Here is a 115,343-nt window from a genome sequence, read left to right as displayed (position 1 = left end):
AGTTTCCTGCCTACAGGACCACAATCGATTAATGTGGAGTGAAAGTACTGAATATGACTTTGAAGTCTTGTCAATTCTTCCGTTATGTCAGACTTATCCGCAAAGATGGCCACTTCCGTAAGCAAACGGCTTTCATCGAAAGATGTTTCGTTGTATTCGGCAATCCTTTTTCTTAATCGTTCTCTATATTGATTGACCACTTCCGGCGCATGACTGGACAGTTCAATGATATTCTTTTCAAACTGACTGAGATGAATGAGAAAATCTTTCTTGAGAAGTTCTCCTTCTTTCTCCCGCATCTTTCTAAGGTCCAGCGCTGCTTCATCCACAGCTTTTAATACCAGATTCTCAAGCTCTTCATTTTCTTCTTCCATTTCTTCAATCATGATAAATTCTTCTCTGTTCAAGAGATGGGATAATTGCACTTCATCTTCTAAGGAAAAGGTTTCTTTCACTTTATTTACTAACTGATAATAATCTTGAATGAGCTTCCAGTCAATATGAAGATTTTTATGCACAAGTCCGTCCCCTGTGATGGTAATGAAAATATCAACTTTCCCTCTTTTAACATTTTGGGATACTTGCTTCTTGATTTTATCCTCTAGCTTCATTAATTGTCGCGGCATTCTTATGTAACATTCACTGAATCTGTGATTCACGGATTTCATTTCAACCGTTACAGTATGTTGTTGAGAGTCTGATTTACTTCTTCCAAAGCCTGTCATACTGACAACCATTACGATCACATCCAATCCTTTGACGGTATTCGTATGTAAGATAACAGATTTCACTTTCTCGTGCTGATATATTGTGAAGGGAAGCACTCACTTATGAACAACATATCGCTTTATATAAAAAAGGTAATAGAGGATTTTCTCTATTACCTTTTGGATTATACCACATTTCACTGTTTTTTTCTTGCAAAAAATGACCCTGCCAGTAAAAAGGTTGGAACGGAGCTTAAACCAATGATCAAGAGCCAATCTTTCAATACGATCGGTACTGTATGGAAGATCGGTTGCAGGGAAGGGATATAGATGACCAAGAGCATTAATATGAGTGAAGATAATACGGCAAAAACGAGATACATGTTCCCGAACGGATTTCTTGAAAACACCGATACTTCACTTCGGCAGTCGAACACATGGATCAGTTGTGCCATGACCAGGGTAGCGAACGCGACGGTTTGGGCATACGCCAAGTGATCTGGGTGAGTCTTATACGATAGCATGAACGCAAGCAGCGTCGCCCCGCCGATCAAGAATCCCCTGGAGACCACTTTCCACCCGAGCCCCCTTGCAAACACACCTTCCTTTGGATGTCTCGGTTTTCTTCTCATGACATCATCTTCCGGCTTATCAAGACCAAGTGCCATGGCAGGGAGACCATCAGTCACCAGGTTCACCCATAAAATCTGAATCGGCACCAATGGAAGCGGGAGCGCCAGAATCATGGCAAATAACATGACGAGAATTTCACCGACGTTTGAAGCTAAGAGATATCGAATGAACTTGCGGATATTTTCATAGATGTTCCTCCCTTCCTGAATGGCTGATTTAATCGTAGCGAAGTTATCATCCAACAGGACTAACGATGAAGATTCCTTTGATACGTCCGTGCCTGTAATCCCCATGGCGACTCCAATATCCGAGGATTTTATGGCAGGGGCATCGTTGACCCCATCCCCTGTCATCGCCACGACATGTCCCCTGTTTTGCAGGGCTTTGACGATTTTCAGCTTATGCTCGGGTGATACACGTGCAAACACCGATACTTCATCCACAATTTCTTCCAGTTCATGTACTTCCATCAGGTTTAATTCTTTTCCATCCATGACACGGTCTTTACTTTTCAAGATGCCCAGCTGTTTGGCAATGGCTTTCGCCGTCAGAACATGGTCCCCGGTGATCATGACCGTCTTGATCCCGGCAGCACGACACTCTTTCACCGCCTGCTTTACCTCTGGTCTCGGGGGATCGATCATCCCTTGTAAACCGATGAAGGTCACCCCTTCTTCCACATCTAGTTCCACCAGCGTTTCGACAGCCCGATCCTTGATCGGTTTATATGCAATAGCTATGTTTCGTAAAGCGTTTGATGACATCTCACTGATGGCACCTTCTACTTTTTCAGTGATCTCTGGAGATTTCGGTTGTAGCCTTCCCTCCCACAGGATCGATTCGCTTTTCCCGACCAATACATCCGGAGCACCTTTCGTTACGGAGAAGTGCTTTCCATTCTGGTCGGCCACTATGATACTCATCATCTTCCTTGTGGAATCAAAAGGGAACTCTTTGACAATCGTGAATTTTTTCTGCAATGATTCCCTCGAAAGCCCGGCCTTTAAACCTGCTACAAGAAGAGCCCCTTCAGTGGGGTCTCCATCGACGATAAAGGTTTTTTCACGAGTTACAAGGTCTGCATGATTGCAGAGCATCCCGAAGGTCAACAGTTGCTGCAGTGCATTCTCACTGTGAGGCGTCACCCTTTTTTCCCCGATATAAAATTGGCCATCAGGTTCATAACCGGTGCCAGTGACGGTCCATGTCCTTCCACCACTCCACAGATGGGTGACCGTCATCTTGTTCTGGGTCAAGGTTCCAGTTTTATCCGAACAAATCACGGATGCACAGCCCAATGTTTCCACCGCCGGCAGCTTTCGGACGATGGCTTTCTTCTTGATCATCCTTTGAACACCAAGTGAAAGGGCAACCGTCACAATGGCGGGTAACCCTTCAGGTATGGCTGCTACGGCCAATGACACCCCGGCTAAGAACATCGTATACATATCATGGCCCTGAATCACGCCGATTCCTACAACCAATCCCGTCAGCACAAGAGCAACCGTAATGAGGATCTTCCCTAACTCTTCCAGTCTTCTTTGAAGAGGGGTCGTCATGGTTTCTGCGTTTTGGATCATATCGGCAATTTGCCCCATTGCCGTTTTCATACCAATTGAAGTCACAACACCGATTCCATTCCCCCTCGTGACCATCGTCCCCATAAATGCCATGTTTTCCAAGTCTCCGAGACTCATATTTTCACCATTTACAGGATTTATGGATTTGGTGACAGGTATTGACTCCCCGGTCAGGGCGGATTCCTCTATTTCAAGATTATTCGCTTCAATGAGACGTACATCCGCTCCGACCCGGTCTCCACTTGCAAAGCGTATGACATCCCCAATGATGACATCCTTAGAAACGACCTTTACCCACTTATCGTCCCTTAACACCGAAACCTGGGGTGCAGAAAGCTCCTTTAAGGCCTGAAGCGACCTCTCAGCTTTCCGCTCCTGGAAAAAACCTAAAAAACCGTTAATGAACACAATGGCAATAATGGCGATGGCATCGATGTATTCACCAAGTAAACCTGAAATGAGCGTGGCTGCCAATAACACGAGAACCATAAAATCCTTGAACTGACTAAAAAACAATAATAAAGCTGACTGCTTCTCAGCTTCTTCTAATTGATTGTACCCGAATTGTTTCCGTCTGATTGTTACCTCTTCTGTTGAAAGCCCTTCTTGATAATTGGTATTTAATGACTGCTCTATGTCCTCTTGTCTCATCTCATGAAATTTCATGCAACCATGTCACTCTCCTCCTACGATACGAAAAGTTGTCCTTCTCATAGCATTCTTATTCAGACTCGTCCTAAAAAATGATATGATTTAAGTATGTTTTGCATTTTCCCTTTCAGGGGGATAAAATCGGTTACATTTGATACACTTTTCAACCACGCCCTAGTCGGATAGAATTAAACTATACTGAAATCGCATGAAGCAGAGGATGTTATATATGTCATTTGATGGATTATTCACAAGAAACATGACGAAAGAATTGAATGAAAACCTATTACACGGACGCATTAACAAAATACATCAACCTTATAAAAATGAAATCATCATGGTCATTCGGGCAAATGGAAAGAACCATAAATTGCTCTTATCCGCTCACCCAAGTTACTCACGTGTTCAATTAACCGCTGAGAATTACGACAATCCACCGGTTCCCCCGATGTTTTGTATGTTGTTGCGAAAACATCTTGAAGGGTCGATCATCGAAGGGATCAATCAGATTGAATTAGATCGTATGATTGTATTCGAAGTGAAAGGCAGGAACGAAATCGGGGATATTTCTTATAAACAACTGATCATTGAAATAATGGGCCGTCACAGCAATATCATTCTAATCGATAAAGAACGAAATATGATTCTTGACAGCGTCAAGCATATTTCACCAAGCATGAATACGCATCGTACTGTCTTGCCTGGCCATACCTACGTGTTGCCGCCCCAACAGGATAAAATAAATCCACTTGAAGCAGAGACGGTAGATGTTTTACGTGCCCTTGATTTCAATTCAGGTAAACTTGATAAACAGATCGTCCAATCTTTCGCCGGTATCTCGCCCCTTTACGCGAAGGAAGTCGTACACCGGGCCGGGATCGGTAGCGGGTCAGCCATTGCAGAGTCATTCGTATCTTTGATTGCCCATGCAAAAAATGATGCTATAACGCCGACCCTGATCACAGCAGAGAAGGAAACGTTCTACTGGATGGACCTTCTGCATCTTCAAGGTGAAAAACAAACATTTCCTTCCTTAAGTGAACTGCTTGACCGGTACTTTTACCAGAAGGCTGCACGAGATCGAGTCAAGCAACAAGGAAATGACCTGGAGCGGTTCATTCGAAATGAAAGAGATAAAAATGTCAACAAAATAACGAAACTCGAGCAGACGCTTGACGATGCACAACAGGCTGACCGCTATCAACTGCTCGGTGAACTCCTTACTTCGAATCTATATGCCGTAGAACGGGGCATGACGGAAGTCAGCGTAGTCAATTATTATGACGAAAACGGGGAAAGTATCACGATTCCATTAAACCCTCAAAAGTCACCTTCCGATAACGCTCAGAATTATTTCTCGCGTTATCAAAAAGCGAAGAATGCCATAAAGATCGTCCATGAACAAATTGAAAAAGCGCAGGAAGAGATTGTTTATCTCGAACAATTACTGCAGCAATTAGAATCTGCTTCGACGAAAGATGTGGAGGAAATCAGGGAGGAACTCGAAGAAGAGGGTTACCTGAGGGTCCGCAAGCAAACAAAAAAGAAAAAAGCCAATACGAAGCCTGTACTGGAACAATACATGTCATCTGACGGGACACAAATCCTGGTCGGTAAAAATAATAAACAAAACGACTACTTGACCAACCGTGTCGCAGGTAGAGATGAGATCTGGCTTCACACGAAGGATATTCCAGGGTCTCACGTGGTCATCAAGAGTCATAAGCCAACTGATAAAACGATCAAGGAAGCGGCCAATATTGCCGCCTACTTCAGTAAAGCCCGAGAATCAAGCTCCGTGCCCGTTGATTTCACCGAAGTCAAACAGGTCAAGAAACCTAAAGGTGCCAAACCCGGATTTGTCATTTATGAAGGACAGCAAACCGTATACGTGACACCGGATCTTGATTTGGTCCGATCGTTAAAAGATTGATATAGCTCAAGATGCACTTTCATTCAGTAAAGAATTGACTGGATGGAAGTGTATTTATTTTGAACAATGACAAAAAGCAACTCAAAAAACGAGTTACTTTCCCACTTACATCCCCCATGTCTCAGGGTCTTTCCTCCAAAGCTTTAATTGTTCCAACTCACCTTCACTGATGATTTCATTTTGGACTGCTACCTCCAGTAAGCTTGAATAATCGGATAGAGCATAGGATGTGATATTTTGTTCTTCAAGCATCTTTTTCCCTTTATCCAATTCATATGTGAAGATCGCGACCACCCCTAAAACGTCACATCCCGCTTCTCTTAAGGCGTCAACCGCTTTTATGCAGCTGCCTCCCGTGGAGATAAGATCTTCAACGACGACAATCTTTTGTCCTGGTGCCGCGATCCCTTCAATCTGCTTTCCTTTTCCATGGGCTTTAGGCTTTGACCGGACATAACACATAGGAAGATTTAATTTCTCACTCACCCAGGCGGCGTGCGGAATTCCTGCGGTTGCTGTTCCGGCGATGACTTCCGCCTCGGAAAAATACTTTTGGATCAACTCTGATAGTCCCGTAGAAATGCGGTTCCGTACTGAAGGATACGACAGCGTCAGCCGATTATCACAATAAATCGGTGACTTTATTCCGGATGACCATGTAAACGGCTCCGTCGGGTTTAAAAATACGGCTTCGATGTCAAGTAATTTTTTTGCGATTTCATGTTTCATTCTTTGCCCTCCCATTCATGTACGATCCGTTCGTATGCTAAGACCGGATTCACCGCACCTGTAATACTTCTCCCAACGACTATGTAGGAAGAACCCATTCCTTTTGCCATTTGTGGTGTAGTGACCCTTTTTTGATCTGCTAATTGATCTTCTGCTAACCTGATCCCGGGAGTGACCCGTAAAAAGTCATTCCCGCAATGTTCTTTTATCAGACCCGATTCGTGGGGAGAACATACCACTCCATCCAGTCCGGCATCTTTAGCTAGAGTGGCATAATGCAGGACAGACTCATTGATGGTAGTATGGATAAGCTGTTCTTTTTGCATCTGTTCTTCCGTTGTCGAAGTAAGTTGTGTGACGGCGATCAGGTTTGGGCGTTTATGATTGGCAGGAGTTCCCGCATGGAGACCCTCCAGCGCCTTTTCCATCATCATGCTGCCACCTGCAGCATGGACGTTGATCAGTTCCAGGTCGAAGCCAGCAAGTCCTTTCATGGCCCCGTACACTGTATGAGGAATATCATGAAGCTTCAGATCCAGGAAAATCCGATGATTTTTATTTAATATCTTCTCAATGATTGCCGGACCATTTTGAAGGTACAACTCCATACCGACTTTCACATTCAGACTTTCTGAAAATTGATCCAGGAAGGTTGAAGTCATCTCCCATGTCGGGAAATCAAGTGCTATGAACGGTGCTTGATTCATGCTTCCCCCAGCTCCTTCCGGTTAATTGGGATATATGCTCGACTCCGAGCTCCCCAAGTAAAGGCGGTAACTCATTTATGATTCGTTGGCATACGAATGGATCAACGAAATTCGCCGTACCGACTGCAATGGCACTGGCTCCGGCATAGAAGTATTCAATCACATCTTCAGCTGATTGTATTCCACCCATTCCAATAATCGGAAGGTCCACCTGTTGACTCACTTCATAAATCATCCGGATGGCAACCGGTTTGATGGCAGGGCCGGATAATCCCCCGGTTTTGTTCGCAAGAACCGGCCTGCCCGTCTTCATATCCAATCTCATTCCGAGAAGTGTATTGATCATTGTCAGTCCGTCTGCCCCTCCCGCTTCAACAGCCTTAGCCATGTCGACGATATTGGAGACGTTCGGTGATAATTTCACATACAGCGGGACCTGTGATACTTCTTTAACCTTCTCAGTCAATTCCTTAGCCACTTCAGGGATGGTCCCGAAAGCGATTCCTCCCGTTTTGACATTTGGACAGGAGATATTGAGTTCAAGTGCAGTCACGTTTTCAGCGGAAGAAATGACCCTTGCCACTTCCACATATTCTTCCACTTGGGAACCAGCCACGTTTGCAATGATCGGTACATCAAATTGTGAAAGCCATGGAAGTTCATTTTCCATCACACCGCTGAGCCCGGGATTTTGTAACCCGATTGCGTTCAGCATACCCCCGTTTGTTTCAGCAACCCTTGGAGTAGGATTTCCAAAGCGGGCCTCTTCCGTCGTGGCTTTGATCATGATCGCCCCAAGCTCGTTCAAATCATAAAACTGGCTATATTCACGCCCGAAACCAAAGCAGCCCGATGCCGGCATGACCGGGTTCTTTAAAGACAAGCCCGGCAATTTGATTTGTAATGATTTCATAAAAGCACCTCCCCTACTGGAAATACCGGTCCGTCACTGCAAACCTTTACGTAGGTAGACCCTTCCGGATCATCCTGTTTATGGCAAACGCAGGCGAAACAAGCCCCGATTCCGCATCCCATTCGCTCCTCTAATGAGATGAAACCGCGTTTGCCTTTCAATTGCCTTTCAAGAGCTTTCAGCATGGGTGTCGGTCCACAGGAATAAAACACATCAAAGTCCGGCTTCTCTTCAGAGATGACATCTGTTACAAATCCAACACTACCAAGGGAGCCGTCGACAGTGGCAACATATGTGAGCCCAAGTTCCCCGAACTTATCTTCATAAAAGCTGACAGATTCATTTTGAAAACCAAGAATGTGCTTCACTTCCCAACCGTTTTCTACAAGCTTTCTGGAAAGACCGTAGAGGGGAGGCACGCCAATCCCTCCACCTATCAACAGCGCGGTCTTACTTTCGTCTCCCACGGAGAAACCATTACCTAAAGGGCCTAATACGTCGACCCTTTCACTACGATCCACAAGGGAAAGAAGTCGTGTCCCTTTTCCTTCAGCCCGGTAGATAAGGGTCATGGTATGTTGTTCAGGATCGTGGGAGGCGATGGAAATCGGCCTTCTCAGTAAAGGGTCGATTCCCGTCCCTACTTTCACATGAACGAACTGGCCCGGGGCCATTATTTGATCCACCAGATTTCCTTGAAGAACGAGTTCAAAAATATTTTCAGCTATCCGTTCATGAGAAAGCACAATCATCTTTTCGTTAACGATCATTGATAATCCGCCTCTTTCACTTTCGGTAGTGAGTCAAGTGCCTCTGCTGAGAAAGTCATGGATTCAATCACTCTCAGGATGGCTTCTGCAGTGTCCAGTGACGTAAGACAAGGAATTCCGTTTTCGACCGATTCCCTTCGAATTCTGAATCCATCCCGGGCAGGTTGCTTTCCTTTTGTCAATGTATTGATGACAAGCTGTGTTTCACCACTTTGGATGATATCCAATAATGTAGGACCGCTGGAACCGATCTTATCCACTTCACGGACAGTGATACCTGCCTTGTCCAGATGCTCTGCCGTACCCTTCGTTGCGAGGATTTGATAGCCGATATCGATAAAGCGTTTTGCCAGGAGTACTGCTTCATCCTTGTCTTTATCTGCTACAGTCATGAGCACGGAGCCATATTCCTTCATTTGCATTCCTGCAGCAACCATCCCCTTGTAGAGTGCCTTCTCTAAGGTCTGATCTTTCCCCATTACTTCACCTGTAGATTTCATCTCAGGTCCGAGCGTAATGTCCACCCGTCTAAGTTTAGCAAAGGAGAAGACTGGAACTTTGACGTACACACCCTGTTTTTCAGGAACCAGTCCTGATTCATATCCTTGATCTTTCAGGGATATTCCAAGGATAGACTTGGTCGCAATATTCGCCATTGGGACATTTGTGATTTTACTGATGAATGGCACGGTCCGGCTGGAACGAGGGTTCACTTCCAGGACGAATACTTCGCCTTTTGAGATGACATACTGGATGTTCAGTAATCCGATAATGTTCAACCCTTTTGCCAGTCTTGTCGTATAATCGATAATGGTTTGTTTCTGTTCATGTGTAATCTGTTGTGGAGGATACACTGCGATGGAATCCCCCGAATGAACCCCCGCACGTTCGATATGCTCCATAATTCCCGGTATGACCACGTCTGAACCGTCTGAGATGGCATCCACTTCGATTTCCTTGCCGATCAGATAACGGTCGATTAAAACCGGGTGCTGGGGATTGACTTTTACAGCATTTTTCATGTACTGGAGAAGCTCTTCTTCCCTGTATACAATCTCCATGGCCCGTCCTCCGAGGACGTACGAAGGTCTTACCAGAACCGGGTATCCGATGCTTTTTGCTATTTCAAGTGCCCCTTCTACCGAAACTGCTGTTTTGCCTTTAGGTTGAGGGATGCCGAGTTGGTTAAGAGTATGCTCGAATTTATCACGGTTCTCCGCGCGATCGAGATCCTCAAGTGAAGTACCCAGAATCTTGACGCCTCTTTTCACCAGCTCATCTGCCAGGTTGATGGCCGTTTGTCCACCAAACTGGACGACGACTCCCTTTGGCTTTTCAAGATCGATGATGTGCATCACATCTTCCACCGTCAGTGGCTCGAAATATAATTTATCCGAAATACTGAAGTCGGTCGAGACCGTTTCCGGATTGTTATTCACGATGATGGCTTCATAACCCGCTTCTTTAATGGCCCAAACGGAGTGAACGGTTGCATAATCAAACTCCACTCCCTGTCCGATCCTGATCGGTCCAGAACCGAGGACGATGACACTCTCACGTTCTGTGACCCTTGATTCATTCTCGTCTTCATAAGTCCCGTAGAAGTAGGGAGTTTCTGATTCAAACTCTGCTGCACAGGTATCGACCATTTTATATACCGGGATAAGGTCATTTTCTTTTCTCCATGTATACACATCTCTTTCCTTACTTTCCCATAACCTTGCCATGGTGATATCTGAGAAGCCCATGCGCTTCGCTTTTTGTGCAAGCTCAAAGTTGAAGGGGCTCAATGCCAGTTCTTTTTCAAACTCTATGATTCTATTCATTTTATATAAGAAGAAGAGGTCGATTTTGCTCCATTCATGAAGGGTCTCGATTGTCACTCCCCTTCTCAGCGCTTCGCCGATATAGAAGAGGCGTTCATCCCCTGCTTTCCTGATCCTTTTTTCGATCCACTCGTCTGTAAATTGATCCGCGTCACTCAATTCCATGTGATACGTATTGCTTTCAAGGGAGCGGATCGCTTTCAGTAGTGATTCTTCGAAGGTCCGGCCGATCGCCATCACTTCTCCGGTTGCTTTCATTTGGGTACCGAGGTTTCGTTTGGCAGCTTCGAATTTATCAAATGGCCATCTTGGAATCTTCGTCACAACATAATCCAGTGCAGGTTCGAATGATGCATACGTTTTACCCGTAACCGGATTCATCATTTCATCCAATGTCAGGCCGACGGCGATCTTCGCTGCAAGCTTTGCAATCGGGTAACCGGTCGCCTTGGATGCCAGTGCAGATGAACGGCTCACCCTGGGATTCACTTCAATGATGTAATACTGGAAGCTGTCAGGATCGAGTGCCAGCTGAACGTTACAGCCTCCCTCGATTCCCAGCTCACGAATGATACTTAAACTTGTATTCCGGAGCATTTGATATTCGCGGTCACTTAATGTTTGGCTTGGTGCCACCACGATTGAGTCTCCCGTATGGATTCCAACAGGATCTATGTTCTCCATATTACACACCACGATGGCGTTATCGGCTGCGTCCCGCATAACCTCATATTCTACCTCTTTGAAGCCTGCAATACTTTTTTCCAGCAGGCATTGTGTTACAGGGCTGTATTTCAATCCTGAGCTTACAATCTCGACCAATTCGTCTTCGTTGTGACAGATTCCCCCTCCGGTTCCTCCCAATGTGTAGGCTGGACGGACAATGACCGGATATCCGATTTCATTCACAAATTGATAGGCTTCATCCAGGGAATGAATGATTTCACTATCCGGAACCGGTTCTCCCATTTCATTCATCAAGTTCCTGAACAAATCACGATCTTCCGCCTTCTCGATGGCAGAAAGTTTCGTCCCGAGGATTTCTACTCCGCATTCTTCCAAGACCCCTGACTGGGCAAGTTCAACAGCCATGTTCAATCCCGTTTGGCCACCTAATGTAGGCAGCAGCGCATCCGGTCGTTCTTTACGGATGATCCTGCTGACAAATTCAAGTGTCAATGGTTCGATATATACTTTATCTGCCATTTCAGCATCTGTCATGATCGTGGCAGGATTTGAGTTTACAAGGATGACCCTGTAGCCTTCCTCTTTCAATGCGATGCAAGCTTGTGTTCCGGCGTAGTCGAATTCCGCCGCCTGTCCAATGATGATAGGTCCGCTTCCGATAACCAAGATGCTTTTAATGTCTGTACGTTTAGGCATGTTGAAGCTCCTTTCTTTTCTCTTCTTTCATCAATTGTAAGAAATCATCGAATAAGTAGTTTGAATCCTCTGGTCCCGGAGATGCTTCAGGATGATACTGAACCGTAAAGGCAGGAAAGTCCAAATGCTTCAATCCTTCTACTGTTCCATCATTTATAGCTAAATGGGTGACCTGTATTCTTGATCCGGCTAAAGACTTTTCATCCACTGCATAGCCATGGTTCTGTGAAGTCAGTGCGACCTTTCCTGATTTTAAATCTTTGACCGGATGGTTGCCGCCACGATGGCCAAATTTCATTTTGAAAGAGTCCCCTCCACACGCAAGGGCAAATAATTGATGCCCTAGGCAGATACCGAAGAGTGGAATTTCACCAAGCAGTTCTTTGATCGTTTCAATTGCTTCCGGTACATCTTTCGGATCCCCCGGTCCATTCGATAACATGATCCCGTCAGGCTGCAGGCGTCTGATTTCTTCAGCAGAAGTATCATAAGGAACGACGATTACGTCACAATCACGCTTGTTTAATTCCCTTAGAATCCCGTGCTTCATCCCAAAATCCATCAGCACCACACGATACCCTCTTCCAGGGCTTGCGTAGGCCGTCTTCGTGGATACCTGCTTGACTTGATCTGTTCGCAGATCTGTACCATGCAGCTTATCAAGCATTGCCCCTGAATCTATTTCGGCTGCACAAATGATGCCTTTCATGGCTCCATGCTTCCTGATGATCCTGGTTAACTTTCTGGTATCGATACCTGAAATCCCAGGAATTCCTTTTATTTTTAATAATTCATCCAACGTTGATTCATTTCTCCAGTTAGAAGGGAAGTCCGCCACTTCTCTCACAATGAACGCTTTGATGGCAGGGGTAATCGACTCAAAGTCATCCCGGTTGATGCCGTAGTTCCCTACAAGGGGATACGTCATGGTGACAAGCTGGCCACAGTAGGATGGATCTGAAAGTATTTCCTGGTAGCCAGTCATGCTTGTATTGAATACCACTTCACCGATCGTTTCTTCATTCGCTCCGAATCCTTCTCCCACGAAAACCGTTCCATCGTCTAAAATGAGTTGTCTTTTCATTGTTCGTTTCCTCCTTCATTCCATACAAGAGATCCCTGATAAAAAGTTGCTTTCGGCCATCCTTTGCATTCCCATCCTTTAAATGGTGTGTTCTTTCCTTTGGATACAAATCCAGCCGGGTCGATTTCTTTTTGTTCTTGCAAATCAATGAGCGTAAAGTCTGCTTCTCCTCCTACTTCAAGTAGTCCAAACGGAAGATTGAATGCAGAACTTGGTTTGATGGTCATCCAGTCAATAAGCTGTTTCAGTGTAAAGATCCCTTTTTCCACAAAGTTTGTATAGAGCAGCGGAAATGCCGTCTCCAACCCGACGATTCCGAACGGAGCGAGCTGCATCCCTTCCGACTTTTCGGCTTCTGTATGCGGGGCATGGTCGGTGGCGATGAAATCAATCGTTCCGTCCAAGAGCCCCTCTATAAGAGCCTGTCGATCCTCTTTACTCCTAAGAGGCGGATTCATTTTGAAGTTGGGATCAAGCCCTGGGATATCGTCTTCTGAGAGCAGAAGATGATGGGGTGTCACTTCAGCCGTCACGTTGATACCGGCTTTCTTCGCATCCCTGACCACCCTGACAGATTCTTTTGTCGATATATGGCAGACGTGGTAATGGACTCCCGCTGCTTCAGCCAGAAGAACATCCCTAGATATATGTACTGCTTCACAGATGGAAGGAATGCCTGGCAGATTATGCTCTTTGGAGAATGTCCCATCATGGACCGCTCCTCCATAAATCAAGGTATTCTCTTCACAATGGGCGACTATGGAGGCATTGATCCCGGCTGCCATCTTCATGGCTTGATACATCATATCCGCTGATTGTACCCCTACCCCATCGTCTGTGAATGCAAATGCCCCGTTTTCTTTTAATGATGGTAAGTCATTAAGCTTATTCCCGATTTGTCTTTCCGTGATGGCAGCATACGGTAACACGCGAACACCTGCTGTGTCAGAAATTTTCTGATTAAGGGACTGTAGATTTTCCACTGAGTCAGGTACAGGTCTAGTATTGGGCATTGCCGCGATGGTGGTGAAACCGCCTTTTGCTGCTGATTTCGTTCCCGTTTCGATGGTTTCCTTATGTTCTCCGCCCGGTTCCCTTAGATGGACATGGAGATCGACAAAGCCTGGTGAAATCACTAACCCTTCTGCTTGAAATTCCTCGTGATCTTTCCCTTTCAGCTCTGAACCGATCTCGATGATTTTCTTTTCTTCCACCTTTACATCCACCGTCTCCAGATCACCATTCTTTGTTACAATTCGTGCATTACGGATTAACCAATTCATTTCAAATTCCCCCTGGTCAGTTGATTTCGAGTGCTCTTTTTAAAACGGCCATTCTCACGTATACTCCATTTTCCATCTGATTAAAGATTCTTGATTGCTTACATTCAACCAACGAGTCGGCTATTTCCACCCCTCGATTGACAGGTGCGGGATGGAGGATGATACCGGATGATTTCATCCTGTCTTTCCTGGATTCTGTCAATCCGAAGCTTTCATGGTATTCCTCTTTCGTCAGGGTCGATGTACTCTCGTGACGTTCATGCTGGATACGGAGAAGCATGATGACATCAGAATCGGTTATGCATTCATCTATAGGCAGATAGTTCGTTCGGTCTGTTGATGGGAACCATTCCTTTGGTCCTGAAAAAATGACTTCTGCACCTAGTTTCGTCAAGGCTTCCGCATTAGACCTGGCAACCCTGCTATGGGCTATATCTCCGATGATGGATACCTTTAGTCCTTCGAATCGGCCAAATTCCTGACGGATGGTCATCAGGTCCAACAGACATTGAGTGGGATGATTTCCACACCCATCCCCTCCATTGATCACACTCATATTGAGAGGGGCCAGTTGATCAAAATAGCGTTCAATGGAATGACGGATGACGACCGTATCGACTCCTATGCTCTCTAATGTTTTCACCGTATCATACAAGCTTTCACCTTTTTGGATGCTTGACGTCTGGGCTTCGAAGGGGATGACTTCAAGACCAAGTTTTCTTTCCGCCATTTCAAAGCTGCATTTTGTACGTGTACTTGCTTCGAAGAAAAGATTGGCAGCGAATTTCTTTGTCCCACACTCCCAGGTTTCCCCTTTTTGAAAACGTTCCGCCTGATCCAGTATTTGAATGATTTCTTCTTTTGGTAAGTCATTCATCGTCAACAAGTTCTTCATCATGAGACAACCCTTTCCTCTCTTCTCTTTCAAAAAAAACACCCTGTCTTCTTCCCGACAGGGTGTTTTTGAACGTATCAACTGTGACAGTGCGGAAAAATCCCGCATGTCTTGTTCAAATTCACCCTTCTTAGACTCTCTGGACCATGTTAAAAGGTGTTTCTATTTATGCAACGTCATGCTTAGCTTTTTCTTCTTCGAATAAATTGTTCTTCCCTTCGCTTTCTTCCCGGCCCGGCAGGACAAGGTTCAAAAACACCCCAACGATCGCCGCAAGGGCCATTCCCGATAGAGAAACCTGCTCGTTGACCTTTACGAATGCCCCTCCTACTCCGATTACAAGGATGACACTCGAGATGACTAGATTACGCTTGTTTCCTAAATCTACTTTGTTATCGATTAACATACGGAGTCCACTTGAAGCGATGATTCCGAACAGCAGGATGGATACCCCACCCATGACCGCTGATGGAATCGAGCCGATCAAGGCTGTTATCTTGCCGACAAATCCGAACATGATGGCAAGTACCGCCGCCCCGCCGATGACAAAGACGCTGAACACCCGTGTAATGGCAAGCACTCCGATGTTTTCTCCATACGTTGTATTTGGCGGTCCACCCAGGAAGGAGGCGATCACAGTCGCTACCCCGTCCCCCAGGATGGAGCGGTGAAGACCCGGCTTTTCAATGAAATTTCGTCCTACGACTTTACTTAATACCATCTGGTCCCCTGTATGTTCTGCCAGGGTCACCAGTGCAACCGGGACCATGATGGATACGATCTCCCAAGAGAAGCTAGGTGTGTAGTCTACAAATGGGACAAAGAAGTCCGGCATCTGGAAGAAGGGAGCATCGATTACCTGTTGAAAATCCACCAGCCCTGCAAAAACCGCGATGACATATCCTCCGATGATACCAGCGAGAATCGGGACCATCCCGAGAAATCCTTTGAAGTAAATCGAACAAATGACCGTGATTCCCAATGTGGCAAGCGCCACCATGAAGTGCGTGTTACTGTAAACCAATTGTTCTGCTCCAGGATTTTCATACATGGCCATATTGACGGCGGTTCCGGCAAGACCTAATCCAATCACCATGATAACGGGCCCTACCACAATCGGAGGGAGAATCCTGATCAGCCATTTCAATCCAAGCTTTGATATGAGCAGCGCAACGATTCCGTATACAATTCCTGCGAGAAAGCTTCCCATCATGGCAGCCTCCGGCCCTCCCAGGCTCTTGGCAGCCAGGATCGGTGCGATGAAAGCGAATGACGACCCCAGGTAAGCAGGGATCCTCCCCTTCGTGATCAGGAGATAGGCAAGTGTTCCGAGTCCGCTTGAAATTAAAGCAACCCCCGGGCTTAACCCCACCAGGAATGGAACCAGCACTGTTGCACCGAACATGGCGAATAAATGTTGTATGCTAAATGTAATCCATTTTCCTATATTAGGTACTTCTTCTACGTCTAAAACGACTTGTTGATTTTGATTCATGTTTGTTTTCTCCTCCAATACCCATTTTTACCCATTAAAAAACCCTCTTTGTAAAGAGGGCACAAAGAGGGTACAAGAAGGCCTGATTCTACCTTCATTCCCATCCTTTGTCAGCCTCTCTGGACCGCTATTAAAAGGACTTCCATTATTCTTTTTCGTGTATGGCAACGATGTCTTCCTGATCGACTTCTGATAATGCGACCATGATTTTTTCAGAGCTTGATGTCGGAATATTCTTCCCGACGAAGTCTGCCCGTATCGGTAATTCCCTATGTCCACGGTCGACCAGTACAGCCAGTTGAATCTGACTTGGCCTGCCGAGATCCATTAAGGCATCCAATCCCGCCCGGACCGTTCTTCCGGTGAATAAGACATCATCCACCAAAATGACTTTCTTGTTTGTAATATCAACCGGAAGGTCAGAACCCTTCACTTCCGGTTCGTGATCCTCTGTCTTCGTCGTTAAATCATCACGGTATAGGGTGATGTCTATTTCTCCGACCGGAATTTCTTCCCCTTCAATCGCATGGATCCGCTCGGCTAATCGATTGGCGATATAAATGCCCCTTGTTTTGATTCCAACAAGGACGCAATCTTCAATTCCTTTGTTTCGTTCGATGATTTCATGGGCGATCCGTGTGAGCGCTCTTCGAATGGCGGGTTGATCCAGTACCGTTGCTTTCTTTGTCATATTCGCCACCTCGTTTTAATTATTATTTAAATAAAAAATCCCTCTCACCGTAGAGATGAGAGGGCACACTTATCGTTATGATCGTATTGCACGCCAAAGAATTTTGGTCGTACACTGCTCCTTCTCAGCCTCACGGGACCGTATTAAAGGTTACTTATTCAATTAATATCATCATAAAGGTCTGGTCGAAATTTGTCAACGGTTATTTTCAAGATGCTTAACCAATTTCGAAAATTCTTCGGGTAACTCCGCATGAAACTCCATATACTCTTCGGTTCTTGGATGAACAAACCCAAGCACTCCGGCATGAAGGGCCTGTCCTTCAATGCTCAACGTCTTTCGCGGGCCATATTTCGGATCACCCGCCAGCGGAAAGCCGATATATTTCATATGGACACGGATTTGATGGGTTCTTCCTGTCTCTAATTCACATTCAACGAGTGTGAAATCTTTATACCGGTCCAACACTTTGAAATGCGTGACCGCTTGTTTGCCATTATCCACGACAGCCATACTTTGGCGGTCTTTAGGATCCCTGCCGATCGGGGCATCGATCGTCCCGTATTCGTGGGGGATCAGGCCATGTACGATGGCTGTATATTTTCTTGTAACGGACTTTGCCACCAGCTGATTTACCAGATGCTCGTGTGCCATGTCATTTTTCGCTACCATCAGCAATCCCGATGTATCCTTATCAATACGGTGGACAATCCCTGGTCGCAAAACGCCATTGATGCCTGACAGGTCCTTACAGTGATGCATCAATCCGTTCACCATTGTTCCTGAATAATGCCCCGGTGCGGGGTGGACGACCATCCCTTTCGGCTTATTTACGACGATGACATCCCCGTCTTCATAGGCGATATCAAGGTTAAGGTCTTCCGGTTCTACATCTAATTCTTCCGGTTCCGGAATCGATACAGTGATGACTGCATTCAACGGACACTTAAAGTTAGGCTTGACCGCTTCTTCATTTACTTTAATATGACCTTCTTTAATCCATTGTTGAACCTGGGAACGGGACCAATCCTTATTCAATTGACTTACGACCTTATCGATTCGTTCTCCCTGGCTTTCCTCAAGTATGTTGTGCTGAATTACTTCCATTTTTGTTCTCCTTCTTTGCTTTTCGTTCGTCTAAATACATATAAATCAGTAACAGTGCTACTCCAATGGTTAATGCTGCATCGGCAATATTAAAAATCGGGAAATCATAGGAAAAGATGTATGTATTTAAGAAATCGACCACTTCTTTTCTGAAGACACGGTCAATAAAGTTTCCAATTGCTCCGCCTAGCATGAAAGCAAGACTCAGACTAAACAATGAATGCCCTTTTGCATGGACTTGCATATAATACACGATACCTACAATCACTATTAATGTAATAATGTAAAAAAACCACATTTGTCCTTGGAGTATTCCCCATGCTGCACCTTGATTCCGATGAGAAGTAAGATAAAAGACATTATCTATGATCGAAATGCTTTCTCCCTCGGTCATTCTTCTTACAACCAACCATTTTGTTAATTGATCCAGTCCAATAACAACCAAAGCCACTAAATAATAATACACAAAGGCAACCTCCGAACATCTTTAAATGATTACCTTTGCATTTTAGCATAAAAGGGGAAATAAAGACACTTAAACTGGAGAAGAACGAAGGAAACGCGAGTGAAATCTAAGAATATGATGAAATCTTCCCAAACCTTCTCCATTCGAATGCATCTTCGATTGTCGTACAGGTTGGGTTCATCAACATGTAATCAAATGGGATCTCTTGCCCACTCAATTCACAATATCCGTATTGATTATCCCGGACACGACTCAGTGCCTGTTTTACCTCGGTGATTTCTTCATTTATATACTGCTGGATTAAAGGATGTTGAGATTGACTTGCTTCAAGCTCTTTCAAGGATTGTTTCAGCTCTTCTACAATGGATGTGTATCGGTCATATGTCATCTTGATCCCTCCATTTATAGTATGGGGGAAATGACCCTGAATATTGTGTTGCAAGATATAGCAATTATGGAATTAGAAACACTTTAGTCAAAAAAGGGACCTGCCAAATGACAGGTCACCTCTACATATTTACACTAAGCCAAATGAGAATAACTTTCTTTCACAACAGCTGCACAGCGTGTGCAAAGTGTTGGATGATCTTTATCCTCTCCTACTGTTGTTGTAACAATCCAACAGCGGTCACATGTTTCACCTTCAGCTTTTTCGACGACGATGTTGTTTTCACCCAGGCTTAACGCATGCTCCGGAGCTTCGTTCACCGCTCCGCCGATTTCAAAGGCTGATACGATGAACAGCTGTTTTAAGTCCTCTTTGATGGAATCGAGTAAGCCTTTCGTTTCATCATTTACAAATAGGGTCACTTTAGCCGTTAATGACTTACCGATCACCTTCTGATTACGGGCTTCCTCAAGTGCTTTTAGAACATCATCCCTTAATTCTAAGAATGTGTTCCATTTTCCCTTCAATTCATCCGCATTTGCGAGTTGTTGTACTTCAGGCATATCGGTTAGCTGAACACTTTCGCCCTCTGCACCCGGGATATATGCCCAAACCTCATCTGCTGTATGGGAAAGGATTGGGGACATCAGTTTTGTAAGGGCAACCAGGCTTTCATACAATACCGTCTGAATCGCTCTGCGCTCATAATGATTTTCTGACTCGATATATAGAACATCCTTTGCAAAATCCAGGTAGAATGAACTTAAATCCAATGTACAGAAGTTATTGACCGCATGATAGATGCTTGCGAATTCATATTTATCGTACGAATTTTTCACATTCTTCACAAGATCATTCAGCTTCACGAGCATAAATTGATCTACTTCTCTTAATCCATCAAAGGATACCGCATCTGTTTCAGGGTTAAAGTCAGAAAGGTTCCCTAATAAGAAACGATAGGTGTTACGGATCTTCCGATAGACTTCAGCCACCTGCTTCAAGATTGGATCAGAAACCCGAACATCTGCCTGATAATCAACAGACGCTACCCAAAGACGAAGGATATCGGCTCCAAGCTGTTTCATTACCTTTTCGGGGACAACGACGTTCCCTAATGATTTACTCATCTTTCTTCCGTCTCCATCAAGAGCGAATCCGTGACTTAACACGCCTTTGTATGGAGCTTTACCCGTTACGGCTACACCTGTCGTCAATGATGAGTTGAACCAACCGCGATACTGGTCGGATCCTTCCAAATAAAGATCTGCAGGTCGCTGCAAGTCATCTCTTTCCTCAAGAACAGCCTGATGGGAAGATCCTGAATCGAACCATACGTCCATGATGTCCTGTTCTTTCGTGAATTTTCCATTCGGACTAGCTTCGTGAGTAAATCCTTCAGGTAAAAGGTCTTTTGCTTCTTTCTCAAACCAAATGTTTGATCCATGATCACGGAAAAGCTTAGACACATGATCGATCGTCTCATCTGTAATGATCTCCTGACCATTTTCAGCATAGAATACTGGGATCGGCACTCCCCATGCACGCTGACGGGAAATACACCAGTCTCCACGGTCTCTGACCATATTGTATAGACGTGTTTCTCCCCATGCAGGAACCCATTTCGTATCATTTACCGCTTGAAGTAATTCTTTGCGGAATTTATCTATGGATGCAAACCATTGTGCCGTCGCTCTAAAAATAACCGGCTTTTTCGTGCGCCAGTCATGTGGGTAAGAGTGAGTGATGAAGTTTAATTTCAGTAATGCCCCAGCTTCCTGAAGCTTTTCTGTGATTGGTTTATTTGCCTTATCATAGAATAAACCTTCAAATCCGGGAGCTTCTGAAGTCATAACCCCTTTATCATCCACCGGACATAAAACATCCAGTCCGTATTTCTTCCCTACAAGGAAGTCATCCTCCCCGTGCCCTGGAGCTGTATGGACACAGCCAGTACCTGAATCAGTCGTAACATGCTCACCAAGGACTACAAGGGAGTCACGATCGTACAGGGGATGTTTAGCCACGATATGTTCGAGTTCTGCTCCTTTGACCTTATTAACTACAGAAGGGTTTTCCCATTCAAGATTCTCTGCGACATCTTCAAGCAAATCTTCGGCTACGACATAGTTGTTTTCCTTCACATTTACTACAACATAGTTCAAGTCTGCATGTACGGCAATCCCAAGGTTCGCAGGAATTGTCCAAGGTGTCGTCGTCCAGATTACGAGTTGGGTTCCTTCTTCAAGGACACCCTTACCCTCTGTAACGGCAAACCCGACATAAATGGATGGGGAACGCTTATCCTGATACTCGATTTCTGCTTCTGCAAGGGCTGATTCACTTGATGGTGACCAATAGACCGGCTTTTTCCCTTTATAGATATAACCTTTTTTCGCCATATCACCGAAAACTTTGATTTGCTGTGCTTCATATTCAGGTTTTAATGTGATGTACGGGTTTTCCCAATCGCCACGTACACCTAATTGCTTAAATTGCTTACGTTGATTATCCACTTGCTCATAAGCATATTCTTCACATAATTTACGGAACTCCGCGATTGTCATTTCTTTACGCTTCACGCCTTTATTCGTTAACGCCTGCTCAATCGGCAAACCGTGAGTGTCCCAACCTGGAACATAAGGGGCATGATAACCGCTCATGGATTTATAGCGTACGATAAAGTCTTTCAGGATCTTATTCAATGCGTGACCCATATGGATATTCCCATTGGCATATGGAGGCCCATCGTGAAGGACGAATAAAGGACGATCACTCGTTCTTTCCTGTACCTTATGATAGATGTCCATCTCTTCCCACTTTTTCTGTGTATCCGGTTCTCGCTTAGGTAAGTTCCCTCTCATCGGGAATTCCGTTTTCGGCATCAGTAATGTATCTTTATATTCCATGAAATCATCCTCCTAATCGTTTCTCTTAATTGCCATCATTTCTATATCCTTTACTTCTTAATCAGGCAGGGTGAACTTTCCTTTTTTTAAAAATAAAAAAAGCTTTCTCATCCCTGAATAGGGACGAGAAAGCCTTTCCCGCGGTACCACCCTCATAAAGACCGAAAAGAGTCTTCACTTGTTGATTCGTAACGTGAATAAATCGCCACTCATTACTCTTCGGGGAGGAATTTCATGAGCAGGGCTCGAGGGTGATCTTCCGCGCTTCTTTCCTTGTCGGGCTCACACCGTCCCCGACTCGCTAGAAAGGATTCATTATTAGTACGTACTGTCCCTGTCTTAGCTTATTAATACAATTAAGATTGTTGTTCAATTATATGAAAGTATTGCTCTTTTCGTCAAGACAATGTCTCTTCTTCTTTTAAAGTTTTTAAATCCGTTGCGTCCAAATCAAATTCCATTAACTGATCCCAGTCATTTGTATCGAGAAGATCTAGCTGCGCTTCGATCAACATTTTGAAACGAGTACGGAACACCTTCGACTGTTTCTTGAGTTCTTCTATCTCAATGGCAATCTTACGGGCTTTGGACAGTGATTCATTAACGATGCGATCGGCATTCTTCTCGGCTTCCTTAATGATCAGCTTTGATTCTTTCATTGCATTCCGCTTGACTTCTTCCCCTGCTTCTTGAGCAATGACGATTGACTTGTTTAACGTTTCCTCGATGCTTGTAAAATGACCTAAACGTTCATTCAATGAGTTTAAACGTTCTTCTGTTTCTTTCTTCTCACGGATCAGAATTTCGTAATCTTTAATAATCTGATCTAAAAATTCGTTAACCTCATCCTCATCATAACCGCGAAAGCCACGACTAAATTCTTTATTATGTATGTCTAATGGCGTTAAAGGCATGGGAGCCACCTCCAGTACTTGGTGAATTACATATTTATTATAACTAAAATTTCGACAGTATGTGGGAGAATTCCTTTATTTTTCTTAAATTATTTCAGAATTCCCACAGAGATTCGCCATTTATCCCGTTTTGTTCTTCCTTCAATGGACAGTAACTTACTTCTTCCGTACCCTCTGGCGGAGAGAACATCGGAAGTTTCGACTTCAAAAGAGGGGTTTTCAACCGCTTTCCAATTTACTTTGACTTGCCCGCTTTTGATCAAGGTTTGAGCCTTTTGGCGGGAATCATTATAGATAGCTGCAATTACGACGTCCAGCCTCAAAGAACTGACGGTCGTCATTTTTTCCTGCCATTCTTCCTGCCTTTCCATTCGTTCTTCCAGCGGAATGTCGTTTAAGGAAATCTTTGCTTTCCCTATTTGGGTCAGTTCCATAAGGACATAATCCGAAATTTCATCTGCAAGCATCAGCTGAATGGTATCCTCCCCGGTCAGGATATCCCCGAACTTATCCCTTTTCAACCCAAGTGACATCAAGGTCCCTAATACCTGTCTATGTTCTATTGTAACAAACTTCGAAGCATACTGTATTTCAAATAACCTTATTCCAAAATCTTCTTCCCCTGGCTGAAAATAAGGGGGATACAATAAAGCTCGTTTCCTTTCCGAGTTTTCAGGATAAAAAGATAGGATGATTTCATCGTTATGACCAATGATAGACTCGACAATATGCTGCTGTCTCGGGTCCAAAAAGTCCGTTCTTTTCGCTGTATATTGATCTTCCACTGTCTGCTTCCACTCAAGTACAGCATCTACGAACTCCTTTTCATCCGGCCTGAAATGTTGATAGATCGAAGACATACTTTCACCCCCTATGTGGTTTACCCAAAATAAAAGGACCGAAACTGTTTGACCGGTTTCAGTCCTTTTTAGGCATCTATCCTTATCATAGTACCGATTAAATAAGCCATCTAAATATTTGGTACAACCCGGATTGGGCCAGATTCAGCACAATGAATGCCACAATCGGTGAAATATCAATCATTCCGATCGATGGGACAAAACGTCTGAATGGTTCTAAATACGGTTCGCATATCCTTGCAAGGAACTGTCCGATCGACGTCTCTTTGGCATTCGGGAACCAGGACATTAAAATATAAATGATTAACGCCCAGGAGTATATTTGAATTAGTTTAGACAAAATTTCATAAAGCATTACCATAATTTACATTACCACCTCGAGTCTGATAAATCTTCCTCTTTTAAGAACTCAGAAATATTTCCGCTCACTTCAACATTGTCAGGTGTGCACAGAAAAATATTATCGCCTACACGTTGAATGTCGCCACCGATTGCATACACCGTCCCGCTGAGAAAGTCGACAATACGCTTCGCCTGATCATGTTGTATCCTCTGCAGGTTTACAAGGACTGAGCGCCGATTCTTTAGATGGTCTGCAATTTCCTGAGCCTCTGCATATACTCTAGGTTCTACAAGAATCATCTTAGAAGATTTCTGGACACTCTGAAGGCTCACAACATTTTGTTTTGAATTTGAAAGCTGTGACTTCATGGGCTTTTTCTCCTCGTATTCTTCTTCATACTTCTCTTCTTCGTATTCGTATTCATCTTCGTCCAGCAAAAAGAACGTTTTAAACTTTGACTTAATACCCATTTGTATTCATCCCCTCTCAGTCATTTCCAACTAATGCAGTTCCAATACGAATAAATGTGGCACCCTCTTCAATTGCTATCACATAATCGTTGCTCATTCCCATGGATAATTCCGTACATGGGGCATATGGAAGATTAAGTGAACGGGTTTCTTCCTGAATGGTTTTCAGCTGCCTGAAACAAGTCCTTAAGAAAGCTTCATCATCCGTATGGGGTGCCATCGTCATCAATCCTACGACTTTAATATTGGATAAGTCTTTTAAACTGCCGACAAATTCCTTCACTTCATCAGGAGAAATTCCATGTTTGGATCCTTCTCCGGAAACATTCACTTGAACGAAACAAGACACAGGCTCATCCGCTCTTTTATGAATTTCTTTCGCTAATGACAGACGATCCAGGGAGTGTATGTATGATACTTTATCAATGATGTTTTTAACCTTTCTTGATTGCAGGGAACCAATGAAATGCCATCGGGCCTTGTCCCGTAAAACATCCCACTTGGAGATAAGCCCCTCATCCCGGTTTTCCCCTAAGTGAAAAAGTCCTGCTTCAACTGCCTCTTCCGCGCGGTCGATGGATACGTATTTCGTGACCGCGACAACATTTACGTCTTCTGTCCTTCTTCCACTGCGTTCACAGGCACGTTGGATGTTTTCATTGATGTGTTGGATATTTTCAGATACCTTCATCTTATTTCTCCTTCCAGCCAATAAAACTCATTATTCTTCCCGTTTCTCCACCATCTCTTCTATAAGAGAAAAATTCATCGTGACAGGACGAACAAAAACTGGAAGTATGAATTTGATCAGAGTGTAAGCCGGACTGAATCAAGAGCTGTTGATTTAACTTCTTCAGATCAAGATTGTACTGTCCCTCTTCCTTTAAATTATAGGGTAAGTTGTTTTCATCTTCTAGTGTTTTTTTCACTTTATCAATCACATAATCATCCACAATATAGCAATCTTTACATATGGAAGGTCCTATAACCACTTCTAATGAAGATATGGAGGAACTTCTCCCGACAAACTTACCGACCATTTTCGGCCCTATTTCAAGGACCGTCCCCTTCCATCCGGCATGTGCCAGACCGATTGTGCCAGTCGCCCTGTCGAGGAAATAAAGAGGGACACAATCTGCATAACACATCGTTAACAGGAGGTTCCTTTCCCCTGTCAAGAATCCGTCGGTATCTTTAATGCTGTTATGATAGTTCTCTGCACCTTTCCCTCTGTCTTCAGAGTTCACAAAAGAGATATTCTTCCCATGTGTCTGTTCAGCAGCCACAAAGCTGTCAAAAGGCATATTCAGGCTGGATGCCAAAAGTTTGCGGTTATGAATGACTGATGCTTCCTTATCTCCTACATGAAGGCCCATATTGAATGAATGAAAAGGTCCTTCACTTATTCCGCCACGATTTGTGGTTATGCCCGCGACCAGTTCCGGGTTTTCTTTCGTCCATTTTCCAATGGAGTAATATGAGTTTGTCTCTGTTATAAAAGGCTCTTTCGACACGGTGAATCTCCCTCGTTTTTTATTTAGTGTACCATAGTCCATTGAGATTCGTCATGTGTCGGGGGATTGTTTCGGTTCCTGAAGCTGTCCTTGAATGTAATGGTTGTCTTTATATCTGACCAGAATCACGTCTTCCCCTATCTTTACGATACTGCTCCATGGGATCACGATATCTTCTTCCTTGCCAAAAAAACCTAATATTTTCCCTCCGCTCCCGATCACAATTGCCTCGATTCTTCCAGTATCCAGATTGATCTCAATGTCACCGATATTCCCCAATTTCCGCCCGTCTGAAATACTGACAACATCCTTCACCTGGAATTCTGATATTCGCACCATACTTCTTCACCCTCTTTTCATGTTGATTTCTGATCGGTTCATCATTTTAAATGCATATAGGCATACTCTTTACCTTTTAAAAGTGGATATTATCATTGTATGCAGCATAGAAAAAAGGCAGACCTTCCCGAGGGAAATCTGCCTTTTTTCTATGCTTGTCGGGGCTGAACGAGCCGCCTCCACTTTTCTCTGTCCAGCTACAGGGCTTAGAGGCTCGAGGTCATAAGTCAAACCATCCAAAAAGGCAAAGTACGCCTTTCCGGATGGTTCGCCTTATGCTTGTCGCCTCTGGGCAAAGCCCTTCCGCTTTTCGTTTGTCCAGCTGCGGCGGCTAGCCCCTCGAGGTCACAACTGAAAAATCCCATAAGGCAAAGGGCGCCTTTTGGGATTTTCCTGTTGTGCTTGTCGGGGCTGATCGAGCCGCCTCCGCTTTTCGTTTCTTATTGAATATTTTTGTTCATTTGTTTGATTGCTGCTTTTTCTAGTCGTGATACTTGTGCTTGGGAGATTCCGATTTCTTCTGCGACTTCCATTTGGGTTTTTCCTTGAAAGAAGCGTTTGCTGATAATGAGTTTCTCACGATCATTCAATCGTCTCATTCCTTCTTGAAGGGCAATTTCTTCGATCCAGTGGAAATCGCGGTTCTTTTCGTCGCTCAGTTGATCCATAACGAATATTGGGTCTCCTCCATCATTATAGATGGGTTCAAACAGCGAAACGGGATCTTGTATGGCATCCAGTGCAAATACGATTTCTTCGTGAGATACATCAAGAACTTTGGCAATTTCTTCTGCAGTCGGCTCCTTGGATGTCTCCCCCATTAATTTCTCCCTTACTTGCAGAGCTTTGTACGCAATATCCCGTAGTGAACGGGACACCCTTATCGGGTTATTGTCTCTCAAATATCGACGGATTTCCCCAATGATCATCGGAACCGCGTATGTAGAGAATCGAACGTTTTGACCCAAATCAAAATTATCGATGGATTTCATTAATCCGATACACCCTACTTGAAATAAATCATCAACATACTCACCACGGTTATTAAAGCGTTGAATTACACTTAAGACGAGGCGTAAATTTCCGTTGACCAGTTTTTCTCTCGCGGTGATATCACCCGCTTGCATTTCCTTGAATAAAATTCTCATTTCATCATTTTTGAGCACTGGCAATTTGGACGTATCCACACCACAAATCTCGACTTTATTACGTGTCATTCTTTCCCCTCCTTGTAGGAGCTGCTGTACAAAATTCAGTATTTCCTTGAAGAGGAAAAATATGCATTTCATTCTGACATAGAGGGGCGGGAAAGGTCCAAATCCCTTACAATACCTGATTCAAAAAGCTAAAATTTTTTTTAATTCCTGGCCACATTAAAAAGCTGACCTTTTCAATTGAAAAAGTCAGCTTTTTAATGTCATACCATTTTATTGAATTCCTTCTTCAATCGTTTGATAATCCTTTTTTCCAATCGGGAAATATAGGACTGTGAAATCCCAAGCATATCAGCTACGTCTTTCTGGGTTTTTTCCTCTTCCCCCATCAATCCAAAGCGAAGCTCCATAATTTGTTTCTCACGGTCAGTTAGCTGATGAAGGGCATTAAAGAGTAATTTTTTATCCACTGTTGCCTCAAGATCTTTTGTAATGATGTCTTCATCCGTCCCGAGAACATCCGATAACAGCAATTCATTTCCATCCCAATCGATATTAAGGGGTTCGTCAAATGAGACTTCCGAGCGAATTTTGTTGTTTCTTCTTAAGTACATAAGAATTTCGTTCTCTATACACCTTGAAGCATAGGTCGCCAACTTGATTTTTTTCTCGGGATTGAAGGTATTGACTGCTTTAATAAGGCCGATGGTGCCGATACTGATCAAATCTTCTATATTGATGCCTGTGTTTTCAAACTTCCGGGCTATATATACTACCAGTCGTAAATTACGTTCTATCAATAAGGATCGTGCTGCCTTGTCACCTTTAGGCAATTTGTTGAGCAGGACTTCTTCCTCTTCCTTTGTCAACGGTGGAGGGAGGGCTTCACTACCACCTATGTAGTAAATTTCATCTGTCTTCAGACCCAGCTTGATTAACAGTTTGTACCAATAATACAAAAATTTGAATTTGAATTTTTTCATTGTTGCTCCCCCTTCTATTTCTTTAAATTGTGAGTATAGTAGTAATAATTGATTCACGAAACGTTAAGCACCGGTTTTCTTGAAGCCATTTTCGGATGGACGATCGCCCCGAAACTCCCATCTGCCGATAAGGGTTCTTCTCTAAAGGCGACTAACCCATTTGGTATGGTCCATTCCGCTTCATGATCACTGAGTACTAATGAATCAGGCTTTATCGCGGCTAGAAGCTGACTGTTTCTTCCTACCGATTGTGCTGGAACGATACGCATTCTGTCAGACCAGCGGGTATCGATCTCTTTCCCACCCGAAAAAATTTCATCCACATCATGGCAAAGTGCCTTCATTTCATCGGGAATCTCACCCTCGATTTCAGCAATGGATAGAATCATGACCGGACTTTTTGAAATGGGATCCTGAAGTTGATTCCCACTGTCCACAAGACCGCTTACAGTACAATGGAAATCACCAATCTGAATGCTGACTTTCAGGAGCTGATCATATTGGAGCTTCACATGCTCGATACTATCCATTCTCCCTTTCGAAAAGTACCAGGCAAGAGGCAGGGCGAGCATCACAAATACCCAGCTTATCGGGTCACCAAATCCGCGAATGCTTGCAAGCAGCATGGATGATTCCCTGCTTGGATCGAAGCTGATAAAATAATGAGCCCCAATTAATATTCCACCCATAAAAAAGGTGACGAAATAAAACATAAGAAGATTTGATATATAATAGCGCAATCTTCTATAGCCAAAAGCTGAATACACCATGACGACGGAGAATAATAACTTGACTAAGGGGTTTCCTGCAAAGTAAGCAAATGGTGAAAAAGCGAGGAGAATAATGACAGAGCCTATCAGACTTCCGATACCTATTCTCCAGAGGGCGTATTGTCTCTTTAAAATGATTCCTGTTAACCATAATAAGAAAAAGTCTACTAACAGATTTAACAACCAAATGACATCCAAATATAAAGTCAATCTCTCCCCTCCTTTTAACACCTCACAATTCGATTCCGTTAAAGACCGGAATGACTTATGAGAAGTATATCGTACATCCTTTTTAAAGGTTGTCATTTTTTGTATGCTCCCACGGAAAAGTTTTCGGAGATATGAACGAAAAATGTCATTAAATATGGATGCCATAAACACCACCAAAATATAGTTTTTCGGAATGCATTTTTAGTCCAGGGAAAAGAAAATCCTATAAAAATAAGAATCCCCCAAGGCATGAAGCCTTGGGGGATTCTCATTTTTATTCCATTATTAACGACGACGGTTTCTATTGCGAAGGAAGGTTGGAATGTCCAAAGTTTCTTCCGCACCTTGATTTGAAGATGTTCTCACAGGCTCTTGCTGTTGAGGCTGCTCTTCACGTTTAGGCTGTTCCCGTTTCACCGATTGGCTTGGGTTGGTACTTGGATTTGGTTTCATCCCACCGAACGTTGGTCGGGTCTGTTTCGGAGGTTGAATGACCTCTTCATTGAACCCGGTTGCAATGACGGTAACGACGATATCATCTTTTAATTCTTCGTTGATGACAGAACCGAAGATCATATTTACTTCTTGATCTGATGCAGAAGCTACAATATCAGCAGCTTCCTGAACTTCGTAAAGGCTTAATGAAGTCCCACCAGTGATGTTCATCAGGACGCCCTGAGCTCCATCGATGGATGTCTCAAGCAAAGGACTTGAAACTGCCTTTTTCGCTGCTTCAGTTGCACGGTTCTCTCCAGATGCTGCACCGATGCCCATTAGGGCTGAACCTTTGTTAGACATGATCGTCTTAACATCTGCAAAGTCCAGGTTGATCAGACCAGGTGTAGCGATAAGATCCGATATACCTTGTACACCTTGACGCAGGACATTATCGGCTTCACGGAAAGCTTCAAGCATCGGAGTACTCTTATCTACGATTTCCAGAAGGCGATCGTTTGGAATGACAATAAGGGTGTCCACGCCTTCTTTCATAGCTGCGATGCCACCGCTTGCCTGATTTGAACGCTTTCTGCCTTCAAATGTAAACGGGCGCGTCACGACACCTACCGTCAATGCGCCGATTTCGCGGGCAATTTGAGCAATGACCGGAGCTGCACCAGTACCGGTTCCTCCACCCATTCCGGCAGTGACAAAGACCATATCTGCTCCTCTAAGTGCCTCTTCAATCTGTTCTTTACTCTCTTCAGCGGCTTTTTTACCTACTTCAGGATTCGCACCTGCTCCTAATCCCCTGGTTAATTTGCCACCGATTTGCATCTTTATCTCAGCTTTTGATAGATTCAAAGCCTGTGCATCCGTGTTGACTGCGATAAATTCAACACCTTGTACGCCGTGCTCGATCATGCGGTTTACGGCGTTGTTTCCTCCGCCACCGACACCAATAACTTTTATTGTCGCTAATGAATCTAAATTTGTATCAAACTCCAACATGACAAATCCTCCTAACTCGTCGAATCTATGGATTCCTTTATTTATTCAAAGAAGTATCCAAAGAACTTTTTCACTTTTGACATGGCCTTTTCATCTTCATGTTCTTCTTCTTTTACCTTTGCAGGCTTCGGCTTTTTATTCACAGGTTTTGATTGACGCTTCTCAGCAGCCTCTACAGGCACTGGTTCCGCGCTTACAGATCTTCCTTGCAATCTAGCATTCTTTTGAGCGTATTTAATCAATCCAACTGCTGTTGTATACTGTGGTTCCCGTACACCAATATAATCAGGAATTGCCACACGTACACGATTTTGGAAAACGATTTGTGCTAATTCTAACACACCTGGAAGATTTGCTACACCACCAGTTAGAACATATCCACCTGGCAGGTCCCTGATTCCCAATCGTTTCAGTTCATGGCTGATGAGGTCAAGAATCTCTTCAAGCCTTGCTTCTATGATATCAGAAATTTCTAATTGATTAAATTGCTGATGTTGATCACTGCCAATAATTGGCACGCTGAACACTTCATCTTCAGACGCATGGTCATAGAATGCATGTCCATATTTTGTTTTGATTTTCTCTGCGTCGTCCGTTGATGTCCGTAATCCGATCGACAAATCCTTCGTGATATGCTCCCCGCCAACGGGTAGCACGGTTGTTGCCTTAAGGTGTCCCTGTTCGAAAACGGCTATCGTCGTAGAACCGCCACCTATATCGATCAAGGCAGCTCCAAGGTTCTTTTCATCCTTTGATAAAGCAACCGTACCTGCGGCTAAGGGCTGAAGGACGATATCGACAATTTCAAGGCCGGCTTTTTCTACACAACGGAGAGTATTATGTAAAATCGTCTTAGATCCCGTAATGATGGTGCCTTCCATTTCAAGTCGAACACCGATCATACCCCGGGGATCTGTAATCTCATCCAATCCATCAACGATGAACTGTCTTGGGATTACATTGATGATTTCCCTTTCTGGAGGAATCGATACAACCTGTGCTGCATCCATCACTCTTAGAACGTCTTCATCGCCGATCTCCCTGTTATCACTCGAGACTGCCACCACACCATGACAGGATTGAAGTGACACATGGTTACCTGTTATACCTACGATGACCTGGCTTATAGATAAACCGACCATCCTTTCAGCTTGTTCAACTGCCTTCTTGATTGTATGAACAGTTTCGTCTATATCTACGATGGAACCTTTTCTGATTCCTTCTGAGTTCACATTTCCTACACCGATTATGTTTAAGGAATCATTTGTCATTTCACCAATGATTACTTTCACTGTGGATGTACCGATGTCTAGGCTAACGTAAATTTCATTGCTGTTCACTCTATGGCACCTCCTTAAAGAATGTTTATTTGGAACAACAATCCTAGAAAAATATTATTCTAAGTATATCTTAATATGATATTCGTCGTAACAAAAACGATTCCCTTTTAAAATTCTAATTTTTTTCTCTTTTTTCTTGATTATTTGACCAATTGCTAATCATTATTCTTCTAATCACTGCAATGTTTTGGAATAATCTTACCCCAAAAGCAAAAACAGCCGCCAAATATAAGTCTACACCAAGATGTACGCCCAGAAAAGCTAAACTTGCTGCTAGTAAAATATTAAAAAAGAATCCAGAAACAAAGACCTTGTCATCATAAATATTTTGGAGGTGGGCACGAATACCGCCAAATAATGTATCCAATGCTGCGAGAACCGCAATCGATAAATAATTTGAATACTCTTCTGGAATTCTAATATCTGTCAGAAGCCCGAGGACGACCCCTACTAGCAACCCTAAAACGGGAAGCCACATATTATTCGTTCCCTCCTCTTTCCTTAACCGGTTCCATAAAACGGATCCGGATTGTATCTTTATATTCTGGAACCGTGAGCTTTTCTAAAGGCTTTGAAATGCTGACCCGTAGATTATCAATAAAGAAGTCTTCAACTGATCTTGAAACCTGCATGCGGTTATACAGGTCCTTGGCTGCATTTACATCCTTGGTCAACACCCTCACTTCAAACGGTATTTTTTTAATTGAATTACCGTCCACCTTCGTTTCTCCATTAATATCCCGGATAACTGAGGTATTGATTAGTCGATGGCCGTCAATCGCGATATCGACTGCATCATACTGATTGAGTTCATTTACAAGCCTCTCCAAAAGTTCCGGGGAGACATTTTGAACTTTTTCACCCAGGAGGATTTCCTCCATTGAAGGCTCGATCGTCAGGATAAGACCCGGACCCGTTTTTTCTGTCAGCCCCATTTCAGTCTTCAATTCCTCTAACGTTTGCTTTAATGCCTGCTCTGGGCTTGATTGCTGTTCGGTCTTATACTGTTCCAACTTCGCTTCTACAGAACGAGTTTCTGATAAAAGGTTAGAGTTGACTTCCTTTTCTTTCAGAAGCGCTTCCCTCAGTTCCCAGATATCTCTGGTATCCCGGACAACTGGCTCTTTGACAGTCTGGAACTGAATGGCAATCATAAACCCGATGATGACCGTTATGACGGTAAAGCTGATTTTAAGTTTGTTGTCCATTTATTGCACCTTACTTTCGGGACCTGACCCACGCCCGTACCGTTTACTTCAATGGGAGCCGGCTCATGATTCGCCAATGGTGGGTTCGAGGATGACCGAATTTTCTTTTTTCATCTCAAATATGATATTTTCATTCACCAACTGATCCTTCACTCCGCCTGTGATATTCATGGCGGAGGACAACACTTCCGGATCTCCGATTGCCGTAATTTTGAACGGGGCAGGGTACTCGATGCCATCAATCTGGATGACCGGACCGTTACACAGTATGTATGAATCATGCTTAAGTCTTTGTCCGTTGATGGCAACCGCAGAGGCACCCGCTATATATAATTCATTAATCACCTTAAAGACATGGTGTTCATGGACAATATAATTATTTGCGTTTTCTTCCTCCGGGTCATATTTCGCATCGGACAAGGTGACCGTTACCCCCGGCCCCTTCACTTTCGTTTTACCTAAGTACATACGGTACTTCTCAGCATCCTCTGCCAGGTTGAAATAAATTTGCTTCTCTTTGGAGAATTCCTTCTCCATATTGCCGACCTTCTCCTGTTTCTCATAAAGTTTTTCCTGCAGACGATTATTCTTCTGCTGGTACTCGAGGATTTGATCTCTTAATGTTTCTTCCTGTTTCCATTGACCATTTGTCCGGCTCCCGAGCTCTTTTTGTTCTGTGTTTGCCAGACTGAATGAAAAAGCAAGGATGAAACCCAAAACCAGACATACAAGAGAGAGGACCACGTGCTTACCTCTCACCTTCATCCTCTTCATTCGTTTGTTCACCTTCCGTTTCGTATGCTCTGAAATAAGAACCTACCTCTAAGTCAATGACCCCTTTTACTGCAGGATCTAATTGGCTGACGATCGAAGGATAATGCACCATCTTTTCTGAGAAGCTACGGATGGTCGCACTCACTTCGAACCCATCATTCATAAATAGAGTCAAGTGATATTGGTCTGTTTTCTTGGGAACGAGGTTGATCTCCGAGATGAGATGCTGCACTTCTTTCGGAAGTTCCCCTAATTCGTTCACCATTTTGGCCAGGACCTTATCCTCTTCGAATCCCCTCAATAAAGGTGCATCCACAGGAATTGATCCGGTCCCTTTATCCAGGACCTTCCCATTTTCCAAAATGACAAAAAATTTATTCCCCTTTGAGAGATACGCTTTTTTATCATATTCTTGAACGGTTATTTCGAATGAATTCGGAAAGGATAATTCCACTTTCGCATCCTTTACTTCTGGAAGCTTCTTTAATTGCTCGACCGTTTCCGCTTTGCTTACACTCCATACATTCATACCTTTGTCAATTCCACTTTTTTGAAGAACCGTCTTATTTGATATAAGTTCATTCCCATGAACGGACACTGTGTTTACATGACTCAAGGGCGATTGAAAGTATACAACCGACAATATCATCAGAAAGAATAAAGAAAGTAAAAACAGAAGCCTGCGGTTTGCTTTCTTTTTTCGGTGTTGTTTTAGTTTAGGAATACGATCTTCAATGGAAACAACATTTTCTTTTTTCATTGCGTTCTCCTCAATTTCACTTTGATTTCATTATGTCATGAGTGAGTTAAACTCGTCATGTCTTATAATGAAAGTACTCTTTACATTGGGATACCTTCTATTCTATACGAAGGAATAACATGTTAAAAGAGGAACAGAACGTTATTTTCTGCCATATGCCCTTTTGGAGGCAAAAAAAATGAGTGATGCAGGGTTAATAGCCTATTTTTGAAGAATTGACCTACAGCCACCCTAAGATGGATTGTCCATACCGCTTTTCGTATATGTACTTTCATTCACTTACCAAAAGAATGACCATCCTATGTATTTCACTCTTGAACCTTATTTTAAACACCAAATGAAGCATTATGAATGCATGTCATTGAATTGTAAAAGTTTTGGTTAACAAAAGTAACAAACTCTCCTTTATTTTGAAAAGGTATGATAAAAATGAATTACGTATATGTAATTTATTGTAACATCGAAAACACAATTATCCTATTGTTATTTCATTCAACGGAAGGATTTTCTTCGTTTCATTGCAAATAAAAAAAGAGACCGACTGAGAAAAATGGGAAGGCGCGGTGAGGTCTTGATTCATCATTCGCCTCTTCTGCCATTTTTCTTGTGTCAATCTCTTTTTATGAAGCATCAATTTCTTGAATAGCGGCTTATATTCAACAGGACCCCTACAGCCATTAGCATTAGGGTCAAAGAAGATCCCCCGTAGCTCAAGAATGGAAGTGTAATCCCGGTCACGGGCATCAACCCCGTCACTACCCCTACATTGATCATCACCTGGATGGCAATCATGGAAACGATCCCTAAAGCAAGGAAGCTTCCAAATAAATCAGGTGCTCCCAATGCGATCCTGATCCCTCTCCACAAGATCAATGAAAACAGGATCAATACCAGGGTACCCCCAATAAATCCAAGTTCCTCTGCTAAAATAGCAAATATAAAGTCGTTTTGAGGTTCCGGCAAATAAAAGAACTTCTGTCTGCTTTGTCCCAGACCCAATCCAAATAATCCCCCCGGCCCGATGGCATACAGGGACTGAATAATTTGGAAACCGCTATTGAGCGGATCCTGCCAGGGATCTAAAAAGGATGTAATCCGTTTAATCCGGTATGGTGCAGAAATGACGAGTCCTACAAATCCCAACAGACCAATCATGCCTAGCCCTACAAAATGTTTAATCCGAGCCCCTGATATAAAGATCATCACAACAGAAGTCCCCACCATGACGGTACCCGTTCCTAAGTCCGGCTGGAGCATGATCATTCCAAAAGCTGTAAACACAAGTAAAAGTGCCGGAAGGACTCCTTTTCTAAAAGAAGTAATATACTTTTGGTTCTCAGATAAATACTTTGATAGAAAGGCGATCATCGCGAGTTTCATAAACTCCGAAGGCTGAATTGAAAAGGCTCCTACACCTATCCAGCTCCTCGAACCATTCCGGAGCACCCCTATCCCGGGAATGAGAACGAGCACAAGGAGGACGAAGCAAATGATGATGATGATCTTTGACCAATTTCTCCATGTCCAGTACTCTACGTTCATGATGAAAAACATCGCGAATAGTCCTACACCCGCAAAGAGCACCTGCCTTTTTGCAAAGAAAAAGGAGTCATCGAATTTGTAATCTGCCCATACAGCACTCGCACTGTATACCATGACCAGTCCAATCGCAAGCAAAGTGAGTGTAACCACAATGAGTATAAAATCGGGAGTCGATTTTTTTAAAGGCAATCCTAAACACCTCGAATAGACAAATTTAGAGCCGTTCGAGCATAGAAAACTACTGATCCTGGATTGAATGACTGGTTGTGTAAGTATGGATGCTCTATATGGACAAGCCCTTATTAAAGCTTATGCACGGCCTCGATAAAAATGTCACCGCGTTGTTCAAAAGTACGATATTGATCCCAACTTGCACATGCAGGGGACAATAATATGATATCCCCTTCCCGTGCATGCTCATACGCAACCGGGACCGCCTTTTCAACATTATCGACAGGAATAATCGTTTGTATCCCTGCCTTTTCCCCTGTTTTCACGAACTTCTCAGATGTTTCTCCAAAGGTGATCAATGTTTTGACGTTTACGAGATATGGAATCAGGTCATCAAATACATTTCCACGATCCAATCCTCCTGCAAGTAATATTGTAGGGGATTCAAATGCTTTAAGCGCACTTTTCGTCGCCAGGCTGTTCGTTGCTTTAGAATCATTGTAAAATTTAATGCCATTCATTTCCCGAACGAATTGAGTTCGATGTTTCACTCCGCCAAACGTACTCAATACCTTTCTGATGCTATCATTTGAAACTCCATATATTTTACAGGCAGCAACGGCACATAGGATATTTTCAAGGTTATGAGCACCCGGAAGGACGATGGATGATAAATCAACCACTTTTTCGTCTTTGAAATAAATCGCACGATCCTTTATGTAGGCACCGTCTTTGATTTCTTTTTCGGTTGAAAAGCGAATCACCTGGGCTTTTGTAAAGCATACCGCTTCCTGAACATGCTCTTGATCACCGTTAATGATTAAATAGTCTTTTTCCGTCTGATTTTTTGTAATATTGGATTTCGCTTTCCAATATTCGCTCAAGTCCCCATGGTAATCAAGATGTGCATCATATAAATTTGTGATAATGGCAATGTGCGGAGCGAAGTCCTGGGTCCCCATCAGTTGGAAAGAAGAAAGTTCGACTACCATCTTTTCATCCTCTTTCGCGTCCTGGGCTACTTCAGAAGCAACGGTTCCGATATTCCCGGCAATCAGAGGCTTTTGATTATCCTCTTTCAACATTTCGAATAGCAGTGTCGTGGTGGTTGTCTTTCCATTGGTTCCCGTGATCCCGATCATTTCTGCCTCAGAAATTAAATAAGCGAGCTCGACTTCCGTTAAAACGGGAATATTCTTCTCCATCGCTTTTTTAATCAATGGGTTATGGTATGGGATACCCGGATTCTTTATGACATATTGAAAACCTTCATCCAGAAGCTCAATGGGATGACTTCCGCATATGACTTTAATCCCTTCCTGAAGGAGACCCTGGGCTTCGGGATTTTCCGACAAAGGCTTTTGGTCATTGACCGTAACAAATGCTTCTAACTTATGTAGGAGAGATGCAGCACTTACCCCACTTTTTGCCAGTCCTAATACAAGTACTTTTTTATGTTTGAATTTCGTAATGTTTTTCACTTATAACCACACCTCAATATAGATTCCTAAAACGGCAAAAAGTAATCCCACAGTCCAAAAAGTGACGACGACACGCCACTCCGACCATCCGACCAGCTCATAATGGTGGTGCAATGGGCTCATTTTGAAAATACGCTTTCCGGTTGTTTTGAAGCTTGCTACCTGTAAGATGACGGAAAGAGTCTCAATGACGAATACTCCCCCAATTAGGATTAATATGATTTCAAGCTTGGTTAAAATGGCAATCGTAGCGATTGCGCCACCAAGTGCAAGTGAGCCGGTATCACCCATGAATACCTTGGCAGGGTGGGCATTAAAGACCAGGAAGCCAAGAACCGCCCCCACCACCGCTACTCCGAAAATGGCAACATCATATTGGGATTGGCTCCACGCAAGTACAGCCAGTGCCCCGAACGCAATGGCACTTGTTCCGGACACCAAACCGTCCAGACCATCCGTCAAATTGACGGCGTTTGAAAATCCAACAAGCCAAAAGATAATGAACAAGCAATAAAACCAGCCTAATTCAAACGAAACATCGGTTAATGGTATCGAAACCGTGGTCGGAAAGTCGTTCTGTTTAAAGATAAGATAAAAGATCACCGATATGACAATCTGTCCCAGCAGCTTCTGCTTGGAGGTCAAACCTAAATTCCTTTTCATAACGACTTTAATAAAGTCATCCAGGAAACCCAATAAACCAAATCCGACAGTCACCAGGATCATTAAATACGTTTCAGGACCGGGTTCTGAATATTTACCTGTCATAACAAATGTGGTGATGACAATGGATACTAAGAACACGATTCCACCCATCGTAGGTGTACCGGTCTTTTTTTGATGCGACTCTGGACCTTCATCCCGGATGCTTTGTCCAAACTTCAATCTTCTGAGGAAAGGGATAAACAAGGGGGCAAGCAATACGGTAATGAGAAACGCCATTATAATGGTAAAAAAGATCACTTGTTCCATCATCGTCATTCCCCTCCCATTCCGTCTGTTGGATCCTGTATAGATCCGTTCATAGACATATCATTTGTTTGATTTCGTTCAGATTCATTGCTAAAAATAAACTTCGTCATAATTTCCCACTTTTCTTGATTGTAATTTTGTTTGTAACTCTCTTGTAAGTTTAAATAAGCCTTGTATACATCTTCAACTATAAATAACGGAAAGTGATTGGGGACAAATGATGGGATTTCTTCACCCTTGGGCCAAAGGGAAGCAACCGCTCCTTTTTCGATACTCCTAAAAAGGTTCACTTCACCACCCACAGGTATATATAGTCCCTTCTCCATTCCCATCCTAGTTGAATTTGAAACTACTAAAAAGGGTAAGCCAGGCAAATGGATTCCTTTGGTTTCCGGAAACAACTTCTTTACTTCATCATAAAGCAACATTCCTACATCCCCTTGATGAAGTGTCTTGCCACTTCCCGGTCATCAAAATCGTATACATGATTCCCTATGATCTGATAGGTTTCATGTCCTTTCCCGGCAATCAGGACGACATCTCCCGGTTTCGCAAGGTTCAAGGCTTCTTTAATCGCCTCTTTGCGATCAACTATCAATTGATATTGTTTGCCGACCACTCCGGCTTCCATATCCTTCAAGATACCCCCGGGGTCCTCGGTCCTGGGATTATCTGAAGTGAAAATGGCATAATCCCCGTAATCACAGGCAATTTCCGCCATGAGCGGCCTCTTGATCCTATCCCTGTCCCCTCCGCATCCGACCACTACAATCACATGGCCATTTGTAATCGTCCGGATGGTCTCTAATACATTTTTCAATCCATCCGGAGTATGGGCATAGTCGACAATGACCGAAAATGGCTGACCTTCTGAAATTGTTTCAAACCGTCCCCTGACTCCTTTGGCTTTTTCAAGGCTCCTTATACTTTCATCGATTGGTATACCCGCAGCGAACGCTGTCGCTATTGCAGCCAGGGCGTTGTATACATTAAACTTCCCCGCATACTTTAATACCAACTCCCGTTCCCCAAATGGAGAGACAAGGGTGAAGACCGACTCTGTTGCCCTAAGGACCACATCTTTTGCATGGAAATCAGCTGATGAAGCCAGGCCATATGTAAACACATGGGCGGCTGTGGATTTGATGAAATAATCAGCTGCAGCATCGTCCTTATTAATAATGGCATACTTAGGGGATTTCTTGAAATAAGTATTCCCTAATTGAGAAAACAATAAGCCTTTCGCATTACGGTAGTCTTCCATTGTTTTGTGATAATCGAGATGATCCTGTGTCAGGTTCGTAAACACTGCGATATCATAGTCGCAGCCGTGCACACGACCTTGATCCAAAGCATGGGAAGAAACTTCCATGATGGCAGTCCGCACCCCTTTATCGCAAAATCGTCTGAATGTCTGCTGAAGGGTTAAACTGTCAGGCGTCGTATTATGGCTGACCTCCAACTCTTCCCCCACTTTGATATGCAGGGTTCCAATCAATCCTGTCTTCATCCCACTCTGAGTAAAAACGTGATCGATGAGATGGGTCGTCGTGGTTTTGCCGTTTGTCCCCGTCACTCCGACCAAAAGCAGCTGATGGGAGGGCTGTTTATAAAAATGGTCCGCTAGAATCGCCATCGCTTTCTTCGTATCGGGAACAATAATGACAGGAACTCCTGCATCCAGTTCCATTTCTGCAAGGATCGCTGCTGCACCATTCTTCTCTGCCACTGGTGCAAGAGAGTGGCTATCGATCTCCAATCCATTAATACAGATAAATAAATCACCATTCTTTACTTTCTTATGATGGTTCGCGATGTTTGAAATAGCTGGATTCCCTTCACCCTGTACTGAGAAAAACGGTAGTACTTCCAGCAAAGTGTGCAATCTCATCCTTTCAACTCCTCACAGGCAGAAAGCAACCTTTTTATATTTTACAAAAAAATATGAATGAAAGCTATCAACCTTTTAACTTAGTTCGATATCTTTTTAACGTCACGCGGGCTGACACTTTATATACCGGGGATTCATCGATTCAATCCCCGGCATAAATAAAAAGTATATCATGAAATGACTATTGTGTAGACCTTCTCCGCCATTATTCTTCAGATAGATAAACCCTTACCTTTGAACCCTGTTTTATTTTCACTCCCGGGTCCGGAGACTGACTTACCACCTTTTCTCCACTTCCGCTTACGTCCAAGTCGAGATTCACCAGTTGTTCCCGCAGTTCATTTTTCGTCAATCCGACCAAGTCCGGGGTTTCAATCAGCGGGGTGTCGGTCCACGTCATCTCTTTTTCAATTTGACCTTTACGCTTCGGTACCCCCATTGCCTCCAGACTGTCACCTATGATACTTCCTCCGATTGGGGCTGCTACGACCCCACCGAATTGAATCGTACCCTTCGGATTATCGACAGCGACATACACTACAATCTGAGGGTCATCTGCAGGAGCCACTCCCATAAAGGAAACGATATGATTGTTTTCCAGGTACTTACCGTCCTTTGCCTTTTGCGCTGTCCCCGTTTTCCCGCCTACCCGGTAACCATCTACAAAGGCTTTCTTTCCGCTACCTTTGGCCACCACACTTTCCAACGCTTCACGAATCTGCTTGGAGGTTTCTTCGGAAATGACCCTCTTCTTAATCTGTGGGCTCTTTCTCATGACCACTTCTCCTGTTGAAGGGTCGATAAGCTCTTTTGCGATATAAGGTTGATACAATACTCCACCGTTCACTGCCGCTGACACTGCTGCGACCTGTTGAATGGGGGTAACGGCCACCCCCTGGCCAAATGCGGTTGTCGCCTGCTCTACAGGCCCTACACGGTCAAGGTTAAAGAGAATCCCCTTCCCTTCCCCTTGCAGATCGATTCCCGTCTTTTCACCAAAACCAAAATCATGGATATAACTGAATAATTTTTCTTTGCCTAACCTCTGACCCAATTCGACAAATCCCGGGTTACATGAGTTTTGTACCACTTCAAGGAATGTTTGAGTCCCGTGTCCCCCACGCTTCCAGCAGTGGAGAGTCGACCCAGCCACCTCGATATGCCCGGGATCATGAAATGTCTCTTTATAAAGATCCACCTTTTTTTCTTCGAGGGCTGCTGCAAGAGTAATGATCTTGAACGTAGAACCAGGTTCATACGTGCTCCAAATCGGTAAATTCCGATTATAGATCTCCTGAGGTACATTACGGAAATTAGCCGGATCAAAGGTCGGTCTGCTCGACATGGCCAGTATTTCCCCATTCTTAGGATTCATGGCGATGGCAATGATGCCATCTGGATTATACGTCGCCTCTGCGATATCCAATTCACGCTCAACGATTGTTTGTACCTTGGTATCGATCGTTAACTTTAAATCCAGCCCATTCTCGGGTTTTTCAAAATCATCTGCCATATCAGGCATTCTCTTTCCTTTGGCATCGGAGAAAAATTTGACATACCCTTTATCTCCACTAAGCTCATCATCATAAGAAAGTTCAAGTCCCATAAGCCCTTGATTATCGATTCCTGCGAAGCCAAGTACATGGGATAAATAACTTCCATATGGATAATATCGCTTAGAATCCTCCCCTAAATACACACCCTTTAAATTTAAATCCCTCACTTCTTTCGCTTTTTCATACGAAATCTTTCTCGCTTCCTTAATCAACACCATATTGGCTTTCTGTGTTACATATTTATATGCAGACTCAACTGAAATATTAAGAACGGCCGCCAGTTTATCCGCTGTCCCTTGAGGATCCGTAATTTGCCGTGGAACGACAAATATGGTCGGTGCACTTTGGTTCCCGGCGAGTTCTACTCCATTTCGGTCTACTATTTTCCCTCTCTCAGGTTGAAACGGGATATTTCGACTCCAGGAGTCTTTTGCCAAACCGGTAAGCCAGTCCCCTTTAAAAAACTGAACATACCCCAGCCGGATATCTATGATGGAGAAAATAAGGACCCCTACTACAAGCGCTACTGCCAATCTCTTCCTTACCGTTACATTGGATACTCTTTTCACAAATGGAACCTCCCCTTCTATGGCTCGTTCCATTATATGCTTGGACTAATGATGGTATGTTTGAATTCAGTGAAAGACTAAGGGCTGCTTTTAACGGGATATTGTTTGATGAAAGGTTGGACAAAAAGGGATGACTCAATGAGTCATCCCTTTTTGCTAATTTAGTTGTTGTTGTTCTTCTTTTTCTTTTGGTTGGGCTGCTTCTTCAGGAGTCTTGAAGTTGACGACGAGTGGCTCATCTTTCTTGACCTTTATCCCAGGTTGTATATTCTGGCTGAAAGCATACCCATTTCCAACCATATTGATCTTCAGACCGGCAATGCCCGCTACCTTAAAGACATCCCTTACAGACCACCCTTTCATATCCGGAATGGTGATGTCTCCGTCGGTTTTGATCACAACTCTTTCTCCTTCAAGAATGGCGTTTCCGCCTTGAGGAAGTTGTTTGACCACTTGAGAACCACTTCCGACCACGACTGGAGTAACCCCTGCTTTTTCCAGCTCTTTTTTCGCTTCTTCCACGCTCATTTCCCTCGTATCAGGAAGTGATTGTTTCTTAAGGCTCACTTTTTCCTGAGGTTTGATGTTCAGGTATTTTAAGCTGTTTTGCATAACGGGATTGAATATGGCAGAGACCGGATCAGAGCCGATTTCAGTCGGTTCCAATTCAGGCTGCTGTACCCCGACATAGACAATTAACTGAGGGTCGTCGATAGGGGCCATGCCCATAAAGGAGAAAAGATAATTTTCTTTTCCGACCATATAACGGCCATTCGATGGATCAGGTATCTGACCCGAACCGGATTTACCACCGACACGATATCCTTCTATCGCAAACTTCTGTCCTGTACCATGTTCAGATGTGACAGTCGTCTCCAGGTACTCCCTGGTCTTGATCGCTGTTTCCTTCGTTATCGGGCTCCCTGAAACTTCAGGTTTTGTCTCTTTGATCACTTTATTTGTATTGGGATCGACGATCTTTGAAATGACATAAGGCTTCATCATTTTCCCATCATTGGCAATGGCCGACTCCGCCTGAATCATTTGAAGCGGCGTGACGGTCGTACCTTGACCGAAAATGGTGGTGTATTTTTCAATCGGATAATGATATAATATCGAACCCGATGCCTCATTTGGTAATCCTACGTCTGTAGCTTCGCCAAATCCAAAGTCATGCAAATAGTTTTCATATTTCTTAAATCCGATTTTATCAAGCAGATTCGCAAATGCAACATTGGAGGATCTTTGAACGCCTTCAAGGAATGTAATCGTTCCCCACCCTTCTCCACCATTATGATCCCGGATCGGATTTGGAACATTTTCCACATAATACTTACCAGATTCATAGGTTTCATTCGGATTGAACTTTCCTTCATTCACTGCAGCTGCAAGGGAAAAAGATTTCATTGTGGACCCTGGTTCATAGGTATCTTCAACGATGATATTCGTCCAGTTATCCAGGAGCCCCTCTCTTGTGTCAGGGTGAAAGGTAGGTCTTTGACTCATGGCAAGAATCTTCCCTGTTTTCGGGTCAGATACGATCGCAAACATCTTCTTAGGCTTGTATTTTTTCTGGACTTCATTCATTGCTTCCTCAAGGAAGGTTTGAATCTTCTTATCGATGGTAAGATAAAGGTCATCTCCATCCTGGGGTGGTGTAACATGTTCGTCTGCATTTGGCAATAAATAGCCCCACACATCACTCTTATAAGAAACAGAACCATCTTTGCCTTTCAATACATCATTGAAACTTGCTTCCACTCCCATTTTCCCCACTGTTGTAGAGTCCCCATCGTCGTCCGTTGTCTTCTGTGCGAACCCGATAAGATGTGAGGCGAAGGAGCCGTTAGGATAGAATCGTTTCGCTTCCTTCCTGAACGTAACACCGGGAATATCTTCTTCTTTAATTTCAAGCATCATCTGATGGGATAAGTCTCTTCCTGCAGCACCGAATTCCACTTGATAAGTACCTTTTTTGTTTAAGCGGTCATAAATCTCACTTTCCTTCATATCAAGATACTTGGCAAGGACTTCGGCCGTTTTTTCAGGGTCTGTCACATGCTTAGGTTTCTTTGGATTACTGGTGATACTTGGATCTAATATCGCAACCAGTGTATAAGCGGATGTGTCCTCTGCGATGACTTCACCTTTCCCGTCAAAGATTGTTCCTCTATGTGCTTCTAAAATATGACTTTTAATATATTTTTTTGCCGCTTGTGACGCAAGGACCTTCCCTTCCGCTTCCCCTGTGACCTGAATGGTGACAAAGCGGACCATTAATACAAAAAAGAGCAAGCCGAAAATCCCGAAAAGGATGGCTGCCCCTATGTTCATACTTGGCCTTTTTTTCATTATTGTTCAACAACCTTAACGTTCTTTTCTTTCAAGTTAAGTCCAAGTTCCTTCGCTTTTTCGAGAATACGCTCATACGTACTCAGTTCACTTACTTGAAGTTTCAGGTCATTGTTCGCCTTTTCCTGCTTTTCAACGGTCGTTTCTACGTGTTGAACTTCTTTGTTGACATCATAAATGGCCGCCTGGGTCGATACAATTTGAACAGCCAGGATACAAAATACCATTGCGAAGATGGCCACTAGGATTTTCTCACCCGGTGTGACAACGGACCTTCTTTCTTCATTCAAACGCTTAGGTTTGGCTTGAGCGGACTGATAGGATTTCTCAACTTTTTGCTGCTCATAATTTCTGGCTAAGTTACTCAAAATTCTCCCTCCTGTTTCCTTCTTTTATATATTTTTTTCTGCGATTCTCAGTTTAGCCGACCTGGCTCGATTATTTTCTTCCAACTCTTCTGCGCTTGGCAGGATCGGTTTTCTCGTTACAAGTTTAAGTTCTGCTTCATACCCCTCTGGGATGATAGGTAATCCCGGTGGAAGATCAGGCCCTGATGCTTTTTCTTTGAACATCGTTTTACAAATCCTGTCTTCTAAAGAATGGAACGTAATGACACTCACTCTTCCACCCTTATGCAAAAGCCCTATGGCTTGTTCCAATGAATCCTCGAAAGCCCCAAGCTCATCGTTGACGGCAATGCGGATCGCTTGAAAGACCCTTTTGGCAGGATGACCACCCTTTCGTCTAGCAGGTGCCGGAATCCCGTCCTTGATCAGTTCTACTAATTCACTTGTCGTTTCGATTGGTTTCACATCGCGTGCAGCTTCAATCTTCCTTGCAATCTGCTTCGAAAACTTTTCTTCACCATACCGGTAAAAGATTCGGACCAGGTCTTCAAACGACCAGTGGTTGACGACATCATAAGCACTTACTTCACCTTGTAAGTCCATTCTCATATCCAGAGGCGCATCGTGGTGATAACTAAAGCCCCTTTCTGGAGTATCCAGCTGAGGAGATGACACACCCAGATCGTAAAGAATCCCATCCACATTATGTACTCCGAGATGTTCAAGTTCTTCCTTGATATGTCGGAAATTTGATTGAACGAATGTTACCCTGTCCTGATAAGCTGCAAGCTTTTCTTTCGCATGGTTGATAGCTGTTTCATCCTGATCGAAGCAATAAAGATGCCCCTCGGACGAAAGCTGGCTGGCAAGGTACTCACTATGGCCCGCCCCGCCTAACGTACAATCCACATAGACTCCATCTTCCTTGATATCCAGTCCATCTACGGTTTCTTTCAATAATACGGTTGTATGTTTAAACATGTTGACTTCACCTTTCCAATCGAACGTTTTGTGGCGGGTTAAATATCAAACCCCTCCATATTCTCTGCAAGCTCAGCAAATGAATCTTCAGACTGTGTGAAATAGTCTTCCCATAATGATTTACTCCAAATCTCAATTCGATTGGAAACTCCCAAAATAATGCATTCTTTATCCAATTGCGCATAATTCACAAGTGTAGCAGGAATATTCACCCTGCCCGTTTTATCCAGTTCACTCTCGGTTGCCCCCGAGAAGAAGAATCGAGTGAAGGCACGGGCATCTTTTTTAGTAAGCGGCAGAGCTTTAAGCTTTTCCTCTAAGGATCGCCACTCATCCATGGGGTAACCAAATAAACACTGATCAAGTCCCCGGGTGATGACGAAAGAATCCCCGAGATGATCACGGAACTTGGCAGGTACGATTAAACGGCCTTTATTATCAATGTTATGTTGATATTCGCCCATGAACATATGCACTGCCCCCACTTTCTATCACAAATGTACCACATCCCCCCACTTTTCTCCACTCTTTTTTATATTCTTTCCTTGCAAAATATTCCCTCTATTTTTCATTAGTGTTTTTCTTGCTTTTACAGACAAATTTCCAAGGTTGAATTTTGTCTCAATACAACATAAAAAGGACCAAATTCGCATATAAAAACGAATTGGGTCCTTTTTTATTGACCGATCAAATATATATTACTTTATGAGTGCCATCAAAGGAATAATCCTGCAGGGTCAGGTCCCTTACGAAAGTGGGGCCGTATTTGTTCATGAAGTAGAGGACATTCCAGGTTCTTTCCTGTGGTCCTTCATTTGGTCTGATACTGTTTTCCACTTTCGTGAACTGAGTGAAGATTAATGAGTGTTTATCTTTTAACGCTTTGTCAATTTTTTTGCGCAAATAATCAAACTGACCATGATGGAATTCAAGGTTCTTATCAAGGATCGGATTTAATCCCCGATCAATCGAGACGACCTGTTTACGGATTTCCTCATATCGGCGATCGAGTTCAACCTGGATGCTCTTCATTTCCTTTTCTATCCCAGGACGCTCAAGAGATTTCCAAAAAGCATCCCTGGCAGTTGTTACCCCTTCTGTAATTACTCCGTGAATGGATAATTGGAGGTCTTGAATCCTCTTGTTTATCTCCCTTTCCACAATGGTGATATTTAATCGTGGCACGACGGGAGGCATCTTCAAATCTACATATTCAAACGCCTTTTTCAATTCTCCCCAGTAGGCTATTTCACCCGGTCCCGCAATAAACGCCAGGTTCGGGAATAACCATTCCTGCATCATTGGCCTTGTGACGACATTATTGCTGAATGATTCAGGGCTCTTCTCCAACATCGATAATAACTCAACGGAAGAATATGTTTTTCCGTTATTTTTCTCAAAAAACATATCCCCATCCCGATCTAACAAAGCCCTTTCATTCTGAATTTGAAGAAAAAGATTGGCGGCAGAGGGGGAGATCTCCAGCTGAGTATGAAATCCACTTTCCCGGATTTCACGCTGTTGCAAAAGGACCGCCTCCGTTATCGACTGGCTGTTCTCGATCAATTGACGGAAATGGGTCGCTTCAAGATTTCTTAGTGGGGGGTAGGAGGAATCAATGACCAGTAATCCGAACTCCTTGAATAAACTCATTACGATATGGGCAAATAAGCGGACGATCGACTCTTCCTCATCGATCATCTGATGAAGCTCCACTGAAAGCTGCTTTGAGTATTCCGCTTCCCCTAAAGCGACCAGAATGTCATCAAGCCATTTCTTCATTATCGATTTAGAATACGTTATGTTAGAGGTCATCTTTTTTTCCAATACTCTCTCGGGATACCCCACCTTTTCAAGCTTCGATCCTTTTTCAACGTATATATGATTCACTTCCTGATAATCGTGGTCTTCTCCTGCAATCCAAAAAACCGGTACAACCGGATGCCTAAGTTTCTCTTCCTGCTGCCTGGCCAATTGAATAACTGAAATGATTTTATGTATAGTATAAAGAGGGCCTGTCAAAAGACCTGCCTGTTGACCGGCCACGACGGTTACCGCATTATTGCTCAGTTTCTCAAGTGCCTCATCTACTTTATCTGAAGTAGGCAGCCCTTTCATATAGGAAGAGATACATTCTGAGAGACCCTCCCGAGGGAAATGACGGGACCTTAAATCCTCCATCCGTTCCTCGTAAACTGATGGTCTGTTGATATTATAGTGAAAAAAAGAAGTGACAGGCTCTTCTTGTTTTAAGTATTTAGATGCAAACTGATTTATTGCTGGAATGTTTAAGCTTTCCAATTCCATATGAATTACTCCTTTTCTAGCTCTTGATATCCTAACGATGAGTATATCATTCCACTAAAGGAAAAGGAAAAAACTTGCCTGCTAATTTTTAATACAATTCAAGAATTCGGAGGATCAGACCTGTGATCATTAAGGTGATATAGGCAGTGAAAAATAAAAGGAAGTTCATCCGCCAGAAGCCCTTAAGTACTTTTGGGTAGTCGATCTCACCCTTTGCTTTCCAATACATAATGGCAAACAGCACCCCGGTTGAACAGATCACAATAAAAATGACCCAAAGGTATGATGTCTTCCAAATGGCGAGGATAATGAAGTGAACAGACACAATTAAGAGAAATGTCGTAATATCAATGGCGATATGAACAGCTCTCCGGTGACTCTTTAAGATTTCCTTCGCAAGAATAAAGCTAATGAAATAACCCAAAAATGGAATCATGACGAAAATGGCAATGATCGTTGAAAAAATGGAAGCCATTTTATCCCCCCAGACCTTCTCTTTCTATTCCTTTAACTAATTGGTAAAGTAGATTCATGATGGGTACAAAATGGTGTTCTTTTTGCGCTTTTTCCAGAAGGACGCCAATGATCGATTCAATTTCCGTCCTTCTTTGTGATTCTATGTCTTTTAACATGGAAGATCTATTTTGATATGTATTCCGGCAGATATCGACTACTTTTTCAAAGGAAATATCCCCTTCCATTTGAGGGAATAAGAGAAGCATTTCGTTGAATAATTCCTTCTGTAGACCATGGAAATACGGGTTGTCAACAAGCTTACCATTCGTCACACCCGTTAAAGCTGTAAGCGGGTTGATTGATACATTGACGAATAACTTAGTCAGTAACATTCTCTCGAAGTCGTGCTGGATTGAAAACGGGAAGGAAGCAGTACTCTTTGATACTAATTCTTCTATAGCACGCCAATTTCCTCTAATTAAAGCAATATTCGTCACTGCTTCCCCTAAATGATGGATAGTAACATCATTCTCCTTCATTGCCCCATGCTCCACTGAACCGGCGATCAGATGATAATGAGGTAATGCTTTCACCCATTCAACATGACCCACCCCGTTTTGAACAAACATCAGGGGCAGGTGAGAACCGAGTCCCACGAGCTCCTTTCTAAGACACGGGAGATCATATTCCTTCACAGCCACAATCACAAGGTCTAATTCCTTTTGAACTTCGATTTCTTGTACTGCTCCGACCTTTGTTGTGATTGCCGAACCATTTTTATGTATGGTAACCCCATTTTCCAACAGTGAGCGGGCTTGAGACTCTCTTCTCACAATAAGGGTAACATCAAATAACCGGCCCAAATAACCGGCAAATAAAAGGCCGACTGCTCCTCCTCCAATGATTCCAATTTTCATACAAACTCCTTCTTTTTCATCGTTTATGAACATTTTACCAAATTTTATTCAGTGAGAAAACGGTTATGGGCAGAAAGAATCAATTCCTGTTCAAAAGAAAAGGGCCCGTTCCAAAGGAACAAGCCCTGCTTTAGTATATGCTTATACAGGATATACTGGATGTTTTCTGTCACTGAACCTGACATCCTTAGTTTCATAAAGCTTATAACGTTGGATCAATACGGATCGTAATTCATTCGGGGCGGTGATTTCATCTACAATTAATTCAGAAGCCAACTTATAAATATCGATATGTTCTTTATATTCCTTCTGCTTTTCCTGGACATACTGAATTCTTTCTTTCGGATCCTCGATAGCCTGGATCTTATTGGAATAAACGGCATTCACCGCCGCCTCAGGACCCATTACGGCGATTTGCGCCGTAGGAAGAGCAATACACACATCCGGATCGAATGCCGGACCAGCCATGGCATATAAGCCTGCTCCATATGCCTTTCTGACGATCACAGAAATTTTCGTAACCGTTGCCGAACTCATGGCTGCTATCAACTTTGCCCCGTGACGGATGATTCCCGCCCTTTCCACTTTGGTTCCGATCATGAATCCAGGCACATCAGCAAGGAACAACAAAGGAATATGGAAGGCATCACATAATTGAATGAATTTAGCCCCTTTATCCGCAGAATCATGGAAAAGGACTCCACCCTTCACTTTCGGTTGATTTGCAATGATGCCCACTACCTTCCCGTCAAGTCGACCGAAACCAGTGATCAATTCAGGAGCGAATAGCTTTTTCATTTCAAAGAAGCTTCCTTCATCAATCAATGTATCGATGCAATCATACATATTGAAAGGAGCATTTTGATGTTCAGGAATGATATCTTCCAGCAGTTTATCATGTTTAGGTGCAATTCCCTCCAACACCTTTGGCTTGTGCTGGTAATTTGCCGGGAAATAACTTAGATACCTCTTCGCTTCTTCAATCGCTTCATTTTCGGATGAAGCAAGCAGGTCACCACATCCACTGACCGTACAATGCATTCTTGCACCGCCCATTTCTTCAAGGGTGACTTTCTCCCCGATGACTTTTTCCGCCATTCGAGGCGACCCAAGATACATGGACGCATTTCCATCTACCATGATGACGATGTCACAGAAGGCAGGAATGTATGCTCCTCCAGCTGCCGATGGTCCAAAAAGGACGCAAATTTGTGGAACCATCCCGGACATCTTTACTTGGTTATGAAATATTTTACCTGCCCCCCGCCGATTCGGGAACATATCTAACTGATCGGTGATACGCGCGCCTGCAGAGTCCACTAAATAGAAGATTGGCACTTTTAAATTGAGTGCGGTTTCTTGGATTCTGATGATTTTCTCTACCGTCCTCGCACCCCAGGAACCGGCTTTAACCGTAGAGTCATTTGCCATGACGCACACAGTCTGCCCTCCTACTTTTCCGATCGCCGTCACAACACCATCAGCCGGTAAATCTTCAGCCTTGTTATTGGCAAACATCCCATCTTCCTGATAATCCCCATTATCAAATAATTGTTGCAGACGATCCCGGACAAACATCTTTTTTTGTTCTTTCAATTTCTCATGATATTTAGGCTGACCACCGGATGCAATTCTTTCTCTCGTCTCTTCAAGAGTATTGATGATCGTTTTAGATGTCGACATACTATCCCCTCCGTCGTTTTATGTAGCTATACAAGAATGGCTCACAGACAAGCCAGAAATCGCCATTGATTTCCGGCTCATTGTTTTACCATGATTATCCTTCGATCGTAAGTAATACATCCCCTTCATTCACGAAGTCCCCTACACTCACTTTAATCTCCGTCACTTTCCCTCCCGCTTCAGCTTCAACGGGAATTTCCATTTTCATGGATTCAAGCATTAGAACTGTATCCCCGGTAGATACCTCTCCACCTTGTTCCACTAATACATTTAATACCGTCCCTGCCATTGTTGATGTGATTTCCTTCATGATTGATTCCTCCAGTTTGTCTTCTTATGTTTGATATATTGCGGTGCATTCCGCACCTCATTACGTGCGGTTGGCTGTCAGAAAGTCCTGGAGCCATTTTGTCGTATATGATCCTTCAATAAAGTCGCTGTCTTCAATGATATCCCTGAAAAGACTGACATTCGTTTTGACCCCTTCAATCGTTACCCCTGAAAAGAAAACCTTTGCTTTATTCAGTGCATCCTGGCGGTCATTTCCTTTGATGATACATTTAGATATCATCGGATCATAGAATGGAGTCACATTGTTCCCCTTTTCGTATCCGCTGTCAATACGGACACCTTCACTTTCGCCCCATTCCAATTCTTTCAGCTTTCCTGGAGAAGGGTAAAACGTCTTTGGATCTTCGGCATATACCCTGAACTCAATCGCATGACCGATATTATGGATTTCCTCCTGCCTGCAAAGAGGCAGAGGCTCACCGTCTGCGACAAGCAGCTGCCACTTCACAAGATCCAGCCCTGTGACCGTTTCAGTGACCGGATGCTCAACCTGAAGACGCGTATTCATTTCAAGGAAGTAAAAATTCTCTTCTTCATCAACTATAAATTCTACCGTTCCTGCATTCGTGTAATTCACTGCCTTTCCAGCCTGTATGGCAGCTGTGAACATCTTTTCCTTCGTTTGTTGAGAAAGGGCAGGAGAAGGTGATTCTTCTATCACCTTCTGATTTCTTCGTTGTACGGAACAATTTCGTTCAAATAGATGAACGAGATTCCCATGATGATCACCGAAAATTTGCACTTCTACATGTCTCGCATTCTCTATACATTTCTCAAGAAAGACTTCCTCTTTCCCGAAATAGGCTTTTGCACGGTTTTTAGTAGAATCAAAGCTTTGAACGAGCGCTTGCTCATTTTCACAGCGGATCATGCCGATCCCCCCGCCTCCGCCACTTGCCTTCAGCATAACGGGATAGCCGATTTCACGGGCAACCTCTTTGGCAGCCTCGATGGTACCGACTCCTCCGTCGCTTCCCGGTACTACAGGGACGGACGCTTCCTGCATGACTCTTCTTGCCTCTACCTTATCTCCCATTTTTTCAATGATGTCATGGGAAGGACCAATAAAAGTAAAGCCCTCTTCCGTCACCCTCTTCGCGAAGTCAGCATTTTCTGATAGCAGGCCGTATCCAGGGTGGATTCCATCCACTTTCTCTTCCTTTGCAACTTCCAGTATATTGTCCACTACTAAGTAAGAACGGTTCACTTGTGATTCCCCTATGCAAAATGCAGCATCCGCTTCTTTCACAAAGGGCATATCCTGATCTGCATCTGAATAGACCGCGACTGTTTGAATGTTTAATTGTTTACATGTTTTGATGATCCTTGAAGCGATTTCTCCCCTGTTTGCAATTAATATCTTCTGCACAATCTCTCCCCTTTCTTCATAGAACACACCTGTTCATAATACGAATTCTACAAAAATCGTCGAAATCCTTCTTCTCCATTGTAAACGTTTTCTTAATTAAGTGCAGAATTTTTTGTTATTTTGTTATATAATAATAATAAATACTTGTTCTAATAGTAAACGAATTGCAAACGGATACAACATTCTTCATAATTTCAAAGAAACATTTTTCAGCATTTTAGGAGGTCATACTATGGCAGTGAAAGTGGAAAAATTAAAAGTAAACTATAAAACTCTAGAGGAGTTTAAGAAATTTAAAGAATATGGTGTACAGGAATTATCCATGCTTGAGGACCTGCAGGCCAATATTATTGAAAACGATAGTGAATCTCCATTTTACGGAATTTACTTCGGGGATACCCTGGTTGCCAGAATGAGTCTTTATCAACGCAATGCCCGTTTTGATCAGTACTTCGATCCTCCCCAGAATTACCTGGAGCTTTGGAAGCTTGAAGTATTGCCAAAATACCAGAAAAAAAGCTATGGAAAAGAATTAGTGGAATTCGCCAAGAACTTCGGATTGCCGATCAAGACAAACTCCCGTATTAAATCTCAAGGATTTTGGGAGAAAATGGGGTTTGAAGCCGTCACATACGAAGTAGAAAGAGATTTAGGTGAAAATCCATACGTATGGTTCCCTGAAGGGGTCAAAGAACAGAAAATCAGTTAATACACAAAAAAGGCTTGCTCAAGTACTCTTGAGTCAGCCTTTTTCTATTCATTTATTCAATCTTTGTAAATTACCGTTCTTATCCATTTGGAATTTCACTTTGTCTTCATTTCCTTGAAGCAGGGCCATTTTTCTCGCTTTTTCAAAGATGGCTAATAAAGATTTATGATCTTCTTCAAGGAGATTGAATTTTTCTTGATACTCTTCCAACTCTTCTTCTGTTTCTTTAAGCTTTTCCTGCAGCTGTGAGATTTGTTCAAGAAGCTGATTGTTTTCATTTCGTACTTTTTCCTCGTTACGGACGGCTTCCTCAGCCTTTTGAAGATACTGTATCATACTTCCCATGGAAAATGCTTCTGGAGACTCCGACGTACTTTCAACCGTCGGGATTTTCTGCTTTTCTTCAATCGTCTTATTTAGCGGAGAATGTTTCTTAGATTGCTTTCTCTGTTTCTTTGCCAGTTCGATTCCGGATTTATATTGTTTACGAACAAATGAATTCCAACGAAAGCCACATGCCGCGGATGTTCTTGATAGTTTTTTTCCTACTTCTTCAAACGCTTGCAGCTGAGTACCACCTTCGCGTATATGACGCAATACCACTTCCGCTAACAATACATCTTCATCCTGGCTCCAGGCATCCTGTCTATTTGAAGACATTTCCATCCCCCCTATTTTGTCAGTTTCTCCATACATATGCTCTTACTAGAGAAGATAGAATCAGCATCGCTATTTTTTACCATACAAAAAAGGAACCGGTTTTCACCTGCTCCTTTTGGTAATATGCCTATTTAGAGAAAAATCGTTCTACTGCCAAGTGGTGCTCATCGTGTGCCCAAAGTTTGGAGCATTGTGTGATTTCCTTCAGGATATTCTCTTCTATCCTCTTTGTATTCCATTGGTTTAGAAGTTGCCGCTTATATGCCTTCAAAACCCCTGCAGATTTAGATGAAATCATTTTAATAAATGGTATTTCATGCACTGGTACCTTTTCATCCACCACCTCATCTACGAACCCCATTTGATAAAGGGCTTCTGCCTGTTCCAGACGCGCCGTCATTAAAAGAGAAAGAGCTTTGGAAACAGGTAGCCTTTCAAGAAGCAGAGTCCCTCCTCCCCATCCGGTAGTGATGGCAAGATTCCCTTGAACGAAACCCATTTTTGCGGTTCTTCTTGAAACCCTGAAGTCACACGCAGTTGCGATCTCACATCCCCCTCCAATTGCTGTCCCATTGATGAAGGCAATGGTAGGTTTCGGCAAAAAGGCGAGTCTCGTAAGGAGGATGCCCATTTTACTGAGCATTTCGTAGCTTTCACTTTCTGTTTTCAGATTATGGAACTGTGACAAATCTCCCCCGGAACAAAAAGCCTGATCTCCGCTTCCGGTTATGAGGAGCGCTTTCACTTGATCGTTTTGAACGCTCTCATCAATCGCCTTCTGAAGCCCATTCATGATTTCATAGCTCACTGCATTTCGTTTATCTGGTCGGTCGATGATAAACTCCAATATCCCTTCGTTGTTCATATGTATTGAATATTCTCCCAATTTCAAAAGCCCCCTTCTATCTTACTTATAGTGTATGGTTTTCCCGATGGGATGAACAGACCTTTTCTCTAGATACGACAAAAAAAGCGTGAAGAGCCATGGTCTCTTCACGCTTTTTTGAGGTGTAAACGATTATTTGTTTACAACTTCTTTTCCTTTATACGTTCCGCACTCTTTACAAACACGGTGTGCTAGTTTCATTTCACCACAGTTTGGGCATGCTACCATACCAGGTACACTTAGTTTGATGTGTGTACGACGTTGTCTTTTTGCTGTTTTAGAAGTTCTTCTAAAAGGTACTGCCATTCTTCCCACCTCCTTAAAAGAGATTCATACTCATTATGAAGCCAGTCAAGCTGGTACTTCGCTTTTAAGAGTTCTTGTTTTGATCAAGAAGTTTTGCTAAGTCAGCGAGTCGAGGATCTACTTTCTTCTCTTCCTCTTGTTCGACTTGATGAGCCTGTTCTTCGGTCATCACTTCCCAGTTCTTACCGGAAGGCATCTCATCTTGTTCTCTCGCTTCATCACTGATTACTTGCATCGGAATCTCAAGTAACAGTAATTCTCTGATAGCCGGTTTTAAATCAATAACATCACCTTGTATACGATGTACTTCCTCTTCCTCATACTGATCATAATCAGCTTCATTTAGAAGATACGTCTCAATCGTATTGATGTCAACTGGTAAATCGACATCCACAAGGGTTCTTGAGCAAGGAAGGACTAACTTCCCTTCTATATGAAGATGGAAAGTGACACGGTTTGAACCAATATCTGCCTTTCCAGACACCCGAATAGGCGAGACTTCTATAATTTGGGGATCGACTTCTTTCAGGTCGTCCAAATTAATCGTTTCGTCTAAGGAAAGTCCCTTGTCTCTAAATTTTTGTAATTGGATTATTGACCATTTCAATGTAATCACCTCAAGGCAACAAAGGTAATTATAGCTTTCATAATACCGTTTGTCAATATTTTTTCTTTACACTCTCTTTACCCATAGTGTTGTAATTATAACGTTTAAATATAAGGACTTTCAAATATTTTATTATATTTGTTATGAGTCATTCAATTGAGGTGCATAAATGGGCACTTAATATAACAGTGACCGCTCCTCTCCGCTCCACTCTTTGATTCTAAAGGATAGTCTTTCCAATTTAACTGAAAGGCAGAATCATTAAATATGTTATATTTAGTTTGTTTCAATAAAAAATGATATTTGAGTACTTTTATTTTCTACTATAAAGAATGTGAGACTGATTACGGAAAGGTTGTGTGGGTTTTATGAGAGCGACAGGGGTAGTTGTGGAGTATAATCCGTTTCATAATGGACATTTACATCATTTGAGGGAAACAAGGGCCGCTACCGGGGCGGATATTGTCGTTGCCGTGATGAGTGGGCACTTTCTCCAGCGCGGGGAGCCAGCACTTGTTTCCAAATGGGCACGTACCAGGATGGCATTGGATGCTGGAGTGGATGTTGTCATAGAGCTTCCATATTGTTTTGCGACTCAGCATGCGGAAGTTTTTTCAAAAGGTGCCATTTCGCTTCTTGATCGATTTGGCTGTGAAAGCTTCTGTTTCGGGAGCGAAGATGGTGATATTGATGCTTTCCTCAACACGATTCGATTCATCCAAACAAACCGGGAACAATACGATACGTACATAAAGGAATTTATCCAGGAAGGGATGAGCTATCCTTCAGCACTGGCCGGTGCATTTCGGAAATTAGGAAATCAGGATTCTGTCATCGATTTAAGTAAACCCAACAATATATTAGGATTTCACTATTTGGAGGCAAGGAATCAACTTGGTTCTTCATTAAAAGCATATACCATTACGCGGGAATCTGCCGGTTACCATGATGAACATTTCTCTTCCCCTTCAATTGCAAGTGCAACCAGCATTCGAAAAAGTATATTCAGTACCCGAGGAGATCACGAGATCGGATCCTATCTTCCTGCCAGTTCTGTGCAGGAACTTGTAAGATACAAAAGTGAGTATGGAGGATTCCACAGGTGGGAGAATTATTGGACCTTGCTTCAATACAAGCTTCTTTCCTCTTCAAAGGATGAGTTGAGGGATATATATGAAATAGAAGAGGGAATAGAAAACCGGATGGTAGAGTATGCGAAGTCTTCCTTATCCTTTGAAGAATTCATGACGAAGCTCAAGACGAAGCGATATACTTGGACACGCCTTCAAAGAATGCTCCTTCACGTATTAACCGATACACATAAAGAAGAGATGCGGAGCCGGCATGACTCCCCAAGTTATATCCGCCTCTTAGGGATGAATGCCAGGGGAAGGGAATATATTCATTCCCGTAAAAAGAACCTCTCCCTCCCTTTGATCAGCAAGCTATCCAGTGCGGATCAACATGATACTCAATTAGATGTCAGGGCTGCGGAAATTTATTCATTGGGCCTACAGGAGCCAGACGCACGAAAAAAACTGCTTCGACAAGAGTGGTCTCAACCGCCTATCATGAAGACAATATGATTCAAACAAAGAGACTGCCCCCCCGTATTGAAGGCAGTCTCTTTGTTCATTTTTTGATCGATTTGAGGAAAGATAGGGCTTCATCAAACGTTTTTACTGGTATCACTTTCATATCCGTATCGATGTCTTCAGCTGTTCTTTTCGCAGCGGTATAGTTGGATTCAAGATCAGGGTATTTTTTCTTCATTTCTTTTGTTATAGTTTCATCCGGTGCAAGGAAATATTCGGCATCCGCATTATCAGCAGCAATGATTTTTTGTTCGATACCCCCGATACGTCCAACTACACCATCTTCTGAAATCGTACCGGTCCCGGCGATCCTGTGCCCTTTTGCAAGGTCTTCCTTCGTTAGTTGATCATAGATTTCCAAACTGAACATCAATCCGGCAGAAGGCCCTCCTATTTCCTCGGTCTCAAGCTTTACTGGTGGATCAGTTATGATTTCTTTATCATCGCTTAATGTGATCCCGAGGCCAATCTTATCAGGGACGTCTGGAAATGCTTCCAGTGGAATCGTTTCAACCTTTTCCTCTTTATCCCGGACGAACGTGATGTCCACTTTATCTCCTTTCGTTTTCCCACTTACGTAATCAATGAATTCTTGTGACGACTGAAACGTTTGACCGTCGATGGCGGTGATCCGATCGCCCGGTTTCAGAACTTTTTCAGCTGGCATGTCTGGATATATATTTAATACATATATCCCTTTATACTTATATTCATACGGTTTGCCTGCTTTGCTATATGCCACTTCAATGGCATGGCTTTGGGAATTATTCATGAGCTGAAGTTGGCGAAGATTGTATTCTTCATCGCTTTCATGTGGACTCCTGATCTCCTCTACCGGAAAGATATATTCATATTTCCTTATGCTCGCCATTAGATAGGCATATATATTCGCCCTTCCCATTCTGACGGTTGTCAGCATCAGTTCCCCATCGTCTTCATATCCATTCTCGACGTGGACGATCGGATCCAGTTCATGTGCACTCCCGGGTTTCGTTACATAGAAAGGGAGATAATAAAAAGAAGTGGCGACCATAATGATGGTCATGATGAGCAGGGTTCTTATTAGCGTTTTCGTTTTCATATTTTTTACTCCTTCCATTTGTCCAGAGCTTCCTTGATGGAAGGAATAGCCTTCTTTGCTTCTTCTTCTCCCATATCGATGATATCTTCAATGTTTTTAAAAGCTCTGGTGCTGTACATTTCTACATGTGGTCTGATCATGAAATCAGAAGCAAATTCACGGTGAGCGACGATTTCCAGTTGGAGGATATCAATGCTTTGCATGATCACATCATATATGGTGGTGATTTCTGCATTACGTTTAACATGAGACACATCGACCCCGATCACAATATCCGCTCCCATTTCTTTCACCACCGAAACCGGGACCCGGTCAATGACGCCCCCGTCCACCAATAGACGGCCATTTATCCTTTCAGGCACAAAAATACCCGGTATAGCGATACTTGCCCGTACAGCACTTGCTATTGGACCGGTAGTAAAGATGACTTTTTCTCCATTCGTAATGTCAGTTGCCACAACACTTACCGGAATATTCAATTCTTCAATATTTTTATTATGAGTGAAAAGCTGAATGAACTCTTTTATTCTCTTACCAGATATGAAACCCATTTTCGGAACGGTAAAGTCCAAGTAATACTTTCTTCTGAAGGTAGTGGAAAGCTTGTATAGGTCTTCCATCTTGTGACCCACCCCATAGAAGCAGCCGACAAGTGCCCCCATGCTGCTGCCTGCAATCATATCAATCGGTATGTTGGCATCATCAAAGGCTTTCAAGACGCCTAAATGAGCAAATCCCCTTGCGCCACCCGAGCCGAGGGCTAATCCGATCTTTGGTCTATCCATGCCCTTCCCCCTTTTCCCGAGTTATCGGTCTATTCATCATATGGTCTATTTCAATTATGTATGAGTATATTGAATAATATGAGGACAAGTTGAATTAATCTCATTTTATCATTCTTTTCCCTTTTCACAAGGAATTGAGATAGAAGGAACTATATTCTTAGGGGAGGAAGTCCTGTTGTTCAAATCAAAAATCAAAACCTTGGCCTTATCCATAAGTGTGACGGTTTTTGCCACTTCTCTTATCTTGATGCCCGGGGAATCGTTGGAGGCATCCATCAGAGGTTTGGACATGTGGTGGGAAATCGTCTTTCCATCCTTATTGCCGTTTTTTATTGTATCTGAATTGCTGATCGGATTTGGCGTTGTCCGGTTTATAGGAGTAATGCTGGAGCCCTTGATGAGACCATTATTCCGGGTCCCGGGGGTAGGCGGATTTGTGTGGGCAATGGGGATGGCATCGGGGTTTCCAGCAGGAGCTAAATTGACGGCTCGTTTGCGTCAGGAAGAACAAATTTCGCAACTGGAAGCGGAACGACTCGTTTCATTCACGAACTCTTCCAACCCGTTATTTATCTTCGGAGCAGTATCCGTCGGGTTCTTTCAAAACGCTACACTGGGCATTGTGTTAGCAGCCGCTCATTATATCGGGAACATTTGTGTTGGAGTCGTCATGAGATTCTATGGAGCTAAGGAAAAAGAAGAAATCAGAAGCAGCTCCGAGAAAAGGAAGGGTTTCATCCTCAGGGAAGCATTCTCGGCACTTCACCAGACAAGACTACAGGACAAACGCCCCATCGGCAAATTATTGGGAGATGCCGTCACTTCATCTATTCAAACTTTATTAATGATTGGTGGATTCATCATATTATTTTCTGTTATTAATAAAATGCTTTATCATCTGCACATTACGACCTTTTTTGCCGAGGGTTTATCGGCTTTATTTATGCTTTTGAAATTACCTGACCAGTTAAGTATCCCTTTTATTTCCGGACTCTTTGAAATCACATTGGGTTCAAAACTCACAAGCGGTATAACTGAAGCCACCCTCCTCCATCAAGCGATCATTACAAGCTTTATATTAGGCTTCAGCGGTTTCAGCGTCCAGGCTCAGGTCGCAAGTATCCTTGCAGATACGGATATTCGATTTAAACCATTCTTCTACGCACGCTTAGTTCACGGGATTGCAGCATCTGTCACTACCATTCTCATTTGGAAGCCCATTTATGAGAGGTTTTCCGATGAACAGCTATCCAACGCCATCCCGGTATTTGCCAGGCACAACGACGCATTTTGGACCGACATGCTCTATTGGTTCAAGACAGCTGGTCCCATTATCACGATTTCAAGTCTGATTGTATACTTGATTTTATATGCACGAAAACATGTGAATGAATGAAAAACAGGGTTGATCCCCTTAGACCGATATCACAGTTAGTGAAGATATATGGTCTATAGCCGGCTCAACCCTGTATGGTTAGTCACGTTGATATTTCGTCTTTAATGATTCTTCTACACGCTTTGGTACAAGCTCAGAGATATCGCCTCCGTATTTAGCCACTTCTTTGACAATACTCGAGCTTAAGAAAGAATACTGATTATTCGTCATAATAAAGAACGTCTCTATTTCATCATCCAGTACCCGGTTCATGGACGTGATCTGCATTTCATATTCAAAGTCCGATACCGCTCTTAATCCCCTGATGATCGCTTTTGCATTCACACTCTTCGCATAATCGACCAACAAACCTTGAAATGAATCGACTACTACATTTGGTATATCCCTGGTGACTTCCCGAATCAATTCAATTCGTTCTTCAACCGAAAAGAGTGGTTTTTTAGAAGAATTATTTAATACTACCACATACATTTCATCAAATACCTTAGCACCCCGTGTAATAATATCCAAATGTCCGTATGTAATGGGATCAAAGCTTCCCGGACAAACTGCTATACTTGGCATTTCCTTACCTCCCGCTCGTTATCGTACTGCCTATCATTCTCCTCTGGAAAATATCGATATTCTGATGATTCCATAGGTCTCTTCCCTTACCTTCTTCAAGCTTCCCACTCTATCTTCCAATGTTATTTCCGACCCATGCTCACACATGACGTAACCGCTTTCATTCAGAAGGTTGTGTTCATCGATGAATTCCAGGAGTTGCTGAAGCTTTTGCTGTTTATAGGGAGGATCCAGAAATATATAGTCAAAGACTATTTCTCTTTTTAGTATCGCCTTTAACGCTCTCGTAGCTTCATTTCGGTAAACTTCACTTTGATCCATCAAATCACAGTCTTTAAGATTGGCCTTTACCGTTTGAAACGCCTTTTGATCCCTGTCCACGAAAATGACGGAATCGAGTCCGCGGCTTAACGCTTCAATGCCCAGTCCGCCGCTTCCTGCAAACAAATCCAATCCTGTCCCGCCTTCAAAATAGGGACCTAACATATTAAATATCGATTCTTTCACCTTATCTGTCGTGGGCCGTGTTCCACTTCCAGGAACAGCCTTTAGCGGCCTGCCCTTTAACGTACCTGATATGACTCTCATAATCATCCACCATATATGTATTTTTTCCTCCCTATCCTATCATATCTCGACACATATCGCCACATTCAGAATTTGCATCGGAAATGTATAAAATCATTTTGATAGGTGATAATGAGAGTAACAGCATCCTAACTGATGTTGTTGCCAACCGCGGAGAAGACTTACGATTCCCCATAAGTTCTTCCTCCGGTTTCTCCTCTCCCTTTGCCTTCTTTCCAGAGATGGATATAGAAGGACCCTGCAGAAAGTTCTGCAGGGCTTTTTACATTCCCTTTAAAATCTCGATAGCATTTTCCTTGTTCTTCACTTCCGCATTGAACAATTTTTCATACCAATGGATGTCCATATAGATGGTATCCCCTATCGTTTGAACCGGCTTCCCGAGTAATCCGTAATTTTCTTCATTATAAATGAAATAATCTTCATTTATATAAAACCTTAATGTATTCCCCTCTACAGAAGTGAAGTATACGCCAGGCTCCAGTTCTTTTATTTCAATCCCTAAAGCCTCTACCGCCTCAGGGAATTGAATATATTCCTTTTGTTTATATGAAATGTATGACAGCTGAATTGGTTTTCGATTTACCTTCATTGGCTTACTGGCCTTAAGGATTAGCAGAGGATGCTCATTCCCTTTCACATTTTCAGCAAAAAAGGTGCATCTAAACCCTGTCACTCTACTGACTGCTTCATCAAACATGTCACTGTCTACGGATCGATTCTTTATATTTTGTCTAAGATCATCCCACTGGGTCGGGCTGAGACCGTTTTTCAGCTGCTTGTATGCCCATGCCGGTTTGGCAGAGTATGGAGTCTCATTAAGCAGGACACTGACAGCCAATTCCTTCAACCAGGCATCTTCATCTTTTGAAGACAAAGTCTGATACAACAGGCTTTGCTTTATCCTTTTCAACTGATCCCCGTACGCTTCACTGATCACAATCAGATGAGGGGACTTAAAAGGATTGATTTTATCAGTAATAAGGACTGTCACAAAACCATCAGCGGATTCAAATGTATCCAGCTTATCAAATCCGACTGGATCCCCTTCCTCAGTCAATACTTTTACTGACCGCGACCCACTCTCTTTCCATGATTCTTTTGACCACACCAAATCTGAAGGTTCCCCTCTGCCACTAAAGAAATAATAATCGATATAATCCAGTTTTTTGTGGTTTGATGTTGGATATCCCGCTATCCATTTTCCGTTTCTTAAACTCTTTTCCGTTAACTGAATATCTGTATTAAGGGTTGAAACCCCAGAAAGTACAGGATACCAATTTCTTAATGGTACACTCTCAGCTTTCGTCAACTGCTTTAATGAATAGGTTATGGTGATTTCCTGAGAATCCTGATTCAAGGAGCTCACATAGAATTCACCGTTTTCTTTCGTTAAACACTTGTTATCTTCTTTATCTTTACAGGTAAAGTTCCCTGCCCCCTCAGGCCATTTGATCAGGAGGGGGCCAGAAGGAATGATGGATGGGAAGCGAATCGTCTGAGCCACCTGAAACTTATCTTCTTCATGAATGATGGAATAGGATTGATTTACCTCAATAACACTGGATTCACCCGCACTCTCTGTCGTAAACCCCATCCACTGGAAAAAGAGAATACCGGAACTTATCAGGACCATCAAAAAACCGAAAGTGAATACAAATCGTTTCATACTATACCCCTTACTCCGTATGCTACTTAAAGAATAGCAGAAGTAGAAGGATAATTGTGGTACATTTTTGTGAAATCCTTCAAATATTGTTGTTTTTTCACTTCCTATGATCTGTAGCTTGTCAACGAGTGTGAGCTACAGGGTGAGGGGAACTGCTTCGCTTTCCACGGACGTTCGGCCGAGCCTCCTCAGCACACTTCGCTTCTATAAACAATCACTTCAGCCTTAAAAAAGTTAGAAGTATTATAGACATTTACTATTGTTGTATAAAAAATCATTAAATATAGTTGAATGGAGCGGAAGGTGCTCGACTCCTGCGGGAAATGCGGGAAAGTACGAAAAGCGGAGGCGGATCGTCCAGCCCCGACAAGCATCAGATGAATGGGCCGAGAAGGCGCTTTTTGCCTTATTGGACCATTTAGCTTATGACCTCGAGGGGCTAGCCGCCGTAGCTAGACAGGTGAGACTCCGCAGGGCAAAGCCCTAGGAGGCTCAACTCACGCCCCGCGGAAAGCGAGCACCTGCAGCGGAAATCAACCACTACTCGCTTCTTCTGAGGCAAAATATGAGTGTCTAAAATAGCATCTTTACTTATGTGTTTAGTTTTGAAATAATAAGGAATTGATGAACTTGGTAAGAAAAGGGGAATAATACAATGATTCAACGATTTATTGAATTAGGAGAAGGATATTCAGATATTTATGAACTTTTGGAGCTTGCGAAAGCGAACGAAGATCGTCTGCAGCATATGCTGGCATTCCATACAATCGTGAAGGACCGCGCTGTCACTTCTATGGCCCTTGTGATGAAACCGACGGAACAAGGGAAATTCCAAGCCATTTATGTATGCAGGGAAGGAATTCCAAATCCGAATATTACACCGAACCAGCGCTACTCACTATTTGAGGAAACAGCTGAGAAGCTTGGCAGGGTCATCATTCAAATGGATGTTAAGCCCTCAACACTATTTCCGGAAAATGCCCTGTATTACCAGCATTTGATAGCGATTTTGCGATTGAACCATTATATACTGCCTTTGCAATAACCGTCTTAGTGGGGCTCAAACGGATTGATATAAAGATCCAATGAAAAAAGCTGCCAAAACAACATTCTTTGGCAGCCATTCTTAAAATCCCATTTTGTAATCATATTCCTTCGCTTTATCAGGTCTTGAATTTTCAAAAACAGACTTGATAAATGGCTTAAAGGAAGGATCGACTCTTTTCACGTATGAATAAGCAGAGATTCTTTCCATCACAGAGTCAATTTCGTCCTGATTGCAATACAGTACAACATATTTCATTTTCTTCGATACATAGTGAACATTTCCAAATCGTCTAAGGGACTTGGCATGCTTCAAGCTATGTAACCAAACAACTAAACCTTGTCTTTCTGTTAACATATAGTTTCCCCTCTAGGAATCACTTTTTTTTAAGTCTAGCATAATAGCGCGTGGGTAAGCAATAAGTAATGGTATGATCTTTCCTTAAATGGAGTGTAAAGTAAATACTGTATATCGAGAGAATGGGGGGCCTACATGGACTTGAATGTGATTTGGGTCTATTTCATCGAACACCTGAAGGAAGAGGACGGCATTGAAGAAGCACAAGTAAAATGGAGTGCCGGTATTCCATTCATCTATATTCGATCAGGTAAAACGAAAAGTGATATTGAATACTGCATCAAGAAATGGTCAGCTAAAGCCATGCGTGGAAAGAGACTGCATTCTGATACTATATTTTTCAGGAAAGAGGAATCATTATACGTCTATCGCCACCGATTCTTTGTTCCCCAGGAAAAAATGTTTTGTTGTGGGAACCTCTGTGTGGATTGTGTCCGGTTAAAACAATAGGTGGACACCTTAAAAAGAGAAAGAGCAGACATTTTCAGTCCGCTCTTTCTCTTTTTGTTTTTTACGCCGAACAACCGCAGCTTCCCCCTGAACCGCAGCCTCCGCCACAGGATCCCCCACTTGAAAAGAAAGGATTTCCTGAAGGAACCTTTACATTTTTCGAGACGGAATGTCCAACCACCAGGCTCACATGATCAAGGAGATCCTGTAACTCGTTTTCGGCTCTGCGGAATTCTGCCACATTCTCATCAAGGTCCATCTCTCTCTTTACTTCCCGGATTTCTTTCATGATGGTTTTGTAGTCAGGATGGTATCTGCCAAAGCGTTGTACTTCTTCGTAACTCTCTTTCATCCGTGAAAAGGTTTGGACCTTTCGCTGGGTTTCAGAGTTGTTACGCAGTTTATATAAAGACTTACGATAATTCTCTGCCACATCAGATTCTAATATCCACTGAGATAATTCGTCAGCTGAATCCAATATTTCCATTCTTTCAATAGTAGCAAGCATAACGCCCACCTCCGTAACGATATTTTAACATGTTTCACGGAAGGAAGCGAATAGGCAAATTCGATATTTCAAATTCAATGGTCATGACTAAAAATAATCACCGCCGAAAGCACGACGGTGAAGTTCTGGATGCTTTATTGAATTGTCACATAAAATTGTTCCTTTATCCCAAATGATTGGTTGTTTTTTCCTACAATTTCAACATTCAATAGGTGCACACCTTTAGGTAATCCTTTAATGACAAAGGCGGCCGTATGATATTCTTTATACACATTCCCTGTATTGGACCGGACAATGATTTTTCCCTTTTTTGCCCCCTTTTTTTCTGTTGTGAATGTAACACCCGGGACAATGCACTCAATATACACTTGATTTCCTTGAACCATATGTTTGATGGAAACTGACTTTTGCTCTGAATTGGCTGCCTCCACTTTTTTAGCGAACGAGAAGCTTTCCGGCTCAGGCATCTTTTCTTTACAACCGCTTAATATTAGTAAAGCGAAGGCTAACATGATCATTTTCTTCATCGTTTACACCACTCCTTACCTATAGCCTTGCCCTATCGATCCCATTTTTACTCAAATATCGTTCGTCCAAATGAAGACAAAAAAATAGTACCTTAATCGTCGGCACTATTCATTGATTGAAACATACTGATCATCATGGAAGCCATCTGGACACCATTTGAAAATTTTTGAACCCTGTGCGGGATCGTTTTTTGAAAATGATTAATGGACGCGATCTCAAACTTTTCTAACTCATTGGGATTTCGGGAAAGTGTGCGGTACCACTCGGGTTGATCCCTAAGGAATAACTTCAGGTCTTCTTTTCCATAAATATATTCAATGACATCTGATCTCATATTTTACCCCCTAATCTTTCCGGAAAGAAAAAGGATGGGAAGGCTTGGCTGGCGCTTCCGTTTTGGTCGCTGTCCCTGATCCCCTATTGTTACCTGATTGAAATTGACTGAGCACTCCCTGAACTGTCCCAAGTGCTTCACTTAAGCTGTTAATATGCTGCTGCAATTGATTAGCGTCCATTTTCTTCACCATTTCTCCCACCTGATCCATCCACCCTCCTTTACTTTCGGAACTGGTGGAAGTCTTTTCATTTTCTTTCGCTGATTCTGTCCTATATTTATCCCATCTTGTGTCGTCTTCCCCAAGCAAATACCAGTCTTCAAAGAGATCCTGCCAATTAGCATCGCCGTTTCGGACATCCTTTATGATTTTTGGGTGCTTTTTCACAAAACCTTTAAATTCTTTGACTTTAGGGTGTAATGATTTCCCCATAACATGAACACCTCCATTACAGGCTTCTACCTACTACACTTTATGAAAAGTTGAAAAGAATGGTGATACATTCCTTTTTGTAGTAATATTTACATGTACTTACGCATTCGATTCCCCAACGATTCAGTACTTGTTATGCTTGACTGTGAATACTTTAAAAGGATGTTTGAAAATGAGAGAACAGGTACACAAATTATTTAGTGAATGTATGACACGAGCGACTGATGAGGATCTCCTGATTATGAAACAGTTGCTCGAAGGAATACAACGGAAGAATAGCGGTGAAAACGGGTCCATCATCGGCGGAGTTTTCGCCATGGACAGGAAAATGGAGGACGGAAACTTTGAGGTGAGCATCCCGATCACTCCCGTTACACATAATTCCCTGGAAATTGTACATGGTGGTGTAACCGCTACCCTAGTGGATACAGCTATGGGTACCTTAGCGAATATGATACTGCCCGAAGGTTATGGCGCTGTAACGACAAACTTAAATGTCCATTACTTGGCACCCGGTGTAGGTGAACGACTCACTGCCCATGCGACAGTCGTCCACCAAGGAAGCAAAACAATTGTAGTGGACGGTAAAGTGGTAAGTTCTGAGGGGAAAATCGTGGCGCACTCAACGGGTTCTTTTTTCATCTTCAGAAAGAAGCAATAAAAAAAGTGGGTTCTCCAATTCAATATTGGAGAACTCACTTTTTTATTCTTCATCTTCCATTTTCTCTATGAAATTCTGGGTATAAAAACGTTTGTAAACCCCTACGCCAAGATGCGTGAAATCCTGCTCCAGCAGGATCTTCCTGTGACCTTCTGAATTGAGCCACCCATGCACGGCTTCCGGAGCATCAGTGTACTGGGATGCAATGTTTTCACCTGCTGTCTTAAAACGTACACCCCCTTGTTCTAAACGCTGAGAGAGATCCCCAAGGGTAGGAGAATCATGGGAGAAGTAGTTCTTCTCAAACATTTCTTTACTATGTCCCCGGGCTATTTGGGCCGTTTCCTCATCCCACTTCAGTGTATCTTCACCAAACTGATGTCTAATCACGTTTGTAATATCAAATATCTGCTGTTCACTGGCAGTATTCACCTTATCCCATTCGTCTTCGCTCGGTTCCGTTTCCTCAGCCAATTCACCTCGATACATCATTTCATACGGGTGCATCTCGATCAATGTGCGGCTATCCAGAAATCGGATACTCGTCAGCCGGCTTGTGATTTTATCCAAGTAAAGCTGAGCATAGATATTTCCGAGTGGTACGAGAAGACGGGTATTCAGATCTTCTTCATTCAGTTCGAATTGATAGGCACCTGAATCATCGTTCACAACTATTTCAGATTCGACAATGGTAAAACGATAAATATCTTCTAGGCGCTGTCCCAACTTATAAGGGGCGACATCCACCTGATTCCCGATGGCATAGAGGGTAACAACTTTATGGTTCAAAACGCCAATTTGTATGTATTGTTTAGTAGAAATCGGGTATACCCACCATTCATACCCATATGGACTGGGTTCGACTCTTTCCGGTTCCCCAAATGCTTTTTTTACCTTTTTCGTATCTTTACCAATCCAGGTAGATAAGCCTGAAGCCGGTCTTTCCCCGGGTGTCTCGATTGTTTGATTCACCTTGTTCTCTTTGTCTTCCTTAAGAGTTTGGGTTTCTGGTCCCTTTAATGGTTTGTTTTCTTGCTTTTGACCTTGATAAATACCAATAATTAAAATAATGACAAAAATGATCAAAACACGTAAAACCGTTCTCAGAATTTCCCCTCCTCTCTTCTCCCCTTGAAAAAACAGGTCTATTTAACTATAAATAGTATACCACTAAAATTGTTTATGAAAATCTGACCTACAATAAAGGATAGCATATTTTTCTTCGTTCTAAAACAGACATACTCCCTCAATCGTTATTGTGCAACAAATCATGTACACCCTAGTATGATGGGATGTTCATCTTGTGAAAAGTTTAACCATTTTTTAAAAATCACCCAATTCAAATGATTCAAGACATTGCAAGATAAAGTTTTTTCCACTATTATTAAGAATGAGAAATACCGCATTTAGTATCAATGTACATACACCGATATAAATGCTTTTACCATACGGACAGCATGGGGGTAACGAAGTATCCGCTGTTCTCATGCAAGCCATTACAGGAGGAAAATATTATGCGTTTTGAAGCAACTGAATTTGAAAGCTTAAAAGTCGATTTAAACCGATTGGACGAAATCATGGAATCTCATGGACTTGTCCGTGCGGGCCAATGGGATTATGAGCGTGTAACCTATGACCGGAAATTCGAAATTAGAGAAGGTATTTTCTATTTACGGATCCAGGGTCTCGCAGTCGAGGGGGATATCGGAAAGCATGACGCTGTTATCCAATTAATGACTCCGCTACTTGGGAAACATTACTACCCCCACGGAGTTGAATATGGTGAAGGTGAAGAGTTCCCTAAACATCTCGTCACTTCTTGCGAAAAGCTCTTAGCTGATGTTAAAAAAGATGCAGCGAACTTTGCATGGTAATACACCTTAGAAAAGACTGTCTGACTTATGGACAGTCTTTTCTATATGATCTTTTCGCAAGAAAGACCCTTCATTGCCACCTGTTCTAAATGGATACAAAACCTTCAAAATTTCACTTTCTTCCCACTGTTCATTCTTCTTTGACTCTAATATAATAAAAGTAAGAGGTTCCTGTTAGAAAGGGGTACACCATTGTCCAAGTTTTTCACTAAAAAAGTATGGATGACGGCATTGGTCATCGTACTGATAGCATTAATTGCATTTTTTATTCTGCCGGTATCCGTCACATTGATTATGGCGATCATTACCGCTCTTTTTCTTGAGCCTGCTGTAGGCTTTATTCAAAAACGCTTTTCAACAAAACGGAGATTCGCGGTCCTTTCCGTTTTCATTCTGTTTCTACTCCTTATCAGTATTTCCTCATTTTTCGTCACCACTAAAGTGGTCGGAGAAGGAATTAAGCTTATTGAAGATGCACCCAAATACGTTAATCAATTAAGCGATATCTGGCTGGATTATGAAGATAGATTGTTGAATGCAACCGAGGATCTCCCTGATGAGTTGGTGAAGAGCTTCAGTGAAGATGTCCAGAACTTTCTGGAAAGCGGCAAGACTAAGATTCTTAATTCATTCAACATAGAAAAAATAAGCGTCTTTTTGTCGTATATCCCGAATTATCTGGTAAGTTTTCTCGTCTACTTAATCGCACTTTTTCTATTCATGCTGGATCTGCCCCGGATCAAGAAATCCATTTATGGTCATCTGACAGAAAGAACAGCTGAGAAAGTAACCTTCATGACGTCGAGACTTACCTACGTTATATTTGGATTCTTTAAAGCCCAGTTTCTGGTCAGTATCATCATCTTTATCGTTTCCTTGATCGGACTTCTTTTCATAGCTCCTGATGTGGCAATTGTCATGTCCCTCATCATTTGGGTGATTGATTTCATTCCACTGATCGGTTCTATCGTTGTATTGGGCCCCTGGGCAATTTTCCATCTATTGACCGGAAACATCGCGCTCGGAAGCCAATTAGCGGTGCTCGCTGCCATACTGTTGATCATCAGACGAACCGTAGAGCCAAAGGTAATGGGAAGCCATATCGGATTGTCCCCTCTTGCTACGCTCATCGCCATGTATCTAGGCCTTAAACTATTTGGGGTATTGGGATTCATTATCGGCCCCCTGCTTCTCATTGTGTTTAACTCCGCAAAAGAAGCAGGGATCATTAAAACCAATTTCAAAGTATAAAAAACCCGCTATGTGCTTTTCGCATAGCGGGCTTTTAATTAATAACCGAGTATTGCCCTAATAACGGATGTTGTCTCTCCACCTTTGTAGAAAACGTAAAGCAGAAGATATACGGCAACCCCTGTGATGGCCGTGAAGAACCATATGAAGCTTGTAATCGGACCAAGCTTGCGATGGGTCTTAAGGCGATCTTTATACCCTGTCCAAAGGCTCAAGATGCCAAATACGGCGCCTGTGGTCGCAAGAGTAATATGAAAGACCAGGAAGATCGTATAATAGATCTTTATGTCATCAGGACCGCCAAACGAAGTGTTCCCGATAAAAATCGTCCTGCTTAAGTAGATAACGAAAAAGATAAGGGCGAAGATTCCTGCAAGGGTCATCGTTTTCTGATGCTGTTCAATCTTTCTTTGTTTAATCTGCCACCAGCCTATCGCCACAGTAACAGCACTTAAGACGATAAAACTCGTGCTAATGGTAGGTAAAATAGGTAAATCCATCTCGTTTCCTCTCTTTTCTAAAAAATTCTGACCAGCGTCTTTCACTCGGAGAGATATTTACCTCTGTACATACCGGAAAAAACACTCCCCGAAATTTTTGCATAAGTATTTATTGTTCTGGCAAATTTGAATCTGCTACAGGGTCATATGAAAGCTTCTCCTGCTGCTCCTGATCCTTTCTATACCATTGGAAGAACAAATTAAATAGAACGACACCGAACACGATTTCCTGAATAATCTTCATTAAGACTCCTCCCAGCTGTTGATCATAGAGAGTCGACATGGACGTAAATAATTCCGGACCTGTCAGTGTCAATCCTTCTAGTGTATTCGCAGGCACACAAAGGGATAAAGCTTGAAGCCATTCGTTTGGATCATTATAGGTCGCATACATCGGGTTTTCGGCGAAGATGATCAATCCACAAGCCGGTGTCAATAACACGGCACTTCCCAGAATGTATCCGATTCGTTTTAATCCACTTAATTCAATATCTTCATCTGCCGGATTAATCAATGGCCACCACATAAATACAGCAAGAATGAATAATATGAACGTGGTCAAAGCGTGTAGAGTGACATCGGTACGTACATTATCGAAAATTAACGGGATATGGTAAATCGAAAAAACCAGATTGAATGACAATAAGGAAATCAGCGGCTTGGTCATAAAACTGAATAATTGTTTGACGACAGGCAATTCAATCGTTGCCTTCCAAACCCAATCCGGTATTCCCAAAATCAATAGCGGAGTAAAGACAAGATATAGAAATGCCATCTGTGTCATATGTGCAGAAAACAATATCCCGCTGAGAACCTCAACAGGCGAACCCTTGATGGCATATAAAAGAACCATAGAAACAAGGAAAAACGCTGCTTCCTTTCCAGTCAATATCCTGTTATCCTTGAAGCTTTCCCTCCATTTTATCGTAATCAAAAAATAGAGTACCGTCATAAACACCAACGTCATGAGAAAAAACGGGCTCCATAACGCCATAAAACCAAAAATACCTAAAGGCATCTTCTCACCTCATTTCACATTTAACACCTACCCCCATTATACTGACAACCCTCCCCCACTTCAACGCAAGGTAATGACAAGTTCTTGAACATTAGAAAAGCGGAGGCGGGTTGGGCAGGCCCGACAAGCACAACTGGGAAATCCCAAAAGGCGTTTTTTGCCTTATGGGATTTTTCAGTTGTGATCTCGAGAGACTACCCGCCGAAGCTGGACAATGAAAAGCGGAAGCGCCTTGCACAGCCCCGACAAGCATAAGGCGAATCAACCGGAATGGCGTCCTTTGCCATTATGGTTGATTTGACTTATGACCTCGAGGGGCTAGGCGCTGCAGATGGACATTAGAAAAGCGGAGCCGACTGTTCTGGCCCGACAAGCATAAGATGAATGGGCCGGGAAGGCGCCCTTTGCCTTCTTGGCCCATTTAGCTTATGACCTCGAGGGACAAGGAGGCGGAGCTGGACAATCGAAAAGCGGAGCCGACTGTTCTGGCCCGTCAAGCATAAGATGAATGGGCCGGGAAGGCGCCCTTTGCCTTCTTGGCCCATTTATCTTATGACCTCGAGGGACAAGGAGGCGGAGCTGGACAATCGAAAAGCGGAGGCGGGTTGGGCAGGCCCGACAAGCACAACTGGGAAATCCCAAATGGCGTTTTTTGCCTTATGGGATTTTTCAGTTGTGACCTCGAGGGACTACCCGCCGGAGCTGGACAATCGAAAAGCCAAGCCGACTGTTCTGGCCCCACTGCACAAAAAAAGCCAGCCAAAAGGCTGACTTTTTCTTTAGATCCATACAATTGTTAAAAATGTTAACACTGTGATAAATGCAACAAGTGCACCAGAATACAGGAATAATGAAGGTGCTTCATGGCCCTTATGACTCATATGCATGAAGTAGTACAGTTGAAACACCAGCTGGACAACTGCCAGTAGGAGAATGAACGGTACAACAAAGTACTTATCAAAATCCCCTGCTACAGCGATGAACGCCACCAATGTTAAGAAAATCATTAACATGAAGGATGTTAACTGCATTTTCATGTCTTCTGCATTCTTCTTACGACGATACTCGTAATCTACACTTGGGTTACCTGAAGTTGATTGTTGATTCGCCATCAGTTTATCCCACCATTCCCATTAAGTATACTACTGTAAAGATAAATACCCATACAACGTCGATGAAGTGCCAGTATAGAGAAGCTAAGTAGAACTTCGGCGCATTGTAGAGATTCAATCCACGTTTAGCATTACGAAGCATCAAACTGACGATCCATAGAAGACCGAATGCAACGTGTCCCCCGTGGAATCCTACAAGTGTGTAAAAGGCTGAACCAAAGGCACTACTAGTAAAAGTATGCCCATATTCATGTACGTAATGATTAAACTCATAAATCTCTAATCCCAGGAAGCCTGCCCCTAAAAGCACAGTGATCAATAACCAGGCCTGCATCCGTTGGAAATTGTAGTTTTTCATATGGTACATCGCATAAACACTTGTCAGCGAGCTTGTTAAAAGCAGCATCGTTGCTAAAAAGGAAAGCGGTAAATCAAAAAGATCAGTAGTGAGAGCATGGCTATCACTAGGAACTCTGTTTTTAAGAGCTAAATACGTTGCAAAAAGAGAGCCGAAAAGGACTGTTTCTCCACCAAGGAAAAACCAGAAGCCCATAAATTTATTTTTCCCCTCAAGGGTCGCCTTTTCAGGGGAGGCCGGCCAGGTCTTTGGCGTGAATTTTTCTTCAGCGTGCATTATGCCTTACCCCCTTTATCGTCGTCCATTAAATCTTCTTTATGCACATGATAACCGTGGTCATCTACAACAGAACGAAGGAACATGGATCCCAATGTGATGAGCATACCGATGATGAGGACAGGCAGCGCCCATGCTTTATCATCTACGTGATACATGGCACCGAATGCCGCAATGAATAATCCCAGTGAGATAAAGAAAGGTAAAATGGAATTATTAGGCATATGGATATCACCGATAGGTTCAGCTGGAGTCAATCCTTTATTCCCTTCCATTTTCTCTAACCAATAAGCGTCAAGGCCACGGATAAGCGGTGTTTGCTTAAAGTTATAGAACGGTGGTGGTGAAGGGATTGCCCATTCAATGGTACGTCCGTCTCCCCAAGGGTCATTGGATACTTTCACACCTTTAACCTGTGTTGAAATGATATTGATTAGATAAACGATTACGGCTACACCCATGAATCCTGCACCGATGGAGCTGATTAAGTTAGCCGTTTCGAATCCTTGACCAGGCAAGAATGTCCATACACGACGCGGCATTCCCATAAGTCCAAGGAAATGCTGGATGAAGAACGTTAAGTGGAATCCGATAAAGAATAACCAGAAAGCGATCTTTCCTAAGAAATCGTTCAACATTGTTCCAAACATTTTTGGCCAGTAATAATGAGTACCTGCTAATAAGGCAAATACTACACCACCTACGATAACGTAATGAAAGTGGGCAACAACGAAATACGTATCGTGGAACTGGTAATCTGCTGCGGCAGAAGCAAGCATAATTCCCGTTACCCCACCCGCTACGAAAGTAGGGATGAATGCTACAGCATAAAGCATAGGAGTCGTGAATCTCAGACTTCCTCCCCACATGGTAAGGAGCCAGTTAAAGATCTTGATACCCGTCGGAACGGCAATTGCCATCGTAGCGACGGCGAATATGGCATTCGCAATTGGTCCTAAACCAACCGTAAACATATGGTGGGCCCAAACCATGAATCCTAAGAAACCGATCAATACGGTTGCAAACACCATGGATGAGTATCCGAATAAGCGTTTTCTTGAGAAGTGTGGAATGATCTCAGAGAAAATCCCGAATGCAGGCAGTACAAGGATGTATACCTCAGGGTGGCCGAAAATCCAGAAGAAGTGTTCCCAGATAATCGTATTCCCTCCATTTGCCACATCGAAGAAATTCGCTCCGAACATACGATCAAACAGCATTAAGAATAAACCTACTGTCAAGGCAGGAAACGCGAATAAAATAAGTGCCGATGTAACAAATACTGTCCAGGTGAAAAGTGGCATACGCATATATGTCATTCCTGGAGCACGCATATTAATGATCGTTACAAGGAAATTGATACCACCTATCAATGTCCCCGCACCGGCAATTTGTAACCCCAATACATAGAAGTCGATTCCATGACCCGGTGACGCCATGGAAAGAGATGCATAAGATGTCCATCCTGCATCTGGCGCCCCTCCCATAAACCATGAAAGGTTCAGGAATACTCCCCCAAGGAAGAATAACCAGAACCCTAATGAGTTTACGAAAGGAAACGCAACGTCACGGGCACCGATTTGCAATGGTACAACGGCATTCATAAATGCAAATATTAGCGGCATGGCAGCCAGGAATATCATCGTCGTACCGTGCATCGTTAATAATTCGTTGTATAAACCAGCGCTAACAAAGTCGTTGTTAGGAACGGCAAGTTGTATACGAATGATAAGAGCTTCTAAACCACCGACAAGGAAGAAAAATCCTCCTGCCATTAGGTAAAGGATGGCGATCTTTTTATGGTCCACTGTTGTCATATAGTCCCATACAGTCGCGCCGAAGCCTTTTTTCTGTGAATAGCTACTCACGATTAAACCTCCCTTTTACTAATCCCCAATTAATCTTGAACCTTTAAGCCCATTAAATACTCTGCAAGTGCATCAATTTCATCTTCCTGCAGGTTACCATATGTACCTGTCATTTTATTACCTGGTTTGTATTGCTCAGGATCTGATATCCAATTTTTCAACTCTTCTTCATTATGATCTAATACACCAGCGATACGTGAACGCTCACCGAAGTTAGATAAGTTAGGAGCAAGTCGAGCAGATTCAGGTCTTCCATCCTGTGGTGATACGGCGTGACAGCTTAAGCATTTTTTGCTGAAGATTTCTTGCCCTTGTTGAGCTAGATCAGAAGACGGTTTCGGTTCTCCTGCATTTTTCATATCTTCAACCCATGCTGTAAATTCCTCTTTAGGAAGCGCTTTAACTTTAAAGTCCATCAAAGCGTGGGAAGGACCACATAACTCAGCACATTTTCCATAGAATAATCCGCCTGCATCTTTGGCCTTTTTCCCGTCAAACTCAAGGAAGAATTTATTTACACCATCAACGTTTGTATCAATCTTTCCTCCTGCTGCAGGGATCCAGAATGAATGTTTTACATCAGATGCTGTCACATTGAAATATACCTTTTGATCAGTCGGGACAACTAAGTCTTGAGATGTAATGATCTTTTCATCAGGATATTCGAACTCCCACCAGTAAAGGTTGGCACGGACATTTATCACTAATGCCTCACGATTTCCGTCTGCATCCTTTTTATCCATCGCCTTTGTATCCGCTAACTGGAACGTTGCCGTAACAGTCGGGACAGCAAGGATAAGAAGTAGGATGATCGGGATAACGGTCCACACAATTTCAAGTGTGTGACTACCCTCTACCTGCTTAGGGATTTTTGTATCCCCTTTCTTTCTACGGAAACGAACGATCGCAACCATATAGACAACCATGACTACAATGATGACCAATACCATAATTAATGTTGCAAGTATCATCAAATCATATTGTGTCTGTGCTACTTCACCAGCTGGCTGCAGTGTGGAGAGAAATGGCTCTCCACAGCCAGAAAGAACTAGCGCTAACATTGCTACAATTGAAAATAAGCGCCACTTAGATAGCCTTGCTTTCATAGCTTAATCAAACCCCTCTTTCATGTAATGTACTTTGAATAAAACAAGGACCCATAAAAAATATCTATTTGGATTTCTTAACAGAAAGAATTCCCGCTAATCTTAAAGTACCGTAACGATTACCATCGCTACGAACAAGATAGTCAAGTAATTTAATGAATAGACAAACATAAGTTTTGACCACTTAATATCGTCTTTCATCTTATACCCCGCCAGACCAAGTGCGAGCCAGCCGATGTTAAAGGCCGTTGCCAGAATAAAGAAGAACATTCCGAGATCCATCAAGAAGAAAGGAAGGGGTAAAAGGGCCGCAACCCATGCTACGATATGGTGCTTCGTTGTAGCGAATCCTTTCACTACTGGAAGCATCGGGATATTAGCTGCTCTGTATTCTTCCACTCTTTTCATCGCTAATGCATAGAAATGAGGAGGCTGCCAGATAAACATCATCAGAAACAGCACCCAGGCGACTACATCCAGGTTTGCATCTACAGCTGCCCAGCCGATTAGGGGCGGAACCGCACCAGAGATACTTCCAACAATTGTGTTGCTTACATATTTTCTTTTTGACCACATTGTATATAATACAACGTAACTAAATACCCCGATCAAGCCAATGACACCAGCAGTGATGGTTGTCATGAATAACATGATGAGACCGACCGCAATCATGAGTAACCCAAGGGACAATGCCTTTGGTCCATTGATCTTGCCTGTTACGGTTGGACGTTCCTTCGTTCTTTCCATCAGATGATCGATGTCCCGATCATATACATTGTTAATGGAGCAGGACCCCGCAATAATAAGGGAAGAACCTATCAACGTAAGAAACATGATATCCAGGGAATTTAGAAAGTGTGTATTCGTAAAATAAAAGGCTAACCACATACCTGTAAAGGTTGTAATTAAATTGGAATTAACGATCCCAATTTTAATGAGCGCTAAAAAATCCTTCCAAGCAGTGGAAGCTGTCACATCTGCTTTTTCAACGTCTGTCATGATTCGACTGTTAGACATTTTCTCTCTCCTCTCTATAAAAGGCAAGAGGTTTGTTGCCACCTCTATACTATATAGGAAATGATTAACTATTTCTATATTCATCTGTAAAACATCCACAGATAAGAAATAGTATATATGCTATCAATATTATATTAAACCATATATTTTTTCCTTTTTGGGGGAGAATTAGACAATTATGTGAAGAAATTGTGAAGAAAGAAAGACGCAGACGGTTCTTCATATTTCTACCAACATTTTAATCCCATCATACCATAAAACACAGCAAAGCGCTTACAGATTTTGTTTTTACGCAAATTAGTCCTTCCCTACTATTACTATTCTCTATTCTCCCAATATAAATGCTCATAATTCTGTAACATTTTATCGGTTGAGTTTTTCATACCTATTATGTAATATCGTAGAGGCATATATATTTTTCTACTATATTTATTTATAGAAAGTGTGTAGAGTTTTTTAATTAAGAAGGTGAATAGATTGCAAAAAGGTGTTCACAAAGGATTAAAGTGGCTTGCCGTTCTGACCACTTTGGGGATGTTATTCGTGCTGTTGGGTGGAGCCCTGGTGACGAAGACGGAATCCGGCATGGGCTGCGGGCGATCTTGGCCCCTTTGTAACGGACAGTTCATCCCAAGTGATATTACATTTGAGCTTATTATAGAATTAGCACACCGTGTTGTATCAGGCGGTGTGGGATTATTGGTTCTGGCTTTATCGATCTGGTCATGGAGGTCAATCGGTTATAAACGGGAAACAAAATTCCTTGCAGCCCTTTCTTTCTTCTTTCTTGTATTGCAGGGATTAATCGGTGCTGCAGCTGTATTATGGGGGCAATCGGATTTCGTCCTGGCCATCCATTTTGGAATTTCCCTTATTTCTTTTGCTTCTATATTATTATTGACATTTCTGATTTTTGAAGTCGACCAGAAATTTGATGCGAATTCATTGGTCATCAACAAACGGATGAGATTTCATACGGTTGGGGTGACGATTTATAGTTATCTTGTTGTTTATACCGGCGCTCTCGTAAGGCATACGGAGTCCAGCTTGGTGTGCAAGGATTGGCCATTATGCGTCAACTCCTCCCCAAGCCTACCCACTAATCTATACGAATGGATTCAAATGGGGCACAGGGCAGCAGCAGGCCTCATCTTCTTATGGATTGCTTATATCACTTACATTGCCATTAAAGAGCATAAGCACCAGAAAGTGATCTACTGGGGTTGGATCATTGCCTTTACCCTGGTTTGTCTTCAAGTAATGAGTGGGGCACTTGTAGTGTTCACCAGACTGAATCTGGCAATTGCCTTAATGCACGCTTTAATTATTTCTTGTCTGTTTGGATTATTATGTTACTTCAATCTTCTTGCTTCAAGAAGTAAACGTAAGCCATAGAAAAAAGGATTCCGGTACATGTACCGGAATCCTTTTTCATTAAGCTTTATCCACTTCAATCAATAAATCCCCCGGGCTGATGGCATCCCCGTTTTCCACATAGATATCTTTAACTACACCTGCAAAAGGTGCCTGAACGGTCGTTTCCATCTTCATGGCTTCAGTTATCATTAAATGATCTCCCTTTTCAACCGTTTCTCCTTTTTCTGCGATGACCCGTATAACGGTTCCCGGCATAGAAGCCCCGATATGATTTTCATTTTTCACATCAGCCTTCATTTTGGCCGCCACAGTGGATTTAATACTTTCGTCCTTAATGACTACTTCACGTGCCTGGCCATTAAGTTCGAAGTAAACAATACGGGTACCATCTGCCTGAGCCTGGCCAATCGAGACAAGCTTCACGATGAGTGTCTTTCCGGTTTCGATTTCCACTTCTATTTCTTCACCCAGTCTCATCCCGAATAAGAATGTAGGGGTATCAAGGACTGAGATATCTCCGAATTGATCCATTGTTTGTGCGTATTCCATGAATACTTTCGGATACAGGGAATATCCAAGGGCATCAAAACTCGTGACCGGACGCTCGAGGTCTTCAAAGAGTTTTTCTTTCAACGCTGTGAAGTCCACATCATCCAGTAGTTCTCCAGGTCGTACGGTCAAAGGATTGCGTCCTTTCAAAATCACGCTCTGCAATTCTTTAGGAAAGCCTCCGTGAGGTTGACCCAGGGATCCTTCAAATAATTCAACCACTGAATCAGGAAAATCAATTTTCTCACCTTTTTCAAGTACGTCTGTTTCGGACAAATCGTTTTGAACCATGAACAAAGCCATGTCTCCGACTACTTTAGAAGAAGGAGTCACCTTGACTATGTCCCCGAAGAGATGGTTGACCCTTGCATACATGTCTTTTACTTCTTCCCAACGGTGACCCAGCCCAACTGCTTTTGCCTGTTGCTGAAGATTGCTGTACTGTCCCCCGGGCATCTCATGTTTGTACACTTCTGAATGCGGCGACATCATCCCACTTTCAAAGTCTGCATAATACTTTCGGACGTCTTCCCAATAGTGAGAGAGGGTTTCCAGGGAATCGATATTTACATTCGGTTCTCTTTCCGTCCCTTTTAACGCGTAATATAACGTATTGGCGCTTGGTTGGGACGTCAGGCCGGACATGGTGCTGAGGGCCGTATCCACAATGTCAACACCCGCTTCCACGGCTCTGGCGTATGTGTAGATTCCGTTCCCGCTCGTATCGTGTGTATGCAGGTGAATCGGCAGGCTGACAGTATCTTTCAGTTCGGAAATCAACCGGTAGGCAGACTGTGGCTTCAACAGTCCCGCCATATCCTTGATAGCCAGAATATGGGCACCACTCGCTTCGAGTTCTTTGGCCATATTCTTATAGTAATCGATATTATATTTTGTCCGTGTCGGGTCATCGATATCACCGGTATAGCAAATGGCCGCTTCTGCGATTTTTCCGCTTTGTCTCACGGCATCGATCGCTACTTCCATTCCTTTGACCCAGTTTAAGCTGTCAAAGATCCTGAAGACGTCAATACCGGCAAACGCTGATTTTTCGACGAATTCCCTTATTACATTGTCCGGGTAGTTCTTATACCCTACCGCATTGGATGCTCTTAGGAGCATTTGGAATAAGACATTTGGAATGCGTTCTCTCAAAGTCAACAATCGATTCCATGGGTCTTCCTTAAGAAAGCGGTATGCCACATCGAATGTTGCTCCACCCCACATTTCATATGAAAACATATCCGGCAGCAACTGAGATGTTGGTTCAGCTATCTGCTTCAGGTCATTTGTTCTGACACGTGTCGCCAGTAAAGATTGATGGGCATCACGGAATGTTGTATCTGTGAGGAGTACAGAGTTCTGCTCTTTGACCCAATTCACCAGGCCGTCCGCCCCATGCTGATCCAGGATTTGTTTCGTTCCTGGTTGAAAATCTCTCTTTACGTCAAGGGTAGGTACCCGCGGTTTTTGGAAAACAGGTTTTTTCTTTTTCTCTACTCCCGGGAAGCCATTAACGGTTACGTTCCCGATATACGAAAGCATTTTCGTTCCACGGTCTTTCCTTTTCGGGAAAATGAATAGTTCAGGAGTCGTATCGATAAACGATGTATCATATTGTCCTGTAATGAAGTTTTCATGCTTTACAACATTTTCTAAAAAAGGGATATTCGTTTTGATCCCCCGTATTCTAAATTCTTGAAGATTTCTGACCATTTTGGACGCAGCTTGTTCAAATGTAAGAGCCCATGTGGAAAGCTTCACCAGAAGGGAATCGTAATAAGGTGTAATGACCGCACCCTGGAATCCATTCCCTGCATCGAGACGGACCCCGAAACCTCCACCTGATCGGTACGCCATGATTTTCCCGGTGTCAGGCATGAAGTTGTTCAATGGATCCTCCGTTGTCACACGGGATTGAATGGCAAATCCATTCGTCCTGATGTCATCCTGAAGAGGGATACCAAGCTTGTCGCTGTGCAGGGCATAACCTTCCGCGATCATCAATTGTGATTGTACAATATCAACTCCTGTCACCATTTCCGTAATGGTATGTTCCACTTGTACACGTGGATTTACTTCGATGAAGTAGAACTGATCATTCGCTACCAGGAACTCAACGGTCCCTGCGTTCACGTACTTGACATTATCCATTAACCGGACGGCTGCTTCGCAGATATCTTCTCTCAGCTGATCACTCAAGGATACGGATGGGGCAATTTCCACTACCTTTTGATGGCGTCTCTGAATGGAACAATCACGCTCATATAAGTGAACGATGTTACCGTCATGATCTCCAAGAATCTGGACTTCAATGTGTTTCGGATTTTCAACAAATCTCTCCACATAAATCTCATCATTACCAAACGCTGCCTTGGCTTCTGATTTGGCTCGCTCATAGGCTTCTTTTAAGCTTTCAAGGTTTCGGACGATGCGCATTCCCCGTCCACCGCCACCCAGTGAGGCTTTAATGATGATCGGGAATCCATTTTCCTTCCCAAAGCTGATGACTTCTTCCAAAGTTTCTACAGGTCCATCTGTACCCGGGATGACCGGAATATTCGCCTGCTGGGCCTGATGCCGTGCCTTAACCTTGTCACCAAACATATTCAAGTGCTCAGAATGAGGTCCTACAAAGGTGATTCCCTCTTCTTCACAACGTCTGGCAAAATGGATATTTTCAGACAGGAAGCCATATCCCGGGTGGATGGCATCCACATCTGCATTCTTTGCAATTCGGATGATCCCTTCTATATCCAGATAAGCATCAATAGGTTTCTTCCCCTCACCTATCAAATAGGCTTCATCTGCCTTATATCGATGATATGCCCCTGAATCTTCTTTACTATAGATCGCTACGGTTCTAATATTAAGCTCCGTACATGCACGGAACACACGGATGGCAATTTCTCCGCGGTTAGCTACCAGTACTTTTTTAATTCGTTTCAATACACTCTCTCCTTTTGGCTATTCATGATTGAAATTCTCCATATTGAAGTCTATGAAAAAAGGGCTGACCCCAAAGATAATTAAGAAGTATCTTAGGGGGCAGACCCTAGACTTAGAGTTTTAGATACTCTATCAAAGTGACCTACATTTTTACACCATATATTTTTTTGCTATTATCCTTATTCTCCGAAGGATAGTCATTTTCCTTCTTTGTTTTATATTTTTCTTCAAATTTTACAAACATCGACACATTTACTAAGACACCCATCGACAAAGATAGCACCAACAGGGACGATCCACCGTAACTGATGAACGGGAGCGGGACCCCTGTGATCGGTATTAATCCGGATACCCCTCCAAGATTGATGAAAGCCTGGATGCCGATCATGCAGGAGATTCCGATTGCAAGCATCGTTCCAAACGGATCCTGACATTTCACGCCTGTATAGATACCCCGGAGCACAATATAAGAAAGGCCGAGGATGACAAAGCTTACCCCGAATACGCCTAACTCTTCAGCAATGATGGCCATGATGAAATCCGTCTGGGGCTCGGGTAAATAACCAAGTTTTTGGACGCTTTGTCCTAATCCGAGACCTTTCACTCCCCCGGACCCGATCGCAAGGTAAGAGTTCACCAAATGGTACCCTTCACCCTGTGCGTATTTAAACGGGGAAAGGTAGGCTTCAATCCTGCTAAGCCTTTCCTTAGTAAAGATGAAGCCCCTTGCCAGGTAAATGACCGGGGAGATGACAATTAAAAATCCAACTCCCAGACCTGCAAGCTTGAAAAATGTTTTATAACTGATCCCCGAACAGGAAATGACAATGGCACCGATGGCAAAGATGATAGCTGACGTACCAAAGTCGGGTTCCAGAAATACTAAAAAGCAAATAAAGCCAAGAAACAGTAATGGAGGTGCAAGACCTTTATTGAAGTCATCTATGTATGCCTGTTTCTTAGAGTAAACGGAACCAAGGTAAATGATGACTGCAAGTTTCGCAAACTCCGATGGCTGGATGGGCATGAACCCTAAGTTGATCCAACTTTTAGCGTTATTCACCTCATACCCAAAAATATGTACCGCAAGTAATAAACCGATGATCACAAACATCAGGCCTTTAATGATCTTACTTACTTGAAAAGCTTTATACGGAAACCATGCGGCTAGTGTAAAAGCAATAAAGCCGATGATGATATTGATCATCTGCCTTTTATAAAAGTGGTCACTGTCCCAGCCGAACCGTTCTACTGCCATGACCATACTGGCACTATAAATCATGACGAGGCCAAATAAACAAAGGATTACATACACAGCGATTAGCGAATAATCGTAGGATTTTGCTATTTTTTTAATCATGACATTTCAATCCTTTTTCTCTTATATCATTTTCATCTCTTATAATCATCTGTTCTTTAACAAAAAAACTCAAACAACAGATCTATGTATTGTTTGAGTTGTCATGACTATTTTACTTTTTTGTAGATGCTTCATGAAGGGCAGAAAGTTGTCTTTCCAAAGAATCAATCAGATCTTTTCCATCTTGATCATCTACAAGCCCTAAGCGGACCGCAAATTCTATTTCACGAGATAATCCGAACATTTGGGTATCCAATACTTCCTCATATAAAGGACATTGGGGCATCGTTAAATTATCCATTTGCACTTTAATAAGTTGTAATATCTTTTCTGCGTCGGCCTTTAATAGTTCATAGGCTTTTTCCCGATGATTGATTGTCATTTCTGACGCCACAGTGATCCCCCCATTCCGAACAAATAACCTTCCTGTCTTAAAATTTTATCGTTAAACCCGATAAATTGCAAGAAAAATAAGTGTTTTCCCCGGGATTCATTGACAGAATTTCGAACAATTTTCAAAGGGTAAATAGGGGGATCCCACCACGGGATGTACCATTATTTCAGGTTAAAATATACTCCATGAGTGTTCATCACTGAGCATTTCGAGAAGCTTCAGCCCCGCAATGCTATTTCCGACATCATCAAGTGCCGGTCCGAAGATCCCTATTCCGCATTTACCCGGAACCGATCCCATGATGCCGCCGGATACACCACTCTTCGCGGGAATCCCCACCTTAATGGCAAACTCCCCGGAGGTATTATACATCCCGCATGTAACCATGAACGTTTTACATACTCTGGCCACATCCCTCGTAATCAATTCGCGGCCGCTCTCAGGATCGATTCCATCATTGGCGAATACCGCTCCCATCTTGGCAAGATCCACACAGTTCATCTCCACGGCGCATTGCTTCGTGTAGAGAACGAGTAAATCTTCGACATTTCCTGTGATCACTCCATGCTGCTTCATGAAATAGCAAAGGGATCGGTTCAGATTGGCCGTTTGCAATTCTGAATATGCCACATCTTCATTATATGAGACCGTTTCTCCTGTCATATGATTTATGAATTCGATTAAGCGGTGCCATTTCTCCATTCCGGTGTTTCCCTTGATCATATTCGTTACAGCAAGGGCCCCTGCATTGATCATCGGATTAAGGGGCTTTGACGGCTTGTGGGTTTCGAGCTTCGCAATGGAGTTGAATGGATCTCCTGTAGGTTCCATTCCAACCTTGGAAAAAACGTACTCTTCCCCATAGTCCATTAGGACGAGTGCAAGGGTTATCACCTTTGAAATGCTTTGTAGAGTGAATTTCTTCAAATGATCCCCGGCATAACAGGAGTTATTATCCAATGTGTAAATGCTGATTGCCAGATCATGGGGATTTTGATCCTTAAGTGCGGGTATGTACTCTGCAACCTTTCCTTCAGATGCATAGGGTCTCGCCTTTTCAACTAATCCTTCCAACCATTCCTGAGTGTTTATCATATCTCCAACAGCTCCTTTTATCCTATTTATCATTTCCCTATTTTCATTCATTGAAAACGCTGAAAATGCTTTCATCAGAATGTGACAAACCTGCTCTTAACATATATACTGATACTATCAGCGAGAGGAGGAGTCAGAAGTGGAAAGTATCATACCGATTAAAGGGAAGGTGAAATTCCCAATTACATTGGATGCGGGAGTTTGGATTTTTGATGATCGAAAAGTGGATTTAACTACATATTTTGATGATACGACAGAAAAAGTGGATGAGTTGGAAGAATATACTAAGGCCGTTTCCAAGCACTGGTCCCGGGAGATTCAAGAAGGTGCAACCTATCCTCCAACGTTGAAAACCGAGAAGAGATATGAGAAAGAAAAGATTCTTAACGGAACATTCGCCATACCTTTTGCGCCATTTTTAAAAAATGCAGAGCCACTTCCTGAAGGTGCGTCCATCGTGATTGAAACCGAAACCGGGGATCACCCTCTGGATTTGAATCAGGCTGATCAGCTGTTGATCGGATTTTCTAAAGAAGGCAAGCCCCTCAGGGAAGACGGACCCGTTCATGTTTATTTTATGGATGGATCGAACAGGGACAGGCCAATTACCAATGTCAGGGCATTTCGTGTTGAATAATCATAACGTATAAAAAACCGGTTCAGTTACATTGGAACCGGTTTTTTCATACGTTATCATTATGTGGTCTAACGTTTACAAGATATCCGCTGCAAGCTGTGCTAATCCCGATCTTTCACCTTTCATAAGCTTCACATGTCCGGCTAAGTTTTGATCTTTGAATCTCTCCACTACATACGTCAGCCCATTATTATATTCATCAAGATATGGATGATCGATTTGAGCCGGATCTCCCATTAAGACAATTTTGCTCCGCTCCCCAACACGTGTCAGAATCGTTTTCACCTCATGCTTCGTCAGGTTCTGAGCTTCATCTATGATGATATATTGATCAGGAATGCTCCTTCCCCGTATATACGTCAAGGCTTCCACCTCGATGGATCCCATCCCGGCAAGAATATCATCCAGTTCACCCGGTTTTTTTGTATTGAACAGGTATTCGAGATTGTCAAAAATCGGCTGCATCCATGGCCTCAACTTCTCTTGCTTTTCACCTGGAAGATAACCAATATCTTTGCCCACCGGAACGATCGGGCGGGCAACGAGTAATTTATTGAATTTATTAAAGTCTTCCGTTTGTAAAAGACCTGCAGCAAGTGCTAAAAGTGTTTTACCTGTCCCTGCTTTCCCGACCATGGTCACTAACGAAATATCATCCCGTAATAATAACTCCGTTGCCATCGTTTGTTGGACATTCCTCGCTTTAATTCCCCACATATGTTCTTGGTCATAGACCAGTTTCTTCACCTTGAGGCCGGTGGTATCAACCATTCCAAGGGCAGATGCAGAACTTCCGAGGGCATCTTTCATAATGAGGAATTGATGGGAATAAAATCGTTGCTTCGTTATATCCGTAAGGGTCAGTTCCCCTTTGTCATAAAATTTATTGAGAAATTCTCTCTCGGTGTATAATTCGATAAATCCGGTATAAATATCATTGACTTCAATGACCCTGTCACTCAGGAAGTCTTCTGCGAGTAAACCCAAAGCATCTGCCTTGACTCTGACAAGGGTATCTTTACTGACAAGGATGACCGCTTTCCCGTCCTTTTTTGCTTCTTCCTCGAGTGAAAGGTTTTTTGCTACGGCGATGATCCGATTATCATTTGTTTTCTCAACAAATATATCTTGAAGCTGCTGAAAGGAGCGGTGATTTAGTTCAATTCGTAATGATCCACCTGTATAAAGGGGGATTTTTTCATGGAGCTTTCCTTCTTGCCGTAAATTATCTATCAGTTTCGATACATGTCTTGCGTTTCGTCCGATTTCATCCATATAACGCTTTTTGGAGTCCACTTCTTCTAAGACGACTGCAGGTATAACCACCTCATTATCCTGGAAAGAAAAGATGGCTTGTGGATCTTGTAATAAGACATTGGTATCTAATACATAAATTTTATTCAAATCGATGCCTCCTGCTCCTGATTTCTTATTACTATTGTATGTAGCCAATGATGTTCCGGTTATTCCCAGCTACTCAAATAGGACGGCCCGTTTCTTAAAATATATGAATAAACGTATAAAGATAGAAGAAAATTACACAATAAGAAAAGATATTGATTCTAAATCGGGAGGTATTCACATGTTTAAGCTACTCTCTCTCTTACTGGTTACCATCATCCTTGGAGCTTGCGCCAACAAAAATGAGGTCGGGTATAAAAATGATGCAAACAGTAAAAATAATAAACCAATCACTGTCCAGGATAGCAATATTCAACATGTCCAACGCAAGTCCGGACAACAAATTTCAAAGCATCTGGTGGAGCTGACCACAAGTGTACCGGATGTGAAAGATGCAACAGCTGTCGTCATTGGTAAATATGCATTTGTAGGGATCGATATCGATTCCGACGTCGAGCGTTCCCAGGTCGGTTCTATAAAATATTCCGTTGCAGAAGCACTTCAAAATGATCCCTTCGGTGCAGAGGCCATGGTCATCGCTGATCCGGACCTATATGCCCGATTGAAGGAAATCAGTAAAGATATCCAGAGAGGCGAACCGGTTCAGGGCATAATGAATGAATTGTCCGATATATCGGGTAGATTGATGCCTGAGATCCCTAAGTCTCTAAAGCAGACCGATCCCGAAAATGCCCCGGACGAACCTAAGAAAAAAATGAATAACTCAAAAGAAAAACAGCTTAGAAAAAAACAAGAAGATCAAACATATGATAAAATCGATTGATTGTAGAGCCTAATCTGTAATTGAGAAAAGCCATGAAAAAGCTTGGGATGCTAAGCTTTTTTCATGGCTTCTATAACTTGACGGTCCAAACGTTCTGCAGCCGCTTTATCATATGTCTTCTCATAAACGGGCTCTGTGGAAATTTTCGATCCATAGAACATGACATCTCTCACTTCATTAATGACAAGTTGAATAAGGGTTAGCTTCAAAGGCACTCCGGATAGTTTCTCATGGTGTACGGAAGCTTTTCCTCCAATCGAATACGTGGATTCATTTGCAATTAAGTTCACTACAACAAGCGGATTCCTCTTAATATTGTCGACGATTCTTGAACGTTGATCCACGGCAAACAATAGCGTATGTTCGTCTTTGGCAAAAATCCAGGATATTGCACTGACATTGGGACCATGTGTTTCATGGTCAACGGTAGCAAGTGTAACGAATCGCTCTGATTGAAGTTCATCAAACAATGCAGGAATTAAGCTTGGTTCTACTTGATTAGCCATACAATCCCCCCTGGTGACGTTTGTCTCTACGTCTACATGTGATTATCTTGATTCTACTATACCAAATACCATTGTTAAAGACATAATAGAATGTTAAATAAAGCGATCAACCTCACTTCATGATATACTAATATGACCAGAGTTATGATTAGAATACAAGTAGAGGTGTACGAAATGAGAGTAAAATGTGCTTTATGCGAAGTAATTGAAAATATTGATGATTATTCCCTGCAGGCGAAAAAGCTGCGTAACAGACCCATTCACACGTATATGTGTGAGAATTGCCACGACCGCATTAAAGAGAAGACAGAAGAACGTGTGTCGACGGGAAATTTCCGTTTTTATTGTTCTCCTCGAGTAGAAGATGACTTTTAAACAAATAGGTTCGGCCATTGGACTTATCTCAGGCACAATATTAGGTTTATTCCTTAAGTGGATGCAGGGACTGACCGGCATTAAAGTTTATGTATTATTATTGAATGTTGACTTCATCCCGTTGTTTGCATCTACATTGCCTGAATGGCTTGAGTTCTCTTTCCATTTACTTATTTCCTGCGGGATCGGTTTAGTATTTGTGTATCTAATGGAAAAGCTGAATGTATCTGAGAGGGGAGCATGGCTTCTTTCTCTGCTACTGACCTTCCCCACTGTCTTTCTATATTTTCCTCTTTCTTATCTGGCCGTACAGGATGTACCCCGCTTCCTCGATGGTACGGCCCTCACCATTTGGACAATTGGACATCTTCTATATGGACTAAGCCTGCCGCCACTCTATCAATTCTTTGCGAAGGCGAATCCAAAATAAAAAAAGCTGCAGTCCTTTGAATATGGACTGCAGCTATTTCATGCTTAAAACGTGCCTTTTTTCTTTTCATTCGTCAGGCGGATCTTGTAAATCACTAAGATTAAAGCCGCAACGACCAACCCTTCGGCAACCGGAAGAAAGATCCCGAGAAATGTCAGTACCGTACATCCGAGTATGAGAAAAGTATAAATCAGGATCGATTTCATGACTGGCAGCTTTTTCGCAAAACCGAGCTTATAAACTAAGATTGAGAGCCCAACTATGGTTATATAAAGCAACCACATACCCATTTCCGCGTTCTGGTCAACCCGGTAAAGGGATGCGAAAAAGGACAAACGCTCAGTTACATCCATTTCCTACTCCCCCTCCACTTAGCTTATTGAGTAACCTTATTTTTCTTTTCTGCTCTTTCACGTTCATTCTTATCAAGAATTTTTTTACGAAGACGGATCGATTCAGGTGTTACTTCACAATATTCATCGTCATTTAAATATTCCAATGACTCTTCCAATGTCATGATTCTTGCCTTTTTGATCGTAACAGTTTGATCCTTATTGGCAGAACGTACGTTAGTCGCCTGTTTCAGCTTCGTGATATTAACAGTAATATCATTTTCTCTTGTATGTTCTCCAACGATCATTCCACCATAAATTTCTGTTCCGGATTCAACGAAGATGATACCGCGGTCTTCCACCTGCATGATACCGTATTGGGACGCTTTACCAGTCTCCATGGAAACAAGCACACCTTGACGACGTCCGCCTACGCGGCCTTTCTGCAGTGGTTGATAGCCTTCGAATGTATGGTTGATGATACCATATCCACGAGTAAGAGTCATAAACTCCGTAGAATAACCGATTAGTCCACGCGCCGGTACCATAAACATTAAACGGACCTGTCCGTTACCGTTATTCACCATGTCAAGCATTTCGCCTTTACGTTGACCAAGTGATTCGATTACGCCTCCCATATACTCTTCAGGGATATCAATTTGAACACGTTCTACAGGCTCACTTTTCACACCATCGACTTCTTTGATGATAACCTGCGGCTTCGATACTTGTAACTCGTATCCTTCACGACGCATGTTTTCGATCAGGATGGAAAGGTGAAGCTCTCCACGGCCGGAAACTGTCCATGCATCAGGTGAATCCGTTGGTTCAACACGCAAACTTACATCGGTTTGCAGCTGAGCCATTAAACGCTCTTCAATCTTTCTTGAGGTAACAAATTTACCTTCTCTACCGGCAAATGGACTGTTGTTTACTAGGAATGTCATTTGTAATGTAGGCTCGTCAATGCGAAGAACCGGAAGTTGATCCTGATGCTCTACCGGACAAACCGTTTCACCTACGTTGATATCTTCCATACCGGATACAGCAATTAAATCCCCTGCTTTTGCTTCCTGGATTTCCTCACGCTTCAATCCGAAGAAACCAAAGATTTTCGTTACCCGGAATTGTTTGACGGAGCCGTCAAGCTTCATCAGCGCTACCTGCTGGCCAACTTTCATAGTCCCTCTGAACACACGACCGATCCCGATACGCCCTACGTAATCATTGTAATCAAGTAGTGCAACCTGGAATTGAAGGGGATCTTCAGAGTTGTCGACCGGTGCAGGAATGTTCTCAATGATGGACTCATATAAACACTGCATGGTTTCATCCTGTTTTTCCGGATCCGGATCTATACTTGCCGTACCGTTAATTGCAGATGCATAAACAACCGGAAATTCAAGCTGCTCATCATTTGCATCCAACTCAATGAATAACTCAAGTACTTCATCGATTACTTCTTCAGGACGTGCTGAAGGTTTGTCGATTTTGTTTACAACCACGATTGGTGTAAGATTTTGTTCCAGTGCTTTCTTAAGAACGAAACGGGTCTGTGGCATACAACCTTCATACGCATCCACAACCAGTAAAACACCATCTACCATTTTCATGATACGTTCTACTTCTCCACCGAAGTCAGCATGCCCTGGTGTATCAAGGATGTTGATTCGGGAATCTTTATATTGAATCGCCGTATTCTTCGCTAGGATCGTAATACCGCGTTCTCTTTCTAAATCATTTGAATCCATTGCACGTTCCGAAACAGTTTCGTTTTCGCGGAAGATTCCAGATTGCTTTAAAAGCTCATCAACTAATGTCGTTTTCCCGTGGTCAACGTGAGCAATAATAGCAATATTTCTAAGGTCATTTCTTAATTTCATATTTCCACTCCTGAATATTGGATTTCTTTATAGTGTAAAGATAGTATTTTTCAGTTCAACTAGACCATTATATCACAGCATTGACAAAAGCCCTAATAAATATTTCATATCCACTATTCATTCTTACTGAAAGTTTCCTTACCGACTTGAATAATCTGCTTCTTTGTTTCCTAAACCCATTGCGATTTATTGAATTGATAGGTAAAATTTAATAAGGGCAGCATACGAAGCTGCGGCGACAATCTGTTAGGGAAAGAATCATTGTTTATCAATATTGGGGGGTACATAATGGCAAATATAAAATGGATCTTTGTACTTTTTTCGATATTAGCAGCCGTATCACTTATGGGCATAGCGATTTCAATCAGCTTACAAAATATATGGATTGCAGGTGTAAGTATCCTTTGTTTATTTATTGTGATGGGATTCGGTTTTAAGACCAAGAAAAAATACAGAGAAGAAGGAAGATTGTAGGACGAAGAAAAGGAGTGGTGGCCATTCAACGGCCACCACTCCTTTTTCATTTACTTATTTCTATGAAGATAGTCAGTCAAAATGGTTCCATGCAGGCCAGGCTTCCCGACAAAGACAGAGCTTTTGTTTAATGGATTTAAAGGGTTTCCATCAAGGTCCGTCACCACTCCACCAAGCTCTTCGATCATAATCTTTCCGGCTGCAAAATCCCACGGGGCAAGTCGCATTGTCAGATATGCGTCAAGCCTCCCTGAAGCCACGTAAGCAAGCTCCATCGCAGCTGAACCATAGGACCTCGTCCCTCTTACATCTTGTACGAGTGGCGCCAGAATGGAGGAATCAATACGCTTGTTCTTTGTTACCCACAGTGCATTCAATGCGACAATCGCATCTTCCACAGGAACGGGCTCAAGCTTCGGAAGCTTCACATCATTCATATAGACACCTTTACCTTTACTCGCAAAGTAAAGCTCGTCATGCACTACATCATATATGTATCCTAACTTACCTTCATCTCCATCGTAAATCCCGATGGAAATGGCAAAGTTTCTCTGCTGATGGACAAAATTCATTGTGCCATCGATTGGGTCGATGATCCATGTGATTCCGGATAACTCTTTAAAATCATCACCATATCCTTCTTCACCCAGAATTTGATGGTCGGGATAATTGGTTCGTATGTTTTCAGTAAAGTATCGCTCAGTCGCTTCATCCATATCGGTGACCAAGTCATTTCGGTTCGATTTCGTTTTAATGTTCAGTTCGGTTTTAAATGACTGACGAATCCTCTCACCGGCTTCATGTATCCATGTTCTAACATTTTGATCTAGTTCAGTCCAATTTGTCATGTATTATTAGCCTCCAATGTGCTTAGCGAAAATCAGTGTAGTCATTACTAATATGTTCTTTTCAGATAATCTTAACTCCTAGATCCATTTCATTCAAGAAAATAGGCTTCACCAAGAAAGGTCATTTCCCCATAAAAAAGCGAACTCCCCAACCACTATGAGCTCGCGTTCAAAAGTAGATTTTGTTATCAGCATACTTTAAACCATTGGATGTTTATTGCTTTATAAAGCCTTCATTTTCATTAATTCTTCCCTGATACTCATAAGTTTCTGCTTGGACTTGGTCTGGGTTTCTGTATTCTTCGTTTGAATTGCTTCGAACAATACGGCTAATTCATAATCCATTTCAAGTCTCAGTACGTTCATTCTTTGCTGTTGGACATCACGTTTTTTAGAAGTGTTCATTACTTGTTTCATGGCCATACACCCCTTCCGAGTTTTCAATTTATCTGATTGTTCTGATAATATTTACTACATATTATGAAATACCAACTCATCTTGTAACTAAAATGTGCAGACACCTATAGATAATTCATTTGGCTACAAGCTTGTACCTCTTTATGGTAAGATATTGGTGGAAATAAGGAGGTTACTACATGACATTTAACGGTTTTACTAAAGATGATTTCAATGTTTTTAAGATTGATGGTCTAGATGACCGGATGACAGCCATCGCAGAACGGATCAGGCCAAAACTGGACTACCTGGGTGAACATTTCACCCCTGCTCTTAGTGCCCTGACCGGTGATGAGATGTTTTACCATGTGGCGAAACATGCAAGGCGCTCAGTGAATCCTCCAGATGACACCTGGGTTGCTTTCGCAAACAATAAACGCGGTTACAAAAAACATCCTCATTTCCAGATCGGATTATGGGAAACCCATGTATTTATTTGGTTTGCAATGATCTATGAAGCTCCATATAAAGTCGAATTCGGTAAAAAAGTCGAAGAAAATGCAGATAAGATAAGGTCATTGATTCCCGGTCACTTTGTTTGGTCCGGAGATCATACTAAACCGGATGCTGCACCCTTCTCCTCTCTATCACAAGATGAATTCATTGCTTTAACTGAAAGAGTTCAAAATGTAAAGAAAGCAGAACTTCTATGCGGACTTCATCTGAATCGTGACTCTGCCATTAAGATGAATGGGGATGAATTGATCCAGGAAGTTGAAAGTGCCTTTGAAATACTTTTACCCCTTTATAAAATGAACTAAACCATATAACTGTAGGGAATAATGCAGAAAGAACGACTGCCGTTTAGGGCAGTCGTTCTATTAATTCATCGATATTTTGGCAGCGTCCTGCTGCTCTTTCATTTTTTTCACTACATGATAGGAAGAATAACCGCTGGATTCTTCAAATTCTTTGCAGATCCTTTTCTCTTCTGCCATACCAGGGACTATTTCTTTAAATCGCTTATACCGATTCATCAGGTCCTCTCTTGAAACACCTTTTTCATATGCCTTTTCAATTGCTTCAAAAAAGGCTATGACCTCGATGACTTCCTCTGTGGACCAGTCTATATCGAAAGGGTATTGATATTCCATTTTGCACCACAACTCCTTTGATGATGTATTAATTCCATTTTCTACGAATGTTTTCACCTTGTAAAATCATCCGCTCGATGAGTTCTTTAACCGAAGGGATGTCCTGAATCAACCCCATCACCTGTCCTGCCCATGCAAAGCCTCTGTCTACTTCACCATCGTAGATATATCGTTTATTCGCCTCGCCGCTTATGTATGACTTTAACCCATCATATCCCAGATTCAATGTTTCGGCAGCCAGAATTTGATCTGTCCAAGAATTTGAAATCGCTCTGGCCGGGGCTCCTAAAGATCGTTTAATGACTACTGTACCACTCTCTTCCCCCTCAATCAAGGCACGTTTATACACGTCTGAGGCGTGTACGCACTCTTTTGTTGCTATGAATCTTGTCCCCATCTCGACTCCTTCTGCTCCGAAGCTAAGGGCTGCCATTAAGCCTCGTCCGTCCCCAATGCCTCCTGAAGCGATGACAGGGATGGATATAGCGTCCACAACTTGTGGAATCAAGACGAATGTCCCGATGTCATCCTTGCCCAAATGTCCTCCCCCTTCTTGTCCAACGACCATGACGGCCTCCGCACCGAGCTCTTCAGCCTTCAGAGCCTGTCTCTTTGATGCGACCAATACAAGCTTCACCATATTCTCCCCTTCAATTTGTCGGAACAGGGGAGTTGGGTTACCGCCTGTAACGGAGATGACCGGCACTTTCTCTTCAATGGCAATGTCAACAAACTCGCTGAATGGGCGTCCATGTTGACCGATGGCAAAGTTCACTCCAAACGGTTGATCTGTTAATGACCTTACCTTTTTGATTTCTTGACGAAGCTGTTCAGGGTTGTCTAGTGACATGGCAGTTATTTGACCAAGGCCTCCTGCATTCGACACCGCCGCAGCCAGTTCTGCATATGCCAGGTGGGCAAGCCCCCCTTGTATGATTGGATATCGAATGTTCAATAATTCTGTTACGCGCGTTTTCCAGTTCATTTAAATCCCTCCATTTATTGATTTATTCTCGATGGAGGTGGGGAAATCCTTTTCTTTAGTGTATTGTATATTAATAAGAAATAAGGTCAGCCTTGGATGAGAGGGCTGCAGGTATTTTATAGATTGGTTGTGTAGATTTTTGCCTCATTCGGGTGAAACGGATGTTTCACACGCCTTTCAGCTTTGCTGAAAGGTGCGAAATGAGCCAAAAATCAGGAGTAGGACTTCTTTCTTTTGTGCTATAAAAAAAATACACCTTCATGGGCGTATGTCACTATGCAAAGATTTTCTTAAGTGCTATAATTCTTTTGTTTGTTGAAAATATCGTAAGAATGCATGAAATTATAGTTTGAATCTTATATAATGATATCTTTAGCATGTATGTTGGTTTATTGTGCTATGAAGAATATAAAGAGGTGTTGAATGAATTGTCTCAAAATGAAACGCCGTTGTTTACCGGCTTAATTGAACATAGTAAAAAGAATCCCGTCCAGTTTCATATCCCAGGTCATAAGAAAGGTGCCGGTATGGATCCTGCATTTAAGGAATTCATAGGGGATAATGCGCTTTCCATTGATTTGATTAATATCGGTCCTTTAGATGACTTGCATCAACCTAAAGGAATGATCAAGGAAGCACAGGATTTGGCTGCCGAGGCATTCGGTGCCGATCATACTTTCTTCTCTGTTCAGGGGACGAGCGGAGCGATCATGACGATGGTCATGAGTGTGTGCGGACCTGGAGACAAGATCATTGTTCCAAGAAACGTGCATAAATCCGTTATGTCTGCGATTGTTTTCTCAGGGGCCACTCCTATCTTTATCCATCCCGATATTGATGAGGATCTTGGAATCTCTCACGGAATCACGACAGACGCCGTTGCAAAGGCTTTGGAACAAAACCCTGATGCCAAGGGTGTACTGGTCATCAATCCAACCTATTTCGGGATTTCGGCAGACCTAAAGAAAATCGTGGAAATTGCCCACTCTTACCATGTTCCGGTTCTGGTCGATGAAGCTCATGGGGTTCATATCCACTTCCATGATGAACTTCCCCTGTCAGCCATGCAGGCAGGTGCTGACTTAGCAGCTACGAGTGTCCATAAGCTCGGGGGATCCATGACTCAAAGTTCAGTCCTCAATATGAAAGAAGGACTTGTCTCTGCTAAGCGTGTACAGACCATTTTAAGCATGCTGACGACGACTTCCACGTCATACTTATTACTTGCATCTCTTGATGTTGCAAGAAAACGACTTGCTACTGAAGGACGGGAGCTCATCACCAAAACGATCGAACTCTCACAGAATATGCGGAAACAAATCAACGAGATTGACGGTTTATACTGTGTAGGGGAAGAAATTCTTGGAACAAAAGCCACCTATGCATATGATCCGACTAAGCTGATTGTGTCCGTGAAGGATCTTGGAATCAGCGGTTTCGATGCGGAAAAATGGTTAAGAGAAGCTCATAATATCGAGGTTGAAATGTCTGACCTTTATAATATCCTTTGCATCATCACACCTGGTGACACTGAATATGAAGGAACTCAATTGGTTAACGCTTTAAAAGGACTGGTTACCAGCCTGAAGAACCAGGGAGAGATGGCACCCGTTAAAGTGATGCTCCCGGATATTCCTGTTCTTTCCATTACACCAAGAGACGCTTTTTATGCTGATACCGAAGTCATTCCAATTGATGAATCCGTTGGAAGGACCATCGCTGAATTCATCATGGTCTACCCTCCCGGAATTCCCATTTTCATACCAGGGGAAATCATCACTCAGGAAAACATCCATTATATCAAGACCAATATAGAAGCAGGTCTACCTGTACAAGGGCCTGAAGACTATGATTTACGACATTTAAGAGTCATCAAAGAGCATCGTGCCATTCGATGAAAAAAAGGATGAAGAAGGTCCCCCTTCTTCATCCTTTTTATTTATAAGAACCCCTTTAATAGACGCTATTCATACCCGCTCCCCTTTAGCAGGCATTAATCATCCAATTCTTTATCATCGTTGCAGTTACAGCAGTTAGAGAATAAAACAGAAACCTTCTCATCTTCATAATGCTCAATAGTGCTTAGGCATGTTTGACATACAATTGTTCCCATCTTTTTTCCTCTCCTTTAAGTGGTTTTGTAAACGCTTTATCTTATCTGCTTCTATAATAATATAACACATTTAAAATATCAAGCCTAAATTGTATAACATATTTAACTTTTTATCCTCGCAATCAATCATACTTTTAATCATAAATGTGTATGTAAGGGGCTTCCCGAATATGTTGAATTCAAAAAAAAGATGCATGAATGAAGTGACTCATTCATGCATCTTTTATCATTATTCTATTGTTTTAATCCGGTGGGGGTCCAGTGTTTCATACCCCTTTGCACGGAGGCCTTTCACAATGTCCGTCAACGCTTCACTCGTCCATGTACGATCATGCATGAGGAGATTCGCTCCATCAATCAAATATGGGCTGTTTACCATAATATCCGTAATCGCTGCTTTATTTTGATATTGCTTTTCCCAATCATATCCGTAAGTCCAATTCATCAAGGACATCTTTTCTTCAGCTGCAAGCTCACGGCTGTAATCTGTATTTTGGCCGAAAGGGGCCCTGAAAAATTGCGGCCTCTCTCCCGTGATGGATTCGACAAGATCGCTGACAGAGAGGATTTCCTCTTTTTGTTCTTCCGGAGAAAGATCTCTTAAACTGCTGTGACTATATGTATGATTCCCAATCATAAATCCAAGATCATGAATCTTTTTTAACGTTTCTTTTTCCTCAGGCGTATCAAGAAAATGACCGTTCACAAAGAAAATGGCTGGTGCATTCAACTCTTTTAGGCCTTTAGCCATTTGCAGTGCATGTTGATCGGGTGCATCATCGATCGTCAGGAGTACCACTTTAGGGTTGGCTTCACCGATTGGTTCAATGCTCCAATTAGCCTCATTTATCTTATAATCCTTAGTTTGCACCACTTCTTTTGAAGGTTCTTCTTTCTCATTTGCTTCACTCTCTGACACTTCCGTTTCAGGGCCTTCACTCTGCTTCTGATCCACTTCTTTCACTTCAGTCTGGTCGGATTTTTCCGCTTCATGGCCGGTCCCCGTTTGTTCACTTCCGCAAGCAGTAAGGAGTAGGATGGTTAAGCCGGATGCTAAAATCTTTTTCATGTTTCTCACCTTTCCGTATTCACTTTGAATATTTTAACATATTCTAAAGAGAATCTGGGAAAGAATTAAAATATTTCCAATATATTTTCAAACGCCATCTTAAAAACAAAAAAGCATGTCAGACTGAATGAAGTGATAAATAACGTATGCTTTCTTGATTGGACGATCTTCCTTGCAACCATAAAGGCAAGGTAAAAAAACAGGACAAACATAATCCACTTATATTCTACATGATCTTTTTCAGAAATCCATTCAGCTATTGAAAACACGCTCCATAAAATCATTTGGACCAAAAAAGCAATGTACGATTTCATGATAAAACATCCTTTAATAGATTTATTTACATTTTCCCGTCCCAATATAATAAAAACACCCGGATGGCCCTTATATGTTTTTTCAAATCAAAAATCATCGTATTAACATAGTATATTCTTTTAAAGTGACTTTCATTATGTAGGACTTTTCAATTTTGTAACATTTTTATGACTTGGCGCTTTTTCATTTTCCCCTATGATAAAATGTGACGTAAGATACGTTTATGAGTAATTCATTTATATATTCACGACTCTACGTTCATAGCATCGTTTAAGAAAAGAGGATGATGTATGAAACATATATTAGCTTTTGCAATACTTACTTCCACGATGCTGATTTTGACTTCATGTGATGACATCTCATCTAATAAAGTGGTTTTAGCACAGGATCAATTTATAGAAAAACAGGTGATTTTTTTTACGGATGAAAGAAATGTTTCGAGGGAAATACCATACTACGATGCCATCATTGAACTTAAAAAACAGTACCCGGATCACTTTAAACAGCTAAAAGTTGTCAGTTTAAACACGAAGACAACAAATGATTTCGCTGATACTCCACCCACTTCTCCAGCCATCGTCGTGGTAGAGGACAATCAGATCATATGTAAGGTGGAAGGTCATAATTCTAAAGAAAATATTATAAAGCCTGTTTCCAAAGCCATTCAAACCTGGGAACATTAATGCATTAATAACGATATTTGAGGTCGAAGCCTACGCTTCGACCTCCTTTTTTTATCCTTAAAAAAAGGATGATCCCCTCACAGGGATCATCCTTTTTCAATGATTATTATTTAATAATGTGAATCGGGCTTCCCATTGCAACTTCTGCTGCTTCCATGGAAATCTCACCTAAAGTTGGGTGAGCGTGAATCGTCATGGCAACATCTTCAGCTGTCATTCCGGATTCAATTGCAAGTCCCAATTCAGCGATCATGTCAGATGCACCAGAACCAACAATTTGAGCACCGATAATTAAACCGTCTTCTTTACGAGTGACAAGCTTCATAAAGCCATCACTTGCATTAAGAGCTAAAGCACGTCCATTTGCTGCAAACGGGAATTTAGCTGCAGTTACTTCAATGCCTTCTTCTTTTGCTTCCGCTTCGGAATAACCCACTGTTGCTAATTCAGGGTCTGTGAAGCACACAGCTGGGATTCCAAGGTAGTCAATTTCTGCCGGTTCACCTGAGATAACCTCGGCAGCAATTTTACCTTCGTAAGAAGCTTTGTGAGCAAGTGGCGGTCCATCAACGATATCACCAATCGCGAAGATGTTCGGGATGTTCGTGCGGCATTGTTTATCAATTTTGATAACTCCGCGGTCTGTCATCTCGATTCCAACTTCTTCAAGACCGATTTCGTCAGTGTTTGGACGACGGCCAACCGTTACTAGGACGTAATCAGCTTCAACTGATTTCTCTTCGCCCTTCACTTCATATTTAACAACGACTCCGCTGTCACTTTCTTCAACGCCTTTTGCCATAGCTTTCGTTACGACTTCAACGCCTTTTTTCTTAAGTTCTTTTTTCACGACAGATGTCATTTGCTTTTCGAATCCGCTAAGGATATCGTCAGCACCTTCCAAAATCGTTACTTCTGATCCAAGATTGGCATAAGCAGTACCAAGCTCGGTACCGATATAACCTCCACCGATTACAACAAGCTTGCTTGGAATTTCTTCTAAAGCAAGTGCGCCTGTAGAATCAAGTACGCGCTTAGAGAATTTGAAGCTTGGGATTTCAATCGGACGTGAACCCGTTGCAAGGATCAAGTTTTTGAACTTGTATGTTTGAGCTGAGTTATCATCCATAACACGAAGAGTATTGGCATCTACCAGGTAAGCTTCACCGCGAACGATTTCAGCTTTATTCCCTTTAAGAAGTCCTTCAACACCGCCGGTTAATTTCTTAACTACTCCAGCTTTCCATTCTTGAACTTTATCAAAATTCACTTTTACGTTTTCAGCAACGATCCCCATATCATCAGAGTGCTGTGCCTGATGGAAACGGTGACCTGCCGTGATAAGAGCTTTAGATGGGATACAGCCAACATTCAAGCATACTCCACCCATGTTTTCTTTTTCGATGATTGTCACTTTTTGACCCAGTTGTGCTGCACGGATTGCAGCTACATATCCTCCGGGACCTGAACCGACTACGATTGTATCTGTTTCAATTGGGAAATCTCCTACTACCATTGTATTACGCCTCCATTAATAATAATTCTGGATCGTTCAACAAACGCTTGATATGGTTAAGTGCATGTTGAGCAGTAGCTCCGTCAATCATGCGGTGATCGAAGCTCAATGATAATGCTAACACAGGTGCCGCTACAATTTCACCATTTTTAACCACAGGTTTTTCTGCAATGCGCCCAACACCAAGGATGGCAACCTCTGGATGGTTGATGACCGGAGTGAACCATTGTCCACCGGCAGAACCAATATTCGTGATTGTGCAAGATGCACCTTTCATTTCGTCGCCTGAAAGTTTACCATCTCTTGCTTTTCCAGCCAGTTCATTGATTTCATTTGAAATCGAGAACATGGACTTACGGTCAGCATTCTTCACAACCGGCACTAATAGACCTTTGTCCGTGTCAGCAGCAATACCGATGTTGTAATAATGTTTTTGTACGATTTCGCTTGTTGCATCATCAATGGATGTGTTCAGAGCTGGATATTCGCGTAATGCACTAGTTAATGCTTTGACGATGTAAGGTAGGAAAGTCAATTTCACTCCTTTTTCAGCTGCAACTTCTTTGAATTTCTTGCGATGGGCCCAAAGTTTCGTTACATCGATTTCGTCCATCAACGTAACGTGAGGAGCTGTATGTTTTGAGTTCACCATTGCTTTCGCAATCGCTTTACGCATTCCACTCATTTTCTCACGTGTTTCAGGATACTCGCCTTCTGGAGCTTTAGGTGCAGACGCTTTAGATTCTGCAGGCGCGTTTTCTTCTGTTTTTGCTTCTTCGTTCGTTTCAGCAGGTTTAGAATCTCCACTTAAGAAAGCATCGATGTCTTCTTTTACTACACGTCCGTTCTTACCAGAACCGGAAACTTGGCGGATTTCAACACCGTTTTCTCTTGCGTATTTGCGTACTGAAGGCATAGCGATCACGCGCTTATTAGGGTCAACTTCTGCATCGGATTTCTCTTCAGCAGCTTCTGGAGAAGCTTCTTTCTTTACATCCTGGCCTTGTTCTGCAGTTGCTTGAACTTGACCTTCCGTCTTCTCTTCAGCTTTTTCTTCTTTCTTTTCTTCTTCTCCACCTTTGAATTGCAGGTCCTCATAACCAGGTGCATCGAACTTGATAAGAGTATCGCCTACAACAGCTACAGTTCCTTCGTCAACAAGAAGTTCTTCAACCGTTCCTGCTACCGGAGAAGGAATCTCAACAACAGCTTTATCGTTTTGCACTTCACATAGTACATCGTCTTCTTCCACTTTATCGCCTGGCTTTACAAACCACTTGACGATTTCACCTTCATGAATACCTTCACCAATGTCTGGTAATTTGAATTCGAATGACATGGACTCTACCTCCTGTATTGAATAATGATTATATAGATGAATGTTTGTTTATCTGTCTCTGTTTTACTATCTATAATTGGAAAAGAGAAGGGTGGAATGCCCTTCTGATTTCATTTGAGTATCTCTGGAGGAGCTTATTGGCTCCTTCCAATTAGAAGTTAAGTACTTTTTTCGCCGTTTCGATGACGTCTTTGTGGTTTGGTAACCAGATAGGCTCTGCTTGAGAGAATGAGAATACTGTATCCGGTGCCGTTACACGAAGAACTGGCGCTTCCAGGCTAAGGATCGCACGGTCATTGATTTCAGCAACAACGCTCGCTGCGATACCCGCTTGCTTTTGAGCTTCTTGAACTACGATGGCACGATTTGTTTTCTCAACAGATGCCATGATCGTGTCAATGTCTAGTGGACTTACAGTACGTAGATCGATTACTTCAACTGAATGACCTTCTTTTTCAAGCTCATCTGCAGCTTTCAATGATTCGTGTACCATAGCTCCGTAAGAGATGATCGTAAGGTCTGTACCTTCACGTTTTACATCTGCTTTACCAATCTCAATTGTGTATTCCTCTTCAGGAACCTCTTGACGGAATGAACGGTATAATTTCATATGCTCTAAGAAAATGACAGGGTCATTATCACGGATGGATGAAATTAAAAGTCCTTTTGCGTCGTAAGGAGTTGATGGAATAACCACTTTAAGACCAGGCTGTTGAGCCATCAAACCTTCTAAGCTGTCCGCATGAAGTTCTGGAGTATGTACTCCACCACCAAATGGGGAACGGATTGTGACTGGTGATGTATACGTCCCACCTGAACGGTAACGCATACGCGCCATTTGTCCACTTACTGAATCCATTACTTCGTATACGAAACCGAAGAACTGGATTTCAGGTACTGGACGGTACCCTTCTAATGCTAAACCGATTGCTAAACCACCGATTCCTGATTCTGCTAGTGGAGTATCGAATACACGGTCTTCACCGAATTCTTTCTGAAGCCCTTCCGTTGCACGGAATACACCACCGTTTAGACCTACGTCTTCCCCAAAAACTAAAACGTCTTCGTTATTGCGTAGTTCTGTGCGCAGTGCATCAGTGATCGCTTGAATCATTGTCATTTGCGCCATGGCTTATTTCGACTCCTTTTCTTTGTAGATTTCTAATTGTTCTTTTAAGTTATAAGGAAGTTCTTCATACATGTTGTTGATGAAGTCAGTGACCTTTTGTTTTGGAGCTGAGTCTGCTTCCTTGATCGCTTTTTTGATATCTTCTTTCGCTTCTTCGATCACTTCGTTTTCTTTCTCTTCACTCCATAGTCCTTTACCTTCAAGGAATTTACGGAAACGTACTAATGGATCTTTCTTTTCCCAACCTGTATCCATTTCTGATGTACGGTAACGAGTTGGATCATCACCAGCCATTGTATGTGGCCCATAACGATAGCAAAGGGTTTCGATCAATGAAGGACCTTCCCCATTCACGGCACGGTTACGCGCTTCTAATGTAGCAGAGTAAACGGCCAATGGATCCATACCGTCCACTAAGATACCAGGGATACCAGCAGCAACCGCTTTTTGAGCAATCGTGCGTCCTGCCGTTTGCTTATCGCGAGGAGTGGAGATTGCGAATTGGTTGTTTTGCACAACGAAAATCGCAGGAGCTGCATAAGAACCTGCAAAGTTGATTCCTTCATAGAAATCACCTTGTGAAGATCCACCGTCTCCTGTATACGTAATGGCAACAGCTTTCTTCCCACGTTTCTTAAGACCAAGTGCCACTCCGGCAGTCTGAATGTATTGAGCACCGATGATGATTTGTGGTGATAATACATTTACACCTTCTGGAGCCTGATTACCTTGGAAATGTCCGCGTGAGAATAAGAATGCTTTGGCCAGTGGAAGACCGTGCCAGATGATTTGTGGAACATCACGGTATCCAGGAAGGATCCAGTCTTCCTTCTCAAGTGCGAAGTGAGAAGCAATCTGAGATGCCTCCTGTCCAGCTGTTGGTGCATAGAAACCTAATCGTCCCTGACGGTTAAGTGAGATTGATCTTTGATCTAGAATACGAGTGTAAACCATACGACGCATTAATTCCTGTAGATCCTCATCAGAGATCTCCGGCATAGCATCTTCGTTCACTACTTCGCCTTCTTCGTTCAAAATTTGGAACATTTCAAACTTGTCTTCAATTTGCTCGAGCGTCTTAACTGCATCGAATTGTGCCTTCTTTGATTTAGAAGCCATCGAAGTCACCTATCCTTTCTTTATACATTTATTTTGGTTTTTTTACATACATTGTTTAGATTACCCAAATTCAGTATGACCTACCCCAATACCTGCGAAAAAACACACACTATAAGTAGTTTTCCACAAATATCTAGAAAGAAAACCCGAAATTACATTCGAGTTTATCTGTATCAGTCAGAAATCATAATCGACTAATACAATTCATGAATACCTATCCTAGTTTACAATATTAAAAATCAGTTAGTCAACGACAAAGTATTATAAATTCATGTTACCTCTCAATCTTCTTGAAACGAACTACCATAAATTTTCAAAACTGTATTAATGTCTGAACACACCCTGTTATATATAAACACCCAAGTGTGACTCATCTGTTATAGAGTAAGAAACCAATGGAAATCTCTCGAACGTAAAAAAGATGAAGAAGGGCTTAACGCCCTTTTTCATCTTGTATGTACCCGATTATTCCGACTCTTTGACATCAAGTTCTGCCTTTGAGTAAAACTCTTGTTTAAGTTTGTTGAATTCTTCTGTTTTTGTATTATAGTCCCCATTGAACTTTACTATTTTTTCGTATTGTTCATTAATGGAGGAAATTTGCTTTTCAAGCTCTTCCATCGTGAGATCTTTCTTTTTGAACATATTATAAAGTTCTTTATCAAGAGAAAGCGCCTTTAAGTAAGAAGCAGTGAGCTTTTCATGGAGCTGATACCGTTCTTCCATCGTATCTTCCAGCTTTTTCGCTTCTTTTTTAAGGTCATCACTTTCTATCTCATCAATATAGTCGTCCGCTTTAGCAAACTCCTTCTTTGCTTCACTCATGGACTCACGTTCTTTTTCGATTTTCTCTTTTCTCTTATCGATGTTGTCCAGAGCTTCATCGGAAAGCTTTACAATCTGCTCAAACTCTTTCATTCCAAGATCCATGATTTTCGTATAGATTTCTTGTTCCTTTTCTTCCAACTCTTGAAGAGGCTTCTGAACTTTAACATATTGACTTTCTTTGGCAACCGTTTCTTCAAGAACCTTATACACATTTTCCTCAGGTGAAGAACCACCGACACAACCCATTAATACAAAAATAGCGGCTCCCAAAATGAAAGCAAAATGAAATTTCGACACAACTTGATCCCCCTTAACTATTTACCACCTTCTACTATATCTATGTCTACATCTTTTGACAATAGGGATTTACAACTGTGGAAAAAAATGTCGATTGGACTATTCTCCCTATTAAAATCATTATGAGTACTTGCCGACGGTTATTCCTGTTAATACTGAATCTCATTCATTAACTTTTCCTAAGGAAAATGATAAACTATTACCATACATAATGGATTATCTTAATACGTAAAGTAGAGAAGGGATCAATTTGGATGGCCCTGTCTTTTTTGTGTTCTAAATTGGACGGGGCCAGCTGTTTCTATCTCTATGTATCCTAGGAGGAAAAACAATGATTACGATGAATGACATCATCCGTGAGGGCCACCCCACATTAACCATGGTAGCTAGGGAAGTGCCCATCCCGCCATCCGAAGAAGACCATGAAACCCTGAGAAGCTTATTAGAATATGTAATAAACAGCCAAGATCCTGAAACGGCTGCCAAATATGGATTGAGACCTGGTATCGGACTTGCAGCACCTCAAATCAATGTTTCAAAACGGATGCTCGCTGTCAACGTTACAGACAATCAAGGGAAATTATACAGCTATGCTTTATTCAATCCGAAAATCATCAGCCATTCCATAGAGAAAGCCTACTTAACTTCCGGGGAAGGTTGTTTATCCGTCGATCGGAATGTACCGGGCTTCGTTCCTCGTTATGCAAGAGTGACTGTAAGAGGCTGGGATATGGACGGTAATGAAGTAAAGCTTCGTCTTAAAGGTCTGCCGGCCATCGTCTTCCAACATGAAATCGACCACTTGAATGGTATCATGTTCTATGACCATATCAATCCTTCCAATCCGTTTGAGCCGATCCCTGATGCCATTGCCATTGAACGATAAACCCAAAAAGACTCTCGACTTGATATCAAGTCAGAGTCTTTTTTTTTGAATGTCCTAGATCAATTCAAGTTCCTTTAATCCGTAGTGGATTCCATCATCGTCCACATGCTTAGTGATCAAATCTGCGTGTTTCTGGACTTCCTGAACGGCATTGCCCATTGCAACTCCGGTGCCGACGGATTGGATCATCTCAATATCATTCAATCCGTCCCCGAATGCATAGACATCTTCCATGTTGAATCCGAGCTTCGCGATCATCTTTTTGATTCCCTCTGCTTTTGAACCGCCTTTCGGAAGAATATCCATGGAGTATTGGTGCCAGCGGATGAACGTGAAATCCGTGTATTTCTCCCGGTAAAAGTCCTCTTCTTCCTTTGTACAGAACAGCAGGGATTGATAGATGTTCCTTCCTTTATAAAAATCCGGGGCAAATCCCGGGTGAGGAAACTTCAAGCTGTTCATACTCTTCTCGATATATTCATGGTGCTCATGGTTCGATTTCATCGTTTCATGATTCAAATGAACAACAGGGTGTGCCTTTTTATACGTATCCTCCAATAATTCTTCCAATGTTTCAACTTGCAGAGGATTCGTGTATATCACTTCATTTTCAAAAACCACATATTGTCCATTAAAAGAGACGAAGGACTCGATTCCCAATTCCTCTCTTAAACTTTCATACATAAATGGAGCCCTTCCAGTGGCGATCGCCACATACGTTCCGTTTGCCTGCAGTGTCCTAATGGCTTCTTTTGTGGCCTGTGGCAGTTTTTTATCGTGATCAAGCAGTGTTCCGTCTATATCAAAGAAAACTATTTTAGACATGATCGTTCTCCTTTTCGAAAATATTCAATTGCGATTCTATTTTACCCGTTGTTTAAGGTAATCCTTTACATGAAAAATGTCAATGAAGACTGTGGGACAAACCCATTTACCAAACTTAACCATGTAAGAGATTCCAAAAATTCCGTACAATATAAGTAACACAACAGAGACGTCTGTATTTTTGTTCCTTTACTTCAAAGGGAAATCTCGGTAAACTATTAATAAGGAGTGATCCACCATGTTAAAGAAGCTCAGGAAAAAGCTTTTAAAACAGTGGAAAGAATTGCTTAGAAAAAAAACGATTGCATAATCCCCCTGTTTCTCGGTAAATGATTTAAGGGGAAACGCTACTAAAATGCATGACAATCGGACTGACTGACATACCATTGCACAATGAATAAGGGACTGACGCCATTAATGAGCTTTTCCTCCATTGGCCTTAGTCCCTCTTCTATCTTTGTCATGATTTAGTACAGGATTATTCAAAAGCTTTATTTACGAGGAAGAATCCTATATAATTTAATACATACATAAACTAAATGATTCGTTCCTATAGAAATGATAGGCTATTATATAAGTTAATGTAAACGTAGTTGATAACTTTTTTATCATAGATGAAAGTTAGATTTTTTGAAAACGGATAAGGAGAGAGAAAAATGATTTTTAAAGTATTTTATCAAGAAAGTAAAGCAGAAGTGCCTGTTCGCGAATGCACTCAATCTCTTTACATGGAAGCAGATTCAGAACGTGAAGTACGCCTAAATTTAAAAGACAAACCGTATAACATCGAATTCGTACAAAAGCTTGAGGGCGCTTTTTTAGAGTATGAAAAAAACCACCATTCTTTCGAGATGGAGCAATAATTAATGAAATTTGTAAAGAATGACCAAACCGCTGTATTTGCCCTTGGCGGTTTAGGTGAAATCGGTAAAAACACATACGGCGTACAATTCCAAGACGAAATTATCCTGATCGATGCAGGAATCAAATTCCCTGAGGACGAACTGCTCGGTATCGATTACGTGATCCCTGATTACACGTATCTCGTGAAGAATGCAGATAAAATCAAGGGACTCTTCGTCACTCACGGACACGAAGACCATATCGGAGGAATCCCATATTTACTTCGCGAGTTAAACATCCCAATATACGGTGGGAAGCTTGCACTGGCACTTATTAAGAACAAACTTGAAGAACACGGATTATTACGTAATGCGAAATTAAATGTCATTCAGGAAGATGATGTTGTGAAATTCCGCAAAACATCTGTAACCTTCTTCAGAACAACACACAGTATCCCGGATTCTTACGGAATCGTTGTCAAAACACCACCTGGAAATGTTGTGCACACAGGTGATTTCAAATTCGATTTCACGCCGGTTGGTGAACCCGCGAACTTAACCAAAATGGCTGAGATCGGTAAAGAAGGCGTTCTTTGTCTTCTGTCTGACAGTACAAACGCTGAAGTTCCAAACTTCACGATGTCAGAACGTAAAGTCGGAGAAAGCATCAATGATATTTTCCGTAAAGTGGACGGAAGAGTCATCTTTGCCACATTCGCTTCGAATATCCACCGTCTTCAACAAGTGGTTGAAGCAGCAGTATTCCATAACAGAAAGGTTGCTGTTTTCGGAAGAAGTATGGAAGCAGCCATCACGATTGGACAAGAATTAGGATATATCAACGCTCCTAAAGATACTTTCATTGAACATAATCAGATCAATCGCCTTCCAGCGAATGAAGTGGCTATTCTGTGTACGGGTTCCCAAGGTGAACCGATGGCTGCATTATCCAGGATTGCAAACGGTACCCACCGTCAAATCCAGATTCAGCCTGGTGATACTGTTGTATTCTCCTCTTCACCAATACCGGGGAATACAATCAGTGTAAACCGTACGATCAATCTTTTATATCGTGCCGGTGCAGAAGTCGTTCATGGACCATTAAGTGATATCCATACATCTGGTCATGGTGGACAGCAAGAGATGAAGCTGATGCTTCGTTTGATGAACCCAACCTTCTTTTTGCCGATTCACGGAGAATTCCGCATGCAGAAGATGCACGCTCAGCTTGGGGTCGATTGCGGAGTGCAAGAGGAAAACTGCTTCATCATGGATAATGGTGAAGTCCTTGCATTAAGCAATGATGCCGCACAGGTGGCCGGGAAAATCCCTTCTGGAAACGTCTATATCGATGGAAGCGGGATTGGTGACATCGGTAATATCGTCCTTCGTGACCGCCGTATCCTTTCAGAAGAGGGACTTGTCATTGTCGTTGTCAGCATCGACATGAAGGATTTCAAGATTGCTTCCGGACCGGACCTTATTTCAAGAGGATTCGTCTACATGCGTGAATCAGGTGACCTTATCAATGAAGCACAGACGCTCATTTCTAAACACTTGAACAAAGTGCTTGAAAGAAGAACATCCCAATGGTCAGAAATCAAGAATGAAATCACGGATACACTGGCTCCTTTCTTATATGAAAAAACGAAACGTCGCCCGATGATTTTACCAATCATCATGGAAGTATAATTACGAAAGAAGAGGCTGGCCCAAATGGGTCAGCCTCTTCTTTCGTTTTATAATACCTTCTTTTCAAACCGGTTAATATCCGTATCAGCCCCAATGACAATGAGTATGTCCCCTACCCGGATTTGTTCATCGGCTTGAGGGGAAACGATGATATCTTTTTCCCGCTTGATCGCCACGATGTTGATTCCGAATTGAGCACGGATATCCAAATCGATAAGGGAGTTTCCACTCAGATGTTCACTCGCTACAATCTCCACGATCGAATGTTCATCTGACAATTCCAGATAATCAAGCACATTATTTGAAATGATATTATGAGCAATCCTTCTTCCCATATCCCTCTCCGGATGAACGACCTGGTTCGCTCCAATTTTACGGAGAACCTTTTCATGATAATCATTTTGTGCTTTCACGGTGATTTTCTTGACCCCGATTTCCTTTAACATCAATGTCGTTAAGACACTGGACTGGATATCATCTCCAATTGCGACAATTACATGATCGAAATTGCGGATCCCAAGGCTTTTCAATACGGATTCATCGGTTGAATCCGCCACTACCGCATGTGAAGCGATTGAAGAAAATTCATTCACTTTGTCCTCATCCTGATCGATGGCCATTACCTCCATGCCCTGATCCGTCAATGATCGAACGATACTGCCGCCAAACCGGCCCAAGCCTATAACTACAAACTCTTTTTTCACCATGTATCCCCCCGCAGTCTCTATAAGCTATATTTTAGCATAAAAAAAAGGAGAAAATGACATTTCTCCCTTTCCTTTTTTATATTTCATTCAAGTTCCACTCATCACTTGTTCCCTTTTACGTAATCTGCATCAAATAAGAAAAGTCTCATCAAAAGATATAAGGAGGGGATCAGTAATAACAGTCCAGCGATAAAGACTACCACCAGCGCCATCCCCATCGTTGGATTCGTGACGCTCGTTTCAATTGTGATAAATGGTTTCAAGATATATGGTAAATGTGACGCCCCGTAGCCAAAGAACGCAAAGAAGAATTGTAGCATAACCAGGATGAACGCCAGGCCAAAACTCTTTCTCCTATAGATGAAATATGAAGCGGCAATAAAGCAGACAAGGGATAAACCGAACATCCACCATATATCAATGGCGCTATTGAAATGTTCGGGGTTATGTTCTCTTAAAGATACGAACACAAGTAAACTAGCTAAAATCGTCGGCGGGCTCCAGAATAGTGAAAACTTTCTCAGTTCTTCTCTTGAATCCATATCACCGGCACGATCGGCATAATAAGTCAGGAATGTCGCACTGATGAATAAGACCGATACAATCGACAGGACGACCACGCTCCATGAATAAGGACTCGTAAACAATTCACGGGCAAGGAATACGACCTTATCACCCTGCTCTTCCAAAAAGCCGCCTTCTGAAATGGTCAATGCCGTAGATAATGAAGCCGGGATCAGTAACCCTGTGGCCCCGTATAAAAACAAGTAGACGATATTGTCTTTGGAACCATAGTTTGCAAAAGCATAAAAGCTCCCCCTGATGGCAAGCAATATAATCGCAAAACTCCCCGGAAGCAATAATGCCGTCCCGTAGTAATAGGCTGCGTCAGGAAAAAAACCGACCAAGCCGACAAAAAAGAAGACAAAGAAGACGTTCGTTACTTCCCATACAGGAGAAAGATATCTACTGATTAACACATTCAACGTATGCTCTTTCCCTTTCATCCTACCGTAAAAAGCGAAGAAGCCGGCTCCAAAATCAATCGAAGCCACTATCAAATAACCATACAGGAAAATCCACAGGACGGTGATCCCCACGATTTCCAAACTCATACCCATTCCTCCCACTTAAAAATATCAGTTGGCCCCTTCTTTATCAGGGGGCTTACAAGCTAACTCGATTTTTCAGGAAATCGTTGTTCCAATTCAGCTTCTACCGGCTTATTTTTAAACATTTTTATCAATACAATGACACACAGGATGCCGAGGAGTATATAAAGACCAACAAAGAGCGCGAAAGTCAAGCCGACCCCGTCTGCTTTTGTTGCCGCCTCTGCCACCTTCATATATCCACGCAAAATCCATGGCTGTCGTCCAACCTCGGCATAAATCCAGCCAAATTCGATGGCCAGCATTGCAAGCGGCCCACTCGCAACAATCCCCCAAAGCAATGGCTTATTCCATTCATTCCGTCTTTTCCACTTCCAGAATAAAATAAATGCTCCGGCAATGAAAATACTGTAAAACCCGATGGACACCATCAAATCAAATAAATAATGTATCCATAAAGGCGGCCGTTCGTCTTCCGGGAATTCATTCAGCCCGATGACCTCTGTATCGAACGAACTTCCCGCCATGAAGCTCAGAAAACCTGGTAAACGTATCTCATTATGGACTTCATTATTTTCATCAAGCGTCCCGAAAACGATTAAATCGGCATTCTCTTCCGACTCAAAATGCCACTCTGCCGCCGCAAGTTTCTCAGGCTGATACTCAGCCAGGAACTTGGCTGATAAATCTCCTGCCAGAGCGGAGCCAAAAGCAAAAATCAGGGCAGATACCATCGTTAAACGAAGGGCCTTCTTATGATAATCCCATCCCTTTTTACGGAGGATCGCAAATGCTGTGATCGCTGCCAGTATGAGGGCAGATGTTAAGTAGGCCGTCATCACCACATGAAACACTTTGGTTGGTGTCGCTGGATTAAACATCGCTGCAATCGGATCGATATTGATCGCTTTTCCATTTTCCAATTCGAATCCCTGTGGTGTATTCATAAACGCGTTCACAGTCGTAATGAATAGGGCAGATGCCGAAGAACCGATCATCACCGGTATCGTCAGCATCCAGTGAATCCATTTATTCTTGAATCGATCCCACGTATAAAGATAAATCCCCAAAAAGATGGCCTCAAAGAAAAACGCAAAAGTCTCCATGAATAAAGGCAGGGCAATCACCTGTCCGGCAACCTGCATAAATGATGGCCACAACAACGATAGCTGAAGCCCTATCGCGGTGCCGGTCACCACCCCGACAGCCACCGTAATCGT

117 protein-coding genes and 1 other annotated feature (2 of these 118 cut by a window edge) are annotated in these 115,343 nt (G+C 42.6%); of the genes, 23 read left to right on the top strand and 94 right to left on the bottom strand.

Translation table 11 applies throughout. The features are described 5' to 3' along the window. On the bottom strand, nt 1-737 hold the 5' portion of the coding sequence (locus tag AC0VXY_RS09025) for a YicC/YloC family endoribonuclease (RefSeq protein WP_435994553.1). It extends 139 nt beyond the left edge of the window; only the first 737 of its 876 coding nucleotides appear in the window; its start codon is at nt 735-737; its stop codon lies off the left edge, out of view. 167 nt (nt 738-904) lie between these two features. Then, nucleotides 905-3,586: a cation-translocating P-type ATPase gene (locus AC0VXY_RS09020; RefSeq protein ID WP_475527572.1), complete on the bottom strand. Its 2,682-nt coding sequence runs from the start codon at nt 3,584-3,586 to the stop codon at nt 905-907. Nucleotides 3,587-3,800: 214 nt separating this feature from the next. Here AC0VXY_RS09020 and AC0VXY_RS09015 point away from each other — a divergent pair, with 214 nt between their 5' ends. Continuing rightward, nucleotides 3,801-5,504: an Rqc2 family fibronectin-binding protein gene (locus AC0VXY_RS09015; protein WP_475527571.1), complete on the top strand. Its 1,704-nt coding sequence runs from the start codon at nt 3,801-3,803 to the stop codon at nt 5,502-5,504. A gap of 105 nt (nt 5,505-5,609) precedes the next feature. On the opposite strand, the gene pyrE is transcribed toward AC0VXY_RS09015, so the two are convergent. The 46 genes from pyrE to AC0VXY_RS08785 form a co-directional block, all read right to left on the bottom strand. Beyond that, entirely contained in the window at nt 5,610-6,233 is a 624-nt protein-coding gene (gene pyrE / locus AC0VXY_RS09010; protein ID WP_475527570.1) for an orotate phosphoribosyltransferase, read from the bottom strand. After that, nucleotides 6,230-6,940 carry an orotidine-5'-phosphate decarboxylase gene (pyrF, locus tag AC0VXY_RS09005; protein WP_435991429.1) on the bottom strand — a complete coding sequence of 237 codons (711 nt, stop codon included), beginning with the start codon at nt 6,938-6,940 and terminating at the stop codon, nt 6,230-6,232. The genes pyrE and pyrF overlap by 4 nt, the downstream gene beginning before the upstream one ends. Then, the gene (locus tag AC0VXY_RS09000) at nt 6,912-7,853 is read right to left on the bottom strand and encodes a dihydroorotate dehydrogenase (protein ID WP_475527569.1); all 942 of its coding nucleotides are present in this window, start codon (nt 7,851-7,853) and stop codon (nt 6,912-6,914) included. The genes pyrF and AC0VXY_RS09000 overlap by 29 nt, the downstream gene beginning before the upstream one ends. Beyond that, nucleotides 7,850-8,623 (bottom strand): dihydroorotate dehydrogenase electron transfer subunit, encoded by a 774-nt coding sequence (locus AC0VXY_RS08995; RefSeq protein WP_475527568.1) that lies wholly within the window; start codon nt 8,621-8,623, stop codon nt 7,850-7,852. Before AC0VXY_RS08995 ends, AC0VXY_RS09000 begins: the two co-directional genes overlap by 4 nt. After that, nucleotides 8,620-11,832: a carbamoyl-phosphate synthase large subunit gene (carB, locus tag AC0VXY_RS08990; RefSeq protein ID WP_475527567.1), complete on the bottom strand. Its 3,213-nt coding sequence runs from the start codon at nt 11,830-11,832 to the stop codon at nt 8,620-8,622. The genes AC0VXY_RS08995 and carB overlap by 4 nt, the downstream gene beginning before the upstream one ends. Further along, nucleotides 11,825-12,916 (bottom strand): carbamoyl phosphate synthase small subunit, encoded by a 1,092-nt coding sequence (locus AC0VXY_RS08985; RefSeq protein ID WP_435991437.1) that lies wholly within the window; start codon nt 12,914-12,916, stop codon nt 11,825-11,827. Before AC0VXY_RS08985 ends, carB begins: the two co-directional genes overlap by 8 nt. Then, entirely contained in the window at nt 12,913-14,199 is a 1,287-nt protein-coding gene (locus AC0VXY_RS08980) for a dihydroorotase (RefSeq protein WP_475527566.1), read from the bottom strand. Before AC0VXY_RS08980 ends, AC0VXY_RS08985 begins: the two co-directional genes overlap by 4 nt. A gap of 16 nt (nt 14,200-14,215) precedes the next feature. After that, the gene (locus tag AC0VXY_RS08975) at nt 14,216-15,094 is read right to left on the bottom strand and encodes an aspartate carbamoyltransferase catalytic subunit (RefSeq protein WP_475527842.1); all 879 of its coding nucleotides are present in this window, start codon (nt 15,092-15,094) and stop codon (nt 14,216-14,218) included. 166 nt (nt 15,095-15,260) lie between these two features. Further along, nucleotides 15,261-16,589, bottom strand: coding sequence for a solute carrier family 23 protein (locus AC0VXY_RS08970; protein WP_435991441.1), 1,329 nt, complete (start codon nt 16,587-16,589; stop codon nt 15,261-15,263). Between the two features lie 145 nt (nt 16,590-16,734). Beyond that, entirely contained in the window at nt 16,735-17,280 is a 546-nt protein-coding gene (pyrR, locus tag AC0VXY_RS08965) for a bifunctional pyr operon transcriptional regulator/uracil phosphoribosyltransferase PyrR (protein ID WP_336199115.1), read from the bottom strand. A 195-nt stretch (nt 17,281-17,475) separates the two neighbouring features. Next, the gene (locus tag AC0VXY_RS08960; RefSeq protein ID WP_435991444.1) at nt 17,476-18,387 is read right to left on the bottom strand and encodes an RluA family pseudouridine synthase; all 912 of its coding nucleotides are present in this window, start codon (nt 18,385-18,387) and stop codon (nt 17,476-17,478) included. Then, nucleotides 18,359-18,853, bottom strand: a complete 495-nt coding sequence (gene lspA, locus AC0VXY_RS08955; protein WP_435991446.1) for a signal peptidase II — start codon at nt 18,851-18,853, stop codon at nt 18,359-18,361. The genes AC0VXY_RS08960 and lspA overlap by 29 nt, the downstream gene beginning before the upstream one ends. 106 nt (nt 18,854-18,959) lie before the next feature. Then, nucleotides 18,960-19,241 carry a hypothetical protein gene (locus AC0VXY_RS08950; protein WP_435991448.1) on the bottom strand — a complete coding sequence of 94 codons (282 nt, stop codon included), beginning with the start codon at nt 19,239-19,241 and terminating at the stop codon, nt 18,960-18,962. Nucleotides 19,242-19,375: 134 nt separating this feature from the next. Then, entirely contained in the window at nt 19,376-22,147 is a 2,772-nt protein-coding gene (gene ileS / locus AC0VXY_RS08945) for an isoleucine--tRNA ligase (protein ID WP_475527565.1), read from the bottom strand. Nucleotides 22,148-22,263: 116 nt separating this feature from the next. Next, nucleotides 22,264-22,497 (bottom strand) — a binding site (T-box leader). Between the two features lie 48 nt (nt 22,498-22,545). Next, nucleotides 22,546-23,061 carry a DivIVA domain-containing protein gene (locus tag AC0VXY_RS08940; RefSeq protein ID WP_034755815.1) on the bottom strand — a complete coding sequence of 172 codons (516 nt, stop codon included), beginning with the start codon at nt 23,059-23,061 and terminating at the stop codon, nt 22,546-22,548. Nucleotides 23,062-23,150: 89 nt separating this feature from the next. After that, entirely contained in the window at nt 23,151-23,921 is a 771-nt protein-coding gene (locus AC0VXY_RS08935) for a YlmH family RNA-binding protein (RefSeq protein ID WP_435991452.1), read from the bottom strand. Between the two features lie 97 nt (nt 23,922-24,018). Beyond that, nucleotides 24,019-24,282 (bottom strand): YggT family protein, encoded by a 264-nt coding sequence (locus tag AC0VXY_RS08930; RefSeq protein WP_435991454.1) that lies wholly within the window; start codon nt 24,280-24,282, stop codon nt 24,019-24,021. 8 nt (nt 24,283-24,290) lie between these two features. Beyond that, complete coding sequence (locus AC0VXY_RS08925) at nt 24,291-24,734, bottom strand: cell division protein SepF (RefSeq protein ID WP_060669857.1); 444 nt, start codon at nt 24,732-24,734, stop codon at nt 24,291-24,293. A gap of 16 nt (nt 24,735-24,750) precedes the next feature. After that, nucleotides 24,751-25,425 carry a YggS family pyridoxal phosphate-dependent enzyme gene (locus AC0VXY_RS08920; RefSeq protein ID WP_475527564.1) on the bottom strand — a complete coding sequence of 225 codons (675 nt, stop codon included), beginning with the start codon at nt 25,423-25,425 and terminating at the stop codon, nt 24,751-24,753. Between the two features lies 1 nt (nt 25,426). After that, entirely contained in the window at nt 25,427-26,248 is an 822-nt protein-coding gene (gene pgeF / locus AC0VXY_RS08915) for a peptidoglycan editing factor PgeF (RefSeq protein WP_475527563.1), read from the bottom strand. Nucleotides 26,249-26,299: 51 nt separating this feature from the next. Continuing rightward, a complete protein-coding gene (locus tag AC0VXY_RS08910; protein WP_060669862.1) occupies nt 26,300-26,587 on the bottom strand; it encodes a YlmC/YmxH family sporulation protein in 288 nt (95 codons plus the stop codon). Between the two features lie 440 nt (nt 26,588-27,027). Continuing rightward, nucleotides 27,028-27,876, bottom strand: coding sequence for an RNA polymerase sporulation sigma factor SigG (sigG, locus tag AC0VXY_RS08905; RefSeq protein ID WP_435991461.1), 849 nt, complete (start codon nt 27,874-27,876; stop codon nt 27,028-27,030). Nucleotides 27,877-28,004: 128 nt separating this feature from the next. Next, nucleotides 28,005-28,724, bottom strand: a complete 720-nt coding sequence (sigE, locus tag AC0VXY_RS08900) for an RNA polymerase sporulation sigma factor SigE (RefSeq protein ID WP_079531515.1) — start codon at nt 28,722-28,724, stop codon at nt 28,005-28,007. A gap of 53 nt (nt 28,725-28,777) precedes the next feature. Further along, nucleotides 28,778-29,704 carry a sigma-E processing peptidase SpoIIGA gene (gene spoIIGA / locus AC0VXY_RS08895; RefSeq protein ID WP_475527562.1) on the bottom strand — a complete coding sequence of 309 codons (927 nt, stop codon included), beginning with the start codon at nt 29,702-29,704 and terminating at the stop codon, nt 28,778-28,780. Nucleotides 29,705-29,989: 285 nt separating this feature from the next. After that, nucleotides 29,990-31,153 carry a cell division protein FtsZ gene (gene ftsZ, locus AC0VXY_RS08890; protein WP_435991465.1) on the bottom strand — a complete coding sequence of 388 codons (1,164 nt, stop codon included), beginning with the start codon at nt 31,151-31,153 and terminating at the stop codon, nt 29,990-29,992. Between the two features lie 41 nt (nt 31,154-31,194). Continuing rightward, nucleotides 31,195-32,493, bottom strand: a complete 1,299-nt coding sequence (gene ftsA, locus AC0VXY_RS08885) for a cell division protein FtsA (protein WP_061809829.1) — start codon at nt 32,491-32,493, stop codon at nt 31,195-31,197. A 115-nt stretch (nt 32,494-32,608) separates the two neighbouring features. Beyond that, nucleotides 32,609-32,971 carry a small basic family protein gene (locus AC0VXY_RS08880; protein ID WP_034755840.1) on the bottom strand — a complete coding sequence of 121 codons (363 nt, stop codon included), beginning with the start codon at nt 32,969-32,971 and terminating at the stop codon, nt 32,609-32,611. A gap of 1 nt (nt 32,972) precedes the next feature. Continuing rightward, entirely contained in the window at nt 32,973-33,701 is a 729-nt protein-coding gene (locus AC0VXY_RS08875; protein ID WP_034755843.1) for a DUF881 domain-containing protein, read from the bottom strand. A gap of 63 nt (nt 33,702-33,764) precedes the next feature. Further along, a complete protein-coding gene (locus AC0VXY_RS08870; RefSeq protein WP_336199126.1) occupies nt 33,765-34,475 on the bottom strand; it encodes a DUF881 domain-containing protein in 711 nt (236 codons plus the stop codon). Then, nucleotides 34,450-35,235 (bottom strand): cell division protein FtsQ/DivIB, encoded by a 786-nt coding sequence (locus AC0VXY_RS08865; RefSeq protein ID WP_435991470.1) that lies wholly within the window; start codon nt 35,233-35,235, stop codon nt 34,450-34,452. The genes AC0VXY_RS08870 and AC0VXY_RS08865 overlap by 26 nt, the downstream gene beginning before the upstream one ends. Before the next feature lie 630 nt (nt 35,236-35,865). Continuing rightward, complete coding sequence (gene spoVE / locus AC0VXY_RS08860) at nt 35,866-36,966, bottom strand: stage V sporulation protein E (protein WP_258263189.1); 1,101 nt, start codon at nt 36,964-36,966, stop codon at nt 35,866-35,868. Nucleotides 36,967-37,079: 113 nt separating this feature from the next. Continuing rightward, a complete protein-coding gene (gene murD, locus AC0VXY_RS08855; RefSeq protein ID WP_435991473.1) occupies nt 37,080-38,429 on the bottom strand; it encodes a UDP-N-acetylmuramoyl-L-alanine--D-glutamate ligase in 1,350 nt (449 codons plus the stop codon). Then, the gene (gene mraY / locus AC0VXY_RS08850; RefSeq protein WP_435991475.1) at nt 38,430-39,404 is read right to left on the bottom strand and encodes a phospho-N-acetylmuramoyl-pentapeptide-transferase; all 975 of its coding nucleotides are present in this window, start codon (nt 39,402-39,404) and stop codon (nt 38,430-38,432) included. It abuts the gene before it with no gap. A gap of 2 nt (nt 39,405-39,406) precedes the next feature. Next, nucleotides 39,407-39,829, bottom strand: a complete 423-nt coding sequence (locus tag AC0VXY_RS08845; protein ID WP_475527560.1) for a hypothetical protein — start codon at nt 39,827-39,829, stop codon at nt 39,407-39,409. A gap of 2 nt (nt 39,830-39,831) precedes the next feature. Continuing rightward, entirely contained in the window at nt 39,832-41,292 is a 1,461-nt protein-coding gene (locus AC0VXY_RS08840; protein ID WP_475527559.1) for a UDP-N-acetylmuramoyl-L-alanyl-D-glutamate--2,6-diaminopimelate ligase, read from the bottom strand. Nucleotides 41,293-41,497: 205 nt separating this feature from the next. Continuing rightward, on the bottom strand, nt 41,498-43,417 hold the full coding sequence (locus AC0VXY_RS08835; protein WP_435991481.1) for a stage V sporulation protein D: 1,920 nt from the start codon (nt 43,415-43,417) through the stop codon (nt 41,498-41,500). 156 nt (nt 43,418-43,573) lie between these two features. Then, the gene (locus AC0VXY_RS08830; protein ID WP_435991483.1) at nt 43,574-45,769 is read right to left on the bottom strand and encodes a penicillin-binding transpeptidase domain-containing protein; all 2,196 of its coding nucleotides are present in this window, start codon (nt 45,767-45,769) and stop codon (nt 43,574-43,576) included. Continuing rightward, nucleotides 45,769-46,137, bottom strand: a complete 369-nt coding sequence (gene ftsL, locus AC0VXY_RS08825) for a cell division protein FtsL (RefSeq protein ID WP_435991485.1) — start codon at nt 46,135-46,137, stop codon at nt 45,769-45,771. The genes AC0VXY_RS08830 and ftsL overlap by 1 nt, the downstream gene beginning before the upstream one ends. Before the next feature lie 24 nt (nt 46,138-46,161). Then, nucleotides 46,162-47,097 carry a 16S rRNA (cytosine(1402)-N(4))-methyltransferase RsmH gene (rsmH, locus tag AC0VXY_RS08820; protein WP_435991487.1) on the bottom strand — a complete coding sequence of 312 codons (936 nt, stop codon included), beginning with the start codon at nt 47,095-47,097 and terminating at the stop codon, nt 46,162-46,164. A gap of 38 nt (nt 47,098-47,135) precedes the next feature. Beyond that, entirely contained in the window at nt 47,136-47,567 is a 432-nt protein-coding gene (mraZ, locus tag AC0VXY_RS08815) for a division/cell wall cluster transcriptional repressor MraZ (RefSeq protein ID WP_254653743.1), read from the bottom strand. 217 nt (nt 47,568-47,784) lie between these two features. Next, on the bottom strand, nt 47,785-49,404 hold the full coding sequence (bshC, locus tag AC0VXY_RS08810) for a bacillithiol biosynthesis cysteine-adding enzyme BshC (protein WP_475527558.1): 1,620 nt from the start codon (nt 49,402-49,404) through the stop codon (nt 47,785-47,787). Nucleotides 49,405-49,492: 88 nt separating this feature from the next. Then, nucleotides 49,493-49,879 carry a DUF3397 domain-containing protein gene (locus tag AC0VXY_RS08805; RefSeq protein WP_475527557.1) on the bottom strand — a complete coding sequence of 129 codons (387 nt, stop codon included), beginning with the start codon at nt 49,877-49,879 and terminating at the stop codon, nt 49,493-49,495. Between the two features lies 1 nt (nt 49,880). After that, the gene (locus AC0VXY_RS08800) at nt 49,881-50,777 is read right to left on the bottom strand and encodes a 2-dehydropantoate 2-reductase (RefSeq protein ID WP_475527556.1); all 897 of its coding nucleotides are present in this window, start codon (nt 50,775-50,777) and stop codon (nt 49,881-49,883) included. Nucleotides 50,778-50,918: 141 nt separating this feature from the next. Then, nucleotides 50,919-52,460, bottom strand: coding sequence for an acyl-CoA carboxylase subunit beta (locus tag AC0VXY_RS08795; RefSeq protein ID WP_475527555.1), 1,542 nt, complete (start codon nt 52,458-52,460; stop codon nt 50,919-50,921). 94 nt (nt 52,461-52,554) lie between these two features. Next, complete coding sequence (locus AC0VXY_RS08790; RefSeq protein WP_060669906.1) at nt 52,555-52,770, bottom strand: biotin/lipoyl-binding carrier protein; 216 nt, start codon at nt 52,768-52,770, stop codon at nt 52,555-52,557. Nucleotides 52,771-52,830: 60 nt separating this feature from the next. Beyond that, nucleotides 52,831-54,180 (bottom strand): acetyl-CoA carboxylase biotin carboxylase subunit, encoded by a 1,350-nt coding sequence (locus AC0VXY_RS08785; RefSeq protein WP_475527554.1) that lies wholly within the window; start codon nt 54,178-54,180, stop codon nt 52,831-52,833. A 232-nt stretch (nt 54,181-54,412) separates the two neighbouring features. Here AC0VXY_RS08785 and AC0VXY_RS08780 point away from each other — a divergent pair, with 232 nt between their 5' ends. Beyond that, nucleotides 54,413-54,889 (top strand): N-acetyltransferase, encoded by a 477-nt coding sequence (locus tag AC0VXY_RS08780; protein ID WP_435991501.1) that lies wholly within the window; start codon nt 54,413-54,415, stop codon nt 54,887-54,889. A gap of 48 nt (nt 54,890-54,937) precedes the next feature. Here the strand turns inward: AC0VXY_RS08780 and AC0VXY_RS08775 are convergent, their stop codons facing one another. The 4 genes from AC0VXY_RS08775 to AC0VXY_RS08760 all read right to left on the bottom strand — a co-directional run bounded on the left by AC0VXY_RS08775 (nt 54,938) and on the right by AC0VXY_RS08760 (nt 57,348). Continuing rightward, a complete protein-coding gene (locus AC0VXY_RS08775; protein ID WP_435991503.1) occupies nt 54,938-55,549 on the bottom strand; it encodes an RsfA family transcriptional regulator in 612 nt (203 codons plus the stop codon). 127 nt (nt 55,550-55,676) lie between these two features. After that, on the bottom strand, nt 55,677-56,435 hold the full coding sequence (locus tag AC0VXY_RS08770) for an enoyl-CoA hydratase/isomerase family protein (protein WP_475527553.1): 759 nt from the start codon (nt 56,433-56,435) through the stop codon (nt 55,677-55,679). Nucleotides 56,436-56,567: 132 nt separating this feature from the next. Next, nucleotides 56,568-56,741, bottom strand: coding sequence for a 50S ribosomal protein L32 (gene rpmF, locus AC0VXY_RS08765; RefSeq protein ID WP_060669915.1), 174 nt, complete (start codon nt 56,739-56,741; stop codon nt 56,568-56,570). A gap of 64 nt (nt 56,742-56,805) precedes the next feature. Continuing rightward, nucleotides 56,806-57,348, bottom strand: a complete 543-nt coding sequence (locus tag AC0VXY_RS08760) for a YceD family protein (protein ID WP_435991507.1) — start codon at nt 57,346-57,348, stop codon at nt 56,806-56,808. A gap of 368 nt (nt 57,349-57,716) precedes the next feature. On the opposite strand from AC0VXY_RS08760, the gene AC0VXY_RS08755 reads away from it, so the two are divergent. Further along, nucleotides 57,717-58,934, top strand: coding sequence for a nucleotidyltransferase (locus AC0VXY_RS08755; protein WP_475527841.1), 1,218 nt, complete (start codon nt 57,717-57,719; stop codon nt 58,932-58,934). Between the two features lie 46 nt (nt 58,935-58,980). Here AC0VXY_RS08755 and AC0VXY_RS08750 read toward each other — a convergent pair whose 3' ends face one another. Together AC0VXY_RS08750 and AC0VXY_RS08745 are read right to left on the bottom strand one after the other, a co-directional pair. Beyond that, nucleotides 58,981-60,024: a SepM family pheromone-processing serine protease gene (locus tag AC0VXY_RS08750; RefSeq protein WP_435991511.1), complete on the bottom strand. Its 1,044-nt coding sequence runs from the start codon at nt 60,022-60,024 to the stop codon at nt 58,981-58,983. A 5-nt stretch (nt 60,025-60,029) separates the two neighbouring features. Beyond that, nucleotides 60,030-60,809, bottom strand: coding sequence for a patatin-like phospholipase family protein (locus tag AC0VXY_RS08745; RefSeq protein WP_435991513.1), 780 nt, complete (start codon nt 60,807-60,809; stop codon nt 60,030-60,032). Between the two features lie 175 nt (nt 60,810-60,984). Here AC0VXY_RS08745 and ylbJ point away from each other — a divergent pair, with 175 nt between their 5' ends. After that, nucleotides 60,985-62,205, top strand: coding sequence for a sporulation integral membrane protein YlbJ (gene ylbJ / locus AC0VXY_RS08740; RefSeq protein ID WP_475527552.1), 1,221 nt, complete (start codon nt 60,985-60,987; stop codon nt 62,203-62,205). Between the two features lie 78 nt (nt 62,206-62,283). Here ylbJ and coaD read toward each other — a convergent pair whose 3' ends face one another. From coaD to AC0VXY_RS08725, 3 genes are all read right to left on the bottom strand, one after another. Then, a complete protein-coding gene (coaD, locus tag AC0VXY_RS08735; RefSeq protein WP_060669926.1) occupies nt 62,284-62,769 on the bottom strand; it encodes a pantetheine-phosphate adenylyltransferase in 486 nt (161 codons plus the stop codon). Between the two features lie 33 nt (nt 62,770-62,802). After that, nucleotides 62,803-63,357, bottom strand: coding sequence for a 16S rRNA (guanine(966)-N(2))-methyltransferase RsmD (gene rsmD / locus AC0VXY_RS08730; protein ID WP_435991518.1), 555 nt, complete (start codon nt 63,355-63,357; stop codon nt 62,803-62,805). Between the two features lie 262 nt (nt 63,358-63,619). Continuing rightward, nucleotides 63,620-65,026: a hypothetical protein gene (locus AC0VXY_RS08725; protein WP_475527551.1), complete on the bottom strand. Its 1,407-nt coding sequence runs from the start codon at nt 65,024-65,026 to the stop codon at nt 63,620-63,622. A 655-nt stretch (nt 65,027-65,681) separates the two neighbouring features. Between AC0VXY_RS08725 and AC0VXY_RS08720 the strand changes: the two genes are divergently transcribed. Continuing rightward, the gene (locus AC0VXY_RS08720) at nt 65,682-66,071 is read left to right on the top strand and encodes a DUF7147 family protein (RefSeq protein WP_475527550.1); all 390 of its coding nucleotides are present in this window, start codon (nt 65,682-65,684) and stop codon (nt 66,069-66,071) included. Between the two features lie 81 nt (nt 66,072-66,152). Here the strand turns inward: AC0VXY_RS08720 and AC0VXY_RS08715 are convergent, their stop codons facing one another. After that, entirely contained in the window at nt 66,153-66,428 is a 276-nt protein-coding gene (locus AC0VXY_RS08715) for a YlbG family protein (RefSeq protein WP_060669934.1), read from the bottom strand. A 135-nt stretch (nt 66,429-66,563) separates the two neighbouring features. Between AC0VXY_RS08715 and AC0VXY_RS08710 the strand changes: the two genes are divergently transcribed. After that, nucleotides 66,564-66,878, top strand: a complete 315-nt coding sequence (locus AC0VXY_RS08710) for a hypothetical protein (RefSeq protein ID WP_475527548.1) — start codon at nt 66,564-66,566, stop codon at nt 66,876-66,878. Between the two features lie 61 nt (nt 66,879-66,939). Here AC0VXY_RS08710 and AC0VXY_RS08705 read toward each other — a convergent pair whose 3' ends face one another. The 4 genes from AC0VXY_RS08705 to AC0VXY_RS08690 form a co-directional block, all read right to left on the bottom strand. Continuing rightward, a complete protein-coding gene (locus AC0VXY_RS08705) occupies nt 66,940-67,386 on the bottom strand; it encodes a YlbF/YmcA family competence regulator (protein WP_435991526.1) in 447 nt (148 codons plus the stop codon). A 134-nt stretch (nt 67,387-67,520) separates the two neighbouring features. Beyond that, on the bottom strand, nt 67,521-67,913 hold the full coding sequence (locus AC0VXY_RS08700) for a membrane lipoprotein lipid attachment site-containing protein (protein WP_435991528.1): 393 nt from the start codon (nt 67,911-67,913) through the stop codon (nt 67,521-67,523). Between the two features lie 92 nt (nt 67,914-68,005). Further along, nucleotides 68,006-68,248: a YlbE-like family protein gene (locus tag AC0VXY_RS08695; RefSeq protein WP_435991530.1), complete on the bottom strand. Its 243-nt coding sequence runs from the start codon at nt 68,246-68,248 to the stop codon at nt 68,006-68,008. Nucleotides 68,249-68,258: 10 nt separating this feature from the next. Next, nucleotides 68,259-68,681 (bottom strand): YlbD family protein, encoded by a 423-nt coding sequence (locus tag AC0VXY_RS08690; protein ID WP_475527547.1) that lies wholly within the window; start codon nt 68,679-68,681, stop codon nt 68,259-68,261. A gap of 172 nt (nt 68,682-68,853) precedes the next feature. On the opposite strand from AC0VXY_RS08690, the gene AC0VXY_RS08685 reads away from it, so the two are divergent. Then, on the top strand, nt 68,854-69,342 hold the full coding sequence (locus AC0VXY_RS08685) for a PaaI family thioesterase (RefSeq protein WP_475527546.1): 489 nt from the start codon (nt 68,854-68,856) through the stop codon (nt 69,340-69,342). A 42-nt stretch (nt 69,343-69,384) separates the two neighbouring features. On the opposite strand, the gene AC0VXY_RS08680 is transcribed toward AC0VXY_RS08685, so the two are convergent. Then, on the bottom strand, nt 69,385-70,428 hold the full coding sequence (locus AC0VXY_RS08680) for a CAP domain-containing protein (RefSeq protein ID WP_475527545.1): 1,044 nt from the start codon (nt 70,426-70,428) through the stop codon (nt 69,385-69,387). A gap of 428 nt (nt 70,429-70,856) precedes the next feature. Between AC0VXY_RS08680 and AC0VXY_RS08675 the strand changes: the two genes are divergently transcribed. Beyond that, the gene (locus AC0VXY_RS08675) at nt 70,857-71,216 is read left to right on the top strand and encodes a YugN family protein (protein WP_435991538.1); all 360 of its coding nucleotides are present in this window, start codon (nt 70,857-70,859) and stop codon (nt 71,214-71,216) included. 192 nt (nt 71,217-71,408) lie between these two features. Continuing rightward, nucleotides 71,409-72,467 (top strand): sporulation integral membrane protein YtvI, encoded by a 1,059-nt coding sequence (gene ytvI / locus AC0VXY_RS08670; protein ID WP_435991540.1) that lies wholly within the window; start codon nt 71,409-71,411, stop codon nt 72,465-72,467. Nucleotides 72,468-72,505: 38 nt separating this feature from the next. On the opposite strand, the gene AC0VXY_RS08665 is transcribed toward ytvI, so the two are convergent. Both AC0VXY_RS08665 and ctaG read right to left on the bottom strand, forming a co-directional pair. After that, nucleotides 72,506-72,967, bottom strand: a complete 462-nt coding sequence (locus AC0VXY_RS08665; RefSeq protein ID WP_435991542.1) for a DUF420 domain-containing protein — start codon at nt 72,965-72,967, stop codon at nt 72,506-72,508. 109 nt (nt 72,968-73,076) lie between these two features. Continuing rightward, nucleotides 73,077-73,985 (bottom strand): cytochrome c oxidase assembly factor CtaG, encoded by a 909-nt coding sequence (ctaG, locus tag AC0VXY_RS08660; protein ID WP_435991544.1) that lies wholly within the window; start codon nt 73,983-73,985, stop codon nt 73,077-73,079. 84 nt (nt 73,986-74,069) lie between these two features. Between ctaG and AC0VXY_RS08655 the strand changes: the two genes are divergently transcribed. Beyond that, on the top strand, nt 74,070-74,240 hold the full coding sequence (locus tag AC0VXY_RS08655; RefSeq protein ID WP_475527544.1) for a hypothetical protein: 171 nt from the start codon (nt 74,070-74,072) through the stop codon (nt 74,238-74,240). A 273-nt stretch (nt 74,241-74,513) separates the two neighbouring features. Beyond that, nucleotides 74,514-74,756 (top strand): hypothetical protein, encoded by a 243-nt coding sequence (locus AC0VXY_RS08650; protein ID WP_475527543.1) that lies wholly within the window; start codon nt 74,514-74,516, stop codon nt 74,754-74,756. 8 nt (nt 74,757-74,764) lie between these two features. Here AC0VXY_RS08650 and ctaF read toward each other — a convergent pair whose 3' ends face one another. From ctaF to cyoE, 5 genes are all read right to left on the bottom strand, one after another. Beyond that, nucleotides 74,765-75,097 (bottom strand): cytochrome c oxidase subunit IVB, encoded by a 333-nt coding sequence (ctaF, locus tag AC0VXY_RS08645; protein ID WP_034755952.1) that lies wholly within the window; start codon nt 75,095-75,097, stop codon nt 74,765-74,767. A 4-nt stretch (nt 75,098-75,101) separates the two neighbouring features. Continuing rightward, nucleotides 75,102-75,731 carry a cytochrome (ubi)quinol oxidase subunit III gene (locus tag AC0VXY_RS08640; protein ID WP_034755953.1) on the bottom strand — a complete coding sequence of 210 codons (630 nt, stop codon included), beginning with the start codon at nt 75,729-75,731 and terminating at the stop codon, nt 75,102-75,104. Then, nucleotides 75,731-77,599, bottom strand: a complete 1,869-nt coding sequence (gene ctaD, locus AC0VXY_RS08635; protein ID WP_435991547.1) for a cytochrome c oxidase subunit I — start codon at nt 77,597-77,599, stop codon at nt 75,731-75,733. The genes AC0VXY_RS08640 and ctaD overlap by 1 nt, the downstream gene beginning before the upstream one ends. A gap of 29 nt (nt 77,600-77,628) precedes the next feature. Then, nucleotides 77,629-78,705, bottom strand: a complete 1,077-nt coding sequence (gene coxB / locus AC0VXY_RS08630) for a cytochrome c oxidase subunit II (protein WP_475527542.1) — start codon at nt 78,703-78,705, stop codon at nt 77,629-77,631. Between the two features lie 102 nt (nt 78,706-78,807). Beyond that, nucleotides 78,808-79,722: a heme o synthase gene (cyoE, locus tag AC0VXY_RS08625; RefSeq protein WP_435991551.1), complete on the bottom strand. Its 915-nt coding sequence runs from the start codon at nt 79,720-79,722 to the stop codon at nt 78,808-78,810. A gap of 477 nt (nt 79,723-80,199) precedes the next feature. On the opposite strand from cyoE, the gene AC0VXY_RS08620 reads away from it, so the two are divergent. Next, the gene (locus AC0VXY_RS08620) at nt 80,200-81,117 is read left to right on the top strand and encodes a COX15/CtaA family protein (protein ID WP_435991553.1); all 918 of its coding nucleotides are present in this window, start codon (nt 80,200-80,202) and stop codon (nt 81,115-81,117) included. 39 nt (nt 81,118-81,156) lie between these two features. On the opposite strand, the gene pyc is transcribed toward AC0VXY_RS08620, so the two are convergent. From pyc to glsA, 4 genes are all read right to left on the bottom strand, one after another. Beyond that, nucleotides 81,157-84,597: a pyruvate carboxylase gene (pyc, locus tag AC0VXY_RS08615; RefSeq protein ID WP_475527541.1), complete on the bottom strand. Its 3,441-nt coding sequence runs from the start codon at nt 84,595-84,597 to the stop codon at nt 81,157-81,159. 142 nt (nt 84,598-84,739) lie between these two features. Continuing rightward, on the bottom strand, nt 84,740-85,957 hold the full coding sequence (locus AC0VXY_RS08610) for an FtsW/RodA/SpoVE family cell cycle protein (RefSeq protein ID WP_435991557.1): 1,218 nt from the start codon (nt 85,955-85,957) through the stop codon (nt 84,740-84,742). Between the two features lie 112 nt (nt 85,958-86,069). Further along, the gene (locus AC0VXY_RS08605; RefSeq protein WP_034755973.1) at nt 86,070-86,351 is read right to left on the bottom strand and encodes an Fpa/YlaN family protein; all 282 of its coding nucleotides are present in this window, start codon (nt 86,349-86,351) and stop codon (nt 86,070-86,072) included. A 171-nt stretch (nt 86,352-86,522) separates the two neighbouring features. Beyond that, nucleotides 86,523-87,446 (bottom strand): glutaminase A, encoded by a 924-nt coding sequence (glsA, locus tag AC0VXY_RS08600; RefSeq protein ID WP_435991559.1) that lies wholly within the window; start codon nt 87,444-87,446, stop codon nt 86,523-86,525. A 139-nt stretch (nt 87,447-87,585) separates the two neighbouring features. Here glsA and AC0VXY_RS08595 point away from each other — a divergent pair, with 139 nt between their 5' ends. Beyond that, nucleotides 87,586-88,083 carry a peptidyl-prolyl cis-trans isomerase gene (locus AC0VXY_RS08595; protein ID WP_475527540.1) on the top strand — a complete coding sequence of 166 codons (498 nt, stop codon included), beginning with the start codon at nt 87,586-87,588 and terminating at the stop codon, nt 88,081-88,083. 75 nt (nt 88,084-88,158) lie between these two features. Here AC0VXY_RS08595 and AC0VXY_RS08590 read toward each other — a convergent pair whose 3' ends face one another. Further along, nucleotides 88,159-89,487, bottom strand: a complete 1,329-nt coding sequence (locus tag AC0VXY_RS08590) for a PhoH family protein (protein WP_475527539.1) — start codon at nt 89,485-89,487, stop codon at nt 88,159-88,161. Between the two features lie 178 nt (nt 89,488-89,665). Here AC0VXY_RS08590 and AC0VXY_RS08585 point away from each other — a divergent pair, with 178 nt between their 5' ends. Next, a complete protein-coding gene (locus tag AC0VXY_RS08585) occupies nt 89,666-90,268 on the top strand; it encodes a YhcN/YlaJ family sporulation lipoprotein (protein WP_435991565.1) in 603 nt (200 codons plus the stop codon). Nucleotides 90,269-90,318: 50 nt separating this feature from the next. Here AC0VXY_RS08585 and AC0VXY_RS08580 read toward each other — a convergent pair whose 3' ends face one another. After that, a complete protein-coding gene (locus AC0VXY_RS08580; protein WP_435991567.1) occupies nt 90,319-90,774 on the bottom strand; it encodes a pyridoxamine 5'-phosphate oxidase family protein in 456 nt (151 codons plus the stop codon). 174 nt (nt 90,775-90,948) lie between these two features. Here AC0VXY_RS08580 and AC0VXY_RS08575 point away from each other — a divergent pair, with 174 nt between their 5' ends. Continuing rightward, nucleotides 90,949-91,149, top strand: coding sequence for a YlaI family protein (locus tag AC0VXY_RS08575; protein WP_435991569.1), 201 nt, complete (start codon nt 90,949-90,951; stop codon nt 91,147-91,149). Further along, the gene (locus tag AC0VXY_RS08570; protein ID WP_475527538.1) at nt 91,139-91,579 is read left to right on the top strand and encodes a hypothetical protein; all 441 of its coding nucleotides are present in this window, start codon (nt 91,139-91,141) and stop codon (nt 91,577-91,579) included. Before AC0VXY_RS08575 ends, AC0VXY_RS08570 begins: the two co-directional genes overlap by 11 nt. A gap of 44 nt (nt 91,580-91,623) precedes the next feature. Here the strand turns inward: AC0VXY_RS08570 and AC0VXY_RS08565 are convergent, their stop codons facing one another. Together AC0VXY_RS08565 and typA are read right to left on the bottom strand one after the other, a co-directional pair. After that, nucleotides 91,624-91,932, bottom strand: a complete 309-nt coding sequence (locus AC0VXY_RS08565; protein WP_034755992.1) for a YlaH-like family protein — start codon at nt 91,930-91,932, stop codon at nt 91,624-91,626. Between the two features lie 23 nt (nt 91,933-91,955). Continuing rightward, entirely contained in the window at nt 91,956-93,794 is a 1,839-nt protein-coding gene (gene typA / locus AC0VXY_RS08560) for a translational GTPase TypA (RefSeq protein ID WP_435991573.1), read from the bottom strand. A gap of 288 nt (nt 93,795-94,082) precedes the next feature. Here typA and AC0VXY_RS08555 point away from each other — a divergent pair, with 288 nt between their 5' ends. Further along, the gene (locus AC0VXY_RS08555) at nt 94,083-94,268 is read left to right on the top strand and encodes a YlaF family protein (RefSeq protein ID WP_435991575.1); all 186 of its coding nucleotides are present in this window, start codon (nt 94,083-94,085) and stop codon (nt 94,266-94,268) included. A gap of 50 nt (nt 94,269-94,318) precedes the next feature. Here the strand turns inward: AC0VXY_RS08555 and AC0VXY_RS08550 are convergent, their stop codons facing one another. Beyond that, a complete protein-coding gene (locus AC0VXY_RS08550) occupies nt 94,319-95,116 on the bottom strand; it encodes an inositol monophosphatase family protein (protein WP_475527537.1) in 798 nt (265 codons plus the stop codon). A 222-nt stretch (nt 95,117-95,338) separates the two neighbouring features. Further along, nucleotides 95,339-95,533 carry a hypothetical protein gene (locus tag AC0VXY_RS08545; protein ID WP_034756016.1) on the bottom strand — a complete coding sequence of 65 codons (195 nt, stop codon included), beginning with the start codon at nt 95,531-95,533 and terminating at the stop codon, nt 95,339-95,341. A 179-nt stretch (nt 95,534-95,712) separates the two neighbouring features. Here AC0VXY_RS08545 and AC0VXY_RS08540 point away from each other — a divergent pair, with 179 nt between their 5' ends. Next, the gene (locus tag AC0VXY_RS08540) at nt 95,713-96,333 is read left to right on the top strand and encodes a YktB family protein (RefSeq protein WP_475527536.1); all 621 of its coding nucleotides are present in this window, start codon (nt 95,713-95,715) and stop codon (nt 96,331-96,333) included. Nucleotides 96,334-96,393: 60 nt separating this feature from the next. Here the strand turns inward: AC0VXY_RS08540 and AC0VXY_RS08535 are convergent, their stop codons facing one another. Both AC0VXY_RS08535 and AC0VXY_RS08530 read right to left on the bottom strand, forming a co-directional pair. Then, entirely contained in the window at nt 96,394-96,666 is a 273-nt protein-coding gene (locus AC0VXY_RS08535; protein ID WP_435991581.1) for a UPF0223 family protein, read from the bottom strand. A 28-nt stretch (nt 96,667-96,694) separates the two neighbouring features. After that, nucleotides 96,695-97,651, bottom strand: a complete 957-nt coding sequence (locus AC0VXY_RS08530; protein WP_475527535.1) for an NAD(P)H-dependent flavin oxidoreductase — start codon at nt 97,649-97,651, stop codon at nt 96,695-96,697. Nucleotides 97,652-98,079: 428 nt separating this feature from the next. Here AC0VXY_RS08530 and AC0VXY_RS08525 point away from each other — a divergent pair, with 428 nt between their 5' ends. Continuing rightward, nucleotides 98,080-99,549: an aminotransferase class I/II-fold pyridoxal phosphate-dependent enzyme gene (locus AC0VXY_RS08525; RefSeq protein ID WP_435991585.1), complete on the top strand. Its 1,470-nt coding sequence runs from the start codon at nt 98,080-98,082 to the stop codon at nt 99,547-99,549. Nucleotides 99,550-99,644: 95 nt separating this feature from the next. On the opposite strand, the gene AC0VXY_RS08520 is transcribed toward AC0VXY_RS08525, so the two are convergent. The 3 genes from AC0VXY_RS08520 to AC0VXY_RS08510 all read right to left on the bottom strand — a co-directional run bounded on the left by AC0VXY_RS08520 (nt 99,645) and on the right by AC0VXY_RS08510 (nt 101,147). Next, nucleotides 99,645-99,764: a GapA-binding peptide SR1P gene (locus tag AC0VXY_RS08520; RefSeq protein WP_435991587.1), complete on the bottom strand. Its 120-nt coding sequence runs from the start codon at nt 99,762-99,764 to the stop codon at nt 99,645-99,647. 229 nt (nt 99,765-99,993) lie between these two features. Continuing rightward, nucleotides 99,994-100,833 carry a polysaccharide deacetylase family protein gene (locus tag AC0VXY_RS08515; protein ID WP_475527534.1) on the bottom strand — a complete coding sequence of 280 codons (840 nt, stop codon included), beginning with the start codon at nt 100,831-100,833 and terminating at the stop codon, nt 99,994-99,996. 65 nt (nt 100,834-100,898) lie between these two features. Further along, the gene (locus AC0VXY_RS08510; protein ID WP_475527533.1) at nt 100,899-101,147 is read right to left on the bottom strand and encodes a hypothetical protein; all 249 of its coding nucleotides are present in this window, start codon (nt 101,145-101,147) and stop codon (nt 100,899-100,901) included. Between the two features lie 291 nt (nt 101,148-101,438). Between AC0VXY_RS08510 and AC0VXY_RS08505 the strand changes: the two genes are divergently transcribed. Then, entirely contained in the window at nt 101,439-101,831 is a 393-nt protein-coding gene (locus tag AC0VXY_RS08505; protein WP_435991593.1) for a small peptidoglycan-associated lipoprotein, read from the top strand. A gap of 106 nt (nt 101,832-101,937) precedes the next feature. Here AC0VXY_RS08505 and lpdA read toward each other — a convergent pair whose 3' ends face one another. The 5 genes from lpdA to AC0VXY_RS08480 form a co-directional block, all read right to left on the bottom strand. Then, nucleotides 101,938-103,347, bottom strand: a complete 1,410-nt coding sequence (gene lpdA / locus AC0VXY_RS08500; protein WP_435991595.1) for a dihydrolipoyl dehydrogenase — start codon at nt 103,345-103,347, stop codon at nt 101,938-101,940. A gap of 4 nt (nt 103,348-103,351) precedes the next feature. Further along, nucleotides 103,352-104,686, bottom strand: a complete 1,335-nt coding sequence (locus tag AC0VXY_RS08495) for a dihydrolipoamide acetyltransferase family protein (protein ID WP_435991597.1) — start codon at nt 104,684-104,686, stop codon at nt 103,352-103,354. A gap of 151 nt (nt 104,687-104,837) precedes the next feature. After that, nucleotides 104,838-105,815 (bottom strand): alpha-ketoacid dehydrogenase subunit beta, encoded by a 978-nt coding sequence (locus AC0VXY_RS08490; protein WP_435991599.1) that lies wholly within the window; start codon nt 105,813-105,815, stop codon nt 104,838-104,840. Nucleotides 105,816-105,818: 3 nt separating this feature from the next. Next, complete coding sequence (gene pdhA, locus AC0VXY_RS08485; protein ID WP_060670003.1) at nt 105,819-106,934, bottom strand: pyruvate dehydrogenase (acetyl-transferring) E1 component subunit alpha; 1,116 nt, start codon at nt 106,932-106,934, stop codon at nt 105,819-105,821. 465 nt (nt 106,935-107,399) lie between these two features. Further along, nucleotides 107,400-108,059 carry a YkyA family protein gene (locus tag AC0VXY_RS08480; protein WP_435991601.1) on the bottom strand — a complete coding sequence of 220 codons (660 nt, stop codon included), beginning with the start codon at nt 108,057-108,059 and terminating at the stop codon, nt 107,400-107,402. Nucleotides 108,060-108,390: 331 nt separating this feature from the next. Between AC0VXY_RS08480 and def the strand changes: the two genes are divergently transcribed. Next, nucleotides 108,391-108,945: a peptide deformylase gene (gene def, locus AC0VXY_RS08475; RefSeq protein ID WP_475527532.1), complete on the top strand. Its 555-nt coding sequence runs from the start codon at nt 108,391-108,393 to the stop codon at nt 108,943-108,945. Nucleotides 108,946-108,999: 54 nt separating this feature from the next. Here def and AC0VXY_RS08470 read toward each other — a convergent pair whose 3' ends face one another. Then, nucleotides 109,000-109,773, bottom strand: coding sequence for a Cof-type HAD-IIB family hydrolase (locus AC0VXY_RS08470; protein WP_475527840.1), 774 nt, complete (start codon nt 109,771-109,773; stop codon nt 109,000-109,002). A 653-nt stretch (nt 109,774-110,426) separates the two neighbouring features. Between AC0VXY_RS08470 and AC0VXY_RS08465 the strand changes: the two genes are divergently transcribed. Further along, the gene (locus tag AC0VXY_RS08465) at nt 110,427-110,633 is read left to right on the top strand and encodes a DNA-dependent RNA polymerase subunit epsilon (RefSeq protein WP_060670009.1); all 207 of its coding nucleotides are present in this window, start codon (nt 110,427-110,429) and stop codon (nt 110,631-110,633) included. 3 nt (nt 110,634-110,636) lie between these two features. Continuing rightward, nucleotides 110,637-112,304, top strand: coding sequence for a ribonuclease J1 (rnjA, locus tag AC0VXY_RS08460; RefSeq protein WP_435991606.1), 1,668 nt, complete (start codon nt 110,637-110,639; stop codon nt 112,302-112,304). A 47-nt stretch (nt 112,305-112,351) separates the two neighbouring features. Here rnjA and AC0VXY_RS08455 read toward each other — a convergent pair whose 3' ends face one another. The 3 genes from AC0VXY_RS08455 to AC0VXY_RS08445 form a co-directional block, all read right to left on the bottom strand. Then, nucleotides 112,352-113,008: a potassium channel family protein gene (locus AC0VXY_RS08455; RefSeq protein ID WP_079531684.1), complete on the bottom strand. Its 657-nt coding sequence runs from the start codon at nt 113,006-113,008 to the stop codon at nt 112,352-112,354. Between the two features lie 104 nt (nt 113,009-113,112). Beyond that, nucleotides 113,113-114,126 carry a cytochrome d ubiquinol oxidase subunit II gene (locus AC0VXY_RS08450; RefSeq protein ID WP_475527531.1) on the bottom strand — a complete coding sequence of 338 codons (1,014 nt, stop codon included), beginning with the start codon at nt 114,124-114,126 and terminating at the stop codon, nt 113,113-113,115. Nucleotides 114,127-114,185: 59 nt separating this feature from the next. Continuing rightward, nucleotides 114,186-115,343, bottom strand: the 3' portion of a protein-coding gene (locus AC0VXY_RS08445; protein ID WP_475527530.1) for a cytochrome ubiquinol oxidase subunit I. The gene runs 180 nt beyond the window's last position; 1,158 of the gene's 1,338 nt are visible here — the last part of the coding sequence; its start codon lies beyond the right edge, outside the window; it ends in the stop codon at nt 114,186-114,188.

It is taken from the genome of Rossellomorea sp. QJM3NY_18 (assembly GCF_056173145.1).
The sequence above is the reverse complement of the archived record's forward strand: the minus strand, read 5'-3'. Positions and strand labels throughout refer to the sequence as shown.

What these genes read in the sequence shown, in the direction of transcription:
- AC0VXY_RS09020 (WP_475527572.1), bottom strand. Translation starts at nt 3,586, where the DNA reads ATGAAATTTCATGAGATGAGACAAGAGGACATAGAGCAGTCATTAAAT.
- AC0VXY_RS09015 (WP_475527571.1), top strand. Translation starts at nt 3,801, where the DNA reads ATGTCATTTGATGGATTATTCACAAGAAACATGACGAAAGAATTGAAT.
- pyrE (WP_475527570.1), bottom strand. Translation starts at nt 6,233, where the DNA reads ATGAAACATGAAATCGCAAAAAAATTACTTGACATCGAAGCCGTATTT.
- pyrF (WP_435991429.1), bottom strand. Translation starts at nt 6,940, where the DNA reads ATGAATCAAGCACCGTTCATAGCACTTGATTTCCCGACATGGGAGATG.
- AC0VXY_RS09000 (WP_475527569.1), bottom strand. Translation starts at nt 7,853, where the DNA reads ATGAAATCATTACAAATCAAATTGCCGGGCTTGTCTTTAAAGAACCCG.
- AC0VXY_RS08995 (WP_475527568.1), bottom strand. Translation starts at nt 8,623, where the DNA reads ATGATCGTTAACGAAAAGATGATTGTGCTTTCTCATGAACGGATAGCT.
- carB (WP_475527567.1), bottom strand. Translation starts at nt 11,832, where the DNA reads ATGCCTAAACGTACAGACATTAAAAGCATCTTGGTTATCGGAAGCGGA.
- AC0VXY_RS08985 (WP_435991437.1), bottom strand. Translation starts at nt 12,916, where the DNA reads ATGAAAAGACAACTCATTTTAGACGATGGAACGGTTTTCGTGGGAGAA.
- AC0VXY_RS08980 (WP_475527566.1), bottom strand. Translation starts at nt 14,199, where the DNA reads ATGAATTGGTTAATCCGTAATGCACGAATTGTAACAAAGAATGGTGAT.
- AC0VXY_RS08975 (WP_475527842.1), bottom strand. Translation starts at nt 15,094, where the DNA reads ATGAAGAACTTGTTGACGATGAATGACTTACCAAAAGAAGAAATCATT.
- AC0VXY_RS08970 (WP_435991441.1), bottom strand. Translation starts at nt 16,589, where the DNA reads ATGAATCAAAATCAACAAGTCGTTTTAGACGTAGAAGAAGTACCTAAT.
- pyrR (WP_336199115.1), bottom strand. Translation starts at nt 17,280, where the DNA reads ATGACAAAGAAAGCAACGGTACTGGATCAACCCGCCATTCGAAGAGCG.
- AC0VXY_RS08960 (WP_435991444.1), bottom strand. Translation starts at nt 18,387, where the DNA reads ATGGAAGTAATTCAGCACAACATACTTGAGGAAAGCCAGGGAGAACGA.
- AC0VXY_RS08950 (WP_435991448.1), bottom strand. Translation starts at nt 19,241, where the DNA reads ATGACATATGACCGATACACATCCATTGTAGAAGAGCTGAAACAATCC.
- ileS (WP_475527565.1), bottom strand. Translation starts at nt 22,147, where the DNA reads ATGGAATATAAAGATACATTACTGATGCCGAAAACGGAATTCCCGATG.
- AC0VXY_RS08940 (WP_034755815.1), bottom strand. Translation starts at nt 23,061, where the DNA reads ATGCCTTTAACGCCATTAGACATACATAATAAAGAATTTAGTCGTGGC.
- AC0VXY_RS08935 (WP_435991452.1), bottom strand. Translation starts at nt 23,921, where the DNA reads ATGTCTTCGATCTATCAACATTTCAGGCCGGATGAAAAGGAGTTCGTA.
- AC0VXY_RS08930 (WP_435991454.1), bottom strand. Translation starts at nt 24,282, where the DNA reads ATGGTAATGCTTTATGAAATTTTGTCTAAACTAATTCAAATATACTCC.
- AC0VXY_RS08925 (WP_060669857.1), bottom strand. Translation starts at nt 24,734, where the DNA reads ATGGGTATTAAGTCAAAGTTTAAAACGTTCTTTTTGCTGGACGAAGAT.
- AC0VXY_RS08920 (WP_475527564.1), bottom strand. Translation starts at nt 25,425, where the DNA reads ATGAAGGTATCTGAAAATATCCAACACATCAATGAAAACATCCAACGT.
- AC0VXY_RS08910 (WP_060669862.1), bottom strand. Translation starts at nt 26,587, where the DNA reads ATGGTGCGAATATCAGAATTCCAGGTGAAGGATGTTGTCAGTATTTCA.
- sigG (WP_435991461.1), bottom strand. Translation starts at nt 27,876, where the DNA reads ATGAAATGCATATTTTTCCTCTTCAAGGAAATACTGAATTTTGTACAG.
- sigE (WP_079531515.1), bottom strand. Translation starts at nt 28,724, where the DNA reads ATGAAAAAATTCAAATTCAAATTTTTGTATTATTGGTACAAACTGTTA.
- ftsZ (WP_435991465.1), bottom strand. Translation starts at nt 31,153, where the DNA reads ATGTTGGAGTTTGATACAAATTTAGATTCATTAGCGACAATAAAAGTT.
- AC0VXY_RS08880 (WP_034755840.1), bottom strand. Translation starts at nt 32,971, where the DNA reads ATGTGGCTTCCCGTTTTAGGGTTGCTAGTAGGGGTCGTCCTCGGGCTT.
- AC0VXY_RS08875 (WP_034755843.1), bottom strand. Translation starts at nt 33,701, where the DNA reads ATGGACAACAAACTTAAAATCAGCTTTACCGTCATAACGGTCATCATC.
- AC0VXY_RS08870 (WP_336199126.1), bottom strand. Translation starts at nt 34,475, where the DNA reads ATGAAGAGGATGAAGGTGAGAGGTAAGCACGTGGTCCTCTCTCTTGTA.
- AC0VXY_RS08865 (WP_435991470.1), bottom strand. Translation starts at nt 35,235, where the DNA reads ATGAAAAAAGAAAATGTTGTTTCCATTGAAGATCGTATTCCTAAACTA.
- mraY (WP_435991475.1), bottom strand. Translation starts at nt 39,404, where the DNA reads ATGATGGAACAAGTGATCTTTTTTACCATTATAATGGCGTTTCTCATT.
- AC0VXY_RS08845 (WP_475527560.1), bottom strand. Translation starts at nt 39,829, where the DNA reads ATGTTGCTTTATGATGAAGTAAAGAAGTTGTTTCCGGAAACCAAAGGA.
- AC0VXY_RS08840 (WP_475527559.1), bottom strand. Translation starts at nt 41,292, where the DNA reads ATGAGATTGCACACTTTGCTGGAAGTACTACCGTTTTTCTCAGTACAG.
- AC0VXY_RS08830 (WP_435991483.1), bottom strand. Translation starts at nt 45,769, where the DNA reads ATGAAAAAAAGGCCAAGTATGAACATAGGGGCAGCCATCCTTTTCGGG.
- rsmH (WP_435991487.1), bottom strand. Translation starts at nt 47,097, where the DNA reads ATGTTTAAACATACAACCGTATTATTGAAAGAAACCGTAGATGGACTG.
- mraZ (WP_254653743.1), bottom strand. Translation starts at nt 47,567, where the DNA reads ATGTTCATGGGCGAATATCAACATAACATTGATAATAAAGGCCGTTTA.
- bshC (WP_475527558.1), bottom strand. Translation starts at nt 49,404, where the DNA reads ATGGAATTGGAAAGCTTAAACATTCCAGCAATAAATCAGTTTGCATCT.
- AC0VXY_RS08805 (WP_475527557.1), bottom strand. Translation starts at nt 49,879, where the DNA reads ATGGCTTCCATTTTTTCAACGATCATTGCCATTTTCGTCATGATTCCA.
- AC0VXY_RS08800 (WP_475527556.1), bottom strand. Translation starts at nt 50,777, where the DNA reads ATGAAAATTGGAATCATTGGAGGAGGAGCAGTCGGCCTTTTATTTGCC.
- AC0VXY_RS08795 (WP_475527555.1), bottom strand. Translation starts at nt 52,460, where the DNA reads ATGTCGACATCTAAAACGATCATCAATACTCTTGAAGAGACGAGAGAA.
- AC0VXY_RS08790 (WP_060669906.1), bottom strand. Translation starts at nt 52,770, where the DNA reads ATGAAGGAAATCACATCAACAATGGCAGGGACGGTATTAAATGTATTA.
- AC0VXY_RS08780 (WP_435991501.1), top strand. Translation starts at nt 54,413, where the DNA reads ATGGCAGTGAAAGTGGAAAAATTAAAAGTAAACTATAAAACTCTAGAG.
- AC0VXY_RS08775 (WP_435991503.1), bottom strand. Translation starts at nt 55,549, where the DNA reads ATGTCTTCAAATAGACAGGATGCCTGGAGCCAGGATGAAGATGTATTG.
- rpmF (WP_060669915.1), bottom strand. Translation starts at nt 56,741, where the DNA reads ATGGCAGTACCTTTTAGAAGAACTTCTAAAACAGCAAAAAGACAACGT.
- AC0VXY_RS08755 (WP_475527841.1), top strand. Translation starts at nt 57,717, where the DNA reads ATGAGAGCGACAGGGGTAGTTGTGGAGTATAATCCGTTTCATAATGGA.
- AC0VXY_RS08750 (WP_435991511.1), bottom strand. Translation starts at nt 60,024, where the DNA reads ATGAAAACGAAAACGCTAATAAGAACCCTGCTCATCATGACCATCATT.
- AC0VXY_RS08745 (WP_435991513.1), bottom strand. Translation starts at nt 60,809, where the DNA reads ATGGATAGACCAAAGATCGGATTAGCCCTCGGCTCGGGTGGCGCAAGG.
- coaD (WP_060669926.1), bottom strand. Translation starts at nt 62,769, where the DNA reads ATGCCAAGTATAGCAGTTTGTCCGGGAAGCTTTGATCCCATTACATAC.
- rsmD (WP_435991518.1), bottom strand. Translation starts at nt 63,357, where the DNA reads ATGAGAGTCATATCAGGTACGTTAAAGGGCAGGCCGCTAAAGGCTGTT.
- AC0VXY_RS08725 (WP_475527551.1), bottom strand. Translation starts at nt 65,026, where the DNA reads ATGAAACGATTTGTATTCACTTTCGGTTTTTTGATGGTCCTGATAAGT.
- AC0VXY_RS08720 (WP_475527550.1), top strand. Translation starts at nt 65,682, where the DNA reads ATGATTCAACGATTTATTGAATTAGGAGAAGGATATTCAGATATTTAT.
- AC0VXY_RS08715 (WP_060669934.1), bottom strand. Translation starts at nt 66,428, where the DNA reads ATGTTAACAGAAAGACAAGGTTTAGTTGTTTGGTTACATAGCTTGAAG.
- AC0VXY_RS08710 (WP_475527548.1), top strand. Translation starts at nt 66,564, where the DNA reads ATGGACTTGAATGTGATTTGGGTCTATTTCATCGAACACCTGAAGGAA.
- AC0VXY_RS08705 (WP_435991526.1), bottom strand. Translation starts at nt 67,386, where the DNA reads ATGCTTGCTACTATTGAAAGAATGGAAATATTGGATTCAGCTGACGAA.
- AC0VXY_RS08700 (WP_435991528.1), bottom strand. Translation starts at nt 67,913, where the DNA reads ATGAAGAAAATGATCATGTTAGCCTTCGCTTTACTAATATTAAGCGGT.
- AC0VXY_RS08695 (WP_435991530.1), bottom strand. Translation starts at nt 68,248, where the DNA reads ATGAGATCAGATGTCATTGAATATATTTATGGAAAAGAAGACCTGAAG.
- AC0VXY_RS08690 (WP_475527547.1), bottom strand. Translation starts at nt 68,681, where the DNA reads ATGGGGAAATCATTACACCCTAAAGTCAAAGAATTTAAAGGTTTTGTG.
- AC0VXY_RS08685 (WP_475527546.1), top strand. Translation starts at nt 68,854, where the DNA reads ATGAGAGAACAGGTACACAAATTATTTAGTGAATGTATGACACGAGCG.
- AC0VXY_RS08675 (WP_435991538.1), top strand. Translation starts at nt 70,857, where the DNA reads ATGCGTTTTGAAGCAACTGAATTTGAAAGCTTAAAAGTCGATTTAAAC.
- AC0VXY_RS08665 (WP_435991542.1), bottom strand. Translation starts at nt 72,967, where the DNA reads ATGGATTTACCTATTTTACCTACCATTAGCACGAGTTTTATCGTCTTA.
- ctaG (WP_435991544.1), bottom strand. Translation starts at nt 73,985, where the DNA reads ATGCCTTTAGGTATTTTTGGTTTTATGGCGTTATGGAGCCCGTTTTTT.
- ctaF (WP_034755952.1), bottom strand. Translation starts at nt 75,097, where the DNA reads ATGGCGAATCAACAATCAACTTCAGGTAACCCAAGTGTAGATTACGAG.
- AC0VXY_RS08640 (WP_034755953.1), bottom strand. Translation starts at nt 75,731, where the DNA reads ATGCACGCTGAAGAAAAATTCACGCCAAAGACCTGGCCGGCCTCCCCT.
- coxB (WP_475527542.1), bottom strand. Translation starts at nt 78,705, where the DNA reads ATGAAAGCAAGGCTATCTAAGTGGCGCTTATTTTCAATTGTAGCAATG.
- cyoE (WP_435991551.1), bottom strand. Translation starts at nt 79,722, where the DNA reads ATGTCTAACAGTCGAATCATGACAGACGTTGAAAAAGCAGATGTGACA.
- AC0VXY_RS08610 (WP_435991557.1), bottom strand. Translation starts at nt 85,957, where the DNA reads ATGATTAAAAAAATAGCAAAATCCTACGATTATTCGCTAATCGCTGTG.
- glsA (WP_435991559.1), bottom strand. Translation starts at nt 87,446, where the DNA reads ATGATAAACACTCAGGAATGGTTGGAAGGATTAGTTGAAAAGGCGAGA.
- AC0VXY_RS08585 (WP_435991565.1), top strand. Translation starts at nt 89,666, where the DNA reads ATGTTTAAGCTACTCTCTCTCTTACTGGTTACCATCATCCTTGGAGCT.
- AC0VXY_RS08580 (WP_435991567.1), bottom strand. Translation starts at nt 90,774, where the DNA reads ATGGCTAATCAAGTAGAACCAAGCTTAATTCCTGCATTGTTTGATGAA.
- AC0VXY_RS08575 (WP_435991569.1), top strand. Translation starts at nt 90,949, where the DNA reads ATGAGAGTAAAATGTGCTTTATGCGAAGTAATTGAAAATATTGATGAT.
- AC0VXY_RS08570 (WP_475527538.1), top strand. Translation starts at nt 91,139, where the DNA reads ATGACTTTTAAACAAATAGGTTCGGCCATTGGACTTATCTCAGGCACA.
- AC0VXY_RS08565 (WP_034755992.1), bottom strand. Translation starts at nt 91,932, where the DNA reads ATGGATGTAACTGAGCGTTTGTCCTTTTTCGCATCCCTTTACCGGGTT.
- typA (WP_435991573.1), bottom strand. Translation starts at nt 93,794, where the DNA reads ATGAAATTAAGAAATGACCTTAGAAATATTGCTATTATTGCTCACGTT.
- AC0VXY_RS08555 (WP_435991575.1), top strand. Translation starts at nt 94,083, where the DNA reads ATGGCAAATATAAAATGGATCTTTGTACTTTTTTCGATATTAGCAGCC.
- AC0VXY_RS08550 (WP_475527537.1), bottom strand. Translation starts at nt 95,116, where the DNA reads ATGACAAATTGGACTGAACTAGATCAAAATGTTAGAACATGGATACAT.
- AC0VXY_RS08545 (WP_034756016.1), bottom strand. Translation starts at nt 95,533, where the DNA reads ATGAAACAAGTAATGAACACTTCTAAAAAACGTGATGTCCAACAGCAA.
- AC0VXY_RS08540 (WP_475527536.1), top strand. Translation starts at nt 95,713, where the DNA reads ATGACATTTAACGGTTTTACTAAAGATGATTTCAATGTTTTTAAGATT.
- AC0VXY_RS08535 (WP_435991581.1), bottom strand. Translation starts at nt 96,666, where the DNA reads ATGGAATATCAATACCCTTTCGATATAGACTGGTCCACAGAGGAAGTC.
- AC0VXY_RS08530 (WP_475527535.1), bottom strand. Translation starts at nt 97,651, where the DNA reads ATGAACTGGAAAACGCGCGTAACAGAATTATTGAACATTCGATATCCA.
- AC0VXY_RS08520 (WP_435991587.1), bottom strand. Translation starts at nt 99,764, where the DNA reads ATGGGAACAATTGTATGTCAAACATGCCTAAGCACTATTGAGCATTAT.
- AC0VXY_RS08515 (WP_475527534.1), bottom strand. Translation starts at nt 100,833, where the DNA reads ATGAAAAAGATTTTAGCATCCGGCTTAACCATCCTACTCCTTACTGCT.
- AC0VXY_RS08510 (WP_475527533.1), bottom strand. Translation starts at nt 101,147, where the DNA reads ATGAAATCGTACATTGCTTTTTTGGTCCAAATGATTTTATGGAGCGTG.
- AC0VXY_RS08505 (WP_435991593.1), top strand. Translation starts at nt 101,439, where the DNA reads ATGAAACATATATTAGCTTTTGCAATACTTACTTCCACGATGCTGATT.
- lpdA (WP_435991595.1), bottom strand. Translation starts at nt 103,347, where the DNA reads ATGGTAGTAGGAGATTTCCCAATTGAAACAGATACAATCGTAGTCGGT.
- AC0VXY_RS08495 (WP_435991597.1), bottom strand. Translation starts at nt 104,686, where the DNA reads ATGTCATTCGAATTCAAATTACCAGACATTGGTGAAGGTATTCATGAA.
- AC0VXY_RS08490 (WP_435991599.1), bottom strand. Translation starts at nt 105,815, where the DNA reads ATGGCGCAAATGACAATGATTCAAGCGATCACTGATGCACTGCGCACA.
- pdhA (WP_060670003.1), bottom strand. Translation starts at nt 106,934, where the DNA reads ATGGCTTCTAAATCAAAGAAGGCACAATTCGATGCAGTTAAGACGCTC.
- def (WP_475527532.1), top strand. Translation starts at nt 108,391, where the DNA reads ATGATTACGATGAATGACATCATCCGTGAGGGCCACCCCACATTAACC.
- AC0VXY_RS08465 (WP_060670009.1), top strand. Translation starts at nt 110,427, where the DNA reads ATGATTTTTAAAGTATTTTATCAAGAAAGTAAAGCAGAAGTGCCTGTT.
- rnjA (WP_435991606.1), top strand. Translation starts at nt 110,637, where the DNA reads ATGAAATTTGTAAAGAATGACCAAACCGCTGTATTTGCCCTTGGCGGT.
- AC0VXY_RS08450 (WP_475527531.1), bottom strand. Translation starts at nt 114,126, where the DNA reads ATGAGTTTGGAAATCGTGGGGATCACCGTCCTGTGGATTTTCCTGTAT.